The sequence below is a fragment of the Alphaproteobacteria bacterium genome (assembly GCA_017308135.1).
Classification (GTDB): domain Bacteria; phylum Pseudomonadota; class Alphaproteobacteria; order CACIAM-22H2; family CACIAM-22H2; genus Tagaea.
Genome location: JAFKFM010000010.1, coordinates 170,650 through 284,603 on the forward strand (window position 1 = coordinate 170,650; position 113,954 = coordinate 284,603).

109 protein-coding genes and 2 pseudogenes (2 of these 111 only partly in view) are annotated in these 113,954 nt (G+C 64.8%); 64 read left to right on the top strand and 47 right to left on the bottom strand.

Going from position 1 to position 113,954, the window contains the following annotated elements; all coding sequences use genetic code 11:
* Positions 1–828: the 5' portion of a sugar ABC transporter permease gene (locus tag J0H39_17685; GenBank protein ID MBN9498587.1), read on the bottom strand. The gene continues 69 nt to the left of window position 1, outside the view; only the first 828 of its 897 coding nucleotides appear in the window; its start codon is at positions 826–828; the stop codon falls past the left edge of the window.
* A gap of 62 nt (positions 829–890) precedes the next feature.
* Complete coding sequence (locus J0H39_17690; GenBank protein MBN9498588.1) at positions 891–2,177, bottom strand: extracellular solute-binding protein; 1,287 nt, start codon at positions 2,175–2,177, stop codon at positions 891–893.
* Between the two features lie 103 nt (positions 2,178–2,280).
* Here J0H39_17690 and J0H39_17695 point away from each other — a divergent pair, with 103 nt between their 5' ends.
* From J0H39_17695 to J0H39_17710, 4 genes are all read left to right on the top strand, one after another.
* Positions 2,281–3,282: a LacI family DNA-binding transcriptional regulator gene (locus J0H39_17695; protein MBN9498589.1), complete on the top strand. Its 1,002-nt coding sequence runs from the start codon at positions 2,281–2,283 to the stop codon at positions 3,280–3,282.
* A gap of 263 nt (positions 3,283–3,545) precedes the next feature.
* A complete protein-coding gene (locus J0H39_17700; protein ID MBN9498590.1) occupies positions 3,546–4,064 on the top strand; it encodes a histidine phosphatase family protein in 519 nt (172 codons plus the stop codon).
* Positions 4,065–4,098: 34 nt separating this feature from the next.
* The gene (locus tag J0H39_17705; protein ID MBN9498591.1) at positions 4,099–5,055 is read left to right on the top strand and encodes a hypothetical protein; all 957 of its coding nucleotides are present in this window, start codon (positions 4,099–4,101) and stop codon (positions 5,053–5,055) included.
* A 24-nt stretch (positions 5,056–5,079) separates the two neighbouring features.
* Positions 5,080–5,583 carry a hypothetical protein gene (locus tag J0H39_17710; protein MBN9498592.1) on the top strand — a complete coding sequence of 168 codons (504 nt, stop codon included), beginning with the start codon at positions 5,080–5,082 and terminating at the stop codon, positions 5,581–5,583.
* Between the two features lie 400 nt (positions 5,584–5,983).
* Here J0H39_17710 and ugpC read toward each other — a convergent pair whose 3' ends face one another.
* Genes ugpC through J0H39_17730 form a run of 4 tightly spaced genes read right to left on the bottom strand, consistent with a single transcriptional unit; the run spans position 5,984 to position 10,373 of the window.
* Positions 5,984–7,081, bottom strand: a complete 1,098-nt coding sequence (ugpC, locus tag J0H39_17715) for a sn-glycerol-3-phosphate ABC transporter ATP-binding protein UgpC (GenBank protein ID MBN9498593.1) — start codon at positions 7,079–7,081, stop codon at positions 5,984–5,986.
* A 3-nt stretch (positions 7,082–7,084) separates the two neighbouring features.
* The gene (gene argH, locus J0H39_17720) at positions 7,085–8,602 is read right to left on the bottom strand and encodes an argininosuccinate lyase (protein MBN9498594.1); all 1,518 of its coding nucleotides are present in this window, start codon (positions 8,600–8,602) and stop codon (positions 7,085–7,087) included.
* A 2-nt stretch (positions 8,603–8,604) separates the two neighbouring features.
* Positions 8,605–9,459: a carbohydrate ABC transporter permease gene (locus J0H39_17725; GenBank protein MBN9498595.1), complete on the bottom strand. Its 855-nt coding sequence runs from the start codon at positions 9,457–9,459 to the stop codon at positions 8,605–8,607.
* A 14-nt stretch (positions 9,460–9,473) separates the two neighbouring features.
* Positions 9,474–10,373, bottom strand: a complete 900-nt coding sequence (locus J0H39_17730; protein ID MBN9498596.1) for a sugar ABC transporter permease — start codon at positions 10,371–10,373, stop codon at positions 9,474–9,476.
* A 120-nt stretch (positions 10,374–10,493) separates the two neighbouring features.
* Here J0H39_17730 and J0H39_17735 point away from each other — a divergent pair, with 120 nt between their 5' ends.
* Entirely contained in the window at positions 10,494–11,696 is a 1,203-nt protein-coding gene (locus J0H39_17735) for an ROK family protein (protein ID MBN9498597.1), read from the top strand.
* Between the two features lie 8 nt (positions 11,697–11,704).
* On the opposite strand, the gene J0H39_17740 is transcribed toward J0H39_17735, so the two are convergent.
* Positions 11,705–12,559, bottom strand: coding sequence for an MBL fold metallo-hydrolase (locus tag J0H39_17740; GenBank protein MBN9498598.1), 855 nt, complete (start codon positions 12,557–12,559; stop codon positions 11,705–11,707).
* An 85-nt stretch (positions 12,560–12,644) separates the two neighbouring features.
* Between J0H39_17740 and J0H39_17745 the strand changes: the two genes are divergently transcribed.
* The 4 genes from J0H39_17745 (at position 12,645) to J0H39_17760 (ending at position 16,412) form a co-directional block, all read left to right on the top strand.
* The gene (locus J0H39_17745) at positions 12,645–13,937 is read left to right on the top strand and encodes an extracellular solute-binding protein (protein ID MBN9498599.1); all 1,293 of its coding nucleotides are present in this window, start codon (positions 12,645–12,647) and stop codon (positions 13,935–13,937) included.
* A gap of 63 nt (positions 13,938–14,000) precedes the next feature.
* Entirely contained in the window at positions 14,001–15,131 is a 1,131-nt protein-coding gene (locus J0H39_17750; protein MBN9498600.1) for an ROK family protein, read from the top strand.
* A 1-nt stretch (position 15,132) separates the two neighbouring features.
* Positions 15,133–15,897 (top strand): glucosamine-6-phosphate deaminase, encoded by a 765-nt coding sequence (locus J0H39_17755; GenBank protein MBN9498601.1) that lies wholly within the window; start codon positions 15,133–15,135, stop codon positions 15,895–15,897.
* A gap of 239 nt (positions 15,898–16,136) precedes the next feature.
* Entirely contained in the window at positions 16,137–16,412 is a 276-nt protein-coding gene (locus tag J0H39_17760) for an ABC transporter ATP-binding protein (protein MBN9498602.1), read from the top strand.
* Here the strand turns inward: J0H39_17760 and J0H39_17765 are convergent.
* Together J0H39_17765 and J0H39_17770 are read right to left on the bottom strand one after the other, a co-directional pair.
* Complete coding sequence (locus tag J0H39_17765; GenBank protein MBN9498603.1) at positions 16,409–17,497, bottom strand: ABC transporter ATP-binding protein; 1,089 nt, start codon at positions 17,495–17,497, stop codon at positions 16,409–16,411. The two genes, J0H39_17760 and J0H39_17765, sit on opposite strands and share 4 nt — an antisense overlap.
* 20 nt (positions 17,498–17,517) lie before the next feature.
* Positions 17,518–18,267, bottom strand: coding sequence for a GntR family transcriptional regulator (locus J0H39_17770; GenBank protein MBN9498604.1), 750 nt, complete (start codon positions 18,265–18,267; stop codon positions 17,518–17,520).
* A 192-nt stretch (positions 18,268–18,459) separates the two neighbouring features.
* On the opposite strand from J0H39_17770, the gene J0H39_17775 reads away from it, so the two are divergent.
* The 14 genes from J0H39_17775 to J0H39_17840 are packed head-to-tail and all read left to right on the top strand — an operon-like array spanning position 18,460 to position 32,422.
* Positions 18,460–19,521 (top strand): isopenicillin N synthase family oxygenase, encoded by a 1,062-nt coding sequence (locus J0H39_17775; GenBank protein ID MBN9498605.1) that lies wholly within the window; start codon positions 18,460–18,462, stop codon positions 19,519–19,521.
* Between the two features lie 24 nt (positions 19,522–19,545).
* Entirely contained in the window at positions 19,546–20,595 is a 1,050-nt protein-coding gene (locus tag J0H39_17780) for an ABC transporter substrate-binding protein (GenBank protein MBN9498606.1), read from the top strand.
* Between the two features lie 36 nt (positions 20,596–20,631).
* Positions 20,632–21,474, top strand: coding sequence for an ABC transporter permease (locus J0H39_17785; GenBank protein MBN9498607.1), 843 nt, complete (start codon positions 20,632–20,634; stop codon positions 21,472–21,474).
* Entirely contained in the window at positions 21,471–22,262 is a 792-nt protein-coding gene (locus J0H39_17790; GenBank protein MBN9498608.1) for an ABC transporter permease, read from the top strand. The genes J0H39_17785 and J0H39_17790 overlap by 4 nt, the downstream gene beginning before the upstream one ends.
* The gene (locus J0H39_17795) at positions 22,259–23,794 is read left to right on the top strand and encodes an amidohydrolase family protein (GenBank protein MBN9498609.1); all 1,536 of its coding nucleotides are present in this window, start codon (positions 22,259–22,261) and stop codon (positions 23,792–23,794) included. The genes J0H39_17790 and J0H39_17795 overlap by 4 nt, the downstream gene beginning before the upstream one ends.
* A gap of 3 nt (positions 23,795–23,797) precedes the next feature.
* The gene (locus J0H39_17800) at positions 23,798–24,811 is read left to right on the top strand and encodes an isopenicillin N synthase family oxygenase (GenBank protein MBN9498610.1); all 1,014 of its coding nucleotides are present in this window, start codon (positions 23,798–23,800) and stop codon (positions 24,809–24,811) included.
* On the top strand, positions 24,808–25,668 hold the full coding sequence (locus J0H39_17805) for a TauD/TfdA family dioxygenase (protein MBN9498611.1): 861 nt from the start codon (positions 24,808–24,810) through the stop codon (positions 25,666–25,668). Before J0H39_17800 ends, J0H39_17805 begins: the two co-directional genes overlap by 4 nt.
* Before the next feature lie 52 nt (positions 25,669–25,720).
* Positions 25,721–26,776 (top strand): ABC transporter ATP-binding protein, encoded by a 1,056-nt coding sequence (locus J0H39_17810; protein ID MBN9498612.1) that lies wholly within the window; start codon positions 25,721–25,723, stop codon positions 26,774–26,776.
* 20 nt (positions 26,777–26,796) lie between these two features.
* Entirely contained in the window at positions 26,797–27,822 is a 1,026-nt protein-coding gene (locus J0H39_17815; protein MBN9498613.1) for an extracellular solute-binding protein, read from the top strand.
* A gap of 3 nt (positions 27,823–27,825) precedes the next feature.
* Positions 27,826–28,698, top strand: a complete 873-nt coding sequence (locus tag J0H39_17820) for an ABC transporter permease (protein MBN9498614.1) — start codon at positions 27,826–27,828, stop codon at positions 28,696–28,698.
* Complete coding sequence (locus J0H39_17825) at positions 28,695–29,492, top strand: ABC transporter permease (protein MBN9498615.1); 798 nt, start codon at positions 28,695–28,697, stop codon at positions 29,490–29,492. The genes J0H39_17820 and J0H39_17825 overlap by 4 nt, the downstream gene beginning before the upstream one ends.
* A 14-nt stretch (positions 29,493–29,506) precedes the next feature.
* Entirely contained in the window at positions 29,507–30,004 is a 498-nt protein-coding gene (locus tag J0H39_17830; GenBank protein MBN9498616.1) for a nucleoside deaminase, read from the top strand.
* Complete coding sequence (locus J0H39_17835) at positions 30,004–30,834, top strand: TauD/TfdA family dioxygenase (protein MBN9498617.1); 831 nt, start codon at positions 30,004–30,006, stop codon at positions 30,832–30,834. Before J0H39_17830 ends, J0H39_17835 begins: the two co-directional genes overlap by 1 nt.
* A 13-nt stretch (positions 30,835–30,847) precedes the next feature.
* Positions 30,848–32,422: an ABC transporter substrate-binding protein gene (locus J0H39_17840; protein ID MBN9498618.1), complete on the top strand. Its 1,575-nt coding sequence runs from the start codon at positions 30,848–30,850 to the stop codon at positions 32,420–32,422.
* 106 nt (positions 32,423–32,528) lie between these two features.
* Here the strand turns inward: J0H39_17840 and J0H39_17845 are convergent, their stop codons facing one another.
* Both J0H39_17845 and J0H39_17850 read right to left on the bottom strand, forming a co-directional pair.
* A complete protein-coding gene (locus tag J0H39_17845; protein ID MBN9498619.1) occupies positions 32,529–33,953 on the bottom strand; it encodes a sensor histidine kinase N-terminal domain-containing protein in 1,425 nt (474 codons plus the stop codon).
* Entirely contained in the window at positions 33,943–34,617 is a 675-nt protein-coding gene (locus J0H39_17850) for a response regulator (protein MBN9498620.1), read from the bottom strand. The genes J0H39_17845 and J0H39_17850 overlap by 11 nt, the downstream gene beginning before the upstream one ends.
* 53 nt (positions 34,618–34,670) lie before the next feature.
* On the opposite strand from J0H39_17850, the gene J0H39_17855 reads away from it, so the two are divergent.
* On the top strand, positions 34,671–35,660 hold the full coding sequence (locus tag J0H39_17855; protein ID MBN9498621.1) for a tripartite tricarboxylate transporter substrate binding protein: 990 nt from the start codon (positions 34,671–34,673) through the stop codon (positions 35,658–35,660).
* Between the two features lie 22 nt (positions 35,661–35,682).
* Here J0H39_17855 and J0H39_17860 read toward each other — a convergent pair whose 3' ends face one another.
* From J0H39_17860 to J0H39_17875, 4 genes are all read right to left on the bottom strand, one after another.
* Complete coding sequence (locus J0H39_17860) at positions 35,683–37,176, bottom strand: tripartite tricarboxylate transporter permease (protein MBN9498622.1); 1,494 nt, start codon at positions 37,174–37,176, stop codon at positions 35,683–35,685.
* Between the two features lie 3 nt (positions 37,177–37,179).
* Positions 37,180–37,608 carry a tripartite tricarboxylate transporter TctB family protein gene (locus J0H39_17865; GenBank protein MBN9498623.1) on the bottom strand — a complete coding sequence of 143 codons (429 nt, stop codon included), beginning with the start codon at positions 37,606–37,608 and terminating at the stop codon, positions 37,180–37,182.
* A 99-nt stretch (positions 37,609–37,707) separates the two neighbouring features.
* Positions 37,708–38,673, bottom strand: a complete 966-nt coding sequence (locus tag J0H39_17870; GenBank protein ID MBN9498624.1) for a tripartite tricarboxylate transporter substrate binding protein — start codon at positions 38,671–38,673, stop codon at positions 37,708–37,710.
* 382 nt (positions 38,674–39,055) lie between these two features.
* On the bottom strand, positions 39,056–39,373 hold the full coding sequence (locus tag J0H39_17875) for a hypothetical protein (GenBank protein MBN9498625.1): 318 nt from the start codon (positions 39,371–39,373) through the stop codon (positions 39,056–39,058).
* Positions 39,374–40,007: 634 nt separating this feature from the next.
* On the opposite strand from J0H39_17875, the gene J0H39_17880 reads away from it, so the two are divergent.
* The 4 genes from J0H39_17880 (at position 40,008) to J0H39_17895 (ending at position 42,101) form a co-directional block, all read left to right on the top strand.
* Positions 40,008–40,364 carry a hypothetical protein gene (locus J0H39_17880; GenBank protein MBN9498626.1) on the top strand — a complete coding sequence of 119 codons (357 nt, stop codon included), beginning with the start codon at positions 40,008–40,010 and terminating at the stop codon, positions 40,362–40,364.
* A gap of 118 nt (positions 40,365–40,482) precedes the next feature.
* Complete coding sequence (locus J0H39_17885; GenBank protein MBN9498627.1) at positions 40,483–41,304, top strand: transglutaminase family protein; 822 nt, start codon at positions 40,483–40,485, stop codon at positions 41,302–41,304.
* A 257-nt stretch (positions 41,305–41,561) separates the two neighbouring features.
* Complete coding sequence (locus tag J0H39_17890) at positions 41,562–41,792, top strand: hypothetical protein (protein MBN9498628.1); 231 nt, start codon at positions 41,562–41,564, stop codon at positions 41,790–41,792.
* Between the two features lie 54 nt (positions 41,793–41,846).
* Positions 41,847–42,101 carry a DUF1488 domain-containing protein gene (locus tag J0H39_17895; protein MBN9498629.1) on the top strand — a complete coding sequence of 85 codons (255 nt, stop codon included), beginning with the start codon at positions 41,847–41,849 and terminating at the stop codon, positions 42,099–42,101.
* Positions 42,102–42,564: 463 nt separating this feature from the next.
* On the opposite strand, the gene J0H39_17900 is transcribed toward J0H39_17895, so the two are convergent.
* The 6 genes and pseudogenes from J0H39_17900 to J0H39_17925 form a co-directional block, all read right to left on the bottom strand.
* Positions 42,565–44,502, bottom strand: a complete 1,938-nt coding sequence (locus J0H39_17900; GenBank protein ID MBN9498630.1) for a glycoside hydrolase family 127 protein — start codon at positions 44,500–44,502, stop codon at positions 42,565–42,567.
* A 36-nt stretch (positions 44,503–44,538) separates the two neighbouring features.
* The gene (locus J0H39_17905) at positions 44,539–45,387 is read right to left on the bottom strand and encodes a carbohydrate ABC transporter permease (protein ID MBN9498631.1); all 849 of its coding nucleotides are present in this window, start codon (positions 45,385–45,387) and stop codon (positions 44,539–44,541) included.
* Positions 45,387–46,340, bottom strand: a complete 954-nt coding sequence (locus J0H39_17910) for a sugar ABC transporter permease (protein MBN9498632.1) — start codon at positions 46,338–46,340, stop codon at positions 45,387–45,389. The genes J0H39_17905 and J0H39_17910 overlap by 1 nt, the downstream gene beginning before the upstream one ends.
* Before the next feature lie 59 nt (positions 46,341–46,399).
* Positions 46,400–47,635 carry a sugar ABC transporter substrate-binding protein gene (locus J0H39_17915; protein MBN9498633.1) on the bottom strand — a complete coding sequence of 412 codons (1,236 nt, stop codon included), beginning with the start codon at positions 47,633–47,635 and terminating at the stop codon, positions 46,400–46,402.
* A 54-nt stretch (positions 47,636–47,689) separates the two neighbouring features.
* Positions 47,690–48,694, bottom strand: a complete 1,005-nt coding sequence (locus J0H39_17920) for a LacI family DNA-binding transcriptional regulator (GenBank protein MBN9498634.1) — start codon at positions 48,692–48,694, stop codon at positions 47,690–47,692.
* 134 nt (positions 48,695–48,828) lie between these two features.
* Positions 48,829–48,942, bottom strand: a pseudogene (locus J0H39_17925) (4-hydroxythreonine-4-phosphate dehydrogenase).
* A 44-nt stretch (positions 48,943–48,986) separates the two neighbouring features.
* On the opposite strand from J0H39_17925, the gene J0H39_17930 reads away from it, so the two are divergent.
* The 3 genes from J0H39_17930 to J0H39_17940 are packed head-to-tail and all read left to right on the top strand — an operon-like array spanning position 48,987 to position 51,283.
* Positions 48,987–49,337 carry a GntR family transcriptional regulator gene (locus J0H39_17930; GenBank protein MBN9498635.1) on the top strand — a complete coding sequence of 117 codons (351 nt, stop codon included), beginning with the start codon at positions 48,987–48,989 and terminating at the stop codon, positions 49,335–49,337.
* Between the two features lie 25 nt (positions 49,338–49,362).
* Positions 49,363–50,625 carry a four-carbon acid sugar kinase family protein gene (locus tag J0H39_17935; protein ID MBN9498636.1) on the top strand — a complete coding sequence of 421 codons (1,263 nt, stop codon included), beginning with the start codon at positions 49,363–49,365 and terminating at the stop codon, positions 50,623–50,625.
* A gap of 4 nt (positions 50,626–50,629) precedes the next feature.
* Entirely contained in the window at positions 50,630–51,283 is a 654-nt protein-coding gene (locus tag J0H39_17940; GenBank protein ID MBN9498637.1) for an aldolase, read from the top strand.
* 235 nt (positions 51,284–51,518) lie between these two features.
* Here the strand turns inward: J0H39_17940 and J0H39_17945 are convergent, their stop codons facing one another.
* Complete coding sequence (locus J0H39_17945; protein MBN9498638.1) at positions 51,519–52,253, bottom strand: GntR family transcriptional regulator; 735 nt, start codon at positions 52,251–52,253, stop codon at positions 51,519–51,521.
* 176 nt (positions 52,254–52,429) lie between these two features.
* Here J0H39_17945 and J0H39_17950 point away from each other — a divergent pair, with 176 nt between their 5' ends.
* The 6 genes from J0H39_17950 to J0H39_17975 all read left to right on the top strand — a co-directional run bounded on the left by J0H39_17950 (position 52,430) and on the right by J0H39_17975 (position 58,465).
* Entirely contained in the window at positions 52,430–53,638 is a 1,209-nt protein-coding gene (locus tag J0H39_17950) for a CoA transferase (protein ID MBN9498639.1), read from the top strand.
* Positions 53,635–54,393, top strand: a complete 759-nt coding sequence (locus J0H39_17955) for an enoyl-CoA hydratase/isomerase family protein (GenBank protein MBN9498640.1) — start codon at positions 53,635–53,637, stop codon at positions 54,391–54,393. The genes J0H39_17950 and J0H39_17955 overlap by 4 nt, the downstream gene beginning before the upstream one ends.
* Positions 54,390–55,574: an extracellular solute-binding protein gene (locus J0H39_17960; protein ID MBN9498641.1), complete on the top strand. Its 1,185-nt coding sequence runs from the start codon at positions 54,390–54,392 to the stop codon at positions 55,572–55,574. The genes J0H39_17955 and J0H39_17960 overlap by 4 nt, the downstream gene beginning before the upstream one ends.
* A 63-nt stretch (positions 55,575–55,637) precedes the next feature.
* Positions 55,638–56,624, top strand: coding sequence for a C4-dicarboxylate TRAP transporter substrate-binding protein (locus J0H39_17965; protein ID MBN9498642.1), 987 nt, complete (start codon positions 55,638–55,640; stop codon positions 56,622–56,624).
* A gap of 72 nt (positions 56,625–56,696) precedes the next feature.
* A complete protein-coding gene (locus tag J0H39_17970) occupies positions 56,697–57,194 on the top strand; it encodes a TRAP transporter small permease (protein ID MBN9498643.1) in 498 nt (165 codons plus the stop codon).
* Positions 57,191–58,465, top strand: a complete 1,275-nt coding sequence (locus tag J0H39_17975; protein ID MBN9498644.1) for a TRAP transporter large permease — start codon at positions 57,191–57,193, stop codon at positions 58,463–58,465. Before J0H39_17970 ends, J0H39_17975 begins: the two co-directional genes overlap by 4 nt.
* Before the next feature lie 81 nt (positions 58,466–58,546).
* On the opposite strand, the gene J0H39_17980 is transcribed toward J0H39_17975, so the two are convergent.
* The 3 genes from J0H39_17980 to J0H39_17990 are packed head-to-tail and all read right to left on the bottom strand — an operon-like array spanning position 58,547 to position 62,230.
* Positions 58,547–59,293 (bottom strand): SDR family oxidoreductase, encoded by a 747-nt coding sequence (locus tag J0H39_17980; GenBank protein ID MBN9498645.1) that lies wholly within the window; start codon positions 59,291–59,293, stop codon positions 58,547–58,549.
* Positions 59,294–59,321: 28 nt separating this feature from the next.
* Positions 59,322–61,022, bottom strand: coding sequence for a GMC family oxidoreductase N-terminal domain-containing protein (locus tag J0H39_17985; protein MBN9498646.1), 1,701 nt, complete (start codon positions 61,020–61,022; stop codon positions 59,322–59,324).
* Between the two features lie 14 nt (positions 61,023–61,036).
* A complete protein-coding gene (locus tag J0H39_17990) occupies positions 61,037–62,230 on the bottom strand; it encodes a mandelate racemase (protein ID MBN9498647.1) in 1,194 nt (397 codons plus the stop codon).
* A 68-nt stretch (positions 62,231–62,298) separates the two neighbouring features.
* Here J0H39_17990 and J0H39_17995 point away from each other — a divergent pair, with 68 nt between their 5' ends.
* From J0H39_17995 to J0H39_18045, 11 genes are all read left to right on the top strand, one after another.
* Positions 62,299–63,009: a FadR family transcriptional regulator gene (locus tag J0H39_17995; GenBank protein ID MBN9498648.1), complete on the top strand. Its 711-nt coding sequence runs from the start codon at positions 62,299–62,301 to the stop codon at positions 63,007–63,009.
* 43 nt (positions 63,010–63,052) lie between these two features.
* Positions 63,053–64,357: an extracellular solute-binding protein gene (locus J0H39_18000; GenBank protein MBN9498649.1), complete on the top strand. Its 1,305-nt coding sequence runs from the start codon at positions 63,053–63,055 to the stop codon at positions 64,355–64,357.
* A complete protein-coding gene (locus J0H39_18005) occupies positions 64,354–65,268 on the top strand; it encodes a sugar ABC transporter permease (GenBank protein MBN9498650.1) in 915 nt (304 codons plus the stop codon). Before J0H39_18000 ends, J0H39_18005 begins: the two co-directional genes overlap by 4 nt.
* 4 nt (positions 65,269–65,272) lie before the next feature.
* Positions 65,273–66,094, top strand: a complete 822-nt coding sequence (locus tag J0H39_18010) for a carbohydrate ABC transporter permease (GenBank protein ID MBN9498651.1) — start codon at positions 65,273–65,275, stop codon at positions 66,092–66,094.
* Positions 66,095–66,099: 5 nt separating this feature from the next.
* Complete coding sequence (locus tag J0H39_18015) at positions 66,100–67,170, top strand: ABC transporter ATP-binding protein (GenBank protein MBN9498652.1); 1,071 nt, start codon at positions 66,100–66,102, stop codon at positions 67,168–67,170.
* A 250-nt stretch (positions 67,171–67,420) separates the two neighbouring features.
* The gene (locus J0H39_18020) at positions 67,421–68,158 is read left to right on the top strand and encodes a DeoR/GlpR transcriptional regulator (protein ID MBN9498653.1); all 738 of its coding nucleotides are present in this window, start codon (positions 67,421–67,423) and stop codon (positions 68,156–68,158) included.
* 25 nt (positions 68,159–68,183) lie between these two features.
* On the top strand, positions 68,184–69,206 hold the full coding sequence (locus J0H39_18025) for an ABC transporter ATP-binding protein (GenBank protein MBN9498654.1): 1,023 nt from the start codon (positions 68,184–68,186) through the stop codon (positions 69,204–69,206).
* A 58-nt stretch (positions 69,207–69,264) separates the two neighbouring features.
* Positions 69,265–70,551 (top strand): ABC transporter substrate-binding protein, encoded by a 1,287-nt coding sequence (locus J0H39_18030; protein MBN9498655.1) that lies wholly within the window; start codon positions 69,265–69,267, stop codon positions 70,549–70,551.
* Between the two features lie 35 nt (positions 70,552–70,586).
* Entirely contained in the window at positions 70,587–71,462 is an 876-nt protein-coding gene (locus J0H39_18035; protein ID MBN9498656.1) for a sugar ABC transporter permease, read from the top strand.
* On the top strand, positions 71,459–72,280 hold the full coding sequence (locus J0H39_18040) for a carbohydrate ABC transporter permease (protein ID MBN9498657.1): 822 nt from the start codon (positions 71,459–71,461) through the stop codon (positions 72,278–72,280). The genes J0H39_18035 and J0H39_18040 overlap by 4 nt, the downstream gene beginning before the upstream one ends.
* A gap of 4 nt (positions 72,281–72,284) precedes the next feature.
* On the top strand, positions 72,285–73,052 hold the full coding sequence (locus J0H39_18045) for an inositol monophosphatase (GenBank protein MBN9498658.1): 768 nt from the start codon (positions 72,285–72,287) through the stop codon (positions 73,050–73,052).
* Between the two features lie 145 nt (positions 73,053–73,197).
* On the opposite strand, the gene J0H39_18050 is transcribed toward J0H39_18045, so the two are convergent.
* From J0H39_18050 to J0H39_18100, 11 genes and pseudogenes are all read right to left on the bottom strand, one after another.
* Positions 73,198–74,295: an exo-alpha-sialidase gene (locus tag J0H39_18050; protein MBN9498659.1), complete on the bottom strand. Its 1,098-nt coding sequence runs from the start codon at positions 74,293–74,295 to the stop codon at positions 73,198–73,200.
* Positions 74,296–74,306: 11 nt separating this feature from the next.
* Entirely contained in the window at positions 74,307–75,383 is a 1,077-nt protein-coding gene (locus J0H39_18055) for an exo-alpha-sialidase (protein MBN9498660.1), read from the bottom strand.
* Positions 75,384–75,392: 9 nt separating this feature from the next.
* Positions 75,393–76,229 carry a carbohydrate ABC transporter permease gene (locus tag J0H39_18060; protein ID MBN9498661.1) on the bottom strand — a complete coding sequence of 279 codons (837 nt, stop codon included), beginning with the start codon at positions 76,227–76,229 and terminating at the stop codon, positions 75,393–75,395.
* Positions 76,226–77,143, bottom strand: a complete 918-nt coding sequence (locus J0H39_18065) for a sugar ABC transporter permease (GenBank protein ID MBN9498662.1) — start codon at positions 77,141–77,143, stop codon at positions 76,226–76,228. Before J0H39_18065 ends, J0H39_18060 begins: the two co-directional genes overlap by 4 nt.
* On the bottom strand, positions 77,140–78,453 hold the full coding sequence (locus tag J0H39_18070) for an extracellular solute-binding protein (GenBank protein ID MBN9498663.1): 1,314 nt from the start codon (positions 78,451–78,453) through the stop codon (positions 77,140–77,142). The genes J0H39_18065 and J0H39_18070 overlap by 4 nt, the downstream gene beginning before the upstream one ends.
* A gap of 56 nt (positions 78,454–78,509) precedes the next feature.
* Positions 78,510–79,205, bottom strand: coding sequence for a GntR family transcriptional regulator (locus J0H39_18075; protein ID MBN9498664.1), 696 nt, complete (start codon positions 79,203–79,205; stop codon positions 78,510–78,512).
* Between the two features lie 103 nt (positions 79,206–79,308).
* The gene (locus tag J0H39_18080; protein ID MBN9498665.1) at positions 79,309–80,724 is read right to left on the bottom strand and encodes a hypothetical protein; all 1,416 of its coding nucleotides are present in this window, start codon (positions 80,722–80,724) and stop codon (positions 79,309–79,311) included.
* Complete coding sequence (locus J0H39_18085) at positions 80,721–81,515, bottom strand: 2-dehydro-3-deoxyglucarate aldolase (protein ID MBN9498666.1); 795 nt, start codon at positions 81,513–81,515, stop codon at positions 80,721–80,723. The genes J0H39_18080 and J0H39_18085 overlap by 4 nt, the downstream gene beginning before the upstream one ends.
* Positions 81,516–81,616: 101 nt before the next feature.
* Positions 81,617–82,387: a DeoR/GlpR transcriptional regulator gene (locus J0H39_18090; GenBank protein MBN9498667.1), complete on the bottom strand. Its 771-nt coding sequence runs from the start codon at positions 82,385–82,387 to the stop codon at positions 81,617–81,619.
* Positions 82,388–82,765: 378 nt separating this feature from the next.
* A pseudogene (locus J0H39_18095) lies at positions 82,766–82,852 on the bottom strand (3-oxoacyl-ACP reductase).
* Between the two features lie 38 nt (positions 82,853–82,890).
* The gene (locus J0H39_18100) at positions 82,891–84,354 is read right to left on the bottom strand and encodes a PLP-dependent aminotransferase family protein (protein MBN9498668.1); all 1,464 of its coding nucleotides are present in this window, start codon (positions 84,352–84,354) and stop codon (positions 82,891–82,893) included.
* Positions 84,355–84,528: 174 nt separating this feature from the next.
* Here J0H39_18100 and J0H39_18105 point away from each other — a divergent pair, with 174 nt between their 5' ends.
* The 5 genes from J0H39_18105 to J0H39_18125 are packed head-to-tail and all read left to right on the top strand — an operon-like array spanning position 84,529 to position 91,692.
* Positions 84,529–85,527 carry a TRAP transporter substrate-binding protein gene (locus J0H39_18105; protein ID MBN9498669.1) on the top strand — a complete coding sequence of 333 codons (999 nt, stop codon included), beginning with the start codon at positions 84,529–84,531 and terminating at the stop codon, positions 85,525–85,527.
* A gap of 16 nt (positions 85,528–85,543) precedes the next feature.
* Positions 85,544–87,373, top strand: a complete 1,830-nt coding sequence (locus J0H39_18110) for a TRAP transporter large permease subunit (protein MBN9498670.1) — start codon at positions 85,544–85,546, stop codon at positions 87,371–87,373.
* Positions 87,374–87,381: 8 nt separating this feature from the next.
* Positions 87,382–89,046 carry a GMC family oxidoreductase N-terminal domain-containing protein gene (locus J0H39_18115; protein ID MBN9498671.1) on the top strand — a complete coding sequence of 555 codons (1,665 nt, stop codon included), beginning with the start codon at positions 87,382–87,384 and terminating at the stop codon, positions 89,044–89,046.
* Complete coding sequence (locus tag J0H39_18120) at positions 89,043–90,521, top strand: aldehyde dehydrogenase family protein (GenBank protein MBN9498672.1); 1,479 nt, start codon at positions 89,043–89,045, stop codon at positions 90,519–90,521. Before J0H39_18115 ends, J0H39_18120 begins: the two co-directional genes overlap by 4 nt.
* Before the next feature lie 13 nt (positions 90,522–90,534).
* Complete coding sequence (locus tag J0H39_18125) at positions 90,535–91,692, top strand: mandelate racemase (protein MBN9498673.1); 1,158 nt, start codon at positions 90,535–90,537, stop codon at positions 91,690–91,692.
* Here J0H39_18125 and J0H39_18130 read toward each other — a convergent pair.
* On the bottom strand, positions 91,689–92,102 hold the full coding sequence (locus J0H39_18130) for a heme-binding protein (protein ID MBN9498674.1): 414 nt from the start codon (positions 92,100–92,102) through the stop codon (positions 91,689–91,691). The genes J0H39_18125 and J0H39_18130 overlap by 4 nt on opposite strands.
* A 161-nt stretch (positions 92,103–92,263) precedes the next feature.
* Between J0H39_18130 and J0H39_18135 the strand changes: the two genes are divergently transcribed.
* The 10 genes from J0H39_18135 to J0H39_18180 all read left to right on the top strand — a co-directional run bounded on the left by J0H39_18135 (position 92,264) and on the right by J0H39_18180 (position 102,401).
* On the top strand, positions 92,264–93,046 hold the full coding sequence (locus tag J0H39_18135) for a FadR family transcriptional regulator (GenBank protein MBN9498675.1): 783 nt from the start codon (positions 92,264–92,266) through the stop codon (positions 93,044–93,046).
* A 205-nt stretch (positions 93,047–93,251) separates the two neighbouring features.
* On the top strand, positions 93,252–94,466 hold the full coding sequence (locus J0H39_18140) for a hypothetical protein (protein MBN9498676.1): 1,215 nt from the start codon (positions 93,252–93,254) through the stop codon (positions 94,464–94,466).
* Positions 94,467–94,473: 7 nt separating this feature from the next.
* The gene (locus J0H39_18145; GenBank protein ID MBN9498677.1) at positions 94,474–95,145 is read left to right on the top strand and encodes an RraA family protein; all 672 of its coding nucleotides are present in this window, start codon (positions 94,474–94,476) and stop codon (positions 95,143–95,145) included.
* 124 nt (positions 95,146–95,269) lie between these two features.
* Entirely contained in the window at positions 95,270–95,989 is a 720-nt protein-coding gene (locus J0H39_18150) for a FadR family transcriptional regulator (protein ID MBN9498678.1), read from the top strand.
* Between the two features lie 58 nt (positions 95,990–96,047).
* Positions 96,048–97,376 (top strand): sugar ABC transporter substrate-binding protein, encoded by a 1,329-nt coding sequence (locus J0H39_18155; protein ID MBN9498679.1) that lies wholly within the window; start codon positions 96,048–96,050, stop codon positions 97,374–97,376.
* 55 nt (positions 97,377–97,431) lie between these two features.
* Positions 97,432–98,346, top strand: coding sequence for a sugar ABC transporter permease (locus J0H39_18160; GenBank protein MBN9498680.1), 915 nt, complete (start codon positions 97,432–97,434; stop codon positions 98,344–98,346).
* Complete coding sequence (locus tag J0H39_18165) at positions 98,333–99,187, top strand: carbohydrate ABC transporter permease (GenBank protein ID MBN9498681.1); 855 nt, start codon at positions 98,333–98,335, stop codon at positions 99,185–99,187. The genes J0H39_18160 and J0H39_18165 overlap by 14 nt, the downstream gene beginning before the upstream one ends.
* A gap of 15 nt (positions 99,188–99,202) precedes the next feature.
* Complete coding sequence (locus tag J0H39_18170; GenBank protein MBN9498682.1) at positions 99,203–100,579, top strand: FAD-dependent oxidoreductase; 1,377 nt, start codon at positions 99,203–99,205, stop codon at positions 100,577–100,579.
* Between the two features lie 2 nt (positions 100,580–100,581).
* Complete coding sequence (locus J0H39_18175) at positions 100,582–101,631, top strand: Gfo/Idh/MocA family oxidoreductase (protein MBN9498683.1); 1,050 nt, start codon at positions 100,582–100,584, stop codon at positions 101,629–101,631.
* Entirely contained in the window at positions 101,628–102,401 is a 774-nt protein-coding gene (locus J0H39_18180; protein MBN9498684.1) for an SDR family oxidoreductase, read from the top strand. Before J0H39_18175 ends, J0H39_18180 begins: the two co-directional genes overlap by 4 nt.
* A gap of 110 nt (positions 102,402–102,511) precedes the next feature.
* On the opposite strand, the gene J0H39_18185 is transcribed toward J0H39_18180, so the two are convergent.
* The 10 genes from J0H39_18185 to J0H39_18230 all read right to left on the bottom strand — a co-directional run bounded on the left by J0H39_18185 (position 102,512) and on the right by J0H39_18230 (position 112,809).
* On the bottom strand, positions 102,512–103,783 hold the full coding sequence (locus J0H39_18185) for a sigma-54-dependent Fis family transcriptional regulator (protein MBN9498685.1): 1,272 nt from the start codon (positions 103,781–103,783) through the stop codon (positions 102,512–102,514).
* A complete protein-coding gene (locus J0H39_18190; protein ID MBN9498686.1) occupies positions 103,784–105,163 on the bottom strand; it encodes a HAMP domain-containing histidine kinase in 1,380 nt (459 codons plus the stop codon).
* A gap of 31 nt (positions 105,164–105,194) precedes the next feature.
* Positions 105,195–106,490 carry a monovalent cation/H(+) antiporter subunit G gene (locus J0H39_18195; GenBank protein ID MBN9498687.1) on the bottom strand — a complete coding sequence of 432 codons (1,296 nt, stop codon included), beginning with the start codon at positions 106,488–106,490 and terminating at the stop codon, positions 105,195–105,197.
* On the bottom strand, positions 106,487–106,780 hold the full coding sequence (locus J0H39_18200; protein ID MBN9498688.1) for a hypothetical protein: 294 nt from the start codon (positions 106,778–106,780) through the stop codon (positions 106,487–106,489). Before J0H39_18200 ends, J0H39_18195 begins: the two co-directional genes overlap by 4 nt.
* The gene (locus tag J0H39_18205; GenBank protein MBN9498689.1) at positions 106,777–107,103 is read right to left on the bottom strand and encodes a Na+/H+ antiporter subunit E; all 327 of its coding nucleotides are present in this window, start codon (positions 107,101–107,103) and stop codon (positions 106,777–106,779) included. The genes J0H39_18200 and J0H39_18205 overlap by 4 nt, the downstream gene beginning before the upstream one ends.
* A complete protein-coding gene (locus tag J0H39_18210; protein MBN9498690.1) occupies positions 107,100–108,614 on the bottom strand; it encodes a Na+/H+ antiporter subunit D in 1,515 nt (504 codons plus the stop codon). Before J0H39_18210 ends, J0H39_18205 begins: the two co-directional genes overlap by 4 nt.
* 3 nt (positions 108,615–108,617) lie before the next feature.
* Positions 108,618–109,025, bottom strand: coding sequence for an NADH-quinone oxidoreductase subunit K (locus J0H39_18215; protein MBN9498691.1), 408 nt, complete (start codon positions 109,023–109,025; stop codon positions 108,618–108,620).
* Complete coding sequence (locus tag J0H39_18220; GenBank protein ID MBN9498692.1) at positions 109,025–109,447, bottom strand: Na(+)/H(+) antiporter subunit B; 423 nt, start codon at positions 109,445–109,447, stop codon at positions 109,025–109,027. Before J0H39_18220 ends, J0H39_18215 begins: the two co-directional genes overlap by 1 nt.
* Complete coding sequence (locus J0H39_18225; GenBank protein MBN9498693.1) at positions 109,444–111,735, bottom strand: DUF4040 domain-containing protein; 2,292 nt, start codon at positions 111,733–111,735, stop codon at positions 109,444–109,446. The genes J0H39_18220 and J0H39_18225 overlap by 4 nt, the downstream gene beginning before the upstream one ends.
* A 162-nt stretch (positions 111,736–111,897) precedes the next feature.
* Entirely contained in the window at positions 111,898–112,809 is a 912-nt protein-coding gene (locus J0H39_18230; GenBank protein ID MBN9498694.1) for a dihydrodipicolinate synthase family protein, read from the bottom strand.
* A 314-nt stretch (positions 112,810–113,123) separates the two neighbouring features.
* Here J0H39_18230 and J0H39_18235 point away from each other — a divergent pair, with 314 nt between their 5' ends.
* On the top strand, positions 113,124–113,954 hold the 5' portion of the coding sequence (locus tag J0H39_18235) for an ABC transporter substrate-binding protein (protein MBN9498695.1). The gene runs 1,071 nt beyond the window's last position; only the first 831 of its 1,902 coding nucleotides appear in the window; its start codon is at positions 113,124–113,126; its stop codon lies beyond the right edge, outside the window.

Here is a 113,954-nt window from a genome sequence, read left to right on the forward strand (position 1 = left end):
TATGCTCGCCATCGCCGTCGCCTCGCCGTAGCGCGCCTGGTCGAACAATTGATAGGCGTAGTAGCTGACGAAATTCGTCCGGTCGGCGGGGCCGCCTTTGGTCATCACCACGACGACGGTGAAGGTTTTCAGGAATTGGATCGTCGCGTAGACGAGATTGACGACGATCGCCGGGCGCAATTGCGGCAAAATCACATGCCGCCATGTTTGCCATGCGGAAGCGCCGTCGATCGCCGCGGCTTCCTCCAAGGCGCGGTCGCGCATGGCGAGATTGGCGAGGAAGATCGTCATGTAGAAACCGGCGTGATGCCAGAGTTCGGCGATCAGGATCGCGGTCGTGACGGTATCGACGCTCGCGATGCCGCCGAATTCGGGCAGGCCCAGTTCGCCGAGCGCCGCGTTGATCGCGCCGAAGCTGCGGTCGAACAGCCAGCGCCAAACGACATAGCCAGCGACATCGGGCGTCACGACGGGCAGGAACAGCGCCAAGCGGAAGAACATCGTGCCGGCTTTGAGGCGCGGGCTGTCGATCAGCATCGCCATCGCCAGGGCGAAGGCGAGATTGGCGACGACGGCAAGAGCGGTATAGAGAAGCGTGCGCGCCATCGACGCGAGGAAGAGCGGATCGGCCAGAACGGTCGCGTAGTTGGCGAATCCGACATAAGCCGGCGCAGCGCTTAGCGCCGTGCCCGATGCGGTGAACGAAACCTGGATCGACAGCGCGATCGGCCACAGGCCGAACACTGCCGTCAGCGCCGCGAAAGGGGCCGCGAACAGGTAGAAGACGCGGTTGCGCCAAGCGAGGTCGATGGTCGCGGCGAGGGCCATTTTTGAAACTTCGAATATCCGGCCGGCGGGGCGATCCCGCCGGCCGGTCCTCGACGATTGGATCAGTTTTTCAGCTTGGCGGCGAGCTCGCGCATCTCGCGTGCCGTTTCGGCGATGAAGGGCTTCCAATCGGCCGGCGGGTTGGCGATGCCGGCCAGCAGCTTGCGATGGAAGGCCGCTTCGAGTTCCGGATAGAAGGTGTGGACCGATTCCGGGAAATCATAGGCGGCGAGGCGGTGGTTGGCGCGGGCGAAGAATTGCTGGCGCGGCGACAACGCATCGACGTTCAGATCCTTACGCACCGCCGCGCCGACCAATTCGAGCGAGGCCTGCTGCGCTTCCTTGCCCAGCAGGAACTTCGCGAACTCCAGCGCGAGCGCCTTGTTGGGGGAATTGTCGGGCACTGCCACGCCGCGCATGCCGCCGATCACGACCGAGTTGGGTCGGCCGCCGAAAGCGGGCCAGGGGCCCGATACGAAATCGCCGTTCAGCGCGTTGGCGCCGTCCCAGCCGCGCACGTTCCAATCGCCGACGCGGAACATGCCGCCGCGTCCGCCGAGAATGACTTGATACATCTCATTGAACGAGTGGTTGATCGTGTCGGGCGCCACGAATTTGTACTGGGAGTAAGTCTTGAGGAACTCCTCCAGCACTTGGGCGTGTTCGGGGCGGTCGATCGTGATCTGGCCTTGCGGATCGATCAGCGTGTGACGCAAGCCCGAGCCGAACGTGAACAGATCCAGCATATGGACCAGGTCGCGCGGCTTGGCGGCCTGCAACGCGAGGCCGAACGTATCGGAGCGGCCGTTGCCGTCCGGATCGTTGTCGCGGAACTTCGCCGCGATGCGCTTCACGTCGTCCCAGGTTTGCGGGAACGTTTCGCCGGTCTTCGTCAGCCAGCTTTGGCGCATGCCGAAGGCCATCTGCACGCGCTGGATGGGCAGGATGATCATGGCGTTGTCGAAGGTCGCGACGCGCAGATCGTCTTCGCTCAAGAAGCCTTTGTCGGCGACTTGGTTCAACGTGGCGCGCAGATCCATGACCTTCTTGGTCTGGGTCTGGATGCGGATGACGCGCTCGTAATTGTTGAAGATCAGATCGGGCGCGGTATTGGTGTTGATCGCCGAGATCACCCGGCCGAACCATTGATCGGTCGGATAGGAGATCGAGCGGACGCTGACGCCGGGCTTGGTTTTGGCGAATTCGGCGCCCGCGCGCTCGAACCACGCCACGCCATTGTCGCCGAGATCGTGCCAGATGACGAGCTGCTGGGCCTTGACGGCGCCGGGCCCGGCCAGGGCGGCGGTGGCCGCGACGGCCGCGGCGCCCAGGAATTGCGCGAGACGCATGGGTTCCTCCCTTTTGTCCGTTTCCCGAAATTAGATCGGAATGGGAAAACGTTTACCCATGCAGTATACGTCCAGGCGCTCGGATTCTCAAGCGGGAGAAAAAATGACGCGTAACGTCTCCATCGGCGACGTCGCCAAGCGCGCGGGCGTGTCGATCGCGACGGTGTCGCGGATCGTCAACGGCATCGCGAAAAAGGCGTCGCCCGAGACGGTCGAACGCGTGCGCAAAGCCATCGCCGAGACCGGCTACCGGCCGACCGGTGCGGGCCAAGCGCTGCGTAAGGGGCATAGCCGGTTGGTCGCGGTATTCGCGGCCAATCTCGCCAACCCGACGATGGCGGCGATCGCCGCATCGATCGAGACGGCGCTGCGCGATGCCGGACTCGCGATGGTGCTGTGCGATACGCATGATCGCGCCGATCTGCAGGACGAATATCTGCTCGAGATGCGGGCCCAGGCCGTGCGTGCCTACGTGCTGCTCGCCGCCGTCGCGAGCGATGGTCTGCGCGCGGCGCTGACGGGGCCGATCCCCACGCTGTTCGTCAATCGCCGCTGTCCCATCCCGGGCAAAGCGGCTTTCGTGGGCATCGACAATCGCGCTGCGGGACGGGACGTGGCGCGGGCCTTGGCGCGGGCCGTGCCGAAGGGGAGGCTGACGCTCGTCCATGGTCCGCTATCGTCCTCGGCCACGGCCGACCGTGTCGCCGGCTTCAAGCGGGAACTCGCGAAGCTCGGCCGGGAACTTGCGCCGGGGGATTCCGCGACGGCCCCGGGCGTCGACCATCTCGAGATCGGCTATGAGGGCGCGGCGGCGCTATTGTCGGGACCGCCGCCGAAAGGAATCTTCTGCGCGTCCGACCTGATCGCCTACGGCGTGCAGCGCCGGTTGCGGGAAGCGAAACTTTCCGTGCCGCGCGACGTGCGGCTGATCGGCTTCGACGATAACCCGCTGAACGACTGGGTCGCGCCGTGGCTCGCCTCGGTGCGCGTGCCCTATCGCGGCTTTGGCGAGGCGATCGTCGGCGTTCTCGGCGAACTCTGGCGCGGCGATACGCCGCGCGCCGAACTTCTCGCTTATGAGTTCGTCGAGCGCGGCGCCGCTTAATGCGGGTAAAGCCAGCGTCTTGCGGCAAATAGCAGCGGTATCCGACATCGCGCTCGCGATTGCGGGGCGATGTCGCGGCTTGATTTCCCGCAGCGGCGATCCAGTTTCCGCTGTCCCGATATCGGATACGGAATTTGGAATGCCCGGCAAACTTCCTATCGGCGGCGGCGGCGTCGACGACGGGCGTGCGGCCCCGCGCGTGAAGGAGTAGGCGCATGGGATCATGCGTCCCGCGGCGCGTCGTTCTTCTCGGTGCGGCCGGAATGGCCCTAACGCCGCCGTCTTTCGCCGATGACGATCCGTGGTGCGCCCTTCGTGCGGGTGCGATCGTGCTGTTCCGCCATGCGAACGCGCCCGGCGTGGGCGATCCACCCGGCATGCGGATCGGCGATTGTACGACACAACGCAATCTCGACGCGGCCGGACGCGATCAGGCGCGCGCCATCGGGCGGGAATTCGCCGCGCGTGAAATCCAAGTCGGCCGCGTATTGACGTCGCGCTGGTGCCGCGCGGTCGATACGGCAGCGCTCGCCTTTCCGGGGCGTCCGGTCCAAGAACCGGCATTCGACTCTTTCTTCGATCGGCGCGAGGAACGTCTGCGCCAAACTGCCGCAGCCTTGCGCGTGTTGGAGGAATGGCGCGGTCCGGGGGCGCTCGTCGTCGTGACGCATCAAGTGAATATCGCCGCTTTGACGGGCGTTTCGCCGGCCTCGGCGGAAGGCGTGGTCGTGACGGTGAATACGGGCGGCCTGCGTCCGGTGGGTCGGATCCGGATCGAATGATCCGGCGATACGGGACCGGCGTATCGATCTCGCTATGGGCACGAACGAAGCCATCATCGAACCCGCGGCGATGCCGATGCGCGCGACCCCGGCGCGCTTCGACTTCACGCATCCGGCGCTGACGCGCCCGGATTTGAAGTTCGTGCGCGACGACGACCGCCTGCCGACATTGACCTTCGATCTCGGCGGGGTGCGCGCGGCCGTGCCGCTGCGCCAAGTCGCGGCGAATTACGCGATCCCAGATCGTCACCCCGATCTCGATCTGTTGAATAGTGTCGAGGCGGCGCTGCGATTCAGCCGGGCGATCGCGCCCGGCGATCCGATTCCGTCGGAAACGCGCGACGCGACGCCGTCTTGGACGCCGCGACCGCCATATCTGTGCCGCGCCGCGCTGAAACTGGGCCGCGCATTGGGGGCTTCGCCATTCGCGGGTTGCGACGATCCGGCGGAGATGCTGCGCGATCTGGCGCGCGCCGTCCGCGCGAACGCGGCGGGGGCGGCGCCCGATGCCGCCGCGATGGCCGAGTTGACGCGCGACGTCGCGCGGGTCGAATGGCTGTGCCGTGCCGTCGTCGCGGCGCAGCGCGTGCTCGGCGGGCTCGCGAAAGCGGGGGCGGAACGCGGCATGCGCTCGGTGTCGGAAACCACGCGCGCGGGTGCCGTGGCGCTGCGGGCCCCCGCATTGTGGGCGTCCGATTTCGCCATGCGTGCCGATGCGCAGGCCGCCGATCTGCGCGCCGCCTGCCGGGCGGTGCCCGCGTTCCGCCGCCGGCTCAATCCGATCGTCGCGTCGTTGCGCGCCTTCGCCTTGGATATAGAGCCGCTCGTGGCGCTGTGGAACGCGGAGACCGCGCGGCCCGACGGTGCGTCGGCGCTCGGGCTCGAGAAGATCGCGACGATGGCGATCCGGCGCTACGGCAAATTCAAATCAGCCGATTTCGAATGGACGCCGCCGGCGGCGCGTCCCGGCCATCACGCCTTCGACGCTTGAGCCGCCGATGCAAAGCGAGTTCCCATGACCGACACGATCTCCATGGCGCCGATCCCGGAGGATCGGCATCGCGATCTCGATCTCGCCGAACTGGGATCGTATCCGGCCCTCGCCGAATGCGTCAGACTCTGGCGGCAGGCCTGTCGCGACGGCGAGTTGCCGGCGGCGCTGCCTGCTGAAGACGTCCCGGCGGCGGTCAAGCCTTATACGATGCTGCTCGATTATCTGCCCGAGCGGCGCGACGCGCGGGTACGCATGGTCGGCAACTATGTCGGCGAGCGCGCGGATTTCGAGACGGTCGGACGGAATCTGCGCGGCTATTTCAACGACGAGGACGCGCAAATCGTCTATGCCGGGCTGGAACGCGCGGCGACGACGCGCGAGCCCAGCCTCGCGCGGCGCGACTACGTGACGATCGAGGGCAAGCGCTTCCGCTACGTGCGGCTGATCCTGCCGCTGGCGAGCGACGGGCGCAATGTCGACGGATTCTTCAAGACGATCGAGCCATCGACGCTGATCGCGTCGTGACGTCAGATCGCCTTGGGCATGACGCGCCGCAGGGGATTGGAACAAGCGGTCTGAGTGTCGAAGGGCGGAATCAATATAGCCTTTACGCCTATCGCGGAGGGCATGCGTCCTCGAAGGAACCGCTCAATGCCGAGTGTTAGCTAGAAAGCGTTAGACGCTCACATTTTTCTCGAAAGACCTCCAACGCCTCGATTCGTCATTAAACGATATTGAAATAACCGAATTTTACTCGGTCTGGGGCGCTGGACGCGAGGCGATGCGTCACGGGAAACGAACCCGCTACGTCGACCACCATCACGCGTGACGAAGAAGCCCGCCCTGGGCAACCAGCTTCGGGCCTCGGCTATTTACGTGGCCAACGCGCGCGGTCCGGCCAGCCCGCGTGCCTTGTAAGCGGAAATCAGCCGCGTAGGCGCGCGCCTTCGGGGTCGAAGAAATGCGCGAGCGCTGTGTCGACGGTGACGGCGACGGTCTCGCCGCTGGCCGGCAAAAGGCGGCCATCGGCCATGCCGACCAGTTCGTGACCATGGGCGCGCAACGTGACCTGCGTCGCGGACCCCAGCGGTTCGGCGATGATCACGGTTCCCTCGAAGCGCACTTCGTCCGGCCGCAAGGCGGCGCCCGGACCGGCCATTTCGACGCGCAGATCGTCGGGCCGGATGCCCGCGACGACGCGCTCGCGCGTTCCGGCGGCGGTCGGCGAAACGGGGATGACGGCGCCGTCGCCCAGTCGCAGCGCACACGTAGCGCCGTCGCGAACGACCGGCAGGGTCATGAAATTCATCGTGGGCGTGCCGATGAAGCCGGCGACGAATATGCTAGCCGGCGTATGGAACACATCCAGCGGCGTGCCGACCTGTTCGATCCGTCCGTCGCGCATGATGACGATCCGGTCGGCGAGGGTCATCGCCTCGACCTGGTCGTGCGTCACATAGATCGTGGTCGTGCGCAGCGTTTGATGCAGGCGTTTGATTTCGGTGCGGACCTGGCCGCGCAACTGCGCATCGAGATTGGAGAGCGGCTCGTCGAACAGAAACACCGACGGGTCGCGCACGATCGCGCGGCCCATCGCCACGCGCTGACGCTGGCCGCCGGACAACTCGCTCGGCCGGCGGTCGAGATAGGCGGTCAGGCCCAGCGTCTCGGCCGCGCGCTTCACCTTGGTCTCGATCTCGTCCTTCGGGCGCTTCGCCGCCAGCAGGCCGAACGCGATATTCTTGAACACGCTCATATGCGGATAGAGCGCGTAATTCTGGAACACCATCGCGATGTCGCGATCCTTGGGCTCCAGCCTGTTCACCACCTTGTCGCCAATGCGCAGCGTGCCCGCCGTGACGCTCTCCAGCCCCGCGATCATGCGCAGCGTGGTCGACTTGCCGCACCCCGACGGCCCGACCAGCACGATGAATTCGCCATCGGCGACGTCGAGGTCGATGCCGTGAACGACCTCGGTCTGGCCGTAGCGCTTGACCAATCCTTGTAAGGCGAGGCTGGCCATCGCTCAGCCCCCGCTCCGCGCGGCGAGCTTGTCGCGCGCGGCCTTGGCCGCCGCCGCATGGGCCGCCAAGCGATCGCGCAAGCGTTTAGCACCCGCGCGATGCCGGATCGCGGCTTCGGCCAGCGCTTCGGGGGCGGGGCCGCCGGGCAATTTGCGCACGGCGATGAAGTTCTCCGGCGATGCGGCTTCGCGGAAACGCGCCTCGCTTAATTTCGGTGCGCGGCCGCAAGTCTCCGCGAAAGCGGCTGCGAAGATGGCATAGGGCACGCTGCCGAGATCGTCGCCGCTCTCCTTCATCGCGCGCGCGAGCTGGGCGGCAACGTGATGCGCGCGGCCGAAAGGAATGCCTTCTTCGCGCACCAGCGTGTCGGCCAGCTCGGTGATCGTCGCGAAGGAGCGCGCGATATTGGCGCGCGCGCGGGCTTCGTCGATCGTGGCGCTGGCGGCGACACCTTGCATCAGGTCGAGAACGCGCGCGGCCATCGCGAAGGCTTCGTAGCCTTGGCTGTGCACCTCGTGCTCGTTGTCGTTCATATCGGTGAAGGGCGTATTGTGCAGCGCCGTCAACACCGCTTCGCAGCGCCCGGCGGTCAGCGACGCCATCAGCCGCATATGTTCGACCGGCACCGGGTTGCGTTTCTGCGGCATGATCGAGCTGATTTGGACGAAGCCGTCCGAGAACCGCAATTGCCCGACCTCGAACGACGTCCAAAATGCCATATCCTGCGCGAAGCGGCCGAGATTGAGCGCCATCAGCTTGATCGCGGCGTAGACCTGCGACGTGTAATCGGCCGAGGCGATGCAGCCATAGGAATTTGGCAGGATGTCCGCGAAGCCGAGCAATTCGGCGACGCGCGCGCGATTCAGCGGAAAGCCCGTCGTGGTGATCGCGGCCGCACCCATGGTGCAAAGATCGGCGGTTTGGCGCGCTTGCTCCAGACGTTCGGCGTCGCGCAGCAAGGTTTCGATGATCGCGCCCAAATAATGGCCATAGGTCGAGGGCTGCGCCGGTTGGCCATGGGTATAGGCGAGGATGATCGTGCGCGCGTCGCGCACCGAGCGTTCGATCAGTGTTTCGATCAGTCCGGTCAATTGGGCGACGAGCGCGTCGAGCCGCTCCTTCAGCGCCATCTTGAACAGCGTGTGATCGATATCGTTGCGCGAGCGGCCGGTATGCAGGCGCGCCGCCGTATCGACGCCGACATGGCGCGCCAATTCGCGCTCGATATAGAAGAACAGATCCTCGTGCTCGCCGGTATAGGCGACGGGTTCTTTGCGCGACGCCAAATCGGCTTCGATGGCGGCCAGTGCACGCAACAGGCTCGCGATGTCCTCGGCGCTCAACAGGCCTTGCTCGTGCAGCATCACGCCATGGGCGCGGTGCATCGTCATCAAATGGCCGAGATGATGGGCCTGGCTCAACCCGAACGCCGGGGCGAGCACCGCGCGCGCGAAGGCGGGGGCGGGGAAGCGATCGTCGCTGCCTTCGACGGGTTTCGAATTCGGGGGCAAAGCGGCCATGTTCAACCTTTCAGTCCGGCCAGCACGACGCCGCGGATGATGTAGCGCTGGAAAACGATGAAGACGACGAGCGTGGGCAAGGTCGCGATCGTGGCGCCCGCCATGACGAGTTCCCAGTCGGTGAGGTTCTCGCCCGAGAACGAGGCGAGCCCGACGGGCAGCGTGTAAAGCGCGCGGTCGTTGGTGACGATCAGCGGCCACAAAAATGCGGTCCAATTGCCGAGGAACGTGAAAATGCCGAGCGCCGACAGCGCGGGGGTGACCAGCGGCAGCGCGACCTTCCACCAGATCTTGAATTCGCTGAGGCCGTCGATGCGCGCGGCGTGGATGTAGTCGTCGGGCACGCCCATGAAGAATTGGCGCATCAAAAACACGCCGAAGCCGGTCATCAGCCCGGGGAACATGATGCCCCAATAGCTGTTGAGCCAGCCGAAATTCTTGGCCATCACGTACCACGGCACGATCAGCATTTCGGTCGGGATCATCAACGTGCTGAGAATGGCGATGAACACGAACTCGCGGCCGCGGAACTCGAACTTCGCCAACGTGTAGCCGATCAGCGCGTCGAAGAAGAGAACCGAAATCGTGACCAGCGCGCTGGTCACGATCGAATTGACGAACCACAGGCCGAAGCGCGTTTTCTCGAAAATGAAGATGTAGTTTTCGAAAGTCGGCTCGTGCGGGATGAGGTTGATCTCGTAGACCTCGTGCGGCGCCTTGAACGACGTGCCGATCATATAGGCGAGCGGCGTCATCATCACGATCGCGCCGATCGCCAGCAGCGTCCAAGCGACGACCAATCCGGGGCGTTCGGCCAACGCCACGCGCCAGGGGCGTTCGGCGTCGAACAACGACATCGTGGGGCCGGCCATCAGCCCGTCCTCGTGCGCATCAAGCGCAGCTGGATCAAGCTGATGACCAGCAAGATCAGGAACAGGATGATCGTCTGCGCGGCCGCGTAGCCCATCTGATAGGACCGGAAGGCGGTCTCGTAGATATACAGCACCAGCGGTTTGGTGCTGTTGAGCGGCCCGCCGGCGCCGTTGTCGGTCATGTTGTAGACCGTGTCGAAGATGCGCAGGAACCCGATCGACGAAATCACGACCAGGAACACGATCGTGGGACGCAGCAGCGGCAGCGTGATTTCGCGCAGCACCATCCAGCGGCCCGCACCGTCGATGCGCGCCGCTTCGTAATAGCTCGACGGGATGGCGCGCAAGCCGGCCATGAACAGCACGATCTGGAAGCCGAGTCCCGCCCAGATCGCCGGGGCGAGGGCGGCGGGCAGGGCCTGGAACGTGGAGCGCAGGAAGGGCTGGGTGTCGAAGCCGACGGCGTTCAGCAGGTTGTTGAACAGCCCGACCGGCGGCGGCTGATAGAACCAGCGCCACACCCACGCCATCGCCACGGTCGAGGTGAGATGGGGAATGAAATAGCAAGCACGGATCAGCCCGTGGGCAAAGCGCACCTGATCGAGGTAGTAGGCGACGACGAAGGCGATCACGAGGCTGACGGGCGCGCCGACCGCGAGATAGATGAAGGTGTTCTTGAAGGCGATCCAGAACACCGGATCGTTCAGCATCCGGCTGAAATTCGACAGCCCCGCATAGCGCGGCGGCGACAGAAGATTCCATTCGGTGAACGCGATCGCGAAGGATTCGAACGCGGGATAGAAGCGGATCACGCCGAAAAACACGATCGGCACCGCCAGGAATATCCAGGCCTGGATGGCGAGCTTGCGCTCGATCGTCAGAAAATCGCCCATCCGCATCCCGCATCTGCCGCTTGTTGCGGCGATTAAATCCGTCCCATTGATTTAATATGAAGACCTCGCCATCATGCAAGCGGAATTCCCAGGGCGCGCGCGTGGCGCCGTGATCGCGAGGATCGCTTGGCGGGATCGGGTTTGGAACTTTTGTCGGGGCTGGCGCCCTTCGACCGGCGCGGTCATCAACGCCGCTTGATCGTCGATGCGTTGTGGCGCGTCGACGCGGCAAGCCGGGCCGATTTGGCGGCGGCGATCGGCTTGTCGCCCCAAATGGTCACGTTGTTGGTCGACGAATTGATGGAAGACGGTCTGGTGCGCGAAGTCGGGCGCCGGCCCGCGGCGCGGGGCCAGCCGCCGATCGATCTCGCCCTCGATCCCGAAGGCGGATTCGCCGTCGGGGTTCAGGTGGAACCCGGCCGACTCAACATCGTGCTCGCTGATTTGAAAGGCCATGTGCGCGCCGAGATCAGCGAACCATGCCCGACCGACACGCCGGCGAAAGCGTTGCCCCATCTCAAGAAGCGCATCGCCCGGCTGGTCGCGAAGACCGGGATCGATCGCCGGCGCGTGCTCGGCGCGGGAATCGTGATCCCGGGGCCGTTCGGCGACGTCGAGAACGTGACGCGCGACGCGCTCGCCATGCCCGCATGGTCGCGCTCGGCGTTCCGCGTGGATTTCGCCGCCGCGCTCGACATGCCCGTTTTCGTCGGCAACGACGCGACGGCGGCGGCCGTCGGCGAACATCTGGACGGTGCGGCGCGCGATCTTCGCCATTTCGTCTATCTCTATCTCGGCGAAGGCGTGGGCGCGGGCGTGTTCGTCGAGGACCATCCCGCGATGGGCGCCTTCGGCAATGCGGGCGAGGTCGGGCGGATGCTCGTGCCCGATCCCGACCGGCCCGGCGACGTGGTCGAACTTGAAGCCGTGGCGTCGCTCGACGCCTTGCGCCGCGCGCTGGGCGCGCCGGGCGACGTCGATGCGGACGCTTTGTTTGTCGCGAACGCCGCGAAGGTCGCGCACTGGCGCGATCGCGCGGTCGCGGCGTTGCGCGTCGCCATCGCCAATATCGAAAACCTGCTCGATCCCGACGCGATCGTGCTGGGCGGCTCGCTGCCGCCCGCCGAATTGCGGGTGTTGCTGTCGCGGATCGAATTGTTGCCGAGCGTCAGCGCGCGCGCCGGGCGGCGCCATCCGCGGCTGCTGCTCGGCCGGTCGGGGCGGGTGGTGTCGGCGCTGGGCGGCGCGACGCTGCCGCTGTTCCATGCGCTCACACCCCAGCCGCAAGCCGCCCGACGCCGCGTCGGCGCGATGGAGATGGCGTCGTGACGGGGCGTCTAGATTTTCTCGTCGAGGGCGTGGAAGCGATGCGCGCCATCCGCCGCAACGACGATGCGCCCGAACTCCAATCCGGGCGGAAAATGTCCGGCGGCGACGATCGCGTCGTTCGCGGCGGCCCAATCGGCCAATGCGCGGCGAGAGCGGATCGACGCTGCCTTGTCGGCGTCGGCGCGGTGGCACCATTCGGGATGTTCGATCTGCACGGGGCTGTGCCAGCTATCGCCCACCACGACCAGCTTCCGACGCGCGGCGAGCACGACGGCCGAGTGGCCGGGCGTGTGGCCATAGGCGGCGCGGTAGCTCAGCTCCGGCCAGCCTTGCGGCGACCCGCCGTCTTGGATCGCCGCGATCCGGCCTTGGGCGAGCAGGGGCGCCACATGCCGCTCGAACGCGTCGACGTGATGCGCCTTGGCGGCGGCGGCGCCGGCCTTCGCCCAATGCGCAAGCTCGGCTTCCGGCGCGGCGTAGACCGCGTTGGGAAAGCAGGCTTCGCCGTCGATGCTGGCCCAGCCGACATGGTCGAGATGGAAATGCGTCAGCATCACGCACGTCACGGCCTCGCGCGCGATGCCGTTGGCGGCGAGCAGACGATCGAGGCCGCCTTGCAGCCCGCCGAAATAGGCGCTCGGTCCCGGCCCGAGGCCGGCGTCGATCAATGCGACGTCGTCGCCGCGGCGCAGCGCCACGACCGTGAAGCGCGTGCGAAACACATTGTCGGGCGCGTAGCGCGCCATCGCTTGATCGCCGGGCTCGGGCACGTTGTCGGGAAAGGCGTGGCTCCACGCGGCCGGTGCCGGGGAAACATCGTTCAAGCTCAACGCGGTCCATCCGTCGAGTTCAAGTCGCACCATCGCCGTCGTTCCTTTTGCGCACGCTTCGAAATCCGGCCTCGCGGCCGGAACCTATCCACGCCTACATCAAACAGGGAGAAAAAGCATGACCGATAATCGAAACAAGTTCGAATTGGCGCCGACGCGCCGCGCCTTCGCGCTCGGCAGTGCGGCCGCCGCGTTCACACTCGCCGCACCCGCCGTGCTGCGCGCGCAAGCGGTCGAGATCGAATACTGGCAGTACTTCTTCAAAGAACGCGTCGAAGCGATGGACGAGTTGATCAAGCGCTTCGAAGCCGCCAATCCCGGCGTGAAGGTGAAGCATACGCATTTCCCGTACGCGCAGTATCGCACGAAGACGGCGGCGGCCGTTCCCGCGGGCGAAGGCCCGACGGTGATGCAGCTGTTCTTCGGCTGGATGCGCGAATACGCCAAGGCGAAGCTGATCCAGCCGCTGCCGGCCGATATGTTCAATCCCGCGACCGTCGATCGCGACTATTTCGACGTCGTGCAGCTGATGAAAACATCCGACGGCTATTGGGCGTTGCCGACGGCGGTGCGCAGCCTCGGCATGTTCTACAATAAGAAACTGCTGCAGGAATCCGGGCTCGGCGACAAGCCGGCCGGCACGCTGGACGAATATGTGCGCTTCGCGCTCGCGTCGACCAAGCGCGACGGCAGCGGCAACTTGACCCAAGCCGGCGCCACGATCGGCATCCCATCGCAGGATTACCATTGGTGGCGCGAAGTGCTGGTGCGCCAGCACGGCGGCAAGCCTTATTCCGACGATTTCCGGAAGGTGACATACGCCAACGAAGCGGGTGCCGCGGCCATGGCCTGGTACACCGATTTGCAGCGCAAGCATCGCGTGGCGCAGGCGGGTTTCCTGTCGGAAAGCCAAGCGGCGTTCCGGGCGGGCCGCGCGGCGCAGCATGTCGACGGCTCGTTCCGCCTCGGCACCTTCCGCAACGCGCGCGGCTTCGAATGGGGTGTCGCCGAACTGCCGACGCATAAGGGCGTGGGCGGCAACTACTCGTCCTACTGGGTCAACGGTCTCGCCGCGAACGCGACCGGCGCCAAGAAGGAAGCCGCGCTGAAGTTCCTCGCGTTTGTCACCAACGACGCGTCGATGCAATTGTGGTTCGAGAAGACCGGCGAGTTGCCGGCCAAGCGCGATTCGGCGCTCACGCCCGCCAATCTCGCCGATCCGCTGACGGGCCCGATGATCTCCGGGTTGAAGACCGCGCACACCACGGATTTCGTGGCCGAGGAAGCGCAAGGTCAGCTGTTCCAGGACATGCTCGATCGCATCCTGCTGCAGAACCAGGACCCGCTGGCGGCCGTCCGGCAGATGGGCGAAGCCGAGCAGAAGATGATCGACGACCACTACAAGAGCTGAGGCGGCGTCCGGGCCGGCCGCCTTCGGGCGGCCGGCCCACTCTTGTTCGTAGACGGTATTGTTATGGCTTTTTCGCATTTCGACTTCGATATGCTCGTGCCCGATCTGGCGCGGGCCGCACTTCAAGACAGCAAGACGGGCGATGCGATCGGTCTCAACGCGCTCGTGTCGCGCGCTGGCGCCACAACGGACAAGTTGCGCGCCCTAGCGGCGGCGCTGACACATGCTGGCTACGCGACGGCTACGACGAACGGCGAATTGCGTCGGACGGACCGTGCCGTGCGCTTATTTGCCATCGACCTTGGCGGCACCAAACTTCACGCCGCATTGGCCGACGAGACGGGCCGCATTCTGGACGAGGCCGTCGAAGCGACCGATCGGCGTGGCGGCCATGCCGTCATCGCGCAGATCGGCACGTTGTGCGACGCGTTGCGCGCGAAGGCGGGGCTGGCCGCCGCCAATATTGCCGCCGCCGCCGTCGGCACGCCGGGGGCGGCGCATCCCCGGACCGGACGTATCGCGATGGCACCGAACATTGCGGGGTTCGATGCGTTCGACGTCGCCGGCGCGCTGCGCGAGCGTTTGGGAATTCCCGTCCGGATTGAGAACGACGTCAACATGGCGGCGCTGGGCGAACACGCGGCCGGCGCCGCGCGGGGCGTTCCGAATTTCGCGCTGGTCGCGTTCGGCACGGGTGTGGGGCTCGGCTTGGTATTGAACGGCGCGCTGGTGCGCGGCGCCGCCGGTTTCGCGGGCGAGATCGCGCATATGCCGATCGGCGCCGATCCGTTCGATGCCGGGAACTATCGGCTGGGGCCGCTGGAAACCACGATCGGCAGCGCCGGCCTTGTGCGCGCCGCGCGCATGCGGGGATTAGACGATGTCGAAAACGTCGAGGGTTTGTTTTTGCGCGCGCGCGCGGGCGACGCCCGCGCGAAATCGACGATCGCCGAGGCCGCGCGGATTTTGTTTTTGGCGTTGAGCGCGGTGCGCGCGATCGTCGATCCCGAACTCGTCGTGCTCGCGGGCGGCATCGGCTTGCAGCCGGAGATCGCGGCGCAGCTTTCGCGGATCGGCGCCGAACACCCTTTCGCCCCGAAAGTCGCGGTTAGCGCGCTTGGCGCGCGCGCTGCGATCGCGGGGGCGGCGAGTTGCGCGCTCGCCGAGGCTTTGCGCGCCGGCATGGCGGTTTGACATGATCGCGATTTTCAAACACGCCACCGCGATCGAAGCGGCGGAAACCGCCGCGCGGCAAGTCGCCGACGCGCTGCGCGCGAAACCCGATCTGGTTCTCGGCCTCGCCACCGGCGGAACGATGCGTCCCTTCAATGCGGCGCTGGCGCGTATGTATCGCGAGGGACTTGTGTCTTTCGCGCGGGCGACGATCTTCAATCTCGACGACCATGTCGGCGTGCCCGCAGACCATCCAAAATCGTTCCGGCGCTTCATGCGCGAAACGTTGTTCGATTTGGTCGACGCCGATCCGGCGCGCTGCTTTATGCCCGACGGCATGGCGCGGGATCTGGATGCGGAAGCGGCGGTTTACGAGGCGCGAATCGCCGCTTCGGGCGGGATCGATTTGCAGATACTTGGTCTCGGCCATAACGGGCATATCGCTTATAACGAGCCCGGCGCGCCGCATGACTCGCGCACGCGCGCCGTGACGCTGACGGCCGACACCGTCATGCGCGCGGCGGCAGATTTTTCGCCCGTGCCGGCGCCGAGCCGCGGCCTTACGATGGGAATTGGCACGATCCTGGATGCGCGCCGGATCGTTCTGATCGCGAACGGTGCCGGAAAGGCCGAGGCCGTCGCTCAAGCCCTGCGGCCGCCGCCGCGTTTGGATTGTCCCGCCAGCGCCCTGCAGCGTCATTCGGACGTTGCGTTCCATTTGGATATGGAAGCAAGCGCGTTGCTTGATTCGATACGTCCGACTGACGGGTTTCGCTTTACTCGGTGATCGGTACGACGAGTTCGTCCGCCCGCATTTGCCCGGCGAGGAACTTGGCCGGTTCGCTACGGAAGGCGGCGGTCAGCGTGATCGAGAGACGAAGAAGCCCGCCCTGGGAAGCCAGCTTCGGGCTTTGGTGTTAAAGGGAAACGAGTATCTTTATCGTTCGTCGTCGAGCCTCGATCCGTGCCGGCGCGTGGACGAACTTCTCGATCGCACGAGCTTTGATTTGCGAGCCGGAGTCCTTGGTGTGCGACGAGCCGAGTTCGGCGCTCGACATATCGGTCCAAGCGCAGACTTCGAACCTGCTGCGCGACCTTCAGCGCGAGCGTCGGCTCACCTATCTGTTCATTCGCCACGGCTTGGCGGTCGTGAGCCAAATCGCGCATGAAGTCGGCGTCATATATTTGGGCCGTCTGGTCGAAGCCGGCTTGCCGGAACGGATTTTCACTGCGTCGCATCACGAGTACACGCGCGATTTGCCCGCCTCCGTGCCCCGCATCGAAGCCACCGCGAAACGTTAGGCCGCCGGGAAGACCAGCGTATCGGCTTCGCGTAGATGCAGCGTGGCTTCTTCGCCCACGCCGAAGGGCGTCGCGGTGCCGTGCGGCGCTTCGAGCAATACGCGATCGCCGTCGCCCGTGCGGAAATGCACGGTCAGCAGCGAGCCTTGGAAGACGATTTCCGACACGCGCGCGCGTATTGCATTGGCTGGGCCGGTGACGGGCCGGAAGCCGATCTTCTCCGGCCGAATGCCGACCACGACGGGCGAGCCGGGCAGGAAATTGCCGGGGGCGCGCAGGCGGCCGATCGCCGTATCGATCTCCAGCGCGCCGTTCGCGGCCGCCGCGACCTTGCCCGAAAGCCGCGTCGAGCGGCCGACGAAATCGAGCGCGAAGGCCGTCTTGGGTTTGTCGTAGAGGGCGGCGGGCGCGTCGATCTGTTCGAAACGGCCCTCGTTCATCACCGCGATACGGTCGGACATGACCAACGCTTCGTCCTGGTCGTGGGTGACGAAGATCGCGGTCGTGCCGACGTCGCGCAGCAGGCGGCGTAGATCGATCTGCATCGCCTCGCGCAGTTTGCGGTCGAGCGCGCTGAACGGCTCGTCGAGCAACAGCAATTTGGGTTCGACCGCGAGTGCACGCGCCACCGCCACGCGTTGCTGCTGGCCGCCGGACAGACCGCGCACCGACCTTCCGGCGAAATCAGAAAGATGCACGAGGGCGAGCATCCGCTCAACGATGCGTTTGATCTCCGCCTCCGGCCGGCGCTGCGCGCGCAAGCCGTAAGCGACGTTGCCCGCCACGTCGAGATGCGGGAACAAGGCGTAGTTTTGAAACACCACGCCGACATCGCGTTTATGCGGGGGCAGGTCGGTGATGTCGGCGCCCGCGAGGGTCACGCGACCGCGATCGGGCAGGACGAGGCCCGCGACGATACGCAGCAACGTAGTTTTACCGCAGCCCGAGGGGCCGAGCAGAGACACGAATTCGCCGGCCGCGACGTCGAGATCGACGCCATCGAGCACGCGCGCCGCGCCGAAGGATTTTTCGAGCGCGCGGACGCTGAGTTCGCCGGCGAGCGCAAGGGGGGAAAGAGCGTTCATCCCCCGAATGTCTGCAAACCCTATGCCGCGCCGTAGCGCTTTTTATCCTGCGGCGCGCGCGCATAAGGCGCCAGCAACGCGATGATATCGGCCGATTCTTCGGCCGGCTCCGGGAAGCGCAATTGCCGCTCGTTGATCGTCAAATGTGCGCGCATCAGCGCCACGGCTTTGTCGGCTTGTCCCTTGGCGATGAGGCTCGCCAAGCGGCGATGCTCCTCGACCGGCCGGTCGGAGAAGGGATCGTGCTCGCTTTGCGCGCGCACCAACGCGCAGCGCGGCAGCGTGCGCGCCAGCATGTCGTAAAGCACGGCATTGGCGCCCACGCGCGCGATCAGCAAATGGAAATCGCCGCGCAAGCGCACCAGCTCGCGGCTATCGCGCGCCTTCGCCGCGGCTTCCTGCGCGTCGATATGGGCCAGCATGTCGCGCATATCGGCGGCGGTGCAGTGTTGCGCCGCATCGACGACGATCTGGGATTCGATCGTGCGGCGCGCGCTATAGAGATCGGCGGCGAGGCGCGCGCTGGGTCGCGTCAGGAACGCGCCGCGATTGGGCTCGATCGTCACGATGCCGAGCTGCGCCAGATGCTGCAACGCCACGCGCACCGTGGCGCGGCTGGTGTCGAATTGGCGCGCGATGCCTTCTTCGCCCAGTTTGATCCCCGGCGGCAAAGCGCGATCGAGCACGGCGTCCATCACGACGCGCACGATACGCGCGGCGACCGGGCGCAAAGATCCCGATGCGTCGGATTCGAACTCGGTCTCGGCCATCGCAAAGCGTCTCCCGTTGTTCGCAATCCAAATACGCGAACGGTCTGCAATTTTCAAGATCGTATACAGTTGGTGAATTTGTAGACAACATGCCTGCGGCGCGGCCAGTGCGGTTTCGGCGGCCGGACAAGGCCGGCGGCGCGAAACCGGGATTCAATCGAAATCACGGCGATTTGCGGGGGCCGACGCGCGATGGCACGCGCGTTGCTGAACACCCCTGTACGCAACGTGACGGAGGGTTTCGTGCAGCTGCCGCTGATCGATATCGCGCCATTTTTGGCGGGTGACGCGAAGGGCATGGCGACGACCGCCGCGCGTATCGACGAAGTCTGCCGCGACATCGGCTTCATGGTCGTGACCGGCCACGGCATTCCGAAATCGCTGTTCAAGGACTCGTTCGGTCTCGCGCGGGAATATTTCGCGCAGGACATGGCGACGAAGCTGGCGGCCACACCCAAGCGCTCCGACGTATTCCGCGGCTACGAGAAAATGGGCACGCGCTATCGCGAGGCGGGGCCCGAAGGTTCGAAGGTCGCCGACTACAAGGAAGCCTTCATGATCTCGGCGCTCGAGTTCGACGCGCCGGATCGTAAGCCGGCCCCTGCCGGTTTCGAAGGGATGTATGCGCCGAATATCTGGCCGGACGAACCGGAAGGCGCGCCCATCGGATTCCGCAAGAATTTCGAGGGATTCTATCGCGCGGTCGATGAGCTGGCGCGCACGCTCAACGGCGCTTGCGCGATGGCGCTGGGCCTAAAGCAGGATTACTTCGCACCGTTCTTCGACGGTCATGCCAGCACCTGCACCTGGGTTCATTATCCGGCGCAGGAAGTGGCGCCCGAGCCCGGCCAGATGCGCATTCCCGCCCACACGGATTCGACGTCGCTGACCGTGGTCGTGCAGGACGGCTCGACCCACGGGCTCGAGATTCGCGGGCGCGACGGCGTATGGCGCGGCGTCGAGGCGCCCGAAGGTGCGGTCGCGATCAATCTCGGCGATCTGATGGCGCAATGGTCGAACGACCGCTGGGTCTCGACGCTGCATCGCGTCGACAACCCGCCGCGCGAGATCGCGCGCACCACGCCGCGTTTTTCGCTGTGCTTTTTCCAGAAGCCGCATGTCGATGCGGAGATCGCCTGCCTGCCGAACTGCGCGGGCCCCGGCAATCCCGCGAAATACCCGCCGGTCAAAGCGGGCGATTACATCCGCGCGAAGATGATGCGCACCCGCCCGAAGACCGACGCCGCCGCCTGATCAACGTTGACGGAGCTCCTCCCCATGACCCGATCCATCCTTCGTACCGATCGCCGCCGATTTCTGACCCTTGCCGCCGCCGGTACGGCCGCGCTCGCAGCACCCGCCTTGGGCCAGTCGCGCCGTCGCGATCTGATCGTCGGCGGTCCCGCCGGCCAGACCGACGTGATGCGCGAGCATGTGTTTCCGGCTTTCGAAAAGAAATACGATTGCCGCGTCCTATACGACGGCTCCAGCTCGCTCGAGAACTTGAAGAAGATGCAGGCGGTCAAGGATCGGCCGCAATTCTCGGTCGTGCTGATGGACGATCCGGTGATGATCCTCGCCCAGGACGAAGGCCTGATCGAGAAGCTGAACCCGGCCAACGTCCCCAACATGTCGAAGATCGTTCCCAACGCGATCGTGCGCGACGGTTGGTGGTTGTCCTATAAATGGCCGCGCGCGTCGATCGCCTACAACACCAAGGACGCGCCCAACGGCACGCCGTCCTGGGCGACGTTGTGGGATCCCGCCTACGCCAAGAAGGTGATGATCCCGTCGGTGCGCGCCACGCAGATTCCGTTCATCCTGGCGGCGGCGGCGCATCTGGAAACCGGCAAGCCGATCGCCGAAGCGCAATTCGACACCGACGCCGCGTTCAAGAAGCTCGCGACGATCAAGCCGAATTTGCTGCTCGTCTATAACGGTTCGGCGCAGGTCGCGAATTTGCTCGAAACCGGCGAGGCGACGCTGGGGGCGGGGATGTTCTCGTCCTACACGTTGTTCCGCAAACGCGACGGGGCGCCGATCGATCTCGGCCATCCGAAGGAAGGCTCCTTCGCCATGCCGTCGGGCATCGCCAAGATCGCCAAGGCGCCGCAGCCCGAACTCGCCGACGCGTTCATCAACGAATGCCTCGACGTCCCGTTCCAGACGGTATGGGCGGAGAAGCTCTACGACTCGCCGACCAACCCGTCGGTGACGCTGCCGCCGGGTGTCGCCGATCCCAAGACGCTGACGGTCATCGACTGGGGCTTCGTCGCGCAACATCGCAACGCATGGATGGCGCGCTTCGACCGGGAGATCGCGATTTGATCTCGTCGCAAGACGGACGCGCGCGCGGTTGACCCCATGGCCGTGCGCGCGTCCCCCGGCATTTGGCTGGCGCTGCCCGCCGCGATCTGGATGACGATCGGCTTCGTCGTGCCGGTCGTCTTCCTGATCGTTTCGGGGTTGTTCGGCACGGGATTGTTCGGCGGCGAGGCGGCGTCGATCGCCACCTTCGTCGACGTGCTGGGCGATCCTTACTATCTCGGCGTTATCGGCAACACGCTGCTCTATTCGACGTCGGTCACGCTGATCTGTCTTGCTATCGCCTATCCCTTCGCGCTGGCGCTGATCCGCTTGCCGGGCTGGGCGCAGGCCGTGGGCATGATCGTCACGCTGCTGCCGCTGACCGCGAGTGCGATCGTCAAGACCTTCGGCATCACCATTCTGTTCCGCACGACCGGTGTGGTGAACAAGACGCTGCAAATGCTCGGCATCATCGACGCGCCGATCCGCATGTTGTTCACCGTGCCGGGCCTCTATCTCGGCACCGCGAATATGATGCTGCCCTTCATGATCCTGCCGATCTACGCGGCGCTGCGGCGCATCGATCCGGCTTTGGGCGACGCGGCCGCGACGTTGCGCAGCGGCCCATTCGATCGCTTCTTGCGCGTCACGCTGCCGTTGAGCTTGCCGGGCGTGTTTGCCGGTTTCGCGATGGTGTTTGCGTTGGTCGCGTCGGCCTATGTGATGCCCACGCTGCTGATCGGCGAACGGCACAAGGTGCTGTCGAAGGCGATCGCGCACGCGTTTCTGGTCACCAACGATCTCGCCAAGGGCACCGTGCTGGCGCTGGTGTTGCTGGCCATGTGTTCGGGCATGGTTTTGTTCGCCGCGCGCGTCAGCCGGGCGGGGAGTACCCGATGAACGCCGCCATCGTCGGTCTCGGCCGGGTTTGGATCGCGGTCGTCGCGGTCTTCTTGCTCGCACCTATTGTGGTGACGGCCCTTGTTTCGTTCTCGCCTTCGGCGATTTTCGATCTGCCCTGGGACGGCTTCTCGCTGCGCTGGTATCAGCGCCTCGGGCGACAGACGAGCTTCTGGGAAGCGCTCTCGACCTCGGCCTGGATCGCGGGCGTCGCGACGGGGATCGCGGTCCTGCTGGCGGTGCCGGCGGCGATCGCGATTTCGACCCGTGCCGTGCCGGGGGCCGCGATCCTCGCCAATTTGCTAACCGCACCGTTGATGCTGCCGGGCCTCGTGCTCGGCATCGCCTTCCTGCAAGCCTTCCGCACGATCGATCTGCGCGACGCTGCCCTCAGCCTCGTCCTCGCCCATGTCGCGATCACCACGCCTTACATCACGCGCACGCTGCTGGCGTCGCTGCATCTGTTCGATTACGCGATGCTCGACGCCGCGCGCACGCTGGGGTCGACTTGGCCGGGCGCGATCGTCAAAGTGATGCTGCCCAATCTCGCCCCGGCCGTGGTCAGCGGCGGCGCCTTCGCGTTTCTCGCCTCGTTCGACAATTACTCGATCTCGCTGTTCCTGGTCGACGTGACGGCGCGCACGCTGCCGGTGCAGGTGCTGAACTATCTCGAGACCGGCGCCGATCCCACCATCGCGGCGATCTCGACCATCCTGCTGGCGATGACGGTGACGATGCTGCTCGTCGTCGATCGGGCGATCGGCTTGCGCCGGATGGATGTGTCGTGAGCGATACGACGATCCTGGCGCCCGAACTCGTTCTTCTGCCGGAGCAACGCCGCGCCGCGGCGGGGCTGGAGGTCGCCGTCGAAGCGGGGCGCATCGCCGCAATAAGGCCGCGCGGGCAGGGGGCGGCGATCGAACTGCCTGGCCAAATGCTGATCCCGGGGGCGGTCAACGCGCATCAGCATGGGCGCGGCATCACCAATTTCCAGCATGGTTTCGCCGACGAGCGGCTCGAAACCTCGCTGCATGCGCGTATTGGGCGCGGACGCCTCGATCCCTACGCGATGACCTTGCTCGCCGCCAAGCGGATGATCGCGTCGGGTGTCACCGCCTGCGTGCACGGCAACGTGCCTTACGGTACGGGTGATCTGGCGGGGGAAGCGGGGGCGATGCTGCGCGCCTATGACGACGCGGGCTTGCGCGCCCTCGTTTGTCTTGGCGCGCAAGACCGCGCGCATGTCGTCTATCCCGAAGCGGATGAAACGGAGTTCGAGCATTCGCTGCCGGACGATCTGCGCGTCCTGATCGTTTCGCGCCGCAAGCCGCCTTATGCGCCCGATGCCGAAGCGACGATCGCGGCGATGAACAAGCTCTGGCCCGAATGGTCCGGCCATGATCGCCTGTCGCTCGGTTACGGGCCGTCGGGTCCGCAATGGCTGTCCGACGCGGCGTTCGAGGCTCTGGCACAGGATGCCGCCAAGCGCGGCGTGATGCTGCATTACCATTGCCTGGAAAGCTGGACGCAGCGCGCCGCCTGCGACCGGCTTTATCCCGAAGGCGTGTTGGCGCGCTTGCGCCGTTTGGGGGCACTCCACGATCGCGTATCGCTCGCGCATATCGTGTGGTTGGACGAAGACGATGTCGCGATCGCGGCCGAGGCGGGTGCCACACTCGTGCGCTGTGCGGGCTCCAATCTCAATCTCTCGGTCGGGCAGGCGCCGACGGCGCATTACCTCGCCGCCGGGATCGAGATCGCCATCGGCACCGACGGGCGTTCGATCGACGACGGCGAGGATATCTGGCGTGAGGCGCGGCTCGTCTGGGCGTTGGCGCGCGGTGACGGCTGGGAAGCGCCGCCGGCCCCCGATGGGGCCGCGTGGCTGCGCGCGTTGACGGTTGGTGGCGCCAAGGCCGGCGGCTTCGCCCAAACGGGCGAGATTCGCGAGGGTTGGCGCGCCGATCTGGTCGCCATCGATCTTGCCGTCTTGCGCGGCGTCCATGCCGATCCCGATCCCAGCGACGTCGAACTTCTCGCCAAGCGCATGACGGCCGAAGCCGTGCGTTTGACGATGGTCGAAGGGCGCATTCTCTATCGCGACGGCGCTTTCCTGGTGCCCGAACTCGAACGCGCCGAGGCGCTCGCCACGGCGTCGGCGCGCGAGTCCAAACGCGCACGCAACGCCGATGCCGCTGCGATGGCTGATCGCTTGCGCCCCTATCTCGACGCGCATTATCGGCGCTGGGTGCCGCAATGCCCGCGTCTCGGCGCGCCCTTGCCGCGCGCGCATCGCTTACCCGCCCTGCGAAAGGTCTGAATCATGCCGTTCCCGATCGTCGATCTGACGCCGTTTCGCGCGGGCGATCCCGTCGCCAAAGCCGACGTCGCGAAGATCGTCGCAGCGGCTTGCGAGGCCAACGGCTTTTTCCTGATCAAAGGGCATGGTCTGCCCGACGATTTGCTGCCGGAATGCTTCGCGACCGCGCGCGAATTCTTCGAATTGCCGCTTGAGAAGAAGATTCCCTTCGCCGCCCCGTCGCGCGAGGTGTTCCGCGGCTATTTCGCCAAGGAACTGCGCCGCACCGCCGCCTATCGCGAAAAGGTCGAGCACGGCGATCTGAAGGAAGAGTTTCTCGCCGGCCCGACGACCCCGCGCAAGCCCGTGCGCCTGCGTTTGCCCGATTTCGAGGACGAAGATTTCATCGATTGGTCGGAGCACGCGAATATCTGGCCGACCGAGCCCGCCCGCTATCGCGCGACGTTCGAGCGGTTTTACGCCGAGATGGAGAAGCTCGCCGACACGATGTGTCGCGTTTTGGCGCTCGCGGTCGGGCTGCCGGAGAATTGGTTCGCCGACAAGATCGACCATCACGGCTCGACCGCCAATTGGGGCTATTACCCCGCCCAGGCGATCCCGCCAAAGCCCGGCCAGCTGCGCCAGGGCGCCCATACCGATATCGGCGGCTTCACCATTCTCGCGGCCGATCGCTCGCCCGGCGGGTTGCAGGTGATGAATCCCGACGGCGAATGGGAAGACGTGCGCCCGCCCGACGGCACGCTCGCCATCAATCTCGGCGATCTGCTGGAGCGTTGGACCAATCGGCGTTGGAAGGCGACGCTCCATCGCGTCACCAATCCGCCGCCCGAGCAGGCGGGCAGCGTGCGCCAATCGATGGGTTACTTCTTCAAGGTCAACGCCGACGCGTTGGTCGAATGCGTTCCGACATGTCTCGCGCCCGGCGAGATTCCGGAGTTTCCCCCCGTCCTGGCGGGCGAGCACATGCTGTACCGCATGCTCGCTTCCCGCCGTGCCATGAAAAAGGTGCCCGCATGACAGCCCTTGCAGCCCCGGCGACGTCGAGCCGTCCGTTCGTCGTCGAACCGATCGTCGATGGCTTCGTCGCCCGTATTCGGGGCGTCGATATCGGCAAGGTCGACGACGCGTTGTTCGACGCGATCTACGAACAATTCCTGGAGACGCCGGTGCTGGTCATTCCCGGCCAGCCGCCCGATCCGAAGGCGTTCTACGATTTCACCAACCGCTTCGGCGAAGTCGTCGAGCATGTGTTGAATCAGTATCACCATCCGGATGTGAAGGGCGTTTCCTACATCACGAATGTCCGCCCCGACGGTGCGCCCGATCCGCTCGGCTATAACCGCTCGCGCGAATGGCATACGGATCGCAGCTACGATCCGCGTCCGGGCAAGACGACGGCGCTGCTCGCCCTTGAAATGCCGTCGGTCGGCGGTGCGACGGATTTTACCGACGGCTATCGCGCCTTTGCGATGCTGCCCGCCGATCTGCGCCGTGCATTGGCCGGCAAGACCGGCATCTTCCGCTGGTCGGGGCGCAAATTCGCCGGGGCGATGAAGCTGACCGAAGATCAGCAGAAGAAAATGGTCGATGCGGAACACCCGATCCTGACCATCCACCCCGAAAGCGGGCGGCCGACGATCTACGCCGATCCCGGCAATCTGGTCGAGATCAAGGGCATGTCGATCGAAGCGGGCGACGCGATTTTGAAACGCGTTTTCGACCACTACACGCGGCCGGAATTCCAGTATGCGCATTACTGGTCGGTCGGCGATTTCGTGATCTGGGACAATCGCTGTTCGATGCACCGCGCCGCCGGCGGCTATCCGCCCGAACAGCGCCGCGTGCTGATCCGCACCCAGACCCAGTCGCGCTAGGTCCGTCTTGTCCCCCGACGGATCGGCCCTGCGCACGGCGACGGACGGCTATCTGTCCATCGCCGCCTTGCGCAAACGCTACGGTGCCGCCGCCGTGCTCGACGGCGTCGATTTGCGCGTCGCGAAAGGCGAAATCGTGTCGCTGCTGGGTCCGTCGGGCTGCGGCAAGACCACGCTGCTGCGCGCCATCGCGGGGCTCGTCGAAACGGATGCGGGGCGGATCGAGGTCGACGGCATCGACGTCACCGCCTTGCCGCCGCATAGGCGCGAGATCGGCGTGGTGTTCCAGAACTACGCGCTGTTCCCGCATTTGAGCGTCGCGGGCAATGTCGGCATCGGTCTCAAAGCCAAGGGCGTGAAGGGCGAAGGTATCGCGTCGCGCGTGCGCGAGATGCTGGCGCTGGTGCGCATGACCGATTATGCCGACCGGCCGGTGCGCCAATTGTCGGGCGGGCAGCAACAACGCGTCGCGGTGGCGCGCGCCTTGGCCGTGTCGCCGCGCCTGCTATTGCTCGACGAGCCGTTCAGCGCGCTCGATCGCAAGCTGCGCGAGGCGATGCAGGTCGATCTGCGCGCCCTGCTGGTCGAACGCGCGATCACGGCGATCTTCGTGACGCATGATCAGGACGAGGCGATGGCCGTGTCCGACCGCGTCGCGGTGATGCGCAAGGGCACGATCGAGCAATTCGCCGCACCGCGAACCCTTTATGCCGCGCCCGCCACGCGTTTCGTCCACGACTTCGTCGGGCTATCGAGCGTGCTGACGGGCGAGATCGCGTCCTGCGAGGGCGGCATCTGCAAGGTGGCGACGGCGCTGGGTACGACAAGCGCGCCGGGGCATTTCGTGCGCGGCGCCAAGGTCGCGCTCTGCGTTCGGCCGGAGCGGATCGAACTCGCCGAAGAGGGCGAAGGGCTGGCGGCGACGATCCGCCATGTCGTGTTCTCCGGTTCGCGCGCGCTCGTGCATGCCGAAACGCAAGGCGGCGATCGTTTGATCGCCGAGATCGACGCCGCCGCCGCCGATCGCTGCGGGCCGGGCCTGTCGATGCGATTCCGCTGGGCGGCGAACGCCGCCCGGCTTTTCCCCCTGGCCGACGAAACGGCCTGATCCCAACCCAGGAGTTCGACATGAAGCGCCGCCATTTCCTCGCCACGGGCCTTGCCGCCGGTACGGCGTTGACCGCGCCCTCGCTGATCCGCGCCCAAGCGCGCGAGATCGTCATCGCCGGCCCGTCGGCCCAGGCGAAGATGTTCGAAACCGACGTCCAGCCGATCATCGAGAAACGCACCGGCGCCAAGATCGTCATGGATGGCTCGATCTCGGTGCGCCATCTCCAGACCATGGCCGCGCAGCGCAACGCGCCGACGCATTCGATCGCCTGGATGCCGGACACCGATATGGTGATGGCGATGGATCAAGGATTGATCGCGCCGCTCGACGCGGGGTCGGTCCCCAATCTCGGGAAATTGCTGCCGGGCAGTCTGCGCGACGACAAGATGTGGGTGAAGATGAAGATCGCGCGCTTCTCGATCGGCGTGAACACCGACAAGGTCAAGCCGCCGCTGCAATCGTGGAAGGAGCTGTGGACGGATCGCTTCCGCGGCAAGCTGCTGATCCCCGGCTTCGCGCTGACCCAAGGGCCGATGATGCTGACGGCGGCCGCGCACGCCGAAACCGGCAAGCCGCTGGCCGAGGCGCAGTATGAAATCGAAGCCGGGTTCAAACGGCTGACCGCGCTGAAGCCGAATATCCTGAACGTCTTCACCGCGTCGCCACAGGCGATCATGCTGCTGGAGCAGGGCGAAGCGCATGCGGTGGTCGGTCTGTTCTCGTCGGTGCTGTTCCCGCGTATGCGCCAGGGCATGCCCATCGACCTGCCGAACCCCGTCGAAGGCGCGTTCGGCAGTCCCAATTGCCTCGCACTGGTGAACAAGGGGCCGCATGCGGCGCTCGCCAGCGCCGTCATCGACGCGTTCCTCGATGCCGACGTGCAGAAGGTGATGATGGAGAAGACCTTCGACTCGCCGGTGCGCGGCGATGTGCCGCTCGATCCCGGCGTCGTCGCGGCGGATAAGATGGTTTCGCTCGACGCCGCCTTCTGGGGCAAGCGGCGCGCGGAGATCGCGCCGGGCTACGCCGCGGCATTGGCCTGATCGATGAGTGCTGCGGCGGCGACATTCGGCGAGGAAAGGCGGCGGCTCGATCCGTTCGGGCGCGCCGCCGTCTCGCTTTTCGCCGTCCCGCCGGTCGTCTTTTTGATCCTCGCCTTCGTGGTGCCGTTAAGTGTCGTGCTGGGCGCGGCGGTGTTCGATGGCGATGGCGTCTCGGTCTCGCGCTACGCCGCCTTCTTCGCCCAGGAAGGCAACCGGACGATGGTGCTCAACACCTTCGTCTACGGCGTCGTCACGGCGCTGGTTTGCGCCGCATTGGGGTTCCCCTTGGGCTACGCCATCGCGCGCGCCGGACGGCGGATGCAGGTCACGCTGATCGTGCTGACCTTTCTGCCGTTGTGCACCAGCATCATCGTCAAGGCCTTCGCGATCACGTTGATCCTGAAAAGCAACGGCCCCGTAAATTCGCTGCTGCTGATGATGGGTGTGGTGGATGAGCCCGTGCGCCTGATCTTCACCCGCACCGCCTTGTTCGTCGGGTCGATGAACGCGTTTCTACCCTTCGCGGTACTGCCGGTCTTCGCCGTGCTGGCCGAACGCGGGCGCGATCTGGAGGAAGCGGCGGCATCGCTCGGCTGCTCGCCCGCGTTCACGCTGTTCCATGTCGTCATCCCGACGGCGTTTCCGGGGATCGTCGCGGGCTTCTCCATCGTCGCGGCGCAGGCGATCTCGGCCTATGTCGTGCCGACGCTGCTGATCGGCGATCGGTTTCGCGTGCTCGCACGCGGCGCCTATGACGCCTACGTGCTCAACGACGGCGCCGGGGCGGCGGTCGCGGCGACGATCCTGCTGGCGTTGTCGCTGGGCGTCGTCGCATGCGCCAATCGCCTGAGCGGGCGCGCGGAGCGGCCGGCATGAAGCACAAAGGTTTCACCGGCATCGTCATGGCGGGGCTCGCGGCGGCGGCGCTGATCTTCATGCTCGCCCCGCTGGCGCTGGTCGTCGCGGTGTCGCTGTCGCCGACGATCGGCTTCGATCTGCCCAAGAACGGCTTGTCGCTGCGCTGGTATTTCGCCCTCGGGCCGCTCGACGAATTTTGGCGGGCGCTGGGCGTGTCGTTGCGCGTCGCCGGCATCGCCACGGCCTCGGCCGTTGTGCTGGGCACGTTGGCGGCCTTGGCGATCCATTTCGGCCGTTTCCGGGGTTCGGAAGCCGTGCGCCTGCTGGTGCTCTCGCCCTTGATGCTGCCCGGCATCGTGAAGGGGATCGCGTTATTGCAGGCGGCACGCCTGTTCGGCGTGATGGATTCCTTCACGCTGCTTCTGATCGGCCATACGGTGCTGGCGATTCCCTTCGTGATGCGCACGCTGACCGCGTCGCTCGCCGGGATCGATCCGGCGATCGTCGATGCGGCGCGCACGCTGGGCTTTTCCTATCCCGGCGCCATGCTGCGGATCGTGGCGCCCAATTTGCTACCGGGCATGTTCACCGGCGCGGTGTTCGGCTTCCTGTCGTCCTTCGACAATTATTCGATCTCGCTGTTCGTGGCGAGCGTGCGGGTACGCCCGTTGCCGATCCAGATGATCCAATATCTCGACGAAGGCGCGGATCCGTCGATCGCCGCGATCTCGACCGCGTTGATCGTGCTGACGGCGATTCTGCTGCTGCTCGCCGATCGCGCGGTCGGCTTGAAGCGCGTCGCGGCCGGCTAGGGAAGGGAAGCAAGATGTACGACGACGCGTTCATGAAGCGCGCGATCGAGGTTTCGCAAAGCGCCATCGGCCAGCCGGGCTGCGAGCCTTTCGGCGCGATCGTGGTCAAGGACGGCAAGATCGTCGGCGAAGGACTCAATCGTTCGCTGGCGCTCCACGATCCCACCTCGCATGGCGAGGTCGAGGCGATCCGCGACGCATGCCGCAAGCTCGGCACCAAGGATCTCGACGGTTGCGATCTCTATTCCTCCTGCGAGCCGTGCTCGCTTTGCGTCGCCACGATGCATATCGCGGGGATTTCACGGCTCTATTACGCCGTGACGCTCGAACAGTCCTGGGCGGCGCTCAAGCATCTGCCGCAGGACAAGCGCCGCTATCGCATGACGGCGGCGGAATTGCGCGCGCAGGTCGGATTGCCGGTCGGTGAGCGGAAGATGCCGTCGGAATCCCGGCGCGCCGAAGATGCGCGAGCCGTTCTTGAAGCCTGGGCGAAGGCGCAGGGGAACGGCTGATGGCGGCGTTCGATATCGTACCCGAAGCGGGCGGTTTCGGCGCATCGATCGAAGGGCTCGATCTTTCGGCGCCGATCGCGGCGGCGGATAAGAAGCGTGTCGATGACGCGTTTCTGGCACATAAGGTTCTTGTCTTCCGCGATCAGCGCCTCGATGTCGGCGCCTTCGCGCAGGCCGCATCGCTGTTCGGCCAATTGGTCGAACATGCGCTGGAACAGTATCGCCACGCGGCGTTCCCCCCGGTATCGATCATCTCGAACCGCAATCCGAAGACCGGCATCGTCGATCCGAAAGGCGCTGCGCGCGGGACGGGCTGGCATACAGATCAGTCCTACGAGCGTTCGCCCTGCAAGGCGACGGCGTTGCATGCCGTCGTGCTGCCGTCGTCGGGTGGCGACACGTTGTTCGTCGACACCGCGCGCGCCTACGCCGATCTGCCGGCGGAAGATCGCGCGGCGGCCGATGCGGCATCGGCCGTGTTTTCTTGGGGCGGGCGCAATCCGCACAACACGGCGCCCTTGACCGAGGCGCAGCGCGCGCGACTGCCGGACGTGATCCACCCGTTGGTGCTGACGCATCCGGAAACCGGCGCCAAGGCGCTCTATCTCGACATCACCAACACGGTGCGCGTCGCGGGCGTTTCGCCGGAAGCCGGCGAAGCGCTGCTCCAACGGCTTTTCGCCCATGCGACGGCCGACGCGTATCTCTATCGCCATCGCTGGCGTCGGGGCGATCTCGTCCTTTGGGACAATCGCTGCACCGCGCATCGCGCTGCGGGCGGTTATCCGCCGGGCGAGGAACGCACGATGTATCGAACCCAGATCGCTTGATCGGAGAATATTGATGTCGATTTCGAAAGCTTTGCGCAATTCCATTCTGGCGGCACTTGTCGTTCTCGCGTCGCCCGCTATCGCGCAGAATTTGCGTGTCGGTCTCGCGGTCGAACCGGACTCGCTTGATCCGCAATATCATCAATTCTCGCCGAACAACGCGATCGGTCGGCATCTCTACGACCGTCTTGTCCATCAGGACAAGGATCAGCGGCTAACACCGGGTTTGGCCGTATCGTGGCGTGCGACGTCGCCGACGGTCTGGGAGTTCGCGTTGCGCCAGGGCGTGCGCTTCCACGACGGCACGCCGTTCGAAGCGGCGGATGTCGCCTTCTCGATCGACCGCGCGCGCAAGGTCGAGAAAAGCCCGTCATCCTTCGCGCCCTATCTGCGTTCGATCGCGTCGGTCGATATTGATGGCGCGCATCTGGTGCGCATCACGACGCGCGAACCCAACCCGACTTTGCCGACCGATCTGTCCGTCATTGCGATCCTATCGGCGAAGCTGCATGCGGAAACAAAGCAGGAGGAATTCGCCGCCGGCAAGCTTGCCGTCGGGACGGGGCCGTATCGCTTCACCAGCTGGTCGCGTGGCGACCGCTTGACGTTCGAACGCAACGATTCCTACTGGGGCGGTGCCGCCCCTTGGGCACGGGTCGAGTTCCGCATGTTGACGGCCGATGCGACGCGCGTCGCGGCGCTGCTGGCCGATAGCGTCGATATCATCGAGAACGTGCCGCCCGCATCGCTCGCTTCGTTGCGCGCGAATGCGCGCTTTCGCGTGGCGGCGGCACCGTCGAACCGCTTGCTCTTCCTGTCGCTCGATTCCGCGCGCGACCAAACGCCCTTTGCGACGGACCTCGACGGCAAACCATTGCCCGCCAATCCGTTCAAGGATGCGCGCGTGCGCAAGGCGTTCTCGCTCGCCATCGCGCGCGAGGCGCTGGCCGATCGCGTCCTGGAAGGTGTGGGGTCGCCCGCGGCCCAGTTGGTGCCGCCCGGCTTTTTCGGTCACGATCCGGCTTTGAAACCGGCCGCGCAGGATTTTGACGCCGCGCGCAAGTTGTTGGCCGAAGCGGGCTATCCGAACGGTTTCGGCGTCACGCTGCACGGGCCGACGAACCGCTATGTCGGCGATATCGCGGCGGCGCAAGCGGTCGCCCAGATGCTGACGCGTATCGGCGTGCAGACGAAGGTCGAGACGATGCCGCCGAGCATTTTCCTGACGCGCTCCGCCGTGCCGGATTTCAGCTTCATCCTGATCGGCTACGCGGCCGTCAGCGGCGAGGCGTCGTCCGCCTTGCGCGTGCTGATCCACAGCTTCGATCGCGAGCGCGGCCTGGGCGCCAATAATCGTGGCCGCTTCGCCGATCCCGCGATCGACGAAACGATCCGCAAGGCGCTGGTCGAGGTCGACGACGCGACGCGCGAGAAGATGTTGCAGGCGGCGACCAAGGCGGCGATGGATCAGGCAGCGATCATACCTTTGATCCACTACACCAACTTCTGGGCCAGCAAGGCGGAGATCGCCTATGAAGGCCGAGCGGACGAATATACGCTGGCGATGTCGGCCCGGCCGCGCAACTGAGCGCGCGAGAAATCTTGAATTCGACGTCGTTATCGATTGGACATTTGATCGAACGTGGTACGGACTGACATTTGGCCGTGCTCATCGACGAATGACAAAGATCGACTCATATGGAGAAAACGATCGTCGCCTTCAATCCGCGCCCTCGCTCGCCAGCGTCGAGTCCAAGCGATGCGCCATGCGAGCGGCAAATGTCGGTGACGATGGCGAGGCCCAGCCCTGTGCCGGGCGGACCGACCTCGTCCTTTCTCGGGACCCTGTAGAACGGTTCGATCACGCGCGCCCGCTCCTCGGGTGCCACGCCCGGACCATTATCTTCCACTTCGAATTCCGGCGTTGGATCGCGGCGTGTGCGAACGACGATCTGCCCGCCCGAAGGCGCATAGCGGATCGCGTTCTCGACGAGATTGACCATGGCTTCGCGCAGCAGCATCCGATCGCCGTGCACGCGGGCGGAAGGGCCGGGCGGGACGTCCAGCGTCAACGAGATGTCCTTCGCGACGGCCTTGGGCGCGAGGTCGAGACAGACTTGCCGCGCCAACACGTCGAGTTCGACCGAAACGAACTCGCTCGCCGGCCCCGCTTGCTCGGCGCGCGCAAGGCTCAATAATTGATTCGAGAGGTGAACCGCCTGATCGGTCGTCGCCTTCAGCGAAATGAGAATTTCGTCCAGCGCCGGTCGATCGACGGCCCTCGCGGCGAGTTCGGAATGCGTCTTGAGCAACGTGAGCGGGGTGCGCAGTTGATGCGAAGCGTCGGCGATGAAGCGGCGTTGCCTGTCGATCAAGGAACGCGACATCGCCATATAGTGGTTGATCGCGCCGATCAGCGGGCGGACCTCGCGGTGAACAATGGTCGGATCGATACGCGAGAGATCGGCTGGACCCCGGCTTTCGACTTCGCGCCGCAATCGGATGAGCGGTCCCAGCGCCAGCCGCAATGCGAACAACGCGAGGACCGCCTGCACCGCGACAAGGAACGCCTGGCTCCAAAAGGAGTCCAGCATGATCTGGCGCGTCAGAATGTAGCGCGCGTCCATCGTTTCGCCGACCTGAATCAGAGCGATGCCGCGGATGTCGCCGTCGTAGACCGGTTGATGCAGCGCCGCCGCGCGCAGGCGATTCCCGTCGTAGACGGCATCGTAGAAATGAACCAGCGCCGGATAGGCGTCCGAGCGCGGCGTGCCTTCGGGCATCGATGGGAAATCCCCGTAGCCGGATATGACTTCGCCGTTGATGCCCGTGACTTTGTAGTAAAGGCGCCCGGGCGAGTCCGATTCGAAGATATCGAGCGCGACATACGGAACATCGACGATGATTCGGCCGTCGCGCGTTTGAATACGTTCGGATATCGCGCGCGCGGTCGCCAGCAATGTTCGATCGTAGGCGAAGTCGACGGCGGTCAATGCGTTTCCGTAGGTCACGATCGTATTGACGACGATAAGTCCCGCCAGCGGCAGCAGCAGCCATCGCATCAATTGTCCGCGCAGGCTGCCGAGCGGCCGCGCGGCGGCGGGCGCGTCATCGTCCATCGTCGGCCTCCAGCAGATAGCCGATCCCGCGCAGCGTTACGATCCGTACGCCGCTGCCTTCGAGCTTCCGGCGCAGACGATGGACGTAGATCTCGATCGCATCCGTGTTGGCGTCGGCGTCGGAAACGAAGATGCTTTCGAACATCCGCTCCTTGCTCACCGCCTTTCCCGGGCGCGCGAACAAAGCTTCGAGCACGGCCCGTTCGCGCGGCGTCAACGTCAAGTCGGTGCCGCCGCAGGAAAAGACGCGTGCGCCGCTGTCGAAGACGAGATTGCCGTAGACGATTCGCGCGGCCGTATGGCCTTGACTGCGCCGGATCAAGGCTTTGACGCGCGCTTCCAACTCGGTGAGTTCGAAGGGCTTCGCCAGGTAGTCGTCGGCGCCGAGATTGAGCCCTTGGACGCGGTCCGAAACCGTACCGCGGGCGGTCAGGATCAGGACCGGCGTGGTTGCTCCGCGTGCGCGCAGCCGCTTCAGAACGTCAAGCCCGTCCAGATCCGGCAACGTCAAGTCGAGGATCACCAGCGCGTAGCTTTGATCGCGCAACAACGCGTCGGCATCGAGCCCACTGGATGCGAGCTCGACCGTGAACTCGGCGTCGCGCAGGGCTTTCGCAAGCCAACGCGCCAAGTCGCCGTGATCTTCAACCAAAAGAATCTTCATCGATCTGACGCGGGCGTTCCGCGCCGTTCCATGTCGAGTTATATTGACATCGAATGTATCCCAAAAAACGAAGGCCGGGAGCAGGTGCCGTGAAAGCCATACGCTTGGTATTGATTCTGATGGCTTTCGCCGCCACGGTGACCCGTGCCGCCGCGGCGGACGAAGAATGCGTCGTGCCCGCCCGCCAGGGCGGCGGATTCGATCTCACCTGTCGTTTGGTGCACGCGCTTGCCGAAGAGACAGGCGGCTTGCGCATCACCTACATGCCGGGCGGCGTCGGCGCCGTCGCCTATAACATGATCGTCGCGCAGCGCCGCGCCGAGAGCGGCACGCTGGTCGCGTTCTCCGGCGGATCGCTGCTGAATTTGGCGCAAGGGAAGTTCGGTAAGTTTACGGGCAAGGAGGTGCGCTGGCTCGCCACGATCGGCGCCGATTACGGTATGGTCGCCGTTCGCGCCGATGCGCCGTTTCGCAATATCGGCGAATTGTTGGCGGCCGTCCGGCGAACGCCAAGGCGTCTTGTTTTCGGCGGCGGCGGCACGATCGGCAGCCAGGATTGGATCAAGGCCGCGTCGCTGCTCCGGGCCGCGAATATCGGTCATCGGGCGTTTCCGTACGTATCGTTCGAAGGCGGCGGCGAAGCATCGACGGCGCTTTTGAGCGGCCATGTCGATGTTTATACGGGCGACGTGTCCGAAGTGCGGAATCTGTGGCGGGAAGGAAAGATCAGAATACTTGGCGTTCTCGCCGACGCGCGTCTGGAGGGCGAGTTCGCCAACGTGCCGACGGCGAAGGAACAAGGCTTTCCTGTGACCTGGCGTATCGTGCGGGGATTCTATCTCGGGCCCGACGTTCCGGCGGAAAATTACGAGCACTGGGTCCGGCGCTTCGATACGTTGCTGGCGAGCGAAACTTTCCGAAGGGCGCGTCATCAGAGCGGACTTCTTCCTTTCGATAAGACGGGTCGGGAAATCGACGCGTATATCGACGGCGCGCTCGCCGAGTATCGCGCGATGGCCGAGCGCTTCGGTCTGATCAACTGACGCGCGGGCTTGGCGCTGCCCGTCACGGCGCGGCCGCGCGGCGGCGCCACCAATTCAACGCCAGCGGCGCCATCACGATCAGGATCGCGCAGACCCAGAGGATCTGGGAGATGGCGCTGTGGAAAAGGATCGACGCATCGCCGCCGCTGATGGCCAGCGCGTTGCGTAAGTTCTTTTCCGCCACGTCGCCCAACACGAACCCCAAAATGATCGGTGCCAGATCGAACTCCAATTTGCGCGCGAAGTACCCGATCACGCCGATCCCGAGCATGAGGAAAATCGAAAAGACGCTGGAATAGGCGCTGTACACGCCCAGGAAGGCGAGAACGACGATGCCGGGAATCAGCACCCAGTTCGGCACCGTCAGCATCCGCACGAACACATGGATCAACGGGAGGTTCATCAACAACAGCAGGATATTGCCGATATACATCGAGGCGATCAGACCGCCCGCGAGTTCGGGGCGGTCGGTGAAGAGCTGTGGTCCCGGCATGATGTTGTAGAGCATCAGCGCGCCGAGCATGACGGCCGTCGTGCCGCTACCGGGCACGCCCAGCGTCAGCATGGGGACAAATGCGCCGCCGGCCGCCGCGTTGTTCGCCGCTTCCGGTGCGGCGAGGCCCCGGATGTCGCCCTTGCCGAACGTGCCGCGGTCGAGCAGACGTTTCTCGGTCGTGTAGGAGATCGCGCTGGCGACCGACGCCCCCGTGCCCGGCAGCACTCCGACGACGAAGCCGATGCCGGTTGCGCGCAGCGTCGACCCGATACAAGCGCGCATATCGCTCCAGCTGGGAAAACCCTTGCCGACCTTCACGGGCGTGAGTTTCCCATGAAACTCCTTTTCGAGGAGCAACAGAACTTCGCTGATCGAGAACAGGCCGATCACCAGGATGATGAACTCGATCCCGTCGTAAAGCTCGGGCTCGTCGAACGTGAAACGATATGCGCCGGACGTCGGATCCAGGCCGATCGTGGCGAGCATCAACCCGAGAACGCAACCGATCATCGTCTTGACGGGTTCGGCGCCGACCATCGAACTGAGTGTGGCGAAGGCGAATACCATCAGCACGAAGTACTCCGCCGGGCCGAAACCCGTCGCGAGCCTGCCCAGCATCGGGGCGAAGAAGGTAAGACCGACGACCGCGATGATGCCGCCGACGAACGACGAGATGCCGCTGATCGCAAGCGCTTCGGCCGCACGGCCTTGGCGCGCCATCGGATACCCGTCGAGCGCCGTCATCACCGCGCCGGCGTCGCCGGGAACGTTCAACAGGATCGACGAAATGCGACCGCCATACTCGGCGCCGTAGTAGATGCCGGCGAGCAGAATCATCGTGCTCTCGACCGGAACGCCCAGCGTGTAGAGCAGGGGCAGCAGCAAGGCGATCCCGTTGATCGGGCCGATCGCCGGAAGCGCGCCGACGATCGTGCCGAGGAAGCAGCCGGCGAGGCCGTAGAGCAGGTTCTGCCACTGCAAAGCGACGCCGAATCCGGTCCAAAGGTAATCCAATGACATGTTTCAGAATCCGAAGATCGAGCCGAGAGGAAGTGGGACTTCGAAGATCCAAGTGAACAACGCGTACCAAACCACTGCGTTGGCGGCGCCGGTCGTTAACGACTGGCCGAGCGTCGCGCGGAACAGGCGCGCGATCCCGGCGCACATCAGGAACGTCGCGAGCGGGAAGCCGAGGCTCGGATAGAGGGCGGCGCCAAAGAAGCAGAGCGCGAGCAGGGTTAGAATTCGCACGAGCAGCGCGCCGACGGGACGCTCGTCGCTGAGGCCCGGTCGCGCGATGTAGCGCAGCGACAAAAGGGCGAGACAGCCGGCGAGGAACAGCGGAAAGGCGCGCGGTCCCCACGGATCGGACGAGAAGCTGTATTCGATTTGTGCCGCGGCGGCGCCGTACGCGATGGCGAACGCCAGAAGGATCATGCCGGGGACCTGCATATGCATCGATACGGGGTTGTTTTCGTTCCGCACGTTGAGTCTCCAGCAATTGAGAGAAGGCGGGACCGCTTTGGCGGCCCCGCCTCCGGGATCCGGCGCTTAGAGGCCGGCTTCTTTCGCGAGAAGTTTGAAGCGCGCGACGTCCTCTTTGACGCGCTTATCGAAGTCGTTGCCGATCACGGTGAACGGGAACAGGCCGCGCGCGGTTCGCTCCGCCTCGAACTCCGGCGTCTTGCTGAGCTTGGTCAGCGTATCGGACCACCAGGCGAAATCGGCGTCGCTGACTTTGGCGCCGACATAGTAACCGCGCCAAACGGTCCAAACCGCATCCACGCCCTGCTCGCGGGCGGTCGGCACGTTTGCGAGATCGCCGGGCAGGCGCTGCTCCGACATCACCGCGAGGATGCGGATCTTTCCGGCTTTGTGATGCTGGCCCATCTCGCCGGCGTCGCCCGACGCGATTTTGATATGGCCGCCCTGGAGTGCCGTCATCACCGCGCCGCCGCCTTCGAGGGCCGCGTATCGCATCGCGCGCGGCGCCACATCCACCGCTTTGGCGAGAACGGCGATTTTCATCCAATCCTGGCTGCCGACGGCGCCGCCGCCGCCAACCGGCAGGGCCCCGGGGTTCTGCTTGAACGCCTGCAGCAACTCGCCGAGGGATTTGTACGGGCTATCCGCCGCGACGGCGATGACGCCGAAATCCGCGCCGAGACCGCCGACCCAACGCACCGCCTTTTCGTCGTGGCGCCCGAATTTTCCCTGGGCCAGCAACAGCGCCGAGCCGGTCGAGGCGGCGACGATCAAGCCGGCATCGCCGGGGCGGGTGCCGACGACATGGTTATAGGCGACGGCGCCGACACCGCCTTCCATATAGCTCACGGTCATCGGGCGCTGAATCAGCTTCGCCGCAAGCAGGGAATTTGCGGCCAGGCGGCACGTCAGATCGAAACCGCCGCCGGGCTGCGCGCCGGCAAGGCATTCGGTCCGCTCCGGCGCCGCGAAGGCCGGTGGCGTAATGGCGAGAATGACGGTGGCGGCCGTAGCCGCGAGAATGCGACGCATGGGAGTTCCTCTCGATTGTCGTTCCCGGCAGATATTGTCTCTGCCTTGCGCCAGTCTATGCGGGGCGCCTTTCAATTAGCTTTCAGCGCCCAAGATATCGACGCGCCGATCCGACGGCGCTTCATGTTGTATCGATCGGGCGATACCAAGTTCGCCGCGACACCCGGGACCGAGCCTTAGAAGATTGGAGAAAACGACATCAATGCTGGTGCGGGAACCGAATCAAAATAGGGATTGCGGTCTAAACTCGTAGAATGCGGACGCGCGGGAACCACCCAAACGTCGAGCGCTAGATCTAGAAAATCAGGTGTGCCCTTCCACTCCACCGGCCGAACGGCGCCGTTTCCCCTTTCTCGACATTGCCGATTGGGGTATCGGCGGATTACTTGATCGACGACACGGCCGCCGGTAGCGCTGCATTCGGTACGCCGCGTGATGCGACATGCGCGACGACGCTGCCGTCCTCGAGTGCCTTTTCGTCGAAGAAAAGATCGAATTGCGAGCCGTCTTCGATCTGGACGCGCAGGCTTTTGTGATTGAAGGCGGCGCGCAAAGTATCTGCCGAGGCTGTGACTTCGCCGCTGAAAGTCCATTCAGTGTCAATTCGGGAGAATATATCGAGATCGTAGCCGATCGGTTCATCGGCAGCATTCCCGCGTTTGAGAATGCCCTTGCCGATGATCTTTCCCAAATAACGCATGTCTTAATCCTTCCCAGCGTGTTGTTGCTGTCCGGTCGGCGAGACCGCGCGCGAAGTCCCGTGCAGGTTCGATATCGGACGCCGATAGGGCGGGTATGTCGCCGTTCGCTTGTTTCAATAAGGACGGCTGGCATCGACGAACGCTTGCGCGGCTCCCACGTGAACGGGAGGCGATGGCGTACGAACGCCGATCATACTCTTGTGCTGGAACTGGCGCATCATTCGCCGCTTCGATTGGGTCGTTCCGTTCGACGCGATTGATCGGTCGTTATTCATGGCACGCGACGCCGGTGCCGGGCGGCATCCGGTAGCGTAGCATTCGGCGCTATCAAGTTGGCCGCACCTCCTGTATGCTGCCTTCCTGTTCCGAGCCGAAGGATCCTTGGGTCGATCTTCGAAGCTCCTAACGGCCAGTTTCCGGCCGACAGCGACATTCACGGGCGTTTCTCATGGCGAGGGCTTTCGGCCAACGCCATACGCCTACGCCATGCTGGCTTAATCTATCCCTCATTGCATCGCGACGGCCTCCCGCCGGCCGTACCTACTTCGCTTTGTATAGGTTGACGAATCTGCGAGGTGGGGCAGTCGATTCAGAATTGCGCGCGAAACATATCGCGGGCTGAAGGATCAAAAAATGTTCAAATTCAAAATTCCCGAGCAGACGACGCCGTTCGTCTGGGGCGCCGTCGCCGGCGCGATCGCCCTCGCGATTGTCGGCTTCGGGTACGGCGGTTGGGTTACCGGAGGTTCGTCGCAGCAATTGGCCAGCAACGCGTCCAACCAAGCCGTGATCGCGGCGTTGGCGCCGATCTGCGTGAGTGGCTTCAAGGCCCAAGACGATGCCGCCCGCAAAGTCACCGAGTTGCTCGCGATCAGCACCTGGTCGCGCGGCGACGCGGTGGAGAAGAGCGGCTTCGCCGCGATTCCGGGGAATGAAGCGCGCAAGGGCGATATCGCGCGCGCCTGCGCCGACATTCTCGGCCGTACATGAAGCGGGCATGGCGTAGATTTCGATCGTTCCCGCGAAGGACGGCACGGAACGTTTGCGTGGCGCGTTCCGTGCGGCGGGCAAGTGCGTGCCGCGCGGTGTGGCTGACCGGCATGTCCGCATGCTGATCCGTTGCGGCTATGAAATGACCTTGCGATGCCAAACGCCAACCCCGTTGGTCTGTCTTCTCTCGGTCCACGCCGATCGCGCCGCCGATATTCGCCGCAACGTCACCGTGCTGACGAATCCGCACGTGAGCACCACTTCGTTTCGTGATCCGTTCGGGAATATCTGCCATCGGTTGGTGGCGCCGCCGGGCGAAATGACGATCTTCGGCGACGCCGTCGTCGAGGATGACGGCCTGCCGGACCAATACGCGCCCGAAGCGACGGAGACGCGCGTGCAGGATCTGCCGAACGAGGCGCTGATCTACCTTACCGGCAGCCGATACTGCGAAACGGATCTGCTGAGCCAGATCGCCTGGAACCAATTCGGCGCCGTGCGGCCGGGTTGGGGACGCGTGCAGGCCATCTGCGATTTCGTCCATCGTCACATTCGTTTCGACTACATGCAGGCGAATGCGACACGCAGCGCGTTCGGCGCCTTTCGGGAACGCGTCGGCGTCTGCCGGGATTTCGCGCATCTTGCGATCGCGTTGTGCCGGTGCCTCAACATCCCGGCCCGTTACGTCAACGGGCATTTGGGCGATATCGGCGTACCGGTCGTGGCGCCGATGGATTTCGGCGCCTGGATCGAAGTTTATCTGGACGGCGCGTGGCACACGTTCGATCCGCGCAACAACGAGCCGCGGATCGGCAGGATCGTCGTCGCGCGCGGCCGCGACGCCGCGGACGTTCCGCTCGTCAACTCCTTCGGGCCCCATGTGATGACGTCGTTCAACGTGTGGACGGCCGAGATCGTGGAAAACATCCGGCGCGCTTGAAGTTCGACCGCTTCGCCGGCGCGCCGTTTTCGCGGGGCGTGGCCGGGCAATTCGCATACTCCCGAAAGGACATACGAACATGGCTAAAGGTCAACGGCGCAGCAATCGCGAGGCGAAGAAGCCGAAGCAAACGAAGCCGAAGCCGATCCAGGCGGGGTCATCCACAGACCAGGTAAAGAGGGTCGTCAGCGAGAACACCCAGCGGCAGAAGGGCAAAGTCTGACGCCGGCGATTTCGTGGACCGCCGGATGGCGGCGATGAAGTTGACGATCGAGTTCTGTCGTACGCGCGATCCCGACGGCGCGCAGGCGGTCGTCGGGCGGGAGACCATGCGCGTGGACGATCTGCCGACGGCGGTGGCCAATGCGCGGCGTCTCGCCGCGACACTTAATATGCCCCAGCAGCCGGACTCGATTCGAATCAAGGATCCCGACGGGACGACGTTGTTCTCGTGTCGGCTCGACGTCCCGGATGCGTCCGGAACCTAGAGAAGTGCCGCGCACCGCACGCGCGCCCTGCCGGATCGATCCAGCGAGGTTGTCATGACGCTCTCATTCCCGAACGAAAGCCGGCATTTCGATCGACAGCAGAACGCCATTTGCTTCGTCGGTCATGACGGAATGTTCGAGGTCCGCTTCTTCGTCGATGTGGGCGCTCTGGCGAGCCCCGGCGCATCCGTCGATCAATATCTCTGCGCGTTCGAGACGGCGCGTGCCGCAATTTACCGTGCGGCGAGCAAAGCGTATGCGCGCAGCCGCGAGAGCGGCTATCGCCTGATGGCATCGGATATAAAATAATCGCGACTTGGAATCTTTCAGGCGATTGTCGGCGCGGGGCAGGGGGCCGGTGGCTGGGGAACTGTGATGTCGCTTCCGCCCGGCAAGCCGCTGGGCGTCTTCCTCGCCTCGATTGTGACGGCCGTGCCTGGATTTTCTGTTGTCGGCATATGAAGCGGACGCTGTATCGATCGACCGCGCGCCCGCACATACGCGCGCGCGAGGCGAGTGAGACCGCAGTCTTAAAGTCCCGGTTTCGAATTTTGGTGGATCTCTATTTTCCGCCGAAGACCTCAAAATGCTTTCTAAACTAGGACACTCGCATTGACATGAAATGTTTTTGCGCGGGCCTGAGGGACTGGGCTCGCGGCGATGCCCCTCGGGATTCAAATCCCGCCGCTGCGACCATCACGAGAGACGAAGAAGCCCGCCCTTGGGAAACCAAGCGGCGGGCTTCGGTGTCATTGCGATCGGTCGGCCGGGCTTAGCCTTCGCGCAGCCAGACCAGCATCTCGCCCTTGTCGCGATTGTCCCAGGCGTAATAGGGCACGGCTTTGATCGGGCTGGGTTTGCGCGCGACCGGCGCTTGACGATACAGGTCTTGGCCCCAGCCTTCGGGATCGTCGGCCAGCGCCGTACCCGACAGCGTCACCACGCCGCCGAGCAAGCCATCCTCGAACTTCGCGTCGATCGCGGCGTTCGCCGGCAGGACGTAGTTGTTCAGCGGGCGCTTGTTGTCCGCGCCTTCCAGGCAATAAAGCAGCGGCCCGCGCATCAGCGCGACGCGGCCCGCATCCTGGCGGATCGCCGGATTGGCGAAGACGCGCTCGACCGGCATGTCGAGCGAAAGCTCGATCGCGTCGCCCGGCTTCCACGTCCGATGCAGATGGGCGTAGCCGTCGCGGGTGACGGATTTGAGATCGACCGCTTCGCCGTTGACGCGCAAAGTCGCCTGGCGGCACCAGCCGGGAATGCGCAGCGCGATATTCAGCGCGCGGGACGTCCCCGGATCGACGTCGATGCGGATGGCGCCGTCCCACGGATAGCGCGTCGTCTGGCGCAGACGCAGAGGGGCGCCCGCGACATCGAGGGTCGCTTCGCCTTGGTCGTAGAGATGGATCGCGACGCCGTCGGCGGCGATGCCGTAAGCGTAGGTGCCGATCGACGTGACGAGCCTTGCGATATTCGGCGGGCAGCACGGGCAGCGATGCCACACCCAGCGATTATGCTTGCCCCGGCTTTCGAGTGGGTTTTCGTAGAAGAACAGGCTGCCGTCCTGCGACATGCCCGACAGAATGCCGTTATAGATCGCGCGTTCCATCACGTCGGCATAGCGCGTGTCGGGGCCGAGACCGAGCATGCGGTTGGCCCAGAAGGCGAGGCCGATCGCCGCGCAAGTCTCGGCATAGGCGCTTTCGTTGGGCAGGTCGTAATCGGCGGTGAAGCCTTCGTTATGCGCCGACGGACCGATCCCGCCGGTGACGTACATGCTTTTCGTCACCAGATCGTTCCAAAGCTTCTCCAATGTGGTTTTCAGCGATGCGTCACCGTACTCGGTCGCGAGATCGGCCATCGCGGAATAGAGATACATCGCGCGCACCGCGTGGCCGACGACCTTGTCCTGCTCGCGCACCGGCTTGTGCGACTGGTTGTATTCGTAGGTCGAATGGAAATACTCGGCCGGGTTTTCGCCGCGCGTCAGCGCTTCCTGGGTGAAGTAATGCGGCTCGCGCCCGCGCTCGTCGACGAAATAGCGCGAGAGTTCCATGTAACGCGCTTCGCCCGTGGCGCGCGCGAGCTTGACGAGCGCCAGCTCGATCTCCTCATGGCCGCAATAGCCGCGGCGCTGACCTTCCTTCGGGCCGAATTCGCGGCCGATATGGTCGGCGTAGCGCGCCATGACGTCCATGAATTTGCGCTTGCCGGTCGCATGGAAATACGCGACCGCCGCTTCGATCAGATGGCCCGCGCAATAAAGCTCGTGGCAATCGCGCAGATTGGTCCAGCGCTTGCCCGGTTGCATGCGGGTGTACCAGCTCGACAGATAGCCGTCGGGTTGTTGCAGCCGCGCGAACATATCGACGATCTCGTCGACCATCTTCTCCAGCGCCGCGTCGGGCTTGCCGGACAGCGCGTAGGCGGCGGCCTCCAGCATCTTGGCGACGTCGGAATCCCAGTACATCTGCGACGTGACCGAGCTGCGATGGAACGGCAAGCGCATCGCCGGGATCGGGCGTGCCGGATCGATCTGATCGAACATCCCGGCCTTGTCGCAACGCTCGCGCAGGATCGGGATCGTTTTCTCGCGCACCGCCTGGATGCGCGAGGCCCAGAACCCGGTCATCGCGACGGCGGGAACGGCGGGCGGGCGATATTGTGCGAACAGGGCGGAGATCGTCGATTTGCTGGCGGAGGCCGTCATGGATGTTGTCCTTGTTTGTCGTGCGTCGGGTCTGCGTTACTTCACCGCGCCGGCCGTCAGGCCGCGCATGTAGTAGCGCTGCAAAAGCAGGAAAAGCAGCAGGCAGGGCATCATCATCAGAGTCACGCCGGCCTGGACCGCACCCCAGTCGACGGTGCCGAACTGGCCGCTGCGCACGGCGGTGACGAGGATCGGCAGCGTGAACAGCTTGTTGTCGGTCAGCAGGATCAACGCCGCCAGGAATTCGTTCCAGCTGGCGAGGAACGCGAAGATCGAAACGGTGATGATGCCCGGCGCCACCAGCGGCAGCATGATGCGCGTGAGGATGCGCACGCCGCCGCAGCCGTCGATGCGGGCGGCTTCGTCGATCTCGCGCGGCACCGCTTCGAAGGCGTTGCGCATCATGAAGACCGAGAAGGGCAGCTGCAGCGTGGCGTAGACGAGGACGAGGCCGACCAGCGAGTTCGACAAGCCGATCCAGGACAGGATCAGGAACAGCGGCGTCAGCAGCGATTGATACGGGATCATCATGGTCGAGATGATCAGCACGAAGATCACGTTCTTCAGCGGGAAGTGGAAACGCGAGAAGCCGTAGCCCGCGAGCAGGCTGACGATTCCCGAAAGCCCCACGGTGCCCAAAGCCACGAACAGGCTGTTGGCCGTGTGCGTCACCAAGCCCGAGCCGAAACCGTCGAGCGATTGATAGGTTTCGTAAGTGATGCGCGAAGGCCAGGGCGGCAGCGGCGGCAACGCCGCCTCGGCGGCGGGCTTGAGCGACGACAAGGCGGTCCACGCCAGCGGGGCGAGGAACAAAGCCGCGATCACGAAGCCCAGGCATTGCTGGGCGAAATCGAGCGCGAACGGACTTCTGCGGCTTGCGGCCATCACTGACCCTCCTTCGTGCGCAGCAAATAGAGTTGGACGATGCTGAGCACGACCAAGATCGCGAGCAGCGCGATCGACAACGCCGCGCCGTAGCCGAGTTTGAAGGACACGAACGAGGTGTTCATGATCCAGTAAACGGCGCTGAGCATCGAGTTGTCGGGGCCGCCGGCGGTGATGATGTAGAACTGGTCGAAGGCCAGCACCGAATGCGTGACCGACAGGATCAACGCCAGCGCGAAGGTGCGGCGGATCAGCGGGAAGGTGATGTAGCGGAAGCGCTGCCAGCCGCGCGCACCGTCGATACTGGCGGCTTCCTTCAGTTCCGGCGGGATCGCCTGAAGCCCGGTCAGCAGCAACACGATGCTGGTGCCCGACGCCTTCCACACGACCATGACGATGATCGAGATGAAGGCGGAGGTCGGCTGCATCAACCACGAAACCGGCCGGTCGATCAGGCCGAGTTTCATCAGCGCCGGGCTGAACAGCCCGAAATCGACATTGGACAGCCAGACCCAAAGGAGGCTCGCCGAGCCGAGACCGAGCACGACCGGCAGGAAGAACGCCGTGCGGAAGAAGCCGACGAAGGGCCGGGGGCGTTCGACGAAGAACGCGAGCGGGAAGGCGACCGCGAAGATCGCGATCGTGACGACGATCGTGTATTTGGCCGAGAACCACAGCGCGTGCCAGAAGCTGGTATCGGTCAGCATCGTCGCGTAGTTGCGCAAGCCGATGAAGCGCGGGCGGCCGAGTAGCGGCCAGTTATGCAGCGACATCCACCCGACCATGACCAGCGGCACGAGGAAGAACGCGGTCAGCAGAATCAATGCGGGCAGGATCAGCAGCACGCCCAGCCAGCGTTCCTGGCCGACGACGCCGCCTTCTCCGCGCAAGCTGCGGCGAAGTTTGTCCTTCCAGGTATCCTTGCGCGTCGCGGGGGCGGCGGGGCTGGCCATATCGAACTCCGGAGAACGGCATCCCGGACGGCACTGGGGCCGTCCGGGACGCGTCGTCGTCAGTTGGCTTCGTTGATGATGCGCTGGAACGTCGCTTGCGCCTGCGCGATCGCGCCGTCGACGTCGTTGCCGAAGATCGCGCGTTGATGCAGCGTGACCCACGGCCCGTTCAGGCTGTTGAACAGATCGTTGTAGACGGTGGAGCGCGGCGTGCGCCCGCCCTTGTTCACCGCCTCGGCGACCGTCAAGTAGCGCGGATCGTTTTCCTTCAACGCGGCGGCGGCGATGTCGCCGCGCACCGGCAAGCTGCCGTATTTGCCCAGCAACGATTGCCCTTCCAGCGAATAGGCGAAATCGACGAACTCCCGGATCGCGGGAAGCCGGCGCGTGCCGCGCGAAACGACGATGTTGTCGCCGCCCGCGAAAGACGCGAAGCCGCCGTTCTTGCCGGGGATCGGCGTCACGCCGAATTCGACATCGGGATAGCGCGTGGTCAACACGCCGATCGCGAAGGCGCCGGTGATGGTCATGCCCACGCGGCCGGCCGCGAAGCCGGTCAACGCGTCGGGACCGGTATCGGCGACGACGCTTTCCGGCATCACCTTCTTCGCCCACAAATCGCGATAGAAGCCGATCGCCTCGCGCAGCTGAGGCGAATCGATCGTCGCCTTCTTGCCGTCGGCGCTGAGCACTTCGCCGCCATTGGCCCAGACGACGGGCAGGAAGCGGAACGCCGCCGCACCGGCGCCCGGCACGTAATAGCCGTAGCGGTCGTTGCCCAGCGCGCGGATCTTGACGGCGGCGTCGGTGATCTCGCCCCAGTTTTTCGGGGGCTTCTCGGGGTCGAGGCCGGCTTCGCGGAACAGCTTCTTGTTGTAGACCAGCACCGAACCTTCGGCCGAGAAAGGCAGGCCGTAGAGCTTGCCGTCGAGCTCGCCCAGCTTGCGATGCGCGGGCGACAGGCTTTCGAAATACGGCATCTCCTTCGTCCAGGGCGACAGATCCTGCAATTGATCGGCGCTGGCGAAGGCGGGGGTGTAGATCAAATCGAGCAGCAGGAAATCCGGCGCCGAACGCGCGGCGGCGGCGGCGGCGTATTTCTGCACCATCTCGCGCGCGACGACGATGTCGAGCTTGATCTGCGTCTTGCCCTTCGCATTGAACGCTTCGACGAAGGGGCGGATGACGTTGGCGACGTCGCTGCGCGCCCACATCGACAACGGTTCTTGCGACCAGGCGGCGGTGGAGAGCATCGGCGCCGTCATTGCGGCGCCCAGGAAAGTTCTGCGTTTCATCGTTTCCTCCCTTTTTGAATTTGAATTGCTTGGCGTTCGGGTTTCGTCGGCGCGTTAACTTCGGTCCGGGCTTCCGCAGGACCGCCGTATGACGAGTTTGCTGGGCACGCGGCGGATGCCGGGCGTCGCGTCCTTGCCTTCGATCAGCGACAGCAAGGTGAGACCGGCTTCCGCACCAAGCGCCTTGAGATTGGGATCGACGGTGGTGAGGGCAGGGCGCGTCGCCGCGGCGATGACGTCCCAATTGTCGAAACTGACCAGCGCGATTTGTCCGGGCATGTCGATGCCGCCTTCGCGCAGGCCGTCGGCCATGCCGCGCGCGATCTGGTCGCTGCCGCAAACGATCGCGTCGGGCATTTGCGATTTGCCGGCGATCAGGCGGCGCGCGGCGTCGCGGCCCCATTCTTCCGACCACGCGCCGAACAACTCACTGTCGGGCGGCGGGGCGAGGCCCACTTCCTTCAACGCCGCGCGATAGCCCGTTTGGCGCAGGCGCGTGGCTTCGAAACTTTGCGGGCCGCCGACATGGGCGATGCGTTTGCGGCCCAGCCCGATCAAATGGCGCGTGGCGTCGAAAGCGCCGCCTTCGTCGTCGGGCAGGATGCAGATCGCCCCCGGATCGGCGCTTTGCGCATAAGCATGGACGACCGGAATGCCGAGTGTGGCGATATCGAGCGGGGCGAGATAGTCGGTGCGGCGCGCGGTCAGGATCAAACCGTCGATGCGCTTGGCGAGCAGCGCGTCGAGATGGCGCTTCTGCCGTTCGAGATCGTCGGCCGCGTTGCACAGGAAGACCGACACGCGATTGTCGGACAACGCTTCCTCGATCCCGCCGACGATGGGCAGGGTGAAGCGGCCGTAGATATCGTTCGACAGAATGCCGACCGAAAAGCTGCGCCCGCGATGCAGGCTTTGCGCGAGGTCGTTGGGCCGGAAGCCCAAGCGGTTGGCGACCGCGATCACATGCTCGCGCGTTTTCGCCCCGATATGGCCCGTGCCGTTCAGCGCCTTCGACACGGTCGAAATGCTGACGCCGGCTTCGGTCGCGACATTGCGGATGGTGACGGGGGTGCGCAAGGCGGCAGGTTTCCTCAAAACGGCGATTCCGCCGCGTTATGAAAAGACGCTACGGAAAAGCTTTTCCTAAGTCAATAAAAGCTTTTCCTAAGGCGAAAACAGCGGCTTTCGAAAGCTCAAGCGGCCACGCGCCGGGCTTTGCGCCGGTTCGCCATGCGGGCGGCCAAAAGCACCGCCGCGCGTGCCGCGCCGGAATTCGCGATGCCTTTGCCGACGATGTCGTAGGCCGAAAGTGCTGTCCGCACTCGAAACGCTTGCCGCGCGCCAAGCTTGCATGAATGCAACCGACGCCGAAATCGCCGATCTGCGCGCGTTGCACGACGAAATGATGCGCCATTGCGCGCGCGGCGACCGGCTCGACTATAATAAATGCAATCAGGCCATCCATACGCGGCTGGTGGCGCTGTCGGGCAACGCGTTTCTGGCCGCGACGCATGAAAGCATCCAATCGCGCTTGCGCCGTATCCGCTTCGTCGGTCATGAAGGACCGGAAAAATGGGCGGGCGCCGTCGCCGAGCACGCGGCGATGATCGCGGCGCTCGAAGCGCGCGACGCGGACAGATTGGCGGCGATCGTGGTAAGCCATCTCGACAACACATGGGAGCGCGTGCGCGAACTCGCCTGACGCGCGCCGATAAGGGGGAGATGCGATGCGGCTGGGAGTTATCGCCGACGATTTCACCGGCGCGAGCGACGCCGCGAATACGCTGGTGCGCGGCTTCATGTCGACGGTCCAATCGGTCGGCATACCGCAAGGCACCGCCCCGGAATGCGACGCGCTGGTCGTTTCGTTGAAGACCCGCACGATTCCCGTCGCCGAGGCGGTGCGCGAATCTTTGGCGGCGCTGGAATGGCTGATCGCGGCCGGCTGCGAACAGTTCCTGTTCAAGTATTGCTCGACCTTCGATTCCACGAAGGACGGCAATATCGGCCCGGTTGCCGCGGCGTTGCGCGCCCGGCTGGACGCGAAGATCGCGATCGTTTGCCCGGTGGCGCCGTCGCTCGGCCGCACGCTTTACCAGGGCAATCTGTTCGTCAACGGCACGCCATTGGCGGAATCGGGCATGCGCAACCATCCGCTGACGCCGATGACCGATTCCGATATTCGCCGCTGGCTGGCGTATCAAACGACCGTGCCGGTCGGTCTCGTCGCCTACGAAACCGTCAAGAAAGGTGCCGCCGCCGTGCGCGCGGCGCTCGACGCCGCGATCGCCAAGGGCCAAGGCTTTGCCGTGACCGATGCGGTCGACGACGCGGATCTTCTGGTTTTGGGCGAAGCGGTTGCCGACGACGTTCTCGTGACCGGCGGCTCAGGCATCGGCAAGGGGCTCGCGGCGAATTTCGTCAAAAGCGGGAAGGCGGCGAAACCGATGGCCGAGCCCTTCATCGCGGGGCCGGGTGTCGCGTTGTGCGGCTCGTGCTCGGAAGCGTCGCGCCGCCAAGTGAAAGCGCATGCCGCGTCGCATCCGGCTTTGGCGATTTCCGCCGATGCGGTGATCGAAAAGCGTACGGATGTCGCCGGGGCGCTCGATTTCGCCCGCGCCAATAAAGATAAGTCGCCGCTGATCTATTCGAGCGCCGATCCCGCCGAGGTGCGCGCCGCGCAACAGCGTTACGGAACGACGGTCGCGGCCGAAGCGCTCGAAAGTTTCTTCGGCATGCTGGCGGTGGCGTTGCGCGACGCGGGGTTCACGCGTTTGGCGATCGGCGGCGGCGAAACGTCGGGCGCCGTCGTTTCGGCGTTGGGCGTTTCGACGATGCGCGTGGGGCCGGAGATCGACCCCGGCGTGCCGGTCTTGACCGTCGCGGGCGCGTCGCCCTATCGCTTGGCGCTCAAAAGCGGCAATTTCGGCGCGGACGATTTTTTCGCGGCGGCGCTGGTCGCCCTCGCGACCGGTAAGGGAAGGGGTTAGGGCGATGGCGGCGAATTCGGGCGGCAGTGAATCAACGATCCGCGAGTGGATCGCGCGCCATGGCGAATCCCTTTACGCGCGCGGCTATGCGCATGGCAGTTCGGGCAATATCAGCGCGCGGATCGATGGCGGCTTCCTGATCTCGCCGACCAATTCCTGCTTGGGGCGGCTCGATCCCACGCGCATCTCCAAAGTCGCCGACGACGGCACGCATGTCGGCGGCGACAAGCCGTCGAAAGAGGCGTTTTTGCATCTCGCGATGTATCGCAAACGCCCGGCGTCGAAAGCGATCGTTCATCTGCATTCAACGCATTGCGTCGCGGTGTCGTGCATGTGCCACGACGATACCAGCGACGTGTTGCCGCCGATCACCGCCTATTACGTGATGCGCATCGGCAAGCTGCCGCTCGTGCCATATTATCCGCCGGGCGAACGCTCGCTGGCCGACGCGGTCGCGGCCTTGGCCGAGAAGCACAACGCCGTGCTGCTCGCCAATCACGGGCCGGTGGTCGCGGGCAAGTCGCTCGACGACGCGGTCTATTCGGTCGAGGAACTCGAGGAGACCGCCAAGCTCTATCTGCTGCTCAATGGCCCGAAGGCGCTCAGCTACCTTACCAAAGCGCAAGTGGCGCAACTCGGCGAATTGTTCCCGAGTTAAACGGTTGACTGCGGCAGATCGCGCCGAACCACGTGAGAGCAGCGCAGACTTGAAGGTTCAGCCCGAATACGGACGGTCAGCCGCAGAATCCCGCCCTGGGAAGCCGGCGGCGGGCGTCGGCGTTATCCAGTCGAATCGACCACTGACACTTTGGTGGAAGTGACCCGCAATCGGTTTGGGGCGAGAAAACCCGGTCAGGTCGATTTGGCTTTAGTCGCCGCACCGCTCGACGCGGTTATTTAACGCGTCGCTTGTCGGCGATCTGGGCGACCGCTTCCCGTGCGCGTTCCAGCGCGTCTTCCAGCCCGTATTCGATATGGTGGCTCAACGCCGCCATCGCGGCTTCGCGGTCGCGCTTGCGCAACGCCGCGACCACCGCGTCGTGATCGGCGACGATCTTGTCGATATTCGAAGGGCCTTGGCCGGTCAGCGTTTGCGAAATGCGCTGGTGATAGGCGAGGCGTTCGTAGGATTCGATGATGAACGGGTTCGCCGTCAGCCCGACGATGATGCCGTGGAAGCGCGCGTTCAAATCGATGAACGCTTTGAAGTCCTTGAACTGCACGCCGTAGCGGCCTTTGGCGATCAATCGGTTGACGAGATGCAATTCGTCGATCGTCGATTGATCGATGCGCGCGAAGCCGTGCCGCAGCGCGCCGACCTCGATCACCACGCGCGCTTCGAACAGATTGCGCATCTCGTCCGTGCCGGGGCCGGGTGCGACGCGATAGCCCTTGTTCGCCTCGTGCACCAGCAGGCGTTCGGCGTGCAGGCGCGCCATTGCTTCGCGCACCGGGATCAGACTCGTGCCGAACTCCGCCGCCAATTGATCGATCACCAGACGCTGATCCGCGATCAAAACGCGATCGGTGATGCGCCGGCGCAATTCCTCGTGAATCAGATCGACGAGGTTGTTGCGCCGGAACGGCAAAGCGGGCTCGGGTGCCGCTGGCGCGGGCGTATCCGGCACCGGGGGGTTGATTTTCTTCGGGCGGGCAGGGGGCATCGCGCGGCGTCGATCCTTGATTCGGCGGCGAGTGTAACCCGCAACGCGGGAGCGCCGGCTAATTCATGTTGAATCCATAGATCATATATGATCTATTGCTCGCCAACGAGACCTTAATCGGGGAGCGGGACGACCTGCCCATGAGCAAAGCGAAGCGGAAAAGTGCGGTTCTGAAGGGTGTGCGCGTTCTCGATCTGACGATCGCGATGGCGGGGCCGCTGGCCACGTCGCGCCTGTCGGATCTGGGCGCAGAAGTGGTGAAGGTCGAATCGCCGGCCGGCGATTTCTCGCGCCTGTGGCCGATCGACGGCTTCTGGCACGGCAACGAATCCAGCGCCTATCTGATGCTCAATCGCGGCAAGCGTTCGCTGTGCCTCGATCTGAAAAAGCCGGAAGCGGCGGCGGCGATCCGCAAACTGATCGAGACTTCCGACATTCTGGTCCAGAATTTCCGCCCGCGCGTCGCGGCCAAGCTCGGCATCGACTACGCCAGCGCGCACAAGATCAATCCGAAACTCGTCTACGTGTCGATCAGCGGTTACGGCGACACCGGTCCGATGGTCGATCGCCCGGGGCAGGATTTGCTGGTGCAGTCCTTCTCGGGCCTCACCTTCAACGGCGGCTCGGGCGACGGGCTGCCCGTGCCGTCGCCGATCTACATGATCGATACTTGCGCCTCGCATCTCGCCAGCGAAGCCGCGCTCGCCGGTTATATCGAAGCGCAGCGCACCGGCATCGGCCGACAGTTCAAGGTGTCGCTGCTCGCGGCGGCGCTGGAAATCCAGATCCAAGAGGTTTCGACCTATCTCAACACCGGCCGCATGGCGCCGCGCTCGGGCTATCCCTTCGCCAGCGTCTATATGGAGCCGCCATACGGCATCTATCGCACGAAGGACGGCTTCATCGCGATCGCGCAGGCGAAATTCCCGGCACTCGCCGAAGCCTTCGACGATCCGGAAATGGTGAAACTGGGTGAGGCGGCGCCGGCGCACGCCGATGTTGACGCGCGGCGCAAATGGCGCGATTCGGTGGCGGCGCGCGTCGCCCCGTATTTCGCGGCGAAGACGACGCAGGAATTGATCGACCTGCTGACGCCGCGCGACATCTGGGTCAATCCGGTGCAGACCTACGCCGACCTCGCGAAGCATCCGCAGTTCGAGAATTTCGTGACCGAAATCGATCACGCGGGCGGGCGCTACAAGACGCTGGCCCCGGCGATCGATACGGGCGAGGCGCGCGATCTGGATACGGCGCCGCGATTGGGCGAGCACAGCGACGATGTGTTGGCCGATTTGGGATTCGCGAAAGCCGAGATCGCCGCGTTGCGTGCGGCGGGAGCCGTGAAATGAGCAAAGGCCTGATCTATCTCGAACGCGACGGCAATGTCGGAGAACTGGTGCTGAACCGCCCGGAAAAGCTCAACGCGCTCACGCCCGACATGTTCCGCCTGCTGCGCGATCTGTCGATGGAAATCAATGAGACCGACGATATCCATGTCGTCCTATTCCGCGGCGAAGGTCCGCGCGCCTTCTGTGCGGGCACCGACATCAACACGCTGAAGGAGTATCCGGATTTCTGGGCGTGGCGGAATCGCGTGGATTACGTCACGCAGATCCGCGCGATCCGCAAGCCGGTGATCGCTTGCGTGCACGGTTACGCGCTGGGCGGCGGGCACGAGCTCGCGGTCGCGGCCGATATCCGTATCGCCGCCGCCAACGCCGTGTTCGGCGCGCCGGAAATCCGCCTCGGCTGGGTCGGGGCGGGCGGTACCTCGCAATATCTGCCGCGCTTGATCGGTTACGGCCAGGCGATGCGCGTGCTGCTGACCGGCCAGCGTATCGACGCGCAGGAAGCCCTGCGCATCGGTTTGGTCGAGGAAGTCGTCGAGACGGGCAAGGAACTGGATCGCGCGCGCGAGTTGGCGTGCGAAATCGCGAGCTACTCGCCCATTGCCACGCAAACGACCAAGGCGGCCGTGCGCGCGGGCATGAACGGCAATCTCGAACTCGGCTTGCAGATCGAAAACGAGCTTATGGCGCTGTGCTTCGCGGCGGGCAACGACAAGGAAGGTGCCAAGTTGTTCGGCGAAAGGAAACCGAAGTGACCGGGGCTGCGCGAATCGTTCTGCGCGGGCTCACTTGGGGCCATCGCCGGGCGATCGATCCGCTGCGCGCGAGTGCCGCAGCATTCGCGCGGGAGAATCCGTCGATCGCGGTCGAATGGGACGTGCGCAGCTTGGAAGCCTTCGAGCATCAGGCGCTGCGCGATGCGGTCGTCGGCTTCGACTATGTCGTGTTCGACCATCCGTTCATCGGTACGATCGCCCAGGCGGGGATCTTCGCTCCCCTCGACGACATTCTCGGCGTCGTGCCGAACGGCACGTCGCCCGCGCAATATGCGGGCCCGTCGCTCGACACCTATCGCTGGAAGGGCAAGCTGTGGGGTGCACCCGTCGATGCCGCCACGATGCACGCGATCGGCCGTCCCGATTTGCTGCCTTATCCGTGGCCCGAGAAATGGGACGCGGTGATGGCGCTGGCGGCCGAGTTGCGCCGCAAAGGCCTTTGGATCGGCCTCGCCAACGGCGATCATCACGGTTTTCTGTTCGCCGGCAGTCTCATGTACAACGCGGGCGCGCCGTGGCATCGCGGCGACAATCCCGCGTTGGACTTCGATTCCGCCGCATTCGAAGCGGCGCTCGAGCGACTGATGGCATTGCGGCCCTACGCGCACCCGGATTGCGAGAAATGGAATTCGATCCGGCTGCACGATGCGATGACGCAGGCCGACGATATCGCCTATTGCCCCGGTACTTACGGTTACGCGACCTATGGCGAGGCGGATTTCGGGACGCGACGCCTGGGCTTCGGGCCATTCCCCGGCACGAAGGCACCTTATTGCGCGGGGACGTTGATCGGCGGGGCGGCGGTGGGCCTGACCGCGCATTCGACGAATGTCGCGGCGGCGAGCGCCTATCTCCGCCATCTGATCGATCCGCGCGTGCAGATCGAGATCTTCGGCATGAATCACGGCCAGCCCGGCGTCGCGGCGGCGTGGGACGACAAGATCCTCGATGCCCGTTTCAACGGCTACTACGCGGCCGTCGGCCCCACATTGCGCGCCGCCGGCGTGCGGCCGCGCTTCGCGGGCTTCGGTTTGTTCGAACGCGCCGCGGGCAAGATCGCGGTGCGGTGCACCGGGGGCGAGATTTCCGTTCGCGAAACGGTGCGCCAGGTTTCGGAACTGGCGGAAAAGACGATCGCCGGGATGGCGGCGACGGTTTGAGGCGAATCCAACGTAACGTGCGAGACCCGAAGCCGGGCGCGCATCGACAAAAAGGAGGAAGCGATGAAAAGACGGGCATTCATGGCGACGGTGGCGGGGGCCGGTGCGGCTTTCGTGACGTCGCGTTCGCAGGCGCGTACGGTGCTGCGCGTGGGCACGGGGCAAGCTGCTGCCGACCTTCAGGTGACGATCCTGAACGAAGTCGCCGAGCGCGTCGCGCGACGCACGAACGGCGAGTTGACGTTGCAGCTTTTCCCCGGCGGGCAGCTGGGCAGCGAGCGCGACGTGCACGAGCAGGTGAAGCTCGGCGCGCCGATCCTGACGATCGTCGATTCGGGTTACTTCGCCAACTACACCAGCCGCGACGTCGGCATCCTGTCGGCGCCGTTCGTCTTCACGAGCTATGATCAGGTGCGTCGCGTGCTCGCGTCGGATCTCGCGCGCGGCTGGTTGCAGCGCGCCGAAGGCAACGGCATCCGCATGCTGTCGTTCAACTGGTTCTTCGGCGAGCGGCACATCGTCGGCAAGAAGCCGTTTCCGGAAGTCGCCGACCTGCGTGCGGTCAAGTTCCGTTTGGCGCCGATCCCCATTTACATCGACTCGTTCAAGCAATTGGGCGTGTCGCCGGTGACGATCGATTTCGCCGAAGTCTACGGCGCGTTGCAGCAGGGCGTCGTCGACGCGGCCGAAGGCCCGCTGGCGTCGATCTTCTCCTCGAAGCTCTACGAACCCGCGCCGAACGTTTCGTTGACCGGGCACGTCAAGCAGGTGCTGGGCGTCATGATGAACAAGGGCGTGTTCGACGGCCTGCCGGCCGCGCATCGGACGGCCTTGGTCGAGGAATTCACCGCCGGCGGCGATCGCTACTCCGAGCAAGGATTGGGGAAGATCGGCGAGATCCGCGCCCAGATGGAGCGCAGCGGCGTGCGCTTCGTGAATGCGAACGTGGCGGCCTATTCCGCGGCGGTCGTCCCGATGTATCAATCCTATAAGGATTGGACCGCCGGTCTGATCGACCAAGTTCGCACAATCGCGGGCGCGGCCGGTTGATTTGAACGAAGGGGGCGTCCGCCGCGCCGGCAGGGGCGGCGGACGCTTTCCGCTTTTCCGGAATTTGAATCCATGTTTGCTGCCGTCCGCTGGTTCGAAGACAATGCGCCGGCTTTTCTGCTGGCCGCGATGATCGTCTTGGTCGTCGTCGACGTGACCTGCCGCTATTTCCTCAACGTTGCCTTTGCGGGGTCCAGCGAACTCGCGACCGCCATGTTCGTCTGGCTGGTCTTCGTGGGTGCCGCCGGCGCCACACGCAAATTGCAGAATATCGCGGTTGATGGCGTCACGCTTTTGCTGGGCGAGGCGATCAAGCGTCCTCTCGAAACGGCGCTCCATATCGCCACGGTCGCGGGTTGCGCTTACGTCACGTATTTCAGCACCAAGCTCAGCTTCGCTTCGTGGGAACGCGAGATCGACATGCTCGGCGTGCCCTACACGTTCGTCTATATGGCGATCCCCGTCGGCTTCGGATTGATGGGCATCCACTCCGCGATCCACGCCGTCGATCGTGCGACCGGCCGCAAGCCCGTTGAACCCGCCGCCGCCAAGCCGGAGAATCTGGAATGATCGCGCTCGCCGCCGGCATCATCCTTTTGATCGCGCTGGGCATGCCGATCGCGTTCGCGATTCTCGTGCCTTCCGCCGTTTACTTCCATACGACCGGCTTGCCCGAGGCGATCTTCGCGCAGCGCGTGGCCAGCGGAACCGTGTCGTTTCCGCTGCTCGCGATCCCGTTCTTCATTCTCGCCGGCAGCATCATGCATCGCGGCGGAATCGCGCGCCGCTTGATCGACGTCGCCGTCGTCTCGGTCGGCCACCTGCGCGCGGGGCTCGCCCAAGTCGGCGTCGTCGGCGGCACGCTGATCAGCGCCGTCTCGGGCTCGGCCACGGCCGATACCGCCATTCTCGCCAAGACCGTGTCGCTGCAGATGGTGCGGGAAGGCTATCCGCGCGGTTTCGCCGCCGTGGTCGCGGCCGTGTCGGGCGTGCTGGGGCCGATGATTCCGCCCAGCATTATGATGATCCTCTACGGCCTCGCGGCCGAGGTTTCGATCGGCAAGTTGTTCGTCGCGGGCGTACTGCCGGGTTTGCTGATTGCAGCATGTCTGCTCGCCGCCAATTTGTCGGTGATGAAGCGCCACAACATCCAAATCCCATTGCGCCCGCGCCCGAAGGCGGGCGACGTGATCGGCGCGATCAAACGCGGCTTCTGGGCTTTGCTGTTCCCGGTGCTGGTGTGGGTGGGTTTGCGCGGCGGGTTCTTCACGCCGACGGAACTTGGCGCGTTCGTCGCCGTCTACTGCCTTGTCATCAGCCTGTTCGTCTATAAGGAGATCGGATGGCGCGACCTGCCGGAGATCTTCCGCGAATCGGCGCTGCTGACCGCGCTGATCATGATCATTCTGGCGTCGAGCGCCGCGCTCAATTATGCGGTCGCCTGGGAACGCATGCCGCAGGCTTTGTCGGCATGGCTGCTGGCGCTATCGGACAACAAATACGTCCTGCTGTTGCTGATCAACGTCCTGCTGTTGATCCTCGGCACGGCGATGGAAGGTCCGCCATTGCTGATCATTCTGACGCCGATCCTGGTGCCCGTGATGAAGGCGCTGGGCGTCGATCTCGTCCATTTCGGCGTGATCCTCACCTTCAATCTTGTGCTGGGGGCGCTGACGCCGCCGGTCGCGACGTTGATCTTCGTGGCAAGCTCGATCGTCGGCTGCACGTCTGCTGAGTTCATGAAGTATTTCTGGCTCGTCTTCGGTTATCTGATCCTGGCGCTGCTGATCATCACCTTCGTGCCGTGGTTCAGTCTGGCGCTGCCGAATTTGATGTTTTGATTTGCGCGCGGCTGGAACGAAGAAGCCCGCCCTGGGAAACCAGCGGCGGGCTTCGGCGTTCTGTGGGCGTCGTTCGCGCTATTAGTAAGTCGCGCGACCGCCGGACAGGTCGAACACGGCGCCGGTGGTGAAGCTGTTCTGCTTCGTGACGAGCCACACGATCATCTCGGCGGATTCGTCGATTTCCAGGAAGCGCCCGCGCGGGATCTTCGACAGCATGTAGTCGATATGCGTCTGCTGCATCTGGTCGAAGATGCGTGTGCGCGCGGCGGCGGGCGTCACGCAGTTGACCGCGATATCCAGCCCGGCGAGTTCCTTGCCGAGCGACTTCGTCAGGCCGATCACGCCCGCTTTCGATGCGGAGTAGGCGCTGGCGTTGGGATTGCCTTCCTTACCCGCGATCGACGCGATATTGACGATGCGGCCGTATTTGCGCGCCTGCATGCCCGGCACGACCGCCTTGTTGACGTAGAACGTGCCGAGTAGATTGATCTGCACGATCTTGGCGAATTCCTCGACCGGATAATCGGCGACGGTCGCGTTCATGCCGGCGATGCCGGCCGAGTTCACGAGGATGTCAACGCCACCGAGCTGCTTCTCGGTCTCGGCAAGGGCCGCCTCGACCGAGCCCCAATCCGAGATATCGGCCTTCACCGCGATGGCACCGCCGCCGATCGCGGCGGCATGTTCGCCGGCGAGCTTCGTATCGAGGTCCCACAGCGCGACCTTGGCGCCGTTCGCGGCGAGCAGCTTCGCCACGGCCCCGCCGATTCCTTGCGCGCCGCCCGTGACGATCGCAACCTTGCCGCCGACGTCATACTTGTTCATTCGTCTCTCCTGGAGCGTTTCTTGCGTTCTAACCGCTTCTTTCGTCGGCGGCGAGAATACCGTCGGCGATTTTCTCGGCCAGCATGATGACGGGGATGTTGGTATTCGCACGCGGTACGGTCGGCATGACCGACGCATCGACGACGCGCAGGCCCCGCGCGCCGTAGACGCGCGCGGAATGCGGATCGACGACGGCGCGCTTGTCGGCCGCATCGCCCATTTTGCACGTACCCGACGCGTGCCAGCCGCCGATCGTGTGCTTGCGCACCAACTCGTCGAGCTTTTCCTCGTCCTTTAACGCGTTGTCGAGTGGGCCGTCTTGCGACAACATGCGTTCGATGAAGACCTGCCGTAGGGCAGGGACCATATCCATGGCGAGCGCCGGAATGCCGGTCATCAGCCAATTGCGGATCGAGATTTGGCCGACCAAGGCCGCGAGCGTGCCATGGGTCGCCACGAACGGGGCGGACGCCGCCGCGCGCATCGACGGGGCCGCGAAGAAACCCGCCATCCGGCGCACGCAATCGCGCATACGCACGAAGTCGCGCGGATCGGATAGCAGCTCGAACGCCACGTCGGCGTAGTCTTTCGGCGAGGCGGATTTCAGTTTCAGGCGGCCGCTGGAATAGGGCTTGTTGATCCACGAGAACAGCGTGCCGATCCGCACGCCGATCGGATGCCAGGCCGATTTGGCGACAACGACGGTGAACATGTCGTTGGGCGGCATTTCCGGCATGCCGGAGGAATAACGCAGCGCCATCTGCACATGGCGGCGCGGGGTGGCGCCCATGCGCGCATGCGGCTTGATCCAAGCCGACATGGCGATCGACGGGTGCTCCTGCAGATTGTCGCCCACGCCGGGACGATCGGCGATCACGTCGATGCCGAGCGCTTTCAAATCGCTTGCATCGCCGATTCCGGCGCGCAGCAGCATTGCGGGCGATTGCAAGGCGCCCGCCGAGATAATGATCTCGCGCCCGTCGATCGTGTCGCCGTCTTCAAGCTTGATCCCGACCGCCGCACCGTCGCGCATAACGATGCCCATCACACGCGTGTTGGACCGGATCGCCAAATTGGGCCGCGCGCGGGCTTCGGCGTCGAGATAGCCCATCGCGGCGGAAATGCGCTGATGGCGGTTGGTCGACAGCGACATGGCGAACCAGCCGTCGTCGAACACGCCGTTCTGGTCGCCGATATCACGATAATTCTCGCCAGCGAAGGCGTCGGCGGCGGCGCGGGTGAAGCCCGGCCATTCGCGGTTCATCACGCGGCTGATCTTGATCGGCCCCGCATCGCCGTGCAGCGGTCCTTGGAAATCGAGATCGTTTTCCAGCTTGCGGAAATAGGGCAGAACGCCGTTCCAGCCCCAGCCGCGCGCGCCGAGCGATTCCCATTCGTCGTAATCATCGGGCGTCCCGCGATTGGCGAGTTCGCCATTGATGCTCGACCCGCCGCCGACGACCCGCGCCTGGCCGTAGGGGCGCAAGGGCGAGGCTTCGGGCCGGTTATGCGGCACCGGCTGGAAGCGGACTTTCAGGTCTTGCCACTGATAGCCCTTATTGAACGACGCGCGATAGGGATAGACGTCCCTGATCTCGGCGGGCTCGCGGCCCGGCGCGTAATCCATCCCGGCTTCGACGAGCAGCACCTTGTTGGCGCTGCGTGCGGACAGGCGATTGGCGAGCACGCAGCCGGCCGAGCCGCCGCCCACAATGATGTAGTCCCACATCTGCGACATAACGGTTAGCGGCGGAAGGTCTGCAACGAAACGCGGTTCTTTTCGATGTAGTCCCAATCGTATTCGACGCCGAGGCCGGGGCCTTCGGGCACGCCGAAACATCCGTCCGCTTCGATCGCTTCCAGTTCGTCGCTATAGCCCGAGCCGAAGACCGGCGGCACGGGATTGCGCACGCCGGGGGCGACGAGCGACAGCTCGTACCAATTGGTATTGCGCATCGCGGCCATGCAGTGGCGTTGCGCGGGACCGGCGGCGTGGACTTCGCAATCGAGACCGAAAGCTTCGGCCAGATGCGCCGTCTTCATCGCACCGGTGATGCCCATGTCGTAATCGGGATCGGTGCGCACGAAATCGGTGGCGCCGGAAACGAGCCACGGCACTTTCGTTTCCAAGCCGCGCACATGCTCGGTCAGCAGCAGCGGCGTTTTGACGTGTTCCTTCAACTGACGCGCGGCGTGCGGCGACCAGCCCGCATCCATGAACGGATCTTCGTACCAATAATACTTCGCCTCGTCGCAGGCTTTGCCGACATAGATGGCGTCGGCGAAGGTGTGCAACTCGCTCGCCGCGTCGTACATCAGCTCCATCCGGCCGCCGAGCTTCTCGGCGACATGCAGGATCACGCCGGCTTCTTCCTTGCGGTCGCCTTCGCCCCAGCCGTGAATCTTGAAGCCCTTGAAGCCGAGTTCGGCGCAATGGCGCGCGTAATCGGCATAGGCTTCCTTGCTGTCGAGAATGCCCTGGCGCCCGCCGTTCAGCGTGCTGGCATAGACGGGCAGGCGGTCGCGATAGCCGCCGAGCAGGCGCCAGACCGGGCGCTTGGCGACTTTGCCGGCCAAATCCCACAGCGCGATATCGATCGCCGAATGGCCCACGGCCATGAAATGGCGATGCGCCCGCTTCAGCTTGTTGAAGATGGCTTCGCGCGCTTCCGGATCGGCGCCCAGGATCAACGGAACGAGTCCACGAACCTGACTGACAAGTACGCCGCTTTTGCCGCTATGGACGCTGACATATTCGCCGCGTGCACCGTTCTTGGTGCTGATGACGAGGGCGAAGGCCTTGAACTCGGTCTTGGCGCCGAGCGCCACGGCGCGATTGCCGCTGACATCCGTTCCAATGTTATCGATTGTATATTTGAATTCGTGAAGTTCGACCTGGTCGATTTGATCGCCATGTGCGGTCGTCGTTGCGGCCATGTCGTTCGCGTCCCTCGTTTGATTTTCCGTCTTGACAATCTGTCAGACAACTTGATAGTAGTCTGACTATGAAGTCGATGTCAACGGCAACCCGCGATCAATTCAGCCGCGCCGAGCAGGCGTATCGGCATGTGCTCGAATTCATCGAAAGCGGACAGATTGCCGCCGGCGATCGCTTGCCGTCGGAAGCGGAGCTCGAAGCGCAGCTTGGGCTATCGCGCGCGAGTGTGCGCGAGGCTTTGGCGCGGCTGCGCGCCGAAGGTCGCGTGCAATCGCGGCGCGGCTCGGGCTCGTTCTTGACCGAAGGCCGGCCGGCCGAACTCGTGCGGCTATCGACGATCACCTCGGTGCCCGAACTCATCGAATGGCACGAATTCCGTCTGGCGCTGGAAAGCGAAGTCGCGTCGCTGGCGGCGGAACGCGCGACCGACGAAGACGTCGCGCGCATGCGCGCCGCGCAGGAATTGTTGATGGAGCGGCTGTCGGCGGGCGCGGCAAGCCGCGAGGACGCGGCTTTCCATCGCGCGATCGCCACGGCGTCGCGCAATCGCAAGCTCGAAGACGCGATCGCGGCTTTGGCCAATCACGTCATCGAATGGGCCCGTATGGGCCAAGTCAAACGCGTGATGTCGCCCGCCGAGCGGCGCGAAATCATCGCCAGCGAACATGGCGAAATCGTCGACGCGATCGCCGCGCATAACGCGGAACGCGCGCGATCGGCGGTCCGCCGGCACCTGCTGAACGGGCGGGCGCGATTGTTGAGCGCGATCGGTCCTTGATCGATCGCGCATCGAGCGAAACAAAAAAACCGGAGGAAATGCGATGATCGAGAAGAAGACGGGATTGACGCGCCGGCACGCACTGGCCGGGGCCGCCGGCCTGGGATTGGCGGCGCCGTTCGTGAACCGCACGGCGTTGGGCCAGACGCCGTCGGGCCAAATTCGCGTTTGGACCTTCATGAGCGCGGCGGGTTCCTCGCCGCGCGAGAAGGTGTTGAAATCGATCATCGACGATTTCCAGGCGAAGCACCCCGGCACGACCGTGGTCGTCGAATCGCAACCGTTCCAGGAATTGGAGACGCGCTACGTCGCCGCGATCGCGCAGCGCCGTGCGCCGGACCTCATCTGGATGCGCGACACGTTCCTCAGCCTCGTGGTCGATCGCAACGCGCTCGCCAATCTCGACGAGGAATTGACGCCGGAGTTCCGCCGCGACGCCATTCCCGACCTGTTCGAGGCGTTCGCGCGCAAATCGATGTTCGCGGGCAAGCGCGTGTCGCTGCCGTTGTGGCCGTCGCCCGCGCAGATCGTATTCTATCGCCGCGACGCGTTGCGCGAGATCGGCCTGTCCGCGCCGCCGCTGGAATGGCCGAAATTCATCGACGCCGCGGCGAGCCTGACCAAGGGTCCGCGCTTCGGCTTCGGCCTGCCGACATCGGATAACAGCGTATCCGCCTTCCTCAACATCATGACCGGTTTCGGCTCCGGCATTTTCGACGAGGCGACGGGGCGCATCGACCTGACCGGCACGCAGGCGCTGGAAACGGCGGAAGTCGTCCGCCAGCTCGTGTCGCGCAAGGCGGTGTCGAATACGCTGCTCAACGCGATGGGCGATGACATTCAGGACCAGTTCGCCGCCGGACGTTTCGCGATGGCGCAGGCCTTCGCCCCGCGCTTCCAGCAATTCCAGCAGATCGCGGCGGGCTATGACGGCAAGGAATTGGCGGTTTCCGCCTGGCCGTCCTTCGGCGGGCGTCCGCCGGCCGTGCTGCTTGGGCCGTATTGGACCGTCGGCCTGTCGCCGCAATCGCAGAACAAGGCGACGGCGGTGGCTTTCCTCGAAGCGCTGTATTCGCGTGAAGCGTCGCTGCGTTGGGCGCGCGATGCGGGCCTTGTGCCCGATCGCCGCTCGGTCCTGGCTGATCCGTTCTTCCAGCGGCCGGAAGCCGCGGTGTCGAACGAGTTCCAGAAGCTGCTGGCGGGGCAGGGCGCCTTCACCTTCCCGCAGCGCATTTCGGACATCACGCGCATCTTCACCACGCTGAACATCGCGTTGCAGAAGCTGATCGGCACGGATGCGCCCTCGCGCACGATCCTGACCGAAGCGAAAGCGACGCTGGGGTGGTGAACGCCCAAACGACACGGCAACGTCCGGCGGCGGGGGAAAGCGACCCCGCCGCCGCGGCGCGGCGTGCAGGGCTGGCGCTCGTCGTGCCGGCCTTGGGCGTCGTCGTCGCCGTCAACGTGCTGCCCGCGTTTTTCGGATTCTATTCGAGCCTGCGCGCGATCTTCTTTTTCGGCGACGACGGTTTCATCGGCTGGCGCAACTACGCCGAGCTGTTCGCCGATCCCGCGACTTGGGCCGCGATCCGCCGCTCGCTGGTCTTCACTTTCGGCTCGCTGGCGCTCGCCGTTCCGCTCGCGACCCTCGCCGCGATGGGGATTCGCAAGCTCGGCGCCTGGGGGCGCCTGTTGCTGACCGTGCTGCTCGTGCCCTGGGCGATGAGCCCGATCGTCGTGGCGCTGCTGTGGAAATGGATCCTGCTGCCGTCGCCCGGCGGGTTGCTCGCCAGCATCCTCGCGCATTTCGGGATCGAGCCGATCAATCTGCTGTCGCATCCCGATTTCGCGATGCCGACGGTGATCGCCGTGGGCGTGTGGCGAACCTTCGCCTTCGCCGCGATCATATTGACGGCCGGTCTAGGGCAGATTCCCGCTGATCTCTATCGCGCCGCGTCGGTCGACGGCTTGACGGCGATCGAACGTTTCCGGCGCATCACTTTTCCGCTGCTCGCCCCTTCGTTGCTGATCGTGCTGTCGGTGTTGACGATCAGCTATTTCAACGAGGTGCAGATCATCATCGGTCTGACCGCCGGCGGGCCGATCCATTCGACCACGACGCTCGGCTACCAATTATTCGAGGTCGGCTTCGTCGAACTCAACCAAGGCAAGGGCAACGCGATCGCGATCGTGATGTTTCTGATCAATCTGTTTCTGATCGTCGGTTACGTCCGCTTGCTCGGCGGCGGGAGGAAATAGGGCGATGCGTTACGTCACCCGCGTTCTTGCGGCGATCTTGGCGCTTGCCGCCGCGATTATCGCCGTCGGGCCGATCGTCTGGGCGGTTTCGACCTCGATCAAGCGCAACAACGAAATCTTCGCCGTGCCGCCGAAGTTGATCCCATCGTCGGCGACGTTGGAACATTACGCGCGACTGATCGCCGAAGGCGTGCATTGGAGCTTCGTCAACAGCGCGATCTATTCGATCATCGCGGTTTCCTCCGCCGTCGCCTTGGGCACGCTGGCGGGCTATGCCTTCGTGCGCTTCGAATTCCGCGCCAAGAATGCGCTGCTGCATCTGTTCATGGCGGCGATGGCGATTCCCAGCTACGCGCTGCTGCTGCCCACGCAGATTCTGTTCGTCGAACTCGGCCTGTTCAACACGCCGGCGGCACTGCCGATCCTTTACGCGGCGCATGTCATCCCCTTCGCGGTGTGGATGACGCGCGCGCATTTCGCGTCCGTGCCGATCGAGCTCGAACACGCGGCGGCGGTCGACGGCTATACGCGGTTCGAAGCCGTCTGGCGTGTCGTATTGCCGGGCGCCAAGCCCGCCTTGATCGCGGCGGCGGCGTTCGGCTTCCTCTACGCTTGGAATGATTACATCACCTCGACCACGATGATCGACTCGCCGGAGCTGCGCACGCTGCCGGTGGCGTTGATCTTCTTCCAAGGTTTCCACGGCCGCGATTGGGGCGCGTTGATGGCTGGGGCCGTCATCGCGACGATCCCGCCGGTCGTTCTGTTTCTCGCGTTCCGCCGCTATCTGATCGGCGGCTTCTCCGAAGGTTCGGTAAAGGGCTAGGCGTTATGGTGCAAGCGGCACAATCGGTCGTCTTCGACGGGGTTGCGAAGCGCTTCGGCGCTGTGACGGCGGTGGAACGCGTCGATATCGATGTGAAGCCGGGGCAGTTCGTCACGTTGCTGGGCCCGTCGGGGTGCGGCAAAAGCACGACGCTCAACATGATCGCGGGCCTCGAACGCCCCAGCGAGGGGCGTATTCTGATCGGCGGGCGGGATGTCACGCATTTGCCGCCGTCGGAACGCGATATCGCGATGGTTTTCCAATCCTACGCGCTTTATCCGCATCTGTCGGTGTTCGAGAACATCGCCTTTCCGCTGCGGGCGCGCCGGCGGCGCACGGCCGAGCCCGAATTGCGCGAGCGCGTGCGCCAAGTGGCGTCGGCGCTCGGGCTCGATCCATTGCTCGAGCGACTGCCGCGCGAAATCTCCGGCGGTCAACGCCAACGCGTGGCGCTGGGCCGCGCGATGGTGCGCACGCCGACCGTCTATCTGCTCGACGAGCCGCTATCGAATCTCGATCAGCAATTGCGCGTGCAGATGCGGTCGGAGTTGAAGGACATCCATCAACGCCTCGGCGCCACGATGATCTATGTGACGCATGACCAGGGCGAAGCAATGACGCTGTCCGACACGATCGTGGTCATGTCGGGCGGGAAGGTCGAACAGCTCGGCAGCCCGCGCGATCTTTACGACCGGCCGGCGAACGTCTTCGTCGCGCGCTTCCTGGGCGAGCCGGGAATGAATATGTTCGAAGGCAAGATCGCCGGCGGCGCGCTGCGCGCCGACGGCGTGGCGATGCCCACGCATTTAGGCGAGGGCCGCGACGCGGTCGCCGGCGTGCGACCGGAAGATCTCGTCGCCGTCGATCCCGCCAATGCGCCGATCAAGGGCGTCATCCGCACGGTCGAGTTCCTCGGCTCGCGCACGCTGCTGCGTGTCGATGTCGGGACCGTCGTCGTTGCGGCGTTCGTACCGCTCGGCATGCCCTTCGCCGCGCGCGAAGCGGTCGGTTTGGCGCCTTCGTCGCCCGATCGCGTGCGCTGGTTCGCCGCCGACACGGGAATCGCATTGACGTAAGCGCCGGCGCCGGCGCGGGCGACCGTCGAACTCCGACGACGGCCGCGCGCGCGACGAAAATCGAACGCGAACAAGTGGTTCAATCGATCGGTGTGCTCGCTTCGCGCCGGTCCAATTTCCGCACTTGACGATGATCGTATTCACTCATACTGTGAGTGATAACAGTCAAAATCGTCAAAAAGAGCGGGATATGGGCGAGGAACGCGTAGATATTGAGCGATATCGATCGGCACCGCAGCGTCAGGCACGCTTGCTCGATCTATTGCGCTCCAATCTGTTCACCGACATCCAGCTCCTGCGCGAGCATCTGGGCGTGTCGATCGCGACGATCCGGCGCGATCTTAGCGAGCTTGAAAATCGCGGTTTGCTGAAGCGCACCCATGGCGGGGCGACGGTCATCAATCAGGTGACGCGCGATGCCGTTGCGGCCGTGCGCGAAACGTCCTACGCCGCCGAGAAGCAACGCATCGCCAAGGCGGCGGCGGAACTGATCGTCGAAGGCGACGCGGTGGTGATCGACAGCGGCACCACTTCGCTCGCCGTCGCGCGCGAACTCGCGTCCAACCAATCGTTGACCTTCGTCACCAACGGCACCGACGTTCTGGCGACGCTCGTCGCGGGCGGGGCGCGCAACGTCCATTTCATCGGCGGCGAATATGTCGACATCAACCATTCGACCGGCGGGTCGATGGCCTGCGACATGGTCCGCCGCTTCAACGTGGACAAGGCGATCCTCAGCGTGTCGTCGGTCGATCTCAACCGCTCGCTGCTGTGCACGCTGCTGCCGCAAGTCGGTTCCGTGCAGCAGGCGATGATCGACATCGCCCAGACCGTGATCGTCGTCGCCGACAATTCCAAATTCGACCGCACGGCGTTGTGCGTGATCGCGCCGCTGTCGGAGGTCGACTACATCGTCACCGATACGGGCACGGCGCAAGCGGCCGAAGAATTGCCCGACGACATCAAGCGGAAATTCGTCTTCGCCTGACCGGCGAGGACATGAAGGGGGAAACGTGGCGCGTATCCGCGTGCGAAATCTGGTGAAGGCGTGGGGCGATTTTCGCGCCGTCGACGATATCGATTTCGAAACGAATGACGGCGAGTTCGTGGCGCTGCTGGGCCCCAGCGGCTGCGGCAAATCGACGACGCTGCGCTTGATCGCGGGGCTCGATCAAGCGACGTCGGGTCAGATTTTCATCGACGATCGCGACGTGACGCAGGTCGCGGCGGCCAAGCGCAATCTGGCGCTGGTGTTCCAATCCTACGCGCTGTTCCCGCATTTGAACGTCGCGGACAATATCACCTTCGGCTTGTCGGTGCGCGGCGTGTCGCGCGCGGAGCGCGAGCGGCGGTTGGAAAAGACGGCTTCGTTGCTGGGCGTGACGGCGTTGCTCGGCCGCAAGCCCAGCCAATTATCCGGCGGCCAGCAGCAGCGCGTGGCGCTGGGCCGTGCGCTCATCTCGGAAGCGCCCGTCTGCTTGCTGGACGAACCCTTGTCCAATCTCGACGCAAAATTACGCGCAGAGATGCGCAACGAGATCCGCACATTGCAGCAGCGTTTGGGCATCACGATGGTGTTCGTGACGCACGACCAGACCGAAGCGATGAGCATGGCCGACCGCGTCATCCTGATGAAAAGCGGCAAGGTCGAGCAATGCGGCACGCCGGCCGAGTTGTACGAGAACCCGGCCTCGACCTTCGTGGCGGGTTTCATCGGCACGCCGCCGATGAATCTCGTCGCGGCGGCGCCCAAAGACGGGCGCTTGGCGGTGGCCGCCGCCGCGTCCGGCGATTTGGTTCTGGGCGTGCGGCCCGAACATATCGAATTCGCGGGCGAGGGACAGGAAGCCGTCGTGGCGGGCAGCGAGTATTTCGGCGCCGACACTGTCGTCGCCTGCCGGATCGGCGAGCAGAAATTGATGGTCCGCGTGCCCGGCCGCCCGGGTCTCGGCACCGGCGCGCGCGTGCGCTTGGCGTGGTCCGCCGCGAACGAACACGCCTTCGACGCGCAAAGCGGTTTGCGCAAAAGCGCCTGATTTTTCACGACGCCAACGACAAAACCAACCGAAGGAGGAACCGATGAACCCGACCCCCATGAAACGCAGAACGGCACTGCTGGGTGCCGCGATGCTGGGCGCGCTGGCCGCGATGCCGGCAGCCGCCAAGACGACGCTCGATTTTTACTATCCGATCCAGGTCGGCGGCCCGCTGACCAAGGTCGTCGACGGCTATATCGCCAAGTTCAAGGAAGCGAACCCGGATATCGAGGTCAACGCCGTCTATTCGGGCAACTACACCGACACGACGACCAAGGCGCTGACCGCGGCGAAAAGCGGCGCACCGCCGGCCGTTGCCGTGTTGCTCGCGACCGACATTTTCACCCTGATCGACGAAGACGTGGTCGAGCCGGTTGGCGAATTCGTCAAGAACGACGCCGACAAGGCGTGGCTCGCCGGGTTCATGCCCGCTTATCTGAAAAGCGCGCAGGTCGGCGGCAAGTTGTGGTCGATCCCGTTCCAGCGCTCGACCGCCGTGCTCTACTACAACAAGGACGCCTTCGCGTCGGCCGGGCTCGATCCCAACAAGCCGCCGAAGACCTGGGCCGAAATGGTCGCGATGGGCAAGGCCGTGACGCAGAAGGACGCGTCGGGCAAGGTCACGCGCTGGGGTGTCGGTATTCCCGGCAATATCGGCTCGTCGCAATGGCTGTTCGGCGCGCTGGTCGCGCAGAATGGCGGGCGCCTGATGAACGACGAAGGTACGGAAACGTATCTCACCGATCAGAAGGTCGTCGACGCGCTGCAGTTCTGGGTCGATCTCAGCACCAAGGAAGGCGTGCACCCGCCGGGCATTCAGGAATGGGGCACGACGCCGCAGGACTTCCTGGAACAGCGCATCGCGATGATCTGGACGACCACCGGCAACCTGACCAACATCGCGCGCAACGCGTCGTTCAAGTTCGGTCTCGCGCCCTATCCGGGCAATCCCAAGCCCGCCTCGGTGCTCGGCGGCGGCAATTTCTACATCTTCAAGAAAGCGCCGCAGGACCAGAAGGACGCCGCGTTCAAGCTCGTGAAGTTCCTGACGAGCGACGAGTTGCAAGCCGATTGGGCGATCCAGACCGGCTATGTGGCGCCGCGCGACGGCGCTTGGAACGTGCCCGTGCTGAAGGACTACACGGCGAAGATGCCGGACGCGCTGGTCGCCAAGAACCAGATTCCGGATTCGGTGCCCGAATTCTCGACCTATGAGAACGCGCGCACGACCAAGATCCTCAACGACGCGCTGTCGGCCGCGTTGACCGGCAGCAAGACGCCGCGTCAGGCGTTGACGGAAGCGCAAACCGCGATCGACCGCATCCTGCGGCCGTATCGTCGCTAAGCCAAAGCTCGGCTGGGAATAGGGTGAACATGTCCATGACGGGCCATCGCACGATGCTCTACAGCGCGTTGCTGTTGCTGCCGGCGACGGTCCTGTTGTGGGTGTTCACCTACCAGCCGATCTTCACCACGATCCTCAACAGTTTCTACAGCACGCCGCGCGGCCGCCGGCCCTCGGTGTTCGTGGGGCTCGAGAATTACGAGACGATGATCGCCGATCCGATCTTCTGGAAGGCGATGACCAACAATCTGATCTACGCGCTGACGACGATTCCGTTTTCGATCGCGCTTGCTTTGGCGATGGCGCTGCTGGTCAGCGCCAATCTGCGCGGCAAGGGGCTGATGCGGATGGCGTTCTTCACGCCGACCGTGCTGCCGATGGTCGCGGTCGCCAATATCTGGCTGTTCTTCTACGCGCCCGACTATGGCTTGATCGACAAATTTCTCGGCCTGTTCGGCATGGGCGGCAACAATATTCTTGGCTCGGTCGAAACCGCCTTGCCCGCCGTGATCGCGATCACGGTGTGGAAGGAGGCCGGCTTCTTCATGATCTTCTATCTCGCCGGCTTGCAGCAAATCTCGCCCACGCTGATCGAGGCCTCGCGTCTCGAAGGGGCGGGGTTCTGGCAAACATTGTGGCGCGTGCAAATCCCGCTGCTGATGCCGACCACGCTGTTCATTTCGATCAACGCGGTAATCGGCGCGTTCCGCTTGGTCGATCACGTCGTGGCGATGACCAAAGGCGGACCCGATAACGCGACGACGCTGCTGCTGTTCTATATCTATCAGAACGGCTTCGCGTTCTGGGACACGGCCTATGCCGCCGCATTGACCGTGGTGTTGCTCGCCATCCTTGCCGCAATCGCGCTGTTCCAGTTCGGCTACGCCGACAAGCGGGTGCATTACCGATGATCGAAAGCCGTACTTCGCCCGCCGAATCGATCGTCGCGTTCGGCGGCTGGATCCTGGCGCTGCTTTGGGTGTCGCCGCTGCTTTACGCGTTTTGGACCGCCTTCCATCCGGCGTCCTACGCGGTACGCTTCGACTTGTTGGCGCCGTGGACGCTGGAGAATTTCGCGCGCGTTTGGCATGCGGCCCCATTTCCGCGCTATTTCCTCAACACATTCCTGCTGGTGACGCTGATCCTGTGCTGCCAATTCGTGATCTGCACGCTGGCAGCCTATGCCTTCGTCTGCTTCCCGTTCAAAGGCTCGGACGTGTTGTTCATGTTCGTGCTGCTGCAATTGATGATCATGCCCGAGGCGCTGCTGGTCGAGAATTACAAGACCGTCGCCCGGCTTGGCCTGCTCGACACGGTGCTGGCGATGGGCTTGCCCTATCTCGCCTCCGCCTTCGGAATCTTCCTGTTCCGGCAGACTTTCAAAAGCATTCCGAAGGAGCTGGAGGAAGCGGCCCGCCTGGAAGGGGCCAATATGTTCCAAGTGCTGCTGCGCGTTTTCGTGCCGGTGGCCAAGCCCATCTACATCGCTTATGGCCTCGTCACCGTCAGCTATCATTGGAACAATTTCCTGTGGCCGTTGGTCGTGACGAACTCGGTCGATACGCGCCCCATCACCGTGGGCTTGCAAATTTTCGCGACGATCGAGCAAGGTGTCGATTGGAGCTTGATCACCGCCGCGACGATCCTGTCGGTCTCGCCGTTGCTCGTCGCCTTCCTTCTGTTCCAGCGTCAATTCGTGCAAAGTTTCATGCGCGCCGGTATTCGTTAGATCCATGTACGACGCTCTCGAACCCATCATCCGCGAAGCGGGCGCTTTGGCCGCCGAGTATTTCGATCGCCTATCGGCACTGACGGTCGAATCAAAGGGGCATCTCGATCTCGTGTCGGAAGCCGATCGCGCGGTCGAGAAGCTGATCGGCGAACGCCTGCGCGCGGCTTTTCCCGGCGACGGGATTTTCGGCGAGGAGGGCGTGGCCGAGAAGTCGCGAACGGGGCGCGCCTGGATCGTCGATCCGATCGACGGCACGTTCAATTTTCTGCGCGGCAGCGATCATTGGGCGGTGTCGATCGGCTTGCGTGACGGCACGCGTCCAAGTTTCGGCGTGGTTTACGTTCCCAAGCGCGATCAACTGATGATCGGCGGGTCGGGGCAGGGCGTGCGGTTGAACGGCAAGGCACTTCCCAAGCGCGCTGACCTCGATCGCACGAAGGCGGCGTGCAGTATCGGCTTCCATCCGTCGATCCCAACGGAGGAACAGACCGAAGCGCTGCGCTTCATCCTCGATGATGCGCGGATGACCTTCCGCAACACCGGCTCCGCCGTCACCGGTTTGATCGACGTGGCGACCGGCGCTGTCGATGGCTATCTCGGTCTCGGTATCTCGACCTGGGATTTGATGGCGATGGTACCGATCCTGGCCGAGCTGGGCGTCGAAACGACGCTCGATTGGAATGCGATCGCCCTCGACGACAAGCTGCGCTTTGTCTGCGGTAGGCCGGCGTTTCTTGAGATATTCGCGCCGCTGGCGCGCCGGTGGTAACTCGGGTTTTGTGAAGCTTTAAAGCGACACGCAGGCTCGATAGTTACGATTCCGCTCAGGATTCGAATCCCGCCGCGCCGACCAAGAAAGAAGCCCGCCCTGGGAAACCAGCTTCGGGCTTCGATGTTGGTCGGCCGGGCATTTCTTAGACGCGCAACACCGCCAGCGGGATCGTCGACATCGCACAATCCTCCTTGCTGATCGAGTAGGTGACGTAAAGCGCCCCCTGATGCTCGATCGCGTAGGGATAGGACCATTGCGGTTCCTTGCACAGGCCGGGGATCTGCACCGGCGGAACGCCCTGGCGGATCGTGCGCAGCATCGAGAACTTCTTCTCGCCCGGCTTACTGACGGCGATGGTGAGGCAACCGCGCCGCGACGTGGGTTCCGGATAGTTCGACACCAGGAAGCGCTGGCCGGTCGAGAGAATCCCGCCGAACGGCTTCGACGCGACCATCGGCAGATTGGCGAGCTTCGCCATCGTCCAGGTCTTGCCGTGATCGAAGCTTTCCGACACCAGCGCCTGGGTCTGCGGCGGACCGAGTACGAATTCGTTGCGGATGATCGCGACCAGCCGGTCCTCGTCGACGATGATCGTCGGCTCGGGGAATTTCAGCACTTTGGGCGCTTGGATCGGCACGACGCGCCAAGTCGCGAACTTGTCGTCGTCGCAGATCGCGGCGGCCGGCGTTTCGAAGCCGATTTCACCCGCGATGATCCAGCCGCCGTTTTTCAGGCGCTGCGGCCCGTGCATGGTCAGGAAATTCGGGATCGTGACGCCGGTTTCACGCCAGGCCTTCGTCGCCGGTTCCCAGACGAATTGTACGGCGCGCATCGACGGCAGCGGATGCCATTTGCCGTCCGACTGAATGCCGCCCGCCCAGCGCGCGGCGTAGCAGCGCAACACGCCGTTATAGGAATGCAGCAAAGCGTGGTTGTCGCATTCGCGCCCGTCCACGCCGGGTGCCACCATCTCGGGCGCACTCCAGGTCAGGCCGAAATCCTTCGACCTTCGCGCGCGGGTGATGCCCTCGGCGCTGTTCTCGTCGACCGGGTCGTTGGCGAAGGACACGACCAATTCGCCGTCATGTACGGCGATCGAGCTTTCGTGCAGGAATTGCTGCTCGCCCGCGATCGCGCGATGGACCATCGAATGGGTCACGCTGTCGAGGAAAGGCACTTTGCCGGGAGCGGGCAGTTTCGCGGTTTCGTCCCACAGCGGATAGAAGTCGTTCGCCATCATCGTCCTCGTTTTCAGGTGAGCGCGGCGACGGGAACCGCCGCCATGTAGCAGTGACGCTTGTTCAGCGAGAACACGACATAGAGCGTGCCGTCGCGTTCGACCGCTTCGGGATAAGCCCAGTTATGCGCGGGCGCCGTCTCGCCGATCTCGGCAAGGCCGGCGGGCAGCGCCTCAGCCGGGCCGCCGACCAAGCGCCAGACTTTCTCGAACGGATAAAGCGTGCCGGGTGCCGTCACGGCGATCCACAGCTCGTTGCGCCGCTCTTTGCCGTGGTTCCAGATGAGATAGGACCGGCCGTTGGACAGCGTACCGGCGAAGGGTTTGCTTTCCTCCATCGGCAGTGCCGTCGGCAGCAGTTTCGAGAAGCTGTTCCCGCCGTCGCGGCTGATCGAAGCCAAAGCCAAACTGTTGGGCGCTTTGTCCGGCCGGACGATTGCCAGCACGTCGTTGCCTTGCACGGCCAGCGCCGTTTCCGGGAAGCCGGGATGGATGTCGTCCTGTAGTGGTACGACGCGCCAGCGCAGCAGATTATCGCCTTCGCTGATCGCGACGGCGGCGCGCGTGACCTTTTGCAGATGCCCGCCGACGATCCAGTTGCCATTCGCCAGACGTTGCGGCAACACGAAGGGAATGAAATCGGGCGCGGCCATGCCGTCGGAGACGGGCGCGAATTGCTTGGTCGCCGGATGTTCGCGCCAGATCTCCATGCCCAAGGCGCTTTTGCTGCCGAAATCGTAGCGGCCGACCAGCGCCCACACGCCGTCTTCGCGCGCCAGAAGCGGAGCCGTTTCATGGCGGCGCTTGCCGTCGGCGAAACCGCCGGCGACGACTTCGATGCCCGACCAAGTCTTGCCGCCGTCGGTGCTGCGGCGTCCGCGCATCACCTGGGCGGGTTCGCTTTCCAGCTTCGGCGCGTTGGAGAAATTCACGTACAGCGTCTTGCCGTCATGGGCCAGGCGCGGCTCGTGCAGGAATTCGAAATCCGGCGTCTGGCGATGGACCAGCGAATAGCGGGTGCCCGGAACGATCGTGGTGTTCGGCGGCGGGAACGGCCTGGCCTTATCCCAAAGCGGAATTGCGTTTGTCATGTTCTCCAATCAGCCTTTGACCGCGCCGACCGTCATCACCGTGACGAGTTGGCGATAGAGCAGCATCACGAGGGCGAGCATGGGAGCGAGATGGATCGTCGACATCGCCAGCAGCGCGCCCCATTTGACGCCGTCGGGATTGTTGATCGCGACGGCGATGGCCACGGGCGCCGTGCGCGCCTCGGTCGAGGTGAAGACGAGCGGGAACAGATAATCGTTCCAGATCGTGATCGCGACGAACAGGCCGATGGCGCCGATCGCGGGTGTAACCAGCGGCAGCGTCACGCGCACGAAAGCTTCGACGCGTCCGCAGCCGTCGATCTGGGCGGCTTCCTCCAACTCAATCGGGATATCGTCGATGAAGGTCTTCAGCAGCAGCGTCGAAATGCTGACCGAGAAAGCGATACCCGCGAGGACGAGCGGTGTGAGCGTATCGAGCAGGCCGAGATTGGCGAAGACCGGATAGAGCGGGATGATGACGATAATCGGCGGGAACATGCGCACGAGGATGACGAGCAGAGCGGGACCTTTCAGCCAGCCCGCGCGCAACCGCGAGAACACGAACGCCGCCCCGACCGATAATGCCAGCGTGGCGAGCGTCGTCACCACCGTCACCACGACGCTGTTCCACAGATTGGGCAGATACATCGGGGCGAGCGTAGGCAAGTCGCGATAGGAGGCGAGCGTGGGCTCGAACGCCAGCGACGGCGGATAAGCCCAGATCTCGGCGCCGGGCTTGAACGAGCCCATGATCAGAAAGACGATCGGGAACGCCGACCAGAGCACGGCGACCCCGAGCAAGGCGAAGAGCACGCCGCGGCGGCCCAGGCGGAGCAAAAGATTCACCGGTAGCGCTCCGTGAACATGCCGCGATAGGTGCGGCGCACCAGGAAACCCGCGAGCAGCAGCGTGGCCAGCAGCATCAGCCAGCCGGTCGCGGCACCCGCGCCGAAATTCAGATAGCGGAAGGCTTGCTTATAGAGGTACAGCGCCAGAATTTCGGTCGACGTGCCGGGGCCGCCGCCGGTCGTCGTATGGACGATCGCGAATTCGCGCAGCGTGTAGATGATGCGGAACATCATCACGATCGAAAGTGCGGGCAGGATCATCGGCAGCTTGATGAACCGCAGGATCTGCGGATAGCCGGCCCCGTCGATGCGCGCGGCCTCGACGAAATCATGGGGAATGGCTTTGAGGGCGGCGAAGCTGACGATGGTGACGAAGGAGAATTCCTTCCACACCGCGATCACGATGATGCCCGCCATCGACGTGCCGGCGGAGGTGAACCAGGCGACGGTGGGGAATCCAGCGCTGCCCATCATGAAGTTCACGACGCCGAAATTGGGGTCGAGCATGTATTTCCACATTACGACCGCGACGATCGGGCTGACCGCATAGGGGGCGACGATCAGCGCCATCCATAGCCCGCGCAAGGGCAGCGGATTTTCCAGCAGCAGCGCGATGCCGAGGCCGATCAGCATTTCGAGGCCCACGACCGTGACCACGAAAATCACGTTGCGGACCAGCGCGGCCTGAAAGTCCGGGTTCGACAGGATGCGGACATAGTTCTTCCAACCGACCCATTCGGTGTCCATGCCCGGCGACGCGTCGGTGAAGGACATGACGAACAGGTCGATCGACGGCACGACGATGATCGCCAGCAAAACGATCGCGACGGGCCCGAGAAGGGCCGCCGCGAGCCAGGTATTCGCGTCGAAGCGATACCGGCCCGCGGCGGGTTTGGCGTGTACGTGGCTCAATCGAGCATCCCGCGGATCTGGGCGGCGGCCTTGTCGAGCTCGGCCTTCGCCGGGGCGCCGTTGACCACGATGTTCTGCAGCGTTTCGCCGATCAGGTCGCGGACCTGGCCCATGCGCGGGTGCGCAGGCAGCGGCGTGCGCGAGATCGCGAAGATCTCCTGCGCCAGCTTCATCACCGGCTGGGTTTTCGCCATCTCCGCGAACAAATCGGCGGTGCAGGGGCCGTTGCCGTTCTTGGCCACTTCGCGCTGCACATCCGGCTTCATCATGTGGCGGATCAGCTGATAGCCGATATCCTTGTCGGTGGCGCCTTTGAACATGCCGATGCCCCAAAACCAGACGATGCTGGGGCTGTAGGTCACCTTGTCGGTCCACAGATCGCGCGAAAGCGGCACGTGCGACGGGATGGTGATGCCCTTCACCTTCGACTCGCCGCCCTCGAACTGGGCGCCCCAGCTCGACGCGCCGAACGCCATCGTCACGCGGCCTTCGCGGAACAACTGGATCAGCGACGATCCGTCGAGCGTGGCCCAATTCGGCGGGATGATGCCTTCCACATACATGCGGCGCAGCATCTCGGCCGCCTTGACGGAGCCCGCTTCGTTCAGCACGACCTTCATGTCGGGCGTCACCAGGTCGCCGCCGAACATGCGCACGGCCATGGCGTAGTCTTCGTTCAGCGACCATTTGTCGCCGCGCAGACCGAAGCCGAACACTTTCTCGCCATTCGGGCGGGTGAATGTGCCGGCCTTGGCTTGCTCGTAAAGTTCCTCGGGCGTCTTGGGGATGCCCGACACGCCGGCGGTCTTGGCGTTCTCGGTGTTCGACCACAGCGTGAACGTGCCGCAGCGGAACGGCACCATGTAAAGCTGATTGCCGAGCGTGGAGGCGGCGACCATGCCGGGCGACCAGGCTTGCGGGAAACCGGCGATCGGCTCCTTGGCGACGTAATCGTTGAGCGGTTGCAGGAAATTGCGCAGGCGGATATTGGCGTCTGCGAAGTTCACGAAGATCAGATCTTCTTCCGAACGATTCAGCAGGCCGATGCGTTGCAGCGCTTCTTGCAGCACGTTGGTCGTGCCGACATTGAAACGCACCTTGGCGACGTCGCGCTCGAAATCGGCCAGCGTATCCACGCCGCCGCGCGCGAAGCCTTGGGCGCGCAGATTATTGAGATGGACTTCGAGGCCCATCAGCGTGACTTCGCGGTTCTGGGCTTGCGCGTTCGCCGGCGCGTTCCAGGCGGCGAGCAGTCCCAGCGCGATCGCGGTGGTGGCCGCAAGCGCGCGGCGCGTGATCGTGGTTTTCATCCGTTTGTTCCTCCCTTTGGGGCGCCGGCCGTTCGGGCCGTGCGCCGTTTTGCGTGTCAGTGTTGGGACGGGCGCTTCGACACGCGATCGACAAGATCGTCGGTGCAGGAGCGCGCGTGCTCGAAAGCTTGTTTGGCGGCGCGGTCGGGATCGTGGGCTTCGATCGCGTCGAGAATTTCGGTGTGCTCGGCGCAGATCGCGTCGAGGCGCGCCTGGCTGAAGCCGACTTCGCGCCGGTTCACGAAGGCGAGCGTCGTATGGACGATCGCCGTGCGCGTGACGAACGGATTGCGGATGAAGCGGTAGATCGCGAAATGGAAGTCGCGGCCGATATTGCTGAGCCCTTCGACATCGCCGTCGCGATAGGCTTGCTGATGGCGCGCATCGATCTCGCGCAGCACGCGGATTTGATGGGGCGAGGCGCTTTCGGCGAGCATTCGCGCGGCGAAGGATTCGAGCGCTTGGTTGATCTGGCAGGCCTGATCGACTTCGGCGGGCGAGAGGTGGCGCACGCGCGCACCCTTGTTCGGGTCGATCTCGACCAGACCCAGCCCGTTCAGGACCTGCAACGCCTCGCGCACCGGGCTGGGGCTGACGCCATAGCGCTCGGCCAGATCGCGCACTTTCAGTCGCGAGTCCGGATCGAAGCGCCCGGCCTGGATATCCAGGCACAGCGCGTTGGTCAGCTTGGAATAGGCGGTGAGCTCGGTCTCGTCGTTGGAGATCGGGAATTCGCTGCGGACTTCGAGCATCGGGACATCATCTTTGAAAGTGAAAGATGATATATAATTTTGACTCTTTGTATTCTGAGTCAAGGGATTTGATTCAAAAATGGGCTGATAGCGCGCCATCGCGTTATCCAGATACCGAATTGACCGCAAAGACCGGGGTGAGCGCGGTCACGGCGGCGACATAGCGGCGATAAGCGGGGGCGTAAGTCGCCGCATCGGGCCCGGGATGGATGCGGTCGGCAAGGCGCACGAGTACGCGGCTCGCGGCGACGCGCGACGGGAAGGCGCCGATCGCCGTATGTGCGATGACGGCGAGGCCGAGCGTCGTCAATTCGTAATCGGCGCAGCGCACGACCGGACGGCCAAGAATATCGGCCTTCAAGCGTGCCAGCAGATCGCTGCGCGCGAGCCCGCCGGCGAGCCGAAGCTCATCGAGCGCCACGCCGCTTTCCGCCATCGCCGCCGCAACGTGCTTGAGGCCGAGCGCCATGCCTTCGAACACGGCGCGCGCCATCGCCGCACGATCCGTGTCGAGCGACAGGCCCAGATACGCGCCGCGCATCGCCGGGTTCCACAGGGGCGCACGTGCGCCCGAATGGAAGGGCAGGAAGGTAACGCCCTTGGCACCGGGTGGCGCGCTTGCCGCGAGCTTTTCGTAATCCTCGAACGGCATGTCGCCGCGCGCCCATTCGAGGATGCTGCCGGTCCCGCCCATCGAGCCGCGCACGAGCCAGGCTTCGTCGAGCGGAACCGAATAGACGCGACGTTGCGCATCGACCAAGCGCTTGGGTGCGACCACGCCGAAGGATGTGACCGTGCCGGAGATATCGAGCGCTTCGCCGGGCTTGGAAATGCCGCTGGCGATATAGGCGGTCTTGCTGTCGAAACTCGCGGCGATCACGGGCACGGGCGCGCCGAATTCGGGGGCGAGCGTGCCGATCGTTTCGCCGATGCGCGTCGGCCGGCCGAGTTTCGTCACGTCGATATCGAGGCGGCGCGCGAGATCGGCGGCAGGCAAGCGTAGCGCCGTATAGATATCGAGCGTCGCCACGCCACCGGTCAATCGCGCATTCAGATGCCCGGTCGCGTCGAGCAAGCGATGCGTGCGCGCATAGATCTCGGGGCTTTCGCGGCGCAACCGCAGTAGATGCGGGACCGGATCGGCGATCGTCGCGCGCAAACCGTCGGCGCGTTGACCTTCGGCTTCTTCCAGCACGGCGAGATCGGCGGCACTGCGCTTGTCGAAATACATCAGCGCCGGGCCTAAAGCCTTGCCGTCCGCATCATGCGGCACCCAGCCGGCGAGCGGACCCGCGGCCGCGACCGCATCGAACTTCGCGCCCGCGCGCTTGGCTTGCGCGAAGCCTTCGCGCAAAGATTCGTCCCAAGCGGTGGAAGCCTGTTCGCTGATATCGCCTTGCGTGCGCGTGGAAATGGCGCAGGACCATGTCCACGGCTTCGACCCGTCGGCCGCGACGATCGAGAAGCGCAGGCTCTGCGTTCCCAGATCGACCGCGAGAATGACGGGTGTCTGCTTCATTGGCCGGAAGCCGCCTTCGCGGTGGTGGGCGCGCGCAAAGCCGCCAAATCCTTGGCGTTGCGCACCATGCCGCTGGCGATGAGGCCGCGGTCGGAGCCCATCGCGATGAAGGTGAAACCGAGTTCCGCGTAGTCGCGCGCCTGTTCGATGTTGCGGACCAGCACGCCGGCGGCTTTGCCGTGTTGGCGCGCGGCTCGCGCCACTTTCGCCACGGCGTCGGCGAACTCGCCGCGCGGGCGCTCGGCGGGCAAGCCCATATCGATCGACAGGTCCAACGGGCCGACGAACAACACGTCGATTCCGTCGACGGCCGCGATCGATTCCGCGTTCGCCACGCCTTCGCGTGATTCGATTTGCGCGACCATCAGCAGATTGGCGTTCGCCTCGGCGATATAGCGTTCGTAGCCGAAGCCGTAGCCCGAAGCGCGCGTCGATTGCGCGGCTCCGCGCACGCCCAGCGGGGGAATGCGTGCCTGGCGCACGAGTTCGACGGCGGCTTCGGCGGTCGACACGTTCGGGATCATCAAGCCGGCGGGGCCCAGATCGAGCACGCGCTTGAAGATCGGGCCGTCGATCGCGGGCACACGCACGATGCCGACACTGGGCGACGCTTCGATCGCCTGAAGCTGGTGGAGCAGATCGTTGTTGTCGCCGAAGCCATGTTCGAGATCGAACAGGATCCAGTCGAAACCGCTGCGCGAGGTGATCTCCGCCGCGACCGGCGAAGCGAGGCTGAGCCAAGCGCCGCCGAGCATTTCACCGGCGAGTGCGCGCTTGCGGATCCACTTCATACGTTTCCCCCGATGGCCGGAAATATTCGATTCCGAACCGAATTGAGGAGATCGTAACGTAGAAAAGTTCGTTTTCAAACAAAAATGTTCGAATTCGAACTTCAGTCGGTATTCGGCAGAACCAGCCGGACGCCTGACTCCTTGATCGTCTTGGCCCAAACACCGTCGGGCACGGCATCGGTGAACAGGGCCGCGACCTGCGATAGATGCGCGACACGCGCGATCGCGTTACGGCCGAATTTGCTGCTGTCCGCGACCACGAAGCATTGCCGCCCGCAGCCGATCACGGCGCGGGTCAGCGGCTCCTCGTCGGCATGGAAGTCGAGAATGGCGCCGGTGGCGTCGATCGCGACCACGCCCAGGATCGAATAGTCGAGGCGATAGCGCTCGACGAAGGCGGTCGCGGCGGCACCGGTGATCGCGTGGTCGCGATGGCGCAAAACGCCGCCGGTCACCGTCACCTCGAAATCCTCCTTGCCGGCGAGCAAGCGCACGACGTTGAGATTGTTGGTGACGATGCGCAGATTGGATTTGCTTCTCAGTGCCTGAGCGACCGCTTCGGCCGTCGTGCCGATATCGATGAACACGGAGGACGCGTCGGGAATCTCCATCGCCACGCGTGCGGCAATCGCGGCTTTCTCCTCGGTCATCGAGCCCGCGCGCGTTTCGTAAGGCATGTTCGCCACGCTGGAGCGATACGCGGCCCCGCCATGGAAGCGTGCCAGAATGCCGTGTTCGCATAGGAAATTGATGTCCCGGCGCACGGTCTGCGGCGTGACATCGAGTGTGACGACCAGATCGTCGATCGTGACGAAGCCCTTGTCACGGGCGGCGTTGGCGATGTGTTGCTGGCGGAGATTGAGCGCGATCATTGTCGTTTGCCGTCGGTTGCATCGGCGGACGAACCGGCCGTCCGCGCGGGGATAATCCTCCGGTTTGCACGCGGCGGCAAATCGAAATGTCTATCCAAGTGTGCTCGTTTGACCTCGACCGCCCTTAGCCTCGCTATGAGGAATCGCGGCGGCGCCGGCGCCGCCCTCACTCGCGCGGATGCGCGGATCGGCGAGCGATCCGCCGATCGTGACATCGCCCGCCAACTGGCCGAGCCCGGCAACCGCCAGATGGCTCGCGTATAGCAGACGCAATGTCATGAACCCGTAGGGCGCGACATCGCCATCGATGAATTGCCGTGCGATCGATACTTGGGGCCGATATTGGCGGCTTAACGCGACGTTTGCCGCTTCGGCGTTTCAGTATGTCGCGCGGCCGCCGGACAGGTCGAACTCGGCGCCGGTGGTGAAGCTGTTCTGCTTCGTGACCAGCCACACGATCATCTCGGTGGGTTCGTCGACCGGATAATCGGCGACGGTCGCGTTCACGCCGTGGCGGCGTAGGTCGCGGCAGAATTTTCCGGCGCGCGGCGCAACGCGGCGATTTCCGCCGCGATGCGTTTTCCGGTCTCGCGCAACGTATCGGCGTCGTTCTGCCCGAAGGCGAGGCGGACGGCGGCATTGCGATCGGGAAAGGCGACGAAGACGTCGCCGGGAAGGGCGAAGATCGACGCATCGGACAGGCGCTGACACAACGCGTTGCCGTCCAACCGGTCGCGCAATTCGAGCCAGAGCGTAAAGCCGCATTCGGGGCGCGCAATTCCGGCGGCCTCGACGCCCAAACCTTCGATCAGCGCGTCGCGCCGCGTGCGATAGATGGCGGTCGCCGCGCGCATCGACGCGGCATAGGCGTCGCCCGACAGGAATCGCGCGAAGGCGAGTTGCGGCAAAGCGCCTTGCAGGCGCGTATGCGATTGCAGCGTCGAGGATAGGCGCGCGCCGATTTCGGGCGCCCCGATCGCGGCGGCGATGCGCAGGCCCGGAAAAATCGTGCGCGAGAAGCTGCACACGAAGATGACTTGGCCCGCGCGATCGACGCTTTTGAGCGTCGCGGCTTCGGTATCGCCATAGCGCATTTGGGCGACCGAGCCATCCTCGACCACCAGCACATGCGAGCGGCGCACCACGGCGGCGATCGCATCGCGCCGTGCGGACGACCACATGCGCCCATGGGGATGCGACGCCGTGCCGGTGAGATAGACGAGCTTGGGACGGTGTGCATGCAGCACGTTGGCAAGACCGTCGGGGCGGATCCCTTCCTCGTCCGAAGGGATCGCGACGACGCGAATGCCGGCGAGCGCGAAAAGATCCAGCGAGCCGTAATACGTGGCCGCTTCGCACGCCACCACGTCGCCCGGCTCCAGAAAGCAGCGCAGAATGAGATCGAGGAAATTATGCGCGCCGGTTCCGACATAGACGTCGTCGACCGACGCGGCGATATCCATACGGGTGCGCGCGAAATCGGCGACCGCTTGGCGCGCTTCGATATGGCCGAGCGGCGGGCAGAACTGCATCGCATACTCGCGATCGTCGCGCGCGACGCGTTCGAGCGTCTTCCAATATTCCTGCGCGGGCGCGAGGCGATAATCGCCGTAGCCGCCGACGAGATTGACGCCCACGCCCGGGCGTGCGCGGGCGAGCCATCGCCCGACGACTTCCTGGCGCGCGCTGGGTTTGCGCGGCGGCAGCCACACCGCGTCGCTGGCGACGGCGTCGGAAACGAAAGCGGGCGTGGCGGGGGCGGGCTTGCCTTCTTTGACGAACGTGCCGCGCCCGACATGCGCATGAAGCACGCCTTTGGCCACGAGAGCGGAGTAGGCGGCGGCGATGGTCGCCGGGCTGACCGCCAATGCCTTCGCCAAATCGCGTGTGCTGGGCAGCCGCGTTTGCGTCACGAGAATGCCGTCGGCGATCAAACGCCGGAGCAATTCAGCGACCGCATCGCTCAATAATGTACTGTTTGTACTTTCCAGATCGGTCCGAAAAACGGCCCAATCAATATTATTGACGGCATTCATGGCGCCTGATACACCGATTCCAGTACATCAATCAAGTACATTTAGCACAATCAAGCGCCCGGTCAATAAGAAAATGACGGGGCCGGCAAAAAAGGGAGAAACGCCATGAAGTCGATCCAGTCTTCGCGCCGCAGTGTCCTGATCGGAAGCGCGGCCATGTTCCTTGCGGCCCCGGCGATCGCGCAGCGCCGTCCGGTCCGCCTGCGCTATGCCCATAGCCAGCCGGTCGGCCATTCGACCGATACCGCGGCGCGCCGCTTCATCGAAATCGTCCAGACGAAGACCAACGGCGAGGCGACGATCGAACTGTTCCCGAACAACCAACTCGGCGTCGATCGCGAGTTGCAGACGCTGATCGAGACGGGACAGCTCGACTTCACGCATTCGAATTCCGCGACCATGGGCAATTTCCTGCCGCAGATCGCGGTGATGGATCTGCCCTTCACCTGGCGCAGCGCCGAGCACTATTTCCGCGTCGTCGACGGTCCGTTCACCCCGGCGCTGAACGAGCTTCTCGCCGCGCGCACGGGGCACCGCTATCTCGGCTGGTGGTACGACGGATTCCGCCACGTCTACACGCGCAACAAGGCGATCAAGTCGTTCGACGATATGCGCGGCCTGAAGATCCGCGCGCCCGAAGCGCGCGTCTTCGTCGATACGTTCCGCGCGCTGCGCGCGAACCCCACGCCGCTGCCGTTCCCCGAAATCTATACGGCGCTGGAAGCGGGCGTGATCGACGGCTTCGAAGGCTCCAACGGCATCGTGCAATCTTCGAAAATCTACGAGGTCGCGAAAAACCGCGCGGTCACCGGCCATATCATGGTCGGTTTCGGTCTGACGACCGGCAAGCGCTTCGCCACATTGCCGGCCGACGTGCAGGCCGTGTGCGTCGCCGCCGCCAAGGACGTCGAAGCTTCGCAGCGCGCTTCCGAGCTCGCGACCGAAGCCGATCTCGTCCGTCAGATGATCTCGGCGGGCGTGGTGGAATCCACTCCCGACCTCGCGCCGTTCCGCGCGGCGGTCGAACCGGTGCATGCCGAGTTCCACCAGCGCAACAAGACCGAGGCGTTGCGCAATTTCATCAACGCAGCCGCGGCCGGCTGAGCGGGAGCGTAGAGCGATGTCCGGCATCCAGGCGATGGGACGACGGGTCGATGCGGCGCTGGTGGCGCTGCTGCATGTGACGATGGCGACGATGCTCGGCTTCGCATTGTTGCAGGTCGTCACGCGTTACGTGTTCGACAGTCCCTTCGCCTGGACGGAAGAGCTTTCGCGCCTGTTGTTGATCGTCTTTGCGCTGATCGGCTCGGCGACGGCATGCCGCGACGACAAGCATCCGCGGATGGACGACATTCTCGGCGGCTTACCGGCGCCATTCCGCGCCGTGGCGGAGATCGTCGCGGGCGCCGTGACCGTGCTGTGTCTGGTCGTGCTGGGCGTGCATGCGATGCGGGTCGGGGCCCGCACGGTCTCGACCGCGTCGGTCTTCGATCTGCCGATGAGCTCGCTTTACGACGTCATGGCGGCATCCTGTTTGCTGATCGGCGGCTATTTCCTCGGCATCTTCGCGGGCAAGCGCGGCCTTGCGCACGCGGCGCTTTGCTTCACCCTCGGACTCGCGCTCTATTTCTTTATGGCCTATGGGCCGGAAGTGAAGCTCGAAGGCGCTTGGGGCAGCGTGGCCCTCGTCGTCGCCTTGCTCGCCTTTCTTTCCATTGGCGTGGCGGTCGCGTTTTCGCTGATCGGCGCTTCGATCGTCGGGTTGTGGCTCGATCCGCTGGCGAATTTCGACATTCTGCCGCAGCGCATGCTAGGCGGAATCGACTCCTTTTTGCTGATCGCGATCCCGTTCTTCATGCTCGCGGGCGAGCTGATGAACCGGGGCGGCGTCACGCGGCGCATCATCGGCATCGCGCATGCGCTGGTTGCGCATCTGCGCGGCGGCATCGGTCAGGTGAACGTCGTATCGAACTTCTTCATGGCCGGCATGTCGGGCTCGTCCAGCGCGGATTGCGCGGCGCTGGGCAAGATACTGATTCCGGAGATGCGCAAGAACGGTTACGACGCGCCTTTCGCGGCCGCGACGACGGCGGCGTCGTCGATCCTCGCCAATCTGATCCCGCCCTCGATCAATCTGCTGATCTACGGCAGCCTCGCTTCGGTCTCGGTCGGCGCTTTGTTCCTGGCGGGCGTGATCCCCGGCGCGGTGCTCGTGATCTCGCTGATGTCGGTCGTTTATTTCTACGCGCGACGCAACAAGGTTCCCACGGCCGGCGGATTCTCGTTTCGCGCCGCCGGAACCGCATTGCGCGACGGGTTATGGGCGCTGGGCTTGCCGTTGATCATCGTCGTCGGCATCCGCTCGGGCGTCTTCACCGCGACGGAAGCGGCGGCCGTGGCGGTCGCCTATGCCGGCTTCGTGGCCGCGATCGTCTATCGCAGCCTGCCGCCGCGCGAATTGCCGGTCATGTCACGCAATACGGCCGAGGATACGGCCGCGATCTTGCTGATCATCGCGGCGTCGACACCCTTCGCCTGGATGCTGACCGTTCAACAGGTGCCGCAGACCTTGGCCGGCGCGATGGGGCCGCTGATCGAATACCCGTTTCTGCTGCTGCTGGCGATCAACCTGCTGCTATTGCTCGTCGGGCTGCCGCTGGAGCCGGCCCCCGCGATGGTCATTTTGGTGCCGATCCTGCTGCCGATCATCAAGTTGGCGGGGATCGACCCGGTGCATTTCGGCGTGCTGATGGTGTTCAACTTGTTCATCGGTGCGCTGACGCCGCCCATCGGCAATCTCACCTTCATCGCCGCGATGGTGGCGAAGGTGAAGCCGACCGCCGTGTTCAAAGCGCTGAACCAATATTACGCCGCGTTGCTGGTGGCGTTGGCGCTGATCAGCTTCGTGCCGGCTTTGTCGCTGTGGCTGCCGAAGCTGCTGCGCGGGTGAGCGCTACGATGTGGGATTATCTCATCATCGGCGGCGGATCGGCCGGCGGCGTACTGGCGGCACGCCTCAGCGAACGCGCCGATCGCCGCGTGCTGCTGATCGAAGCGGGGCCGGATGTCTCGCCGATGGCGCCGCCGCCGGAACTGCGCGACGCCTATTCGTTTCGCTCCGCCTTCGATCCGCAATATCAATGGGACCGATTGAACGTCCATTTCGCGGCGGGCTCGACAGCCGCGCGGCATTACGAACAGGCGCGCGTGCTGGGCGGCGGGTCCAGCATCAACGGCCAGCAGGCCAATCGCGGCGCGCCCGCCGATTACGACGAATGGGCGCAAGCGGGGGCGACGGGCTGGGATTGGGATCATGTCTTCCCTTATTTCCGCAAGCTCGAACGCGATCTCGACTATGGCGGCCAAGCGCATGGCGCGATGGGGCCGATCGCGATCAGCCGCGTCCCGCGTGCGCGCTGGCCCGGCTTTTCGACCGCCGTCGCCGAGGGGCTTCGCCAGCTCGGCTGGGACGATATCGGCGATCAGAACGCTGTGTTCGACGATGGCTGGTTCGCGATGGCGATTTCGAACGACGGCCGGGACCGCGTATCCGTCGCGACCGCCTATCTCGACGCGGCGACGCGCGCGCGGCCGAATTTGACGATCCTGACCGGCGTCAAAGTCCGCGATCTGATCGTCGAGGGGCGTCGCGTGGCCGGATGCGTGGCCGGCGAGCGGAAATATCGCGCGCGCGAGACGATCGTTTGTGCGGGCGCGTTGCACAGCCCCGGTCTGTTGCTGCGTTCGGGGATCGGTCCGGCGGCGGAGATCGCGCAGGCCGGCGTGAATCCCGCGATCGATTTGCCGGGGGTGGGGCGCAATCTGCTCGAACATCCGGCGGTATCGCTTTCGGCCTATCTCACGCGCGGGGCGCGCTTGGGCGAAACGACGCGCCGGCATTCGCAGATGGCGTTGCGCTACAGCTCCAACGTCGCCGATTGCCCGCCGTCGGACATGTACACGGTCGTCGTCGCGAAATCGGCCTGGCATCCAGTGGGTCGGCGCCTCGGCACATTGTTCACCTGGATCAACAAGCCGTTCTCGCGCGGATTCGTACGGCTCGGGACGGGCGGCACGCTCGACGTGCGGTTCGAAATGCTTTCCGATCCGCGCGACCGCGTGCGACTGAAGGAAGCGATTCGACTGATGGCGCGGATCTTCGCGACCGAGCCGGTTGCGGCGGCTACGCGCATTCCCTTCGCTTCGGCGCTGGGCAAGCTCGCGCGTCTGGTGCGCAACGAAACGCTGATGAACGCCGCGGCGACCTGGCCGCCGGCCCTCGTCATGGACGGGCCGGGCGTGCTGCGTGACGCGCTGATCCGCAACGTGCTCGCCCCTGGTCCGTCGCTCGAATCACTGCTCGCGGACGATGCGGCACTCGACGCCCATGTCGGGCGCGTGGTTACCGGCGGCTGGCATCCGGCGGGAACCTGCAAGATGGGGCCGGCGAATGACCCCGAAGCGGTCGTCGATCCCGCGACGGCGCGCGTGCATCGCGTGGGGGGCTTGAGCGTCGTCGATGCGTCGATCATGCCCACGCTGCCGCGCGCCAACACGAATATCCCCACGATCATGCTGGCCGAGAAGATGGCCGACGCGATCCGGACGAGGGACGCCGCATGATCGACGAAAATCTCCGCGCACGGATCGCGCATGCGGCGCGCGGGCTGGCGATCGGCGGCAAGCGCGTGCCGGGGCGGGCGACGATGCCGTCGTTCGATCCGGGTACCGGTAAAGCATTCGTCGATGTGCCCGCCGGCGACGCGGCCGATATCGACGCGGCGGTCGCGGCGGCGCGCACGGCTTCGCGCGGCGCTTGGGCGAAGATGGCGCCCGCCGAGCGCGGACGAATCCTGCGGCGCGCGGCCGATATTCTGCGCCGCGACGCGTACTGGATCGGCCCGATCGAAACGATCGACAGCGGCAAGCCCTTGAAGGACGGCATCGCGGAAGCGAACGCTGCCGCCGCCTATTTCGAGTACTACGCCGGGGCCGCCGACAAGATCGAAGGCGACACGATTCCGCAGCCGGGCGATGTGATGAGCGTCACGTTGCGCGAGGCGATCGGCGTGTCGGCGCAAATCCTGCCGTCGAACTTTCCGCTCGGCACCGCCGCGCGTGGCGTGGCGCCGGCCTTGGCCGCCGGTTGCGCGATCGTGGCCAAGCCGTCGGATCATACGCCGATGACGGCGCTGATTCTCGCCGATGTGCTCGACGAGGCGGGCTTGCCGCCCGGAATCTATAACGCGGTGACGGGGCGGGGCGACGAAGCCGGTGCGGCTTTGACCCATCATGCGGGCATCGATCAGATCACCTTCACCGGCTCGCTGGCGACCGGGCGGCGCATCTTGGCGGCCGCCGCTCGCAATGTCGTGCCGGCGGCGGTGGAACTCGGCGGAAAGTCGCCGCTGGTCGTGCTGGCGGATGCCGATCTCGATGCCGCGGCGGCGGTGACCACGAAGCAGATGTTCACCCATGCGGGCCAAGTCTGCTCGGCGCCGTCGTTGTTGATTCTCGAAAAGAAGATCGCCGAACCGCTGCTCGACAAGTTGATCGCGCGCGTGCGCGCCTTAACCGTCGACCACGGTCTGCGCGACGGCAATCTCGGTGCCATCGCGAGTGCGGGCCAGATCGCGCATATCGAGCGCATGGTCGTCGCGGCGCGCGCGGCGGGCGCGGAGTTGCGGGGCGGCGGTGCGCGGCCCGAGATCGCCGGTTGCCCGGACGGGCTTTATTACGCGCCGACGATCCTGGTCGCGTCGGATGCCGATCAGCCGATCGTGCGCGAGGAGGTTTTCGGCCCCGTCCTGACCGTTTTAATCGCCAGCGATGCCGATGAAGCCTTCGCGCTGGCCGATGCCGGTCAGTACGGGTTGTGCGCGTCGGTCTTCACCAACGATCTTGGCCGCGCCTTCGAATTCCAGCGCAGCGTCTCGGCCGGACAGATCTACGTCAACGACTGGCATCTGGGCGGCGTGCAAGCGCCGTTCGGCGGCATGAAGCGCAGCGGCATCGGCCGCGAACGCGGTCTCGCCGGTCTCGAAAAATATCTCCGCCTCAAGAACGTCAACATCCGCCCTCGGGCGCTCCAACCGTAAAGAGAAGATCGCGATGAACGTCAATTCTCCCGCCCGCGCGCAGGTTTCGCACAATTCGAATCAGACGATCACCGACGTCTCGGTCACGATCTTCACTTGGAAGGACGTGCCTGTCTTGCGTTACAGCGACCGCAACCCGGCGACGACGGGAACCAGCGAGCTGGGTCTCGTTACGATCAAAACGAACGATGGCTTGGAAGGTCATTCGTTCTTGGGCTCGTCGATCCGTGGCGCCTATCTCGATGTCGTGTCGCTGATCCGCACATTGAAGCCCAAGCTGATCGGAGCCGACCCTTGCGCGCGCGAGAAAATCTGGACCGATCTGCACACGGTCCAGCGCGCGACGACGATGCGCACGATCGGCGCGGTCGACGTCGCGTTGTGGGACCTTGCGGGCAAGATCGCCGGCATGCCGGTATGCCGGATGCTGGGAACGTCGCGCGACCGTATCCCGTGCTACGCGTCGTCGCCGACCTACGCGACGATCGACGAATATGTCCGCGAGGCGGAAGGGGCGAAGAACGCCGGTTATCGCGGATACAAAATCCATCCGCCGCGCTTGGTCGAAGACGCGATCGCGGCCTGCAAGGCGATCCGCAAGGCCGTCGGCCCCGATTTTCCGCTGATGATCGATACCGGCGGCATCCACGATTTCGTCGAATCGGTTCGGCTGGGTAAGGCGGTCGAGGAACTCGGTTTCCTGTGGTTCGAAGACCCGCTGGCCGAGGACGACATCTACAACTACACCAAGCTGCGCCAGAAGCTGACGATCCCGCTGATGGCGACGGAGTATTCGCCCGGCGGTTTCCACTCCTACGCCAACTGGATCGTCGCGCAGGCGACGGATTATCTGCGCGGCGACGTGGCGGTGAAGGGCGGGCTGACCGGCGTGTTGAAGGCGGCGACGTTGGCCGACGCGTTCCGGATGAATTATGAAATCCATCACGGCGGAAACTCGTTGAATAATCTGGCGCAGCTTCATGCCGCCCTGTCGATCCGCAACACGCAGTGCTTCGAAGTGCTGTTGCCCGCCGCCGCCCAGAAATACGCGCTGATCGAGGATTTGGAGATCGACGCCGAGGGCTGCCTTGCCGCACCGCAAGGACCGGGCCTCGGCGCCAAAATCGACTTCGATTTGATCGCGGCGAATAAGATCGAGGTGCTGCGCTAAGCCGGGATCAGGTCGAGCGCGACCGCCGCCACTTGCGCGTCTTGCGCGGCGGCGGCACCGCTTGCGCCGACGGCACCGATCAACCTTCCGTCCACGAGCAGCGGCACGCCGCCCGCGAAAGGCAGGACGTTGGGCAACTTCAACAGCCCGATCGTGCCGGCGGCGACGGATTCTTCGAACTTCGCGGTCGGGCGCTTGAACATGACCGACGAGCGCGCCTTGCCGATCGCGAGTTCGATCGTGCCGGCATGCACGCCGTCCATGCGGGAAAACGCGATCAGATGACCGCCTTCGTCGACGATGGCGATCGTCATGGCAAGGCCCATCGCGCGGGCCTTCTCCTCGCACGCGGTGAGCATGGTTTTGGCGAGCGTGTGGGGCAGGAAATGTTTCGTCGGCAAGCTGGTCATCGTGTTCCTCCGTCGGCGGCCGAGAATATCATCCGCGATCTTCCCGGCCAGCATAATGACGGGGATGGCGCTATCGCCGGGCAAGGCGCGCGTTCCTTGACGGATCGCGGCGGCGGAACTAGCGTGCGCAGATAGGTCTGACCAATTCCCGCGCCGTTCCCTTGAAACGCTCGATCGCCCTGAAACCAGCCAAACCGCGCAAGCCTCTCAACGCCGCCAAATTGGCGCCGCTGCGCGAGGGCGGATTCGCCACACCGCCGGAAGGCCCGCGCAAACGGCTTTACGAAGAAATCGCGGCGCGCATCGAGGCGCATTTGCGCGCGCGCAAGTTCAAGCCCGGCGATCGGCTGCCGCCCGAACGCGAACTCGCGCAGCAACTCGGCGTCAGCCGCCCGTCGTTGCGCGAGGCGATGATCGCGCTCGAAACGGCGGGGTTGATCGAAGTTCTGGTCGGCAGCGGCACCTTCGTGCGTGCGTTGGCGCCCGAAGGTTTCAAACTGCCGTGGTCGAATGCCGGCGACGCGGGGCCGGGTGTGCGCGAACAGTTCGAAGCGCGTAAACTGGTGGAGCCCGAACTGGCCGCCCTCGCGGCCGAACACGTCACCAAAGCGCAGATCGATACGATGCGCCGCGCGGTGTTCGAAGCGGCGGCGAAATTCGCCAAGGGCGAACTCGCCGAAGCCGAGGACTACGCCTTTCACGTGACGCTCGCCGAAGCCTCGCGCAACACCGTGCTGGCGGCGTTGGTGCGACATTTGTGGGATCTGCGCCGCGGCGAAATGTGGTTCAAGCTGCGCGCGCGCGTCGTGCTGCCCGAACATCGCATGCAGGTGATCGCCGACCGGCGCGAGATCGTCGAGGCGTTGGAGGTGCGCGACGGGGCGGCCGCGCGCGCGATCATGATCCGTTACATGCAGCGGGCCGAGAAGCGATTCTTCGATTGAGTCGGCCGTTTGGACTGACCAATCCACAATCCGCGCCGGACCGGGTTCGCCGCTAATCCTTATTTAGCTGGCATTTTCACGCCTCGACCGAGGGCGCGGTAAACGCGCTTGACTCGTGGTTGACCAATCCGCTTTATTGGTCTGACCTATTGAGAAGGGCGTGCGCCGGAGCAACCGCGCCGCCGGTTCGGGAAGGAAGTGCGCCTTGGGTTCGACGCGTATCGAGAAGATCGAGTGCATCCCGGTGACGGTGCCGGTGGAGGCGCCGATCCTGACCTGCTACGGCTCGCTGGGTGCGTATCCACGCGTGCTGATCAAGGTGGTGGGCGAGAACGGCAAGATCGGGTATGGCGAAGTCGCGGCACGCTACAAGGCCGAGACTTTCCGCATGTTCGAGGCGATCTTCAAGGGCGAGAACCCCTTGGACACGAACCGCCTGATCGGCCGGATCAAGCACTGGAACTATTACCCGTGGCAGAAGCCCGAGCCGTTGATGGCGGGGCTGGAGATCGCGTGTCTCGATCTTGCGGGCAAGACGCTGGACGAGCCGGTCTACCGGTTGCTGGGCGGCAAAGTGCATAACGAAGTGCCGGTCGCGTCCTATCTGTTCTATCGCCACAACAACGCGCAAGGGCGGGGGCAGATCCACGACGTCGCCGCCGTGGTCGCGTTCGCCAAGAAGCAGGTCGCCGATTACGGCTTCAATGCGCTGAAGCTGAAAGGCGGGTATTTCGCGCCCGAGGTCGATCGCGACGCGATGGAAGCGCTGCGCGACACGTTCGGGCGCGATATGCGTCTGCGTCTCGATCCGCAAGGCTGCTGGACGCCGGCGACCGCCGTGCGCATCGGGCGCGATCTCGACAAGATCGGTCTCGAATACTACGAGGATCCGTGCTGGAACGCCGCCGGTATGGCGCAAGTCCGCCGTTCGGTGACCACGCCGATGGCGACCAATATGTGCGTGACGACGTTCGAGGAGTTCCAGCCCGCGATCCAGATGGGCGCCATCGACATCGTGTTGAGCGATGTCTGGTACTGGGGCGGTATGCGCGCGACGATGGCCGTGGACCGGATGTGCCAGGCGGCCGGGATCGATCTCGGCATGCATTCGAGCGCCGAACTTGGCGTTGGCTGGGCGGCGATGATCCATGCCGCCAGCGCCATGCCCAATCTCAAGCTCGCGATCGATTGCATGAACCTGCATCTGGCCGACGACATCATCGTCGGCGGCAAGATCGTACCGAAGGGCGGCGTCGTACGCCCGCCCGAAGGACCGGGACTAGGGGTCGCGATCGACGAAGCCAAGCTCGCCAAATACGCGGCCCTCGCGTCGTCGGGGGCCGCCAGCGACCGCTTCCTCAATCCTGGCCTGGCCGATAGTGGGCGCCCCGGCTGGTATCCCAAAAGCCCGGCGTGGTGAGAACGACATGACCATCAAACTTGCCGATCTCGACTGGGCATCGATCGCCGCGCGCTTCAAGCGCCTCTACACGCCCGCCGTGTGCGACGTGTTGGATGGCTATGAACTTCGCCATCAATACGTCCATCATTCGATCAAGCCGCTCGACCGCAGGCTGATGATCGCGGGCCCCGCCTTCACGATCGTCGGAATGCAGAATGCGACGCGCGACAAGGCCAAGCGCATGGGGCCGCGCGTGATCGACAGTTTCGTGCCGCATGTCGTGGCTTGCTACGACACGTCGGGCGACGAAACGACCGGCGTGTGGGGCGAGTTGTGGAGTGCGGGGGCGGCCAAGCGCGGTTGCGTGGGCGCCATCGTCGATGGCGGCATTCGCGACACGGCCTATATCCGCCGCGCGAAGTTCCCGATCTTCCACAAGCACACGATCCCGGGCGACGCGATCGGACGATTCAACATCGTCGATTTCGATTGCCCGGTGAATATCGGCGGCGTGCGCGTCAATCCCGGCGACTATGTGTTCGGCGACGAGGACGGCACGGTGATCGTTCCCAAGGCGCTCATCCTCGAGGTGCTCGCGAAGGCCGAGGCCGTTTGCGAGAAGGAGAACAAAATCCGCGACGCGATCGAGGACAACGCCTCGCTCGCAGATCTCTACGAAAAATACGAGCGGTTCTAAGGTGATGACGCCCGTTTCCGCGCCGATGACGATGGTATCTCGCGGTTGCGAAGAAATGCCGTCAGAATGGGCCTTGAATCAAAGTCATCATACGTCTTATGATCCCTCTTTAGGGAGGAATCATATGTCGGGATTCAAGGTCGCCAAGCCGGCGGAAACGGGGCGGCGCGATTTCGTCGTCCGCCAGCTGATCGGCATTATCCGCGAACGCAAGATCGCGCCCGGCGCGCGGCTACCGGCGGAACCGGAGCTTGCCGATATGTTCGGCGTCAGCCGCACCGTGGTGCGCGAAGCGATGCAGACCTTGCAGGCGACCGGCACGATCCGCATCGAGCAAGGGCGCGGCACGTTCTTGGCCGAAAACCCGCTGGCGCAGCCATTCAGCGTCTGGGCGACGATGAATACCCATCGCGTGGGCGAGTTGTTCGCGGTGCGCTCGATTCTGGAGGCGGAGGCCGCGAGCCTTGCCGCCAATAATCGTACCAAAGCCGATCTCGCACGCATGAAAGCCGCGCTCGATGCGGGGCAGGAGGGCGTGGCTGCGGTCGATTGGCGCGCGACGATGGCCGCCGACGTCGAATTTCACCGCGCGGTCACGCAAGCCGCCGGCCTTGGTTTGCTGCGCGAGATGCTCGAAGTCGCGATCCCCGTATGGATCGACATGACCGCCGACGTGACGCGCGAACGCCGCCGCGCGGAGCGCTTGCAACTCACACTCGACGAGCATCGTGCGGTCTATGACGCGATCAAGCTGGGCGACGGCGATGCCGCGCGGAGCGCCATCCGCGCGCATCTCGAAAATTCGCGCGACCGGCGCATCGTCAACGATGGCGGACACGCATAACCCGGCCGCGATGGCCGGTCTCGGAACGACCGAAGAATGAAAAAGGGAGGATAATGCGATGACCAACGACAAGGGTTCGATGACGCGCCGCGCGACGCTCGCGGCGGCCGCCGCACTGGCGGTCTGTTTGCCGATCGCCGATGCGGCCGCGCAGACGACGATCACGTTCTGGAACGGCTGGGACGGCAGCCGCCGTCCGCAATTGCGCGCCGTGCTCGACGAGTTCGAGCGCCGCAATCCGGATATCAAGGTCGAAAGTCTGACGCTGAGCAGCGACACGACCGCGCAGCGCTTTCTGACCGGTATCGCCTCGGGCGCCGTGCCCGATCTCTATATGACTCAGGCGGGCGATTTCTCGCGCTGGGGCTCGCTCGGCGCGTTCATGCCGCTCGACGATCTCGTCGCGCGCGACAAGATCGATCTCAACGCCACTTTCTTTCCGAGCTCGACCGAAGGCTCGCGCGTGAACGGCAAGCTGTTGCAGTTTCCGTTCAAGGTCGCGACGTCGATGCTCGTTTGGTACAACAAGGATCTGTTCCGCCAGGCCGGGCTCGACCCCGAAAAGCCGATCCGTACTTGGGCGGAATTGGAGGAAGCCGCCGCCAAGACGACGAAGCGCAGCGGCACCACGATCGAGCAACTCGGCTTCAATACTTGCCTCAATTGCTCGATGGGGACGGGTTCCGAGAACCCCTTCGTCGAGTGGATGTCGCGCAACGGCGGTTCGATCCTGTCGCCCGACGGGCGCAGCGTCGCGTTCGACTCGCCCCAGGGTGTGGACACGCTGAAATGGATGGCGGGCTTCTCGGAGCGTACCGCCGGCGGCTGGGGCAACGTGTTGCGCCAGTACGGCTCGACCTGGAAGGATCTGCGCACCAGCTTCTACACCGGCAAGATGGCGATGATCCATGACGGCCCGTTCCTCTACAACATCATGGCCAACGACGCGCCGCACATGCTCGACAAGGTCGGCGTGTTCGTTTCGCCGATGAACGCGGCCAATCCGGGTGCCAAGCAGCGCTATATCGGCTATGGCGTGCCGGGCTACGGCATTCCGGCCAAGGCGAAGAACCCCGAAGCGGCGTGGAAACTGCTGAAGTTCATCGCGATGGAAGACGCGGGCGCTTGCGAGTTCTTCCGCCAGCAGAAGCGCGCGGACACGGCGTTGCGTAACTGCAAGGTCGATCTGCCGCCGACGGTCGCTTCGGCCTTCGTGCAGAACGCCGAACTCGTCGAAGGCCATGCGGCCCCCGGCGTGTGGTCGCAGATCCACGCGCGCCTCCAGCAGATGTCGGAATCGGCGCTGCTGGGTCAAGCCACGCCCGAAGCCGCGATCAAGGCGGCGGCCGACGACGTGCGCCGCTTGCTCGCGCGTCAGACGAACTGAAGCGAAAAGGTAAGGCCGGCGCTCCCGCGAAGGGGCGCCGGCCGTTCGCCAGCATATGAATGCCAGCACGCATAGCCGCCTGACGATGACGAACCGCCGGCGCGAAGCCCTGTGGGGCCTGTTGTTCGTGTCGCCGTGGATCTTCGGGTTCGTGGTCTTCTCGGCGGGGCCGATGATCGCCTCGCTCTATCTCTCCTTCACCGAATACAACGTCGTGCAGGCGCCGACGTGGATCGGGTGGGAGAATTACGAACGCCTGTTCACCTCCGACAGGCTTTACATCAAATCGCTCTGGGTCACGCTCGAATATTCGATGGTGCGCGTGCCCCTGGTGATCGTCGTCGGCCTTGCTTTCGCGATGCTGATCAACGCGCGCTTGCGCTTCATGTCGGTGTTCCGCGTCTCGCTCTATCTGCCGTCGGTCGTGCCGTTGGTCGCGGCGTCGGTGCTGTGGCTGTGGTTCCTCAACCCGCAGCTCGGCTTCCTCAACCCTTTGATCCGCGAAGTGACCGGCTGGTCGCCGCCCAATTGGCTGCGTGATCCCGATTTCGCGCTTTACGCCATCGTGGCGCTCAGCGTCTGGCAGGTCGGCCATACGATGATGATCTTCCTGGCCGGCTTGCAGGAAATTCCGCGCGATCTTTACGAGGCCGCCGAGATCGACGGCTGCGGCCCGATCCAGCGCATGCGCCATGTGACGCTGCCGATGATGACGCCGACGATTTATTTCAACCTGATCATCGGCGTGATTCAGTCGTTCCAGGCCTTCGCGGCGGTATTCATCTTGACGCGCGGCGGACCGGCCAACGAAACGCTGATCTATGTCGTCTATCTCTATCGGCGCGGCGTCGAATACATCGAAATGGGCTATGCCTCGGCGATGGCGGCGATCCTCGTGCTCGCGATCCTGGCGCTGACGGCGCTGATCATGAAGACATCGGACAAATGGGTGACCTATGACCGCGTCTGAAGCGGCGTACGAGCCCTGGCGGCCGCATATCGGCCGTTACATCGTGTTGTTCGGCCTGTCGGCGATCTGGCTGCTGCCGGTCGTGCTGCTCGGCACGACGTCGTTGAAGACGCAGCCGCAAGTCTACGACGCGACGCGCATCTTCCCCTGGCCGCTGGCATGGGAGAATTACAAGCTCGTCCTGTTCGAGAGCTTTCCCTTCGCGCGGTTCGTGTTCAACAGCATCGTCGTCGCGATCGCGTCGGTCGCGGGCGACGTGCTGTCCAGCGCCTTCATCGCCTATGGCTTCGCGCAGTTGCGCTTTCCCGGGCGGCGGATCATGTTTCTGCTGATGATCGCGACGATGATGTTCCCGTTCGCGGTGCGCATGATCCCGTTGTTCCTGATCTTTAAGGAACTCGACTGGATCAACACCTGGTACCCGCTGATCGCGCCGTCGTTCTTCGGCACGCACGCCTTCTTCATCTTCCTGTTCCATCAGTTCTTCTTGGGCATGCCCAAATCGCTGATGGAGGCCGCGCGCATCGACGGCGCCAACGAATTGCAGATCTGGTGGCGGATCGTCATGCCGCTGTCCAAACCCGTCGTCGCGGTCGTGGCGGTGTTGGCGTTCGAGCAAAGCTGGAGCGACTTCATGTCGCCGCTGCTCTATTTGAACGATTCGAAGATGTACACGCTGCCGATGGGCCTCTACAGCCTGATCAGCGGCGACGACGTGGCGAGCAATTGGCATTTGGTGATGGCGGCGACGGTCACGATGATCCTGCCGGTCGTCGCGGTCTTCATCGTGGCACAGCGCTACTTCGTGCGCGGCGTCACGGCATCGGGAATCAAAGGATAAGCGGGGGAACGCATCATGGCGTCGGGCTATAAATTCGAGCGGTCGCTGGACGTGATCGCGCGCGTGGACGTGCTGGTTTGCGGGGCGGGCTGTGCGGGCACGGTCGCGGCGATCGCGGCGGCGCGCGAAGGGGCTTCGGTGATGGTGGTCGAGGATCGCGGCTTCGCGGGCGGCTACATCACCGGCGTGATCGGCGCGTCGTTCGACGGCTGGGTCGATCTGCGCAGCGGCTTGCCGGTCGTCGGCGGCGTGGTCGCCGAATTCGCGCGCGCGGCGGCGGGCCGCGACGACGCGATGGATGTCGCCTTCAGCCCCAGCAATGAATTGCGCGAGATGAAGGAGACGCCGGACAAAGGCAAAATCCGCTTCGGCATCGAAGCCTTCAAACGCCAAGCCGACCGCATGTTCCGCGAGGCCGGCGTCAAGGTCCTGTACTACACGCGCGTCTGCGACGTGATCCGCAACGGCGATCGCGCCGAAGCCGTGATCGTCGCGACTAAGGCGGGGCTGGGCATCATCCACGCCAAGACGATCGTCGATGCGACGGGCGACGCCGATGCGGCCGCCTATGCCGGTGCGGCGTTCGATATCTCCGACGAAATGCAGCCGATGAGCCTGCATTTCTGCATGGGCAACGTGAAGGTCGACGCGAATACCCGCGATCAGGCGAGTGCGGCCGTCGCCAAGGCCCATGCGCGCGGCGAATTGCAAGTCTATGGCGGCCCATGGATCGGGCGGCTGGAAGACGACACGCATGTTTACGTCAACGCGTGCCGTGCGCCCGGTTCGGGCATCGATCAAAATGATCTGACGCGCGCGGAAATCCAGGGCCGCTTGGACGCCAAGACGATGTTCGACGCGTTCAAGCGCGAAGTGCCGGCTTTCGCCGATGCCTATCTCGCCAGCACCGGCCCGTTCGCGGGCGTGCGCGAGACGCGCCGCATCGTCGGCGACAAAATCCTGACCGCGTCGGATGTCGAGGAAGAGCGGCCGCAAAGCGACGTTGTGGCGCTGGGCGCTTGGTATCTCGACCGCCATCCCAAGCATCAATCCGGTTACCACATGCACACGGTCGTGCGGCCCTACGATATCGCCTTCGGGACCCTATGCCCGAAGGGCTTGTCGAATCTGTTGGTCGCGGGGCGTTGCCATTCGGCGGACAGCGTGGCGCTGGCGTCGAGCCGCGTGACCGTCACGTGTATGGGCATGGGGCAGGCGGCGGGCACGGCGACGGCGATGGCGCTCGCCAATGGCGGCGATGTGCGCGCGGTCGGTATCACCAATCTGCAAAATCGCTTGCTCGATCGCGGCGCGATTATCCTCGACCGGGCCGAAAAGATTCTCCGCGTTGGCGATAAAATGGAGAACAAGCCCGTCTCGGCGGTCCGCTAACCATGGTGGACACGGTCTTGCGCGTCGGTCTGCTGGGCGTGGGCGGCGTCGCGTCGAAATACGCGGCGCTTTACGGCGAATATCCGCGCAGCAAGCTCGTCGCCGTTTACGATACGGTCGCGGCCCCGGCCGAAGAACTGCGCGCGCGTTTCGGCTGCAAAATTGCACCCAGCGCCGACGCGTTGATCGCGATGGATCTCGATGCGATCGTGATCTCCACACCCAACAATCTCCATCATGCGCAAACGCTGGCGGCCCTCGCATCGGGCAAACACGTTCTGCTGCAAAAGCCCATGACGCTGGACGTGCGGGAGGCGCAAGACCTCGTCGCCGCGTCGCATCGCGTCAAGCGCGTTTTGGCGATGTACATGAACTCACTCGACCATCCGCTGATGCGCGACATCAAGCGGATGATCGAAAGTGGGGCGTTGGGCCGCATCGGCGGCTATGAGGCGAAGCTCGCCAACGGCATGGGCCATGTCTGGGCGAACACGCCGGCGAATTTCTGGCGCGGCAGCAAGGCCGCGACCGGCGGCGGGTGCTTCACCATGCTCGCCACGCATTACCTCAATCTCGGGCAATGGCTGCTGGGTTCGGATATCGTCGAGGCCGCCGCCGATGGCGGCAATCTGATGTGCGACCATATCGAGGGCGAGGATTTGATGACCGCGCTGGTGCGCTTCGCGAACGGCGCGCGCGGCGTGATCGGGGCGTCATGGTGCGTGAAAGGCGAGCAGATGTCGGTCCATGGCAGCGACGGGTTCGCGAGCTACGTCGATAACGCGACGTTGACGATCCGCGGCACCAAAGCGTTCGACGGCGAGACGATCAAATATCGCGAGCCGGGAAAGCGGCTGGTCGTATCCGAATTGTTGCCGCCCGCGATGGGCGATTGGAAAAACCCCTATAACCAGCATCGGCGCTTTGTCGATGCGATCCTCGATGGCACGGCACCGGACGTGCCGGCCGAAGCGGGCTTACGCGACATGCGCGCGCTCGACGCCGCCTATCGTTCGCTCGCCAGCGGCAAACGCGAGAAGGTGGCGGCGTGAGAAGCGCGCTCGTTACCGGCGGCAGCGAGGGGATCGGCTTCGCGGCCGCCAAGATGCTGCTCGACGCGGGAAACGCGGTCGCGATCTGCGGCCGTCGCCAAGCGAAGCTCGACGAAGCGGTCGCCAAGCTTGGCGGCGGCAAGCGCGTGCGTGCCTTGCGCATGGATGCGACCGACGAAGCGAGCGTCGCCGCCGGTCTCGCCGAACTCGACAAGACCGGGTTCGCGATCGATATCCTGATCAACAACGCGGGCGATATCGGCAATACGGGCGGGATCGGCCCCGATCTGCCGGCGAAAATCCGCGCCTCGCTCGACGGCAATCTGCACTCCGTTGCGCGATTGAGCGTCGCCGTGGCGCCCGCGATGGCCGCGCGCGGCTGGGGGCGGATCGTCAATGTGGCGTCGCTCGCGGGGCTTGGCGGGCCGCTGGGCGTGATCCCCTATGCCGTATCCAAGGCGGCGGTGATCGCGCTAACCCGCGCGATGGCAAGCGAGTTGGGGCCGAAGGGCGTTACCGTCAACGCCGTGGCGCCGGGGGCAGTGACGACCGAAGCCTATGTCGCGCGCAAAGGCGACGCATCGATTCGCGCACGGGCGCGCTCGATCCCGACCGCGCGTTTGGCGACGCCCGACGAAGTCGCGGCGGCGATCGTCTATCTCTGCGGGGAGAACGCCGGCCAGACGACCGGGCAGATCCTGGCGATCGACGGCGGCGAGCAAGGGGCGGGGCCCTACACGTCGATGTGGAGCGATCGCCGGCCGGTGTAGTTCTAGCGGCGTTCGTTCTGGCGCAAAGGCCGCGTAAAGCAAGCTCGCCCCGAAAGCGCCATCGATGTGCTGGCGGCGCTCGGCGACGTATAGCGCGCGATCCGCATATTCTAGGATCGGGCGTATTTCCAGATCGTGGTGCGCGACACGCCGAGCAGGCGCGCGGCTTCGCTGCGGTTGCCGCCGGTCTTCGTCAACGCGTCGCGCACGCGATCCTTGATCGCGGCTTTCGCGGCGTCGTCGAGCGAGACCGATACTTCGCCGCGCGGTGCCGCGAAATCCAGCGTCGTTTCGGGAAATAGATCGTCGACGCCGATCGTGTCGCCGTCGCCCAAGGCCGCCGCGCGCTCGACGCGGTTGCGCAACTCGCGCACATTGCCGGGCCAATCATGTGCCAGCAGCGCTTCGACCGCGTCGGGCGCAAAATCCTTGCGTGGCGCCGCGGGCAGAAACCCGCGCGCCAGTATTGCGACGTCTTCGGTCCGCGCGCGCAAAGGCGGCACGGCGAGGGCGATCACGTTCAGGCGGAAATAGAGATCTTCGCGGAACGCGCCCGCGCGCACCCGCTCGGCAAGATCGGCATGGGTGGCCGCGACGATCCGCGCGCGGAAGGGAATATCCGCCTTGGCGCCAAGCGGACGGAACGCGCGCGCTTCGACGAGGCGCAAGAGCTTCGCCTGAAGATCGAGCGGCAATTCCGCGATCTCGTCCAGGAACAGCGTGCCGCCGGCGGCTTCCTCGGCGACACCTTGGCGGCGTGCGGTCGCCCCGGTGAACGCACCTTTCTCGTGCCCGAACAACAGGCTTTCGGCGAGATCGCGCGGGATTGCCGCGCAATTGATCGCCACGAAGGGGGCGGCGGCGCGCGCGCTCGAATCGTGCAGAAAACGCGCGGCGACTTCCTTGCCCGATCCGGTTTCGCCGCTCAGCAACACCGGCAGATCGGCGCGCCCCGCCTTTTGCAATTGCGCTTCAAGAACGCGCATCGCCGGTGCGGTCCCCAAACTCTCGCTCCGGCGCGGTGCAGGGGCGGCGCCAAGTGCGGCGATCAGCGCATCGATGTCGACGGGCTTGGTCAAATAGTCGCGCGCACCGCCTTTCACGAGGCGCACGGCCTGCGCGATATCGCCATGCGCGGTCATGAACCAGGTCGGGACGGGGCCGATCGCGGCGACGAGCTTGCGCCACAGCGCCTCGCCGTCGAAATCGGGCAAGCGGATGTCGCTGAGCACGATGTCGGGCGCACGCGCGCTTGCGGCGGCGACCGCACTCGCCCCCGTGGCGGCGAGTTGCGCGTCGAATCCCTCGAGCGCCAAGCGCTGAAGCAACGCGGGCCCTAATATTGGATCGTCTTCGACGAGCAAGATGCGCAAGGTTGTCACTTAGGATTCCCGCAACGGAATGGCGATGGCGACGGTCGTTCCCCCCGTCGTACCACGTTCGACGCGCGCGACGCCTTCCAGATCGCCGAGCAGCGACACGACGGCATCGAGGCCCAAGCGCGGCGCGCCGGGCGACGACGTATTGCGGCCCAGCAATTGTTCGATGCGCGAATCGTCCATGCCGGGACCTTGGTCCGCGATCGTGCAATGGAGATTGCCGTCGCGCGACTGCGCGTCGAACGCGACGGTTCCACCCTGGGGTGACGCGGCGCAGGCATTGAGCAAGAGATTGAGCAATACTTGGCGGACGCCCGAAGCGCCCAGCGCCAGCGCGTCGGGGATATCCACGCGCCAATCGAGCCGCAAGTCGCGATTGCGCAAGGCGGGCGTTAGCAGCAGCCGCAGATCGTCGAAATCGGCGCGGGTCAGGCGGCGCTCGTCCTCGGGCCGATGGAAATTCATGATCCGCGACACGATCGCGTCGATCGTATCGATGCCGCGCGCCACGAATTCGAGCGAGTCCGCGCGCACCTTCGGATCGTCGCCGAATTTCCGCAGCGTGGCGACCGCCGTGGCGAGCCCGCCCAGGGGATTGCGCACCTCGTGCGCCATCGTCGCGGCGAGGCGGCCCAGCGCCGCCGCCTGTCCGCGCTCGGCGATATCGGCGCGGAGCCTCTCGCGTTCGGTCAACGCGTCGGCCATGCGGTTATAGGCGGCGAGCAACGGGGCCGTGCGCGCATCGGCACCCGCGACGAGCGTCGCCGGCACGCGTCGCACGGCGCCGGTCCCCGCCGATTGCAGCAGCGCCAGCACGCCGTCGGCCGTCCGGTTGATCCGCCGGAGCAAAAGATAAGCGCCGATGCCGCAAACCAGGGCGATCGCGAAATCGAGCGCGATGACCGCGAGCAGCAAGTTGCGCTGCGCGTCGCGCAACGATCCGATATCGAGCGCCACGACCAGCGAATTGGCGCCGTCGGGCGGCAATGCGCGCGCGGCCCACAACATCCGCGCGGTTTCGTCATAGGCGATACGCGCGCCGGCAAGTCCGGGCGGCGGCCGATTGGCACCATGCTCGACCGAAGCGAGGCTGGCGCCGTTCCGGTCGAGGACCAGAAGTGCCGCCTCGGCGACGCCTTCCTGAACGCCGAACGCGGCGGCGAAGCGCCGCTCGACGGCGGTCCAATTTCCACCGGCCGCGTCGTCGGCGATCGCGGCGGCCAAGCCGTCGAGATAGACTTGCGCCAAGCCTTCGGTCTGGCGGTCCGCCGCGCGGTCCTTGAAATAAAGCGCGAGATGCGTGGTGCCGGTCGCGGCCGCGAACACGATAATCGCGGCGAGCAACGGCAAGCGCAGCGACAATGGCAGGGCGGCCAGCATCATCCCGCCAGAATGGCGTCGTTGGGGCCCCGGTTCAAGGCAACAAGACGAATCCCGCGCGCGCCGCCAGCAGGGCGTTCGCATCCTCGCGCAGCGCATCCAGCACGGACCGACGGATGGCGAGCGCCGCCATGACGGCCGCATCGAAGCCGGCAAGACGCCGGTCGATCTCCTCGCGCGTCGCATCGGCCGCGATCGGATCGGCCTCGACGGCGTCGTAGCCATGCGCGCGCAGCAGCGCCGTTTGCGCTTCCACTCCCGCCATGCTCTGCGCGTCGTCGCGCGCGGCGAAAACGGCGATCTTCGCGTCTTGCCATAGTCCCGTCGCCGCAAGCTTCGCGGCCAACCGCGCGCAAGCCGGCGTTCCGGCGAGCAGCAAGGCGACGCGACGAACCGGCATATGGTGTTGGACCCGCAGCACGGGACCCGCACCGTTGGCCGATAGCGTTCCGGCGAGTTCGTCGTTTCCGTCAGCCTTGCGCCCGAAGCGGTCGATCCCCGCCGGGACGATCAGCAAATCGTTGCCCGAAGCCAGCGGCAGCAGCGTTTCCAGCGCGCCTTCCGCGTGGCGCGCGGCGGCATCGACCGGCGCCGTCGCTGCGCGCGCATCGAAATCGGCCAATGCTTTGGCGGCGCGTTCGCGCTGCTGCAGGCGCAAACGGTCGCCCAGCCATTGCGACCAGGCGAGCCCGCCGACCGGTACGGCTTGCGGACGCTCGGCGAAGCCGGGATCGACGGCGGACAGTGCGGCGAGCTTGGCGCCTTGCGCGCGCGCGAGGCCCAGGGCGAACTCGCTCGCCGCGTCCTGATGGTCGCCGCCCGCCAGCCATAATGTCAGCACGCGCAACCGTCCGGATTGCGGTGCCGGATAATCCTGCGGTGCACGAATTTCCTGGGCGCTCATGATCGTGGCTCCGGCTGGAAGGGATGGGGACGCGCGACGTCCGCGCGCCGTGCGTTGCGGGGCGATGTCGAAAAGATTGCGGGGCAGATTGCCGTGCAGCGCGTCGGCGACCGTCGCCGCGGCGATGGGGGCACCCGAGATATAGGCGGCACGCCCCAGCGCATGCGACGCGATGGGCGAGGTGACGAGCAGGAAGACGACGCACAATGTGCCGATGATCAGCGCGTCGAGCGCCACGCCGCCGTCGCCGAGCGCCCAGGCGGCACCGTAGACGACGAAGCCCGAACCCACGACGCCCGCTTTGGTCGCGGCATGCATGCGCATGAACGGGTCGCGCAACCGGATCAAGCCCAGTGCGGCGATACCGACGACGATCGCGCCGGTAAGGATCGCGAGCCCCGCCCAGATTTCGAGAAGCGCGCTCATTCGCCGGGCTCCCGCGCCGGCGGGGCGCTGGCGCGTTCCAGCAAGCCGCCGAACGAAACAGCGGCGAGGAAGCCGATGAGCGCGATGCCGAAGGCGATGTCGAGATAGGCGCGCGCGCCCGTCGCCGCCGCGACCAAGGCGGCGAAGCAGATCGCGAGCAGACCCAGCATATCGGTCGCGATCGCGCGATCGGCGGTCGAAGGGCCCCGGATCAAGCGCCATGCGACGGCGCCGGTCGAAAGCCCGACGATGAAGAAGGCGAGGGCGATGCAGATCTGGAGGAAGCTCATGGCAACACCTTGCGCGCCTGCGCCTCGAGCGCGGCTTTCATGCCGTCGACCGCCGCTTGTCCGTCGGGCGCATCGATGGCGTGGACATAGAGCGTCTTCCCGTCGGGCGAGACGTCGAGACTGGTCGTGCCGGGCGTCAGCGTCACCATGTCGGCGAACAGCACGATGCCGCCGGGCGATTTGACGTCGAGCGGCACGGCGAGGATCGCGGGCCGCAAGCGGTCCGGCGGGCCGATCACGGCGAGGATCGTTGCCCAGGTCGATTTGACGAGCTCGACCGCGAAGACGAGCGCGACTTGCATCCAGGCGATGGCTTTGCTCATGGCGCCTTCTCCGCGATCTGGCCGGCATTGCCGAGCACAGCGGTGATATAGGCGTCGCGATCGAGCAGCGAAGCGGCGGCGGTCTCGGCGAGGGCCGCGAAAGGCTCCGTCCAAAGACCGATCGTCATCGTCGTCGCGCAAAGCAACGCAATGGGAAAATAAGTCGCGATGCGCTCGCCGCGCGTCCACGCGATCGGGGCCGTCGCCTCGGGGGCGGCCTTCCAGAACGCTTCGTTCCAGATTTTGATCATCGAATAGAGCGTGAGCAGGCCCACGAACAACGCGACGCCGGCGAGCCAATAGGCTTCGGCTTCGATGCCCGCGCGCACGACGGCGTATTTCCCCCAGAATCCCGATAGCGGCGGAATGCCGGCGAGCGACAAGGCGGGGATCAGAAAGCCGATCGCGAGGAGCGGTGCCGTGCGCCATAAGCCGCCGCAGCGGCCGAGCGCGAAGCTGCCGTTCTCGCGCCGTATCGCGCCCGCGACCAGGAACAGATTGGCCTTCACGACGATGTGATGGACGATATAGAGGATCGCGGCGGCGATCGCGGCCTGCGTGAGCAGCGCCACGCCGATGATCATGTAGCCGATCTGGCTGACGATGTGGAACGACAGAATGCGGCGGATATCGTAATGCGCGGCGGCGCCGAACACGCCGAACACCATCGTCGCCGCGGCGACCCAGGCGAAGATCGGCCCGAAGAACGCGACGTCGTGCGCGTAGACCAGCGCGAACAGGCGCAAGATCGCGTAGACGCCGACCTTGGTCAGCAGGCCCGCGAAGATCGCCGCGACCGGCATCGACGCGGTGTGATAGGCCGCGGGCAGCCAGTTGAACAGCGGGAACAGCGCCGCTTTTGCGCCGAACGACACGAGGAACATGACCCCGATCGCCGCGAGCAGGCCCTGGTTTTCGGCCAGCGGTGCGACGCGCGCCAGATCGGCGAAATTGAGCGTGCCGAGCTGGCCGTACAGCAGCCCGACCGCCATCAGGAACACCGTCGTCCCGACCAGGTTCAAGAACACGTAGCGCAACCCGCCATCGATCTGCGCGCGCGTGCGGTCGAGCACCAGCAAGCCGAACGAAGCGATCAGCATCACCTCGAACCAGACATAGAGGTTGAATATGTCGCCCGCGACGAAAGCGCCGCACACGCCGAGCATCAAACTGTGGAACAGCGGCTGGAACCCGGCGCGGTCGCGCGCCGCCGCGTCCGGCCCCATCGCGTAGATCGACACGGACAGCGCCATCAATCCGGCGATCGCCAGCATGATCGCGGAGAAAGCATCGACGACCAGCGCGATGCCGAAGGGGGCAGGCCAGTCGCCCATTTGCGCGACCAGGATCGAACCGTCGGCCGTATGCACGACCAGCATCAGGCTCGCGGCGAGCAGCGACGCCGATGCGCCGACGCCGACGATGCGTTGCGCCGCGATGCGCGTACGCAGCAATGCCGTCACAGCGGCCGCGAATAGCGGGATCAGCAGGGGGGCGACGATCAGCAGCATCGCCTAAGCCGCCCGCTTGACGGCGGGCGCGCTTGGCGCCGCCGGTTTCTTCGCCGCTTCGATCGGCGTTTCGGCCGCGTCCAAATCGGCGGCATCGACGCTGTGGAACTCGGCGTTGGCGCGTACGACGAGCATCAATGCGAATACGGTCAAGCCGAAGCCGATCACGATCGCGGTAAGGATCAGCGCTTGGGGCAGCGGGTTCGCCGTGCCCGCTTCCAGCACATCCGCACCGGGCGCCACGAAGGGCGGCAAGGTCGCGCCAAGCCGTCCGCTCGCGAAGATCGTGAGATTGACGGCCGAGCCGAACAACACGAAGCCGATCAGCACGCGCGGCAGATCATGCGCCAGGAACATGTAGACGCCGACGGATACCAGCCCGCCGATGGCAAGGGCGACGATCGGATCCATCAGAGCGTTTCCTCTTCCATCAACGACAGGAACAGCGTGGCGACCGTGCCGACGACGGTGATGTAGACGCCGGCGTCGAACAGGATCGTGGTGCCCAGCGGCAGCACGATGCCGATATCCGGGAACCACCAGAGATGCGTGAGATAGGGCCCGGCGGCGCCCAGCAAGGCGGGGATCCCGCTCGCGGCGGCGAGCAGCACGCCGATGGCGCAATAGCTCGTTGGCGCCAAACGCAGCAGCTTGCGCGTCGGCGCGGCACCGAACGCGATCGCGTGAAAAATGAGGCCGACGCCCGCGAGCAAGCCGCCGATGAAACCGCCGCCCGGCTCGTTATGGCCGCGCAGCAACACGTAAAGCGACGCGGCCAGCGGCAGCCACAGCAACATTGGTGCCGAGACGCGCAAGATCAGCGAGGCGCTCATTTCGCCGCTCCTTTGCGCAGCAATGCGGCGACCGCGAAGGCGGCGATGGCCAGCACGGTGATCTCGCCCAGCGTGTCCAGCGCGCGGAAATCGACCAGAATGACGTTGACGACGTTGCGGCCATGCGCGGCGGCGGCGGAATTTTCGCCGAACCACAGCGACAAGCGCGGATCGAACGGTGTGGCGAGGACGCTCGCCAGAACCAGCGCGACCGCGAGGCCGACAAGCAAGGCCACGCTTGCGTCGCCGAGCTTCTGGCGGGCGCTGCGCGTATCCGTCCGGCGCAAGGGCAAGCGCAGCAACGCCGCCGCCAGAATCGCGACCATCAACGTCTCGACCGAGAATTGGGTGAAGGCGACATCGGGCGCGCCGAAGGTCAGGAAGATCAACGCGATCGAGAACCCGACGAGGCCCAATGCCAGCACGGCGGCGATGGCGGTGCGCGCCATGGCGGTGGCGATCGCACCGATCAGCATCGCCGCGAACAGCAGCAAACGTGGATCCGTCAGATTATCGGCCGCCGGCCACGCCGCACCGCCGCGCAGAATCAGCGTCGCAAGCGTCGCGATCGCCAGCACCAGGAACAACGTACGCAGATAGCCGCGCAACGAGCCGTGCTGGATGTTGCGCGTGCATGTCTCCGCGAAGGTGATCAGTGCCGCAAGACCGCGCTCATAGGCGGCGGCGGGCGCGTAGCGGTCGACGACGCGCAGCGCCTTGAAGCGCGGCACGAGCGGTCCCCAGGCGAGATACAGCGCCACGCCGACGACGATCGTCGCCGCACTCAGAAGCAAAACGGTATTGAAGCCGTGCCAGAGCTTCAGCGGGACGGCGGCGGGGCGCCCGAGGATCGCGGCGGCGGCGGGCTCGACGAAAGCGCCGCCGAGCAAAGCGGGCAGCAGGCCGGCGATCAGCCCCAGAACGGCGAGGATGATCGGGCCCGCCAGCATCGCCGCCGGCGGATCATGCGGTTTGTTGGGTGTGGGCGTGGGCGCGCCGAAGAACAGGCGATAGGACATGATCCCGGCGATGGCGACCGTGGCGGCGTTCACCAGAAAGCCAAGGCCGAGCAGCGCCGCGGCGCCGGGGCCGAGATCGAGCTTGGCTTCGTAGATCAGTTCCTTCGCGACGAAGCCGACGAAAGGCGGCAGGCCGCTCATCGAGAAGGCGGCAAGCGTGGCGGCCAGCGCCGTCAACGGCATGGCGCGGGCGAGGCCGCGCAGCGCGCTCGCATCGCGCAGACCCGTTTCGTGGTCGACGATGCCCGCGACCATGAACAACGCTGCCTTATAGAAGGCGTGGACGATCAGGAACGTGACGGCAGCGGCGATGGAAAGCTCGGGCGCGATGCCGATCAGCATCACCAGCGTGCCCAGTGCCGCGACCGTCGTCTGGGCGAGCACGCGCTTCAGATCGGTCTCGCGGAAGGCCATTGCCATACCGGTGGCGGCCGTCGCGATGCCGAATCCGGCGAGGATCGTCTGCCACAACGCTTCATCCTGATAGAGCGGGTTGAATCGCGCGAGCAGATAGACGCCGAGTTTCACCATCGTCGCCGAGTGGAGATAGGCGCTGACCGGTGTCGGTGCCGCCATCGCGTTGGGTAGCCAGAAATGCAGCGGTACTTGTGCGGATTTGGCGAAGCAGCCTGCGATCACCAGTAGCATCGCCGGTATCGCGGCGGGATGGGCGAGGACGGCCTCGCGCGCGGCGAGAATGCCGGAGAGGCTCGTCGTTTCGGCGGCGAGCGCGATCGGGATCAAGCCGCCCAATAGGGCGAGCCCGCCCGCACCGGTGACCAGCAGCGCTTGCAGCGCCGCGCGCCGCGCGGCCGGGTTTTCGTGGTCGTAGCCGACCAGGAAGAACGAGGCGAGGCTCGTCAATTCCCAGAACACGAACAACACGACGATATCGTCGGCGGTGACGGCCCCCGCCATCGCGGTCATGAACAGGATCAGCACCACGACAAGACGGCGCAAGCGCGGATCGCCGGCCAGATAGGCATGCGCGTAGATGAAGATCAGCGCGCCAATTCCGGCGATCAGCAGCAGGAAGACCAGCGACAATCCATCGACGCGCAAGCCGCCGGCGATGCCGAGCGAAGGCACGGACCAGAAGGGAGCGACGACGGCGGCGCCATCGCCGATCGCGCCGACATAGCCGAGCGCAATCGCGAACAGGGCGAGGGCGCTGGCCGCACCGAACGGTGCCGCGACCGCACGGGGGATGCGCGTCGCGGCGAGCGTGGCGGCGGTGCCGATCAGAATGAGCCAAACGGGCGAAAACATGCCCGTCGCATTCCAATCGCCATGCCAAGTCCGGATGGCGGAAATATCAGTCGGTTAGCGCGCGTTCGCCGCGCAACCGTTCACGCTCGTGAACGGTTGCGGCGTTCAATCCGTTCACGCGGGTGAACGGGGCTCGCGGTCCAAGTTGCGAACGCGTTACCCCTATTTCCCCCAGCGTAGGACGAGCGGGTCGAGACTGCGCGCGATCTCAAGAAGTTCGGCGCGCGTCGCCGGATGCATCTGCACCTGCGGCCGGCGCGTGGCGCCCGACTTGAACACGCCGCCCGCTTCCATCAGCACCTTGGCGGCCGCAAGCCCGCATTGCCGGTTCTCGAAATTGATCAGCGGCAGCCAGCGCGCATAGGCTTCGGTCGCCGCTTTGCGATCGCCCGCCGCGTGCGGATCGAAGATCGCGCGAATACCGTCAGGGTAGCCGCCGCCGGGCATCGTGCCCGTGGCACCGGCGTTGAGATCGGCAAGCAGCGTGATGCCTTCCTCGCCGTCCCAAGGCCCGACGATGGGTGCACCGCCTTCGGCGATCAACGCGCGCAACTTGTTGGCCGCTTGCGGCACTTCGATCTTGAAGTAGCTGACATTCGCGATCTCGCGCGCCATGCGGGCGAGCAGGGGCACCGACAACGGCGTGCCCGCGACGGGCGCGTCCTGGATCATGATCGGGATCGTGATCGCGTCCGACACGCGCTTGAAGAAATCGTAGATCGCGGGCTCGGGCGCTCGGATCGTGGCACCATGATAGGGCGGCATGATCATGACCATCGATGCACCCGCGTCCTGCGCGCGGCGGCTGCGCTCGGCGCAAGCATCGGACGAGAAATGCGTCGTGGTCACGATGATCGGCACGCGGCCAGCGTTGTGCTTCAGCACGCAATCCATCACGGTCTCGCGCTCGGCGTCGGTCAATGCGAATTGTTCGGACCAATTGGCGAGGATGCAGATTCCGTGCGAGCCCGCATCGATCATGAAATCGATGCAGCGCTTTTGGCCTTCCAGGTCCAAACGCCCGTCCGCATCGAACACGGTGGGCGCCACCGGAAACACGCCGCGATAGATCATCGTCTTCTCCCATTTACGTTTTGTATGCGCGCGATCGATGCTCGATTCCGAAAAGTAGAAGGGCAAATCCGAACATCGTCCGAGCGCTACACTATCAGAAGTCTTGCGCGCGGCTGCGACATCGCGATGCGGTATCCGGGTTCATATCGTAGGTTCCGATATAAACCCGTTCTTTAATTGTCATCGCCGGAGGGCGTCCATACGATCCCGTTCGGTCGTCAGGATTCGCATGCGGATTCAATTCCGCAAGGATCGGCGATCGGAAAAAAGAACGCGCGGGCGACGTTCGCGCGGAAAACATACGGGAGGATCCCATGAAATCCGCCGCACGATGGCTTGCCGCCGGCGTTTTGGCAGGCTCGACGTTCTGGGGGCTGATTCAGCCCGCGAACGCCCAAGGCATTCCAAAAGACATTCCGCGCAATCAACTCCTGATTCTCGAAAACCCCGAGGGGACGGTCAAGAACGCGGCGTGGTTCAATATCTGGGCTATCAACGCCAACAGCCAATCCAACGGGTTGCAGCAGGCCGCGTTGGACACGCTGTGGTATATCGATCCGAATAGCGGTATCGACGGCGTGTGGGACAACTCCCTTGCGTCGGAGAAGCCCGTTTACAACGCGAACTTCACCGAGATGCGTGTGAAGTTGCGCCGCGGTATCTATTGGAGCGACGGCGTCGAGTTCACCTCGGCCGACGTGAAATTCACCGTCGATATGATGGTGAAGACGCCCGGCATGCGCTGGAGCGCCGTTCTCGCCAATGCGGTGGAAACGGTCGAAACGCCGGACGCCGAAACCGTGATCTTCAAGTTGAAGCGCCCGAATTCGCGCTTCCACTCGCTGTTCACCGTGCGCTGGAACGCGATCTGGATCGCGCCCAAGCATATCTTCGAGAAGGCCGAAGACCCCAACAAGTTCGCTTTCGAGAAGCCGGTTTCGCTGTCGGCCTATGTGCTGCACAGCCACGATCCGGACGGCAAATGGTATATCTGGCAGCGCCGCTCGGATTGGCAGCGCACGTCGTTGGCCCGCTTCGGCGAGCCCGCGCCGCGCTACCTCGCTTACGTCGATCCGGGTCCGCCGGATAAGCGCGTGATCGCGCAGATGAACAAGGAGCTCGACGTCGTCCACGACATCGCGCCC

Excerpts from the sequence above, each read along its gene's own strand:
- J0H39_17690 (MBN9498588.1), bottom strand. The coding sequence starts at position 2,177 with ATGCGTCTCGCGCAATTCCTGGGCGCCGCGGCCGTCGCGGCCACCGCC.
- J0H39_17695 (MBN9498589.1), top strand. The coding sequence starts at position 2,281 with ATGACGCGTAACGTCTCCATCGGCGACGTCGCCAAGCGCGCGGGCGTG.
- J0H39_17700 (MBN9498590.1), top strand. The coding sequence starts at position 3,546 with ATGGCCCTAACGCCGCCGTCTTTCGCCGATGACGATCCGTGGTGCGCC.
- J0H39_17705 (MBN9498591.1), top strand. The coding sequence starts at position 4,099 with ATGGGCACGAACGAAGCCATCATCGAACCCGCGGCGATGCCGATGCGC.
- J0H39_17710 (MBN9498592.1), top strand. The coding sequence starts at position 5,080 with ATGACCGACACGATCTCCATGGCGCCGATCCCGGAGGATCGGCATCGC.
- ugpC (MBN9498593.1), bottom strand. The coding sequence starts at position 7,081 with ATGGCCAGCCTCGCCTTACAAGGATTGGTCAAGCGCTACGGCCAGACC.
- argH (MBN9498594.1), bottom strand. The coding sequence starts at position 8,602 with ATGGCCGCTTTGCCCCCGAATTCGAAACCCGTCGAAGGCAGCGACGAT.
- J0H39_17725 (MBN9498595.1), bottom strand. The coding sequence starts at position 9,459 with ATGTCGTTGTTCGACGCCGAACGCCCCTGGCGCGTGGCGTTGGCCGAA.
- J0H39_17730 (MBN9498596.1), bottom strand. The coding sequence starts at position 10,373 with ATGCGGATGGGCGATTTTCTGACGATCGAGCGCAAGCTCGCCATCCAG.
- J0H39_17740 (MBN9498598.1), bottom strand. The coding sequence starts at position 12,559 with ATGGTGCGACTTGAACTCGACGGATGGACCGCGTTGAGCTTGAACGAT.
- J0H39_17745 (MBN9498599.1), top strand. The coding sequence starts at position 12,645 with ATGACCGATAATCGAAACAAGTTCGAATTGGCGCCGACGCGCCGCGCC.
- J0H39_17750 (MBN9498600.1), top strand. The coding sequence starts at position 14,001 with ATGGCTTTTTCGCATTTCGACTTCGATATGCTCGTGCCCGATCTGGCG.
- J0H39_17755 (MBN9498601.1), top strand. The coding sequence starts at position 15,133 with ATGATCGCGATTTTCAAACACGCCACCGCGATCGAAGCGGCGGAAACC.
- J0H39_17765 (MBN9498603.1), bottom strand. The coding sequence starts at position 17,497 with ATGAACGCTCTTTCCCCCCTTGCGCTCGCCGGCGAACTCAGCGTCCGC.
- J0H39_17770 (MBN9498604.1), bottom strand. The coding sequence starts at position 18,267 with ATGGCCGAGACCGAGTTCGAATCCGACGCATCGGGATCTTTGCGCCCG.
- J0H39_17775 (MBN9498605.1), top strand. The coding sequence starts at position 18,460 with ATGGCACGCGCGTTGCTGAACACCCCTGTACGCAACGTGACGGAGGGT.
- J0H39_17780 (MBN9498606.1), top strand. The coding sequence starts at position 19,546 with ATGACCCGATCCATCCTTCGTACCGATCGCCGCCGATTTCTGACCCTT.
- J0H39_17785 (MBN9498607.1), top strand. The coding sequence starts at position 20,632 with ATGGCCGTGCGCGCGTCCCCCGGCATTTGGCTGGCGCTGCCCGCCGCG.
- J0H39_17790 (MBN9498608.1), top strand. The coding sequence starts at position 21,471 with ATGAACGCCGCCATCGTCGGTCTCGGCCGGGTTTGGATCGCGGTCGTC.
- J0H39_17800 (MBN9498610.1), top strand. The coding sequence starts at position 23,798 with ATGCCGTTCCCGATCGTCGATCTGACGCCGTTTCGCGCGGGCGATCCC.
- J0H39_17805 (MBN9498611.1), top strand. The coding sequence starts at position 24,808 with ATGACAGCCCTTGCAGCCCCGGCGACGTCGAGCCGTCCGTTCGTCGTC.
- J0H39_17815 (MBN9498613.1), top strand. The coding sequence starts at position 26,797 with ATGAAGCGCCGCCATTTCCTCGCCACGGGCCTTGCCGCCGGTACGGCG.
- J0H39_17820 (MBN9498614.1), top strand. The coding sequence starts at position 27,826 with ATGAGTGCTGCGGCGGCGACATTCGGCGAGGAAAGGCGGCGGCTCGAT.
- J0H39_17825 (MBN9498615.1), top strand. The coding sequence starts at position 28,695 with ATGAAGCACAAAGGTTTCACCGGCATCGTCATGGCGGGGCTCGCGGCG.
- J0H39_17830 (MBN9498616.1), top strand. The coding sequence starts at position 29,507 with ATGTACGACGACGCGTTCATGAAGCGCGCGATCGAGGTTTCGCAAAGC.
- J0H39_17835 (MBN9498617.1), top strand. The coding sequence starts at position 30,004 with ATGGCGGCGTTCGATATCGTACCCGAAGCGGGCGGTTTCGGCGCATCG.
- J0H39_17840 (MBN9498618.1), top strand. The coding sequence starts at position 30,848 with ATGTCGATTTCGAAAGCTTTGCGCAATTCCATTCTGGCGGCACTTGTC.
- J0H39_17845 (MBN9498619.1), bottom strand. The coding sequence starts at position 33,953 with ATGGACGATGACGCGCCCGCCGCCGCGCGGCCGCTCGGCAGCCTGCGC.
- J0H39_17850 (MBN9498620.1), bottom strand. The coding sequence starts at position 34,617 with ATGAAGATTCTTTTGGTTGAAGATCACGGCGACTTGGCGCGTTGGCTT.
- J0H39_17855 (MBN9498621.1), top strand. The coding sequence starts at position 34,671 with ATGTATCCCAAAAAACGAAGGCCGGGAGCAGGTGCCGTGAAAGCCATA.
- J0H39_17860 (MBN9498622.1), bottom strand. The coding sequence starts at position 37,176 with ATGTCATTGGATTACCTTTGGACCGGATTCGGCGTCGCTTTGCAGTGG.
- J0H39_17865 (MBN9498623.1), bottom strand. The coding sequence starts at position 37,608 with ATGCAGGTCCCCGGCATGATCCTTCTGGCGTTCGCCATCGCGTACGGC.
- J0H39_17870 (MBN9498624.1), bottom strand. The coding sequence starts at position 38,673 with ATGCGTCGCATTCTCGCGGCTACGGCCGCCACCGTCATTCTCGCCATT.
- J0H39_17875 (MBN9498625.1), bottom strand. The coding sequence starts at position 39,373 with ATGCGTTATTTGGGAAAGATCATCGGCAAGGGCATTCTCAAACGCGGG.
- J0H39_17880 (MBN9498626.1), top strand. The coding sequence starts at position 40,008 with ATGTTCAAATTCAAAATTCCCGAGCAGACGACGCCGTTCGTCTGGGGC.
- J0H39_17885 (MBN9498627.1), top strand. The coding sequence starts at position 40,483 with ATGCTGATCCGTTGCGGCTATGAAATGACCTTGCGATGCCAAACGCCA.
- J0H39_17890 (MBN9498628.1), top strand. The coding sequence starts at position 41,562 with ATGAAGTTGACGATCGAGTTCTGTCGTACGCGCGATCCCGACGGCGCG.
- J0H39_17895 (MBN9498629.1), top strand. The coding sequence starts at position 41,847 with ATGACGCTCTCATTCCCGAACGAAAGCCGGCATTTCGATCGACAGCAG.
- J0H39_17900 (MBN9498630.1), bottom strand. The coding sequence starts at position 44,502 with ATGACGGCCTCCGCCAGCAAATCGACGATCTCCGCCCTGTTCGCACAA.
- J0H39_17905 (MBN9498631.1), bottom strand. The coding sequence starts at position 45,387 with ATGGCCGCAAGCCGCAGAAGTCCGTTCGCGCTCGATTTCGCCCAGCAA.
- J0H39_17910 (MBN9498632.1), bottom strand. The coding sequence starts at position 46,340 with ATGGCCAGCCCCGCCGCCCCCGCGACGCGCAAGGATACCTGGAAGGAC.
- J0H39_17915 (MBN9498633.1), bottom strand. The coding sequence starts at position 47,635 with ATGAAACGCAGAACTTTCCTGGGCGCCGCAATGACGGCGCCGATGCTC.
- J0H39_17930 (MBN9498635.1), top strand. The coding sequence starts at position 48,987 with ATGAATGCAACCGACGCCGAAATCGCCGATCTGCGCGCGTTGCACGAC.
- J0H39_17935 (MBN9498636.1), top strand. The coding sequence starts at position 49,363 with ATGCGGCTGGGAGTTATCGCCGACGATTTCACCGGCGCGAGCGACGCC.
- J0H39_17940 (MBN9498637.1), top strand. The coding sequence starts at position 50,630 with ATGGCGGCGAATTCGGGCGGCAGTGAATCAACGATCCGCGAGTGGATC.
- J0H39_17950 (MBN9498639.1), top strand. The coding sequence starts at position 52,430 with ATGAGCAAAGCGAAGCGGAAAAGTGCGGTTCTGAAGGGTGTGCGCGTT.
- J0H39_17955 (MBN9498640.1), top strand. The coding sequence starts at position 53,635 with ATGAGCAAAGGCCTGATCTATCTCGAACGCGACGGCAATGTCGGAGAA.
- J0H39_17965 (MBN9498642.1), top strand. The coding sequence starts at position 55,638 with ATGAAAAGACGGGCATTCATGGCGACGGTGGCGGGGGCCGGTGCGGCT.
- J0H39_17970 (MBN9498643.1), top strand. The coding sequence starts at position 56,697 with ATGTTTGCTGCCGTCCGCTGGTTCGAAGACAATGCGCCGGCTTTTCTG.
- J0H39_17975 (MBN9498644.1), top strand. The coding sequence starts at position 57,191 with ATGATCGCGCTCGCCGCCGGCATCATCCTTTTGATCGCGCTGGGCATG.
- J0H39_17980 (MBN9498645.1), bottom strand. The coding sequence starts at position 59,293 with ATGAACAAGTATGACGTCGGCGGCAAGGTTGCGATCGTCACGGGCGGC.
- J0H39_17985 (MBN9498646.1), bottom strand. The coding sequence starts at position 61,022 with ATGTGGGACTACATCATTGTGGGCGGCGGCTCGGCCGGCTGCGTGCTC.
- J0H39_17990 (MBN9498647.1), bottom strand. The coding sequence starts at position 62,230 with ATGGCCGCAACGACGACCGCACATGGCGATCAAATCGACCAGGTCGAA.
- J0H39_17995 (MBN9498648.1), top strand. The coding sequence starts at position 62,299 with ATGAAGTCGATGTCAACGGCAACCCGCGATCAATTCAGCCGCGCCGAG.
- J0H39_18000 (MBN9498649.1), top strand. The coding sequence starts at position 63,053 with ATGATCGAGAAGAAGACGGGATTGACGCGCCGGCACGCACTGGCCGGG.
- J0H39_18010 (MBN9498651.1), top strand. The coding sequence starts at position 65,273 with ATGCGTTACGTCACCCGCGTTCTTGCGGCGATCTTGGCGCTTGCCGCC.
- J0H39_18015 (MBN9498652.1), top strand. The coding sequence starts at position 66,100 with ATGGTGCAAGCGGCACAATCGGTCGTCTTCGACGGGGTTGCGAAGCGC.
- J0H39_18030 (MBN9498655.1), top strand. The coding sequence starts at position 69,265 with ATGAAACGCAGAACGGCACTGCTGGGTGCCGCGATGCTGGGCGCGCTG.
- J0H39_18035 (MBN9498656.1), top strand. The coding sequence starts at position 70,587 with ATGACGGGCCATCGCACGATGCTCTACAGCGCGTTGCTGTTGCTGCCG.
- J0H39_18040 (MBN9498657.1), top strand. The coding sequence starts at position 71,459 with ATGATCGAAAGCCGTACTTCGCCCGCCGAATCGATCGTCGCGTTCGGC.
- J0H39_18045 (MBN9498658.1), top strand. The coding sequence starts at position 72,285 with ATGTACGACGCTCTCGAACCCATCATCCGCGAAGCGGGCGCTTTGGCC.
- J0H39_18050 (MBN9498659.1), bottom strand. The coding sequence starts at position 74,295 with ATGATGGCGAACGACTTCTATCCGCTGTGGGACGAAACCGCGAAACTG.
- J0H39_18055 (MBN9498660.1), bottom strand. The coding sequence starts at position 75,383 with ATGACAAACGCAATTCCGCTTTGGGATAAGGCCAGGCCGTTCCCGCCG.
- J0H39_18070 (MBN9498663.1), bottom strand. The coding sequence starts at position 78,453 with ATGAAAACCACGATCACGCGCCGCGCGCTTGCGGCCACCACCGCGATC.
- J0H39_18075 (MBN9498664.1), bottom strand. The coding sequence starts at position 79,205 with ATGCTCGAAGTCCGCAGCGAATTCCCGATCTCCAACGACGAGACCGAG.
- J0H39_18080 (MBN9498665.1), bottom strand. The coding sequence starts at position 80,724 with ATGAAGCAGACACCCGTCATTCTCGCGGTCGATCTGGGAACGCAGAGC.
- J0H39_18085 (MBN9498666.1), bottom strand. The coding sequence starts at position 81,515 with ATGAAGTGGATCCGCAAGCGCGCACTCGCCGGTGAAATGCTCGGCGGC.
- J0H39_18090 (MBN9498667.1), bottom strand. The coding sequence starts at position 82,387 with ATGATCGCGCTCAATCTCCGCCAGCAACACATCGCCAACGCCGCCCGT.
- J0H39_18105 (MBN9498669.1), top strand. The coding sequence starts at position 84,529 with ATGAAGTCGATCCAGTCTTCGCGCCGCAGTGTCCTGATCGGAAGCGCG.
- J0H39_18110 (MBN9498670.1), top strand. The coding sequence starts at position 85,544 with ATGTCCGGCATCCAGGCGATGGGACGACGGGTCGATGCGGCGCTGGTG.
- J0H39_18115 (MBN9498671.1), top strand. The coding sequence starts at position 87,382 with ATGTGGGATTATCTCATCATCGGCGGCGGATCGGCCGGCGGCGTACTG.
- J0H39_18120 (MBN9498672.1), top strand. The coding sequence starts at position 89,043 with ATGATCGACGAAAATCTCCGCGCACGGATCGCGCATGCGGCGCGCGGG.
- J0H39_18125 (MBN9498673.1), top strand. The coding sequence starts at position 90,535 with ATGAACGTCAATTCTCCCGCCCGCGCGCAGGTTTCGCACAATTCGAAT.
- J0H39_18130 (MBN9498674.1), bottom strand. The coding sequence starts at position 92,102 with ATGACCAGCTTGCCGACGAAACATTTCCTGCCCCACACGCTCGCCAAA.
- J0H39_18145 (MBN9498677.1), top strand. The coding sequence starts at position 94,474 with ATGACCATCAAACTTGCCGATCTCGACTGGGCATCGATCGCCGCGCGC.
- J0H39_18150 (MBN9498678.1), top strand. The coding sequence starts at position 95,270 with ATGTCGGGATTCAAGGTCGCCAAGCCGGCGGAAACGGGGCGGCGCGAT.
- J0H39_18155 (MBN9498679.1), top strand. The coding sequence starts at position 96,048 with ATGACCAACGACAAGGGTTCGATGACGCGCCGCGCGACGCTCGCGGCG.
- J0H39_18160 (MBN9498680.1), top strand. The coding sequence starts at position 97,432 with ATGAATGCCAGCACGCATAGCCGCCTGACGATGACGAACCGCCGGCGC.
- J0H39_18165 (MBN9498681.1), top strand. The coding sequence starts at position 98,333 with ATGACCGCGTCTGAAGCGGCGTACGAGCCCTGGCGGCCGCATATCGGC.
- J0H39_18170 (MBN9498682.1), top strand. The coding sequence starts at position 99,203 with ATGGCGTCGGGCTATAAATTCGAGCGGTCGCTGGACGTGATCGCGCGC.
- J0H39_18175 (MBN9498683.1), top strand. The coding sequence starts at position 100,582 with ATGGTGGACACGGTCTTGCGCGTCGGTCTGCTGGGCGTGGGCGGCGTC.
- J0H39_18190 (MBN9498686.1), bottom strand. The coding sequence starts at position 105,163 with ATGATGCTGGCCGCCCTGCCATTGTCGCTGCGCTTGCCGTTGCTCGCC.
- J0H39_18195 (MBN9498687.1), bottom strand. The coding sequence starts at position 106,490 with ATGAGCGCGCTTCTCGAAATCTGGGCGGGGCTCGCGATCCTTACCGGC.
- J0H39_18200 (MBN9498688.1), bottom strand. The coding sequence starts at position 106,780 with ATGAGCTTCCTCCAGATCTGCATCGCCCTCGCCTTCTTCATCGTCGGG.
- J0H39_18205 (MBN9498689.1), bottom strand. The coding sequence starts at position 107,103 with ATGAGCAAAGCCATCGCCTGGATGCAAGTCGCGCTCGTCTTCGCGGTC.
- J0H39_18210 (MBN9498690.1), bottom strand. The coding sequence starts at position 108,614 with ATGCTGCTGATCGTCGCCCCCCTGCTGATCCCGCTATTCGCGGCCGCT.
- J0H39_18215 (MBN9498691.1), bottom strand. The coding sequence starts at position 109,025 with ATGGATCCGATCGTCGCCCTTGCCATCGGCGGGCTGGTATCCGTCGGC.
- J0H39_18220 (MBN9498692.1), bottom strand. The coding sequence starts at position 109,447 with ATGAGCGCCTCGCTGATCTTGCGCGTCTCGGCACCAATGTTGCTGTGG.
- J0H39_18225 (MBN9498693.1), bottom strand. The coding sequence starts at position 111,735 with ATGTTTTCGCCCGTTTGGCTCATTCTGATCGGCACCGCCGCCACGCTC.
- J0H39_18230 (MBN9498694.1), bottom strand. The coding sequence starts at position 112,809 with ATGATCTATCGCGGCGTGTTTCCGGTGGCGCCCACCGTGTTCGATGCG.